This window comes from Pseudomonas sp. PK-RTE-24, assembly GCF_054052265.1.
Map to the genome: position 1 here is coordinate 1 of NZ_CM133224.1, position 113,129 is coordinate 113,129.

The 113,129-nt window shown below is 60.5% G+C and carries 103 protein-coding genes, 2 tRNA genes, 2 pseudogenes and 1 riboswitch (1 of these 108 running past the window's edge); of the genes and pseudogenes, 44 read left to right on the top strand and 63 right to left on the bottom strand.

Annotated elements, in window-relative coordinates; genetic code table 11:
• Positions 1 to 90 precede the first annotated feature (90 nt).
• Both ACV8MC_RS00005 and ACV8MC_RS00010 read left to right on the top strand, forming a co-directional pair.
• Entirely contained in the window at positions 91 to 561 is a 471-nt protein-coding gene (locus ACV8MC_RS00005) for an RNA methyltransferase (protein WP_046816778.1), read from the top strand.
• Positions 562 to 642: 81 nt separating this feature from the next.
• Complete coding sequence (locus ACV8MC_RS00010; RefSeq protein ID WP_056783579.1) at positions 643 to 1,020, top strand: YgaP family membrane protein; 378 nt, start codon at positions 643 to 645, stop codon at positions 1,018 to 1,020.
• A 121-nt stretch (positions 1,021 to 1,141) separates the two neighbouring features.
• On the opposite strand, the gene ACV8MC_RS00015 is transcribed toward ACV8MC_RS00010, so the two are convergent.
• From ACV8MC_RS00015 to ACV8MC_RS00035, 5 genes are all read right to left on the bottom strand, one after another.
• Entirely contained in the window at positions 1,142 to 1,591 is a 450-nt protein-coding gene (locus ACV8MC_RS00015; protein WP_016771232.1) for a YcgN family cysteine cluster protein, read from the bottom strand.
• A gap of 254 nt (positions 1,592 to 1,845) precedes the next feature.
• Positions 1,846 to 2,778, bottom strand: coding sequence for a D-2-hydroxyacid dehydrogenase (locus ACV8MC_RS00020; protein ID WP_041478849.1), 933 nt, complete (start codon positions 2,776 to 2,778; stop codon positions 1,846 to 1,848).
• Between the two features lie 105 nt (positions 2,779 to 2,883).
• Positions 2,884 to 3,177: a YcgL domain-containing protein gene (locus tag ACV8MC_RS00025; RefSeq protein WP_041478850.1), complete on the bottom strand. Its 294-nt coding sequence runs from the start codon at positions 3,175 to 3,177 to the stop codon at positions 2,884 to 2,886.
• Positions 3,174 to 4,307: a ribonuclease D gene (gene rnd / locus ACV8MC_RS00030; protein WP_024012017.1), complete on the bottom strand. Its 1,134-nt coding sequence runs from the start codon at positions 4,305 to 4,307 to the stop codon at positions 3,174 to 3,176. Before rnd ends, ACV8MC_RS00025 begins: the two co-directional genes overlap by 4 nt.
• 163 nt (positions 4,308 to 4,470) lie before the next feature.
• On the bottom strand, positions 4,471 to 6,120 hold the full coding sequence (locus tag ACV8MC_RS00035) for a phosphoethanolamine transferase (RefSeq protein ID WP_457264068.1): 1,650 nt from the start codon (positions 6,118 to 6,120) through the stop codon (positions 4,471 to 4,473).
• Positions 6,121 to 6,523: 403 nt separating this feature from the next.
• Between ACV8MC_RS00035 and ACV8MC_RS00040 the strand changes: the two genes are divergently transcribed.
• Positions 6,524 to 7,696 carry a cyanate transporter gene (locus ACV8MC_RS00040; RefSeq protein ID WP_457264070.1) on the top strand — a complete coding sequence of 391 codons (1,173 nt, stop codon included), beginning with the start codon at positions 6,524 to 6,526 and terminating at the stop codon, positions 7,694 to 7,696.
• Positions 7,697 to 7,870: 174 nt separating this feature from the next.
• Entirely contained in the window at positions 7,871 to 8,806 is a 936-nt protein-coding gene (locus ACV8MC_RS00045; protein WP_252887457.1) for a LysR family transcriptional regulator, read from the top strand.
• 3 nt (positions 8,807 to 8,809) lie between these two features.
• On the opposite strand, the gene ACV8MC_RS00050 is transcribed toward ACV8MC_RS00045, so the two are convergent.
• The 6 genes from ACV8MC_RS00050 to ACV8MC_RS00075 all read right to left on the bottom strand — a co-directional run bounded on the left by ACV8MC_RS00050 (position 8,810) and on the right by ACV8MC_RS00075 (position 14,514).
• A complete protein-coding gene (locus ACV8MC_RS00050) occupies positions 8,810 to 9,175 on the bottom strand; it encodes a 5-carboxymethyl-2-hydroxymuconate Delta-isomerase (protein WP_041478855.1) in 366 nt (121 codons plus the stop codon).
• A gap of 164 nt (positions 9,176 to 9,339) precedes the next feature.
• Entirely contained in the window at positions 9,340 to 10,260 is a 921-nt protein-coding gene (locus ACV8MC_RS00055; protein ID WP_457264072.1) for a LysR substrate-binding domain-containing protein, read from the bottom strand.
• A gap of 89 nt (positions 10,261 to 10,349) precedes the next feature.
• A complete protein-coding gene (locus ACV8MC_RS00060) occupies positions 10,350 to 12,455 on the bottom strand; it encodes a DUF6311 domain-containing protein (protein WP_457264074.1) in 2,106 nt (701 codons plus the stop codon).
• A complete protein-coding gene (locus ACV8MC_RS00065; protein ID WP_056783558.1) occupies positions 12,452 to 12,838 on the bottom strand; it encodes a GtrA family protein in 387 nt (128 codons plus the stop codon). Before ACV8MC_RS00065 ends, ACV8MC_RS00060 begins: the two co-directional genes overlap by 4 nt.
• A complete protein-coding gene (locus ACV8MC_RS00070; RefSeq protein ID WP_095180646.1) occupies positions 12,835 to 13,545 on the bottom strand; it encodes a class I SAM-dependent methyltransferase in 711 nt (236 codons plus the stop codon). Before ACV8MC_RS00070 ends, ACV8MC_RS00065 begins: the two co-directional genes overlap by 4 nt.
• A gap of 3 nt (positions 13,546 to 13,548) precedes the next feature.
• Positions 13,549 to 14,514 (bottom strand): glycosyltransferase family 2 protein, encoded by a 966-nt coding sequence (locus ACV8MC_RS00075; protein ID WP_056783552.1) that lies wholly within the window; start codon positions 14,512 to 14,514, stop codon positions 13,549 to 13,551.
• Between the two features lie 275 nt (positions 14,515 to 14,789).
• Between ACV8MC_RS00075 and ACV8MC_RS00080 the strand changes: the two genes are divergently transcribed.
• Entirely contained in the window at positions 14,790 to 14,981 is a 192-nt protein-coding gene (locus ACV8MC_RS00080; protein ID WP_016771242.1) for a YegP family protein, read from the top strand.
• Positions 14,982 to 15,094: 113 nt separating this feature from the next.
• Here the strand turns inward: ACV8MC_RS00080 and ACV8MC_RS00085 are convergent, their stop codons facing one another.
• Entirely contained in the window at positions 15,095 to 16,072 is a 978-nt protein-coding gene (locus ACV8MC_RS00085; RefSeq protein ID WP_095180644.1) for an SDR family oxidoreductase, read from the bottom strand.
• Between the two features lie 152 nt (positions 16,073 to 16,224).
• Complete coding sequence (locus ACV8MC_RS00090) at positions 16,225 to 17,802, bottom strand: histidine kinase famiy protein (RefSeq protein ID WP_457264076.1); 1,578 nt, start codon at positions 17,800 to 17,802, stop codon at positions 16,225 to 16,227.
• Positions 17,803 to 17,998: 196 nt separating this feature from the next.
• On the opposite strand from ACV8MC_RS00090, the gene ACV8MC_RS00095 reads away from it, so the two are divergent.
• Entirely contained in the window at positions 17,999 to 18,997 is a 999-nt protein-coding gene (locus ACV8MC_RS00095; protein ID WP_256809436.1) for a ribonuclease Z, read from the top strand.
• A gap of 23 nt (positions 18,998 to 19,020) precedes the next feature.
• Here ACV8MC_RS00095 and ACV8MC_RS00100 read toward each other — a convergent pair.
• The 7 genes and pseudogenes from ACV8MC_RS00100 to dapA all read right to left on the bottom strand — a co-directional run.
• Positions 19,021 to 19,155: pseudogene (locus ACV8MC_RS00100) on the bottom strand (manganese catalase family protein); the annotation flags it as partial.
• Positions 19,156 to 19,195: 40 nt separating this feature from the next.
• Positions 19,196 to 20,551, bottom strand: a complete 1,356-nt coding sequence (gene chrA, locus ACV8MC_RS00105) for a chromate efflux transporter (RefSeq protein ID WP_457264078.1) — start codon at positions 20,549 to 20,551, stop codon at positions 19,196 to 19,198.
• A gap of 120 nt (positions 20,552 to 20,671) precedes the next feature.
• A tRNA-Ser gene (locus ACV8MC_RS00110) sits at positions 20,672 to 20,761 on the bottom strand.
• Positions 20,762 to 20,845: 84 nt separating this feature from the next.
• Positions 20,846 to 21,559, bottom strand: a complete 714-nt coding sequence (purC, locus tag ACV8MC_RS00115) for a phosphoribosylaminoimidazolesuccinocarboxamide synthase (RefSeq protein ID WP_150636519.1) — start codon at positions 21,557 to 21,559, stop codon at positions 20,846 to 20,848.
• Positions 21,560 to 21,587: 28 nt separating this feature from the next.
• Complete coding sequence (locus tag ACV8MC_RS00120; protein WP_024012002.1) at positions 21,588 to 22,349, bottom strand: MBL fold metallo-hydrolase; 762 nt, start codon at positions 22,347 to 22,349, stop codon at positions 21,588 to 21,590.
• 6 nt (positions 22,350 to 22,355) lie between these two features.
• Positions 22,356 to 23,471 carry an outer membrane protein assembly factor BamC gene (gene bamC / locus ACV8MC_RS00125; protein ID WP_016771264.1) on the bottom strand — a complete coding sequence of 372 codons (1,116 nt, stop codon included), beginning with the start codon at positions 23,469 to 23,471 and terminating at the stop codon, positions 22,356 to 22,358.
• Positions 23,472 to 23,488: 17 nt separating this feature from the next.
• On the bottom strand, positions 23,489 to 24,367 hold the full coding sequence (dapA, locus tag ACV8MC_RS00130; RefSeq protein ID WP_016771265.1) for a 4-hydroxy-tetrahydrodipicolinate synthase: 879 nt from the start codon (positions 24,365 to 24,367) through the stop codon (positions 23,489 to 23,491).
• Between the two features lie 328 nt (positions 24,368 to 24,695).
• Here dapA and ACV8MC_RS00135 point away from each other — a divergent pair, with 328 nt between their 5' ends.
• The gene (locus ACV8MC_RS00135) at positions 24,696 to 25,256 is read left to right on the top strand and encodes a glycine cleavage system protein R (RefSeq protein WP_024012001.1); all 561 of its coding nucleotides are present in this window, start codon (positions 24,696 to 24,698) and stop codon (positions 25,254 to 25,256) included.
• A 10-nt stretch (positions 25,257 to 25,266) separates the two neighbouring features.
• Positions 25,267 to 25,740 carry a peroxiredoxin gene (locus ACV8MC_RS00140; RefSeq protein WP_041478861.1) on the top strand — a complete coding sequence of 158 codons (474 nt, stop codon included), beginning with the start codon at positions 25,267 to 25,269 and terminating at the stop codon, positions 25,738 to 25,740.
• A gap of 119 nt (positions 25,741 to 25,859) precedes the next feature.
• On the opposite strand, the gene ACV8MC_RS00145 is transcribed toward ACV8MC_RS00140, so the two are convergent.
• Both ACV8MC_RS00145 and ACV8MC_RS00150 read right to left on the bottom strand, forming a co-directional pair.
• Complete coding sequence (locus tag ACV8MC_RS00145; RefSeq protein WP_457264079.1) at positions 25,860 to 26,930, bottom strand: AI-2E family transporter; 1,071 nt, start codon at positions 26,928 to 26,930, stop codon at positions 25,860 to 25,862.
• Between the two features lie 32 nt (positions 26,931 to 26,962).
• Complete coding sequence (locus ACV8MC_RS00150; protein WP_041478863.1) at positions 26,963 to 27,202, bottom strand: sulfurtransferase TusA family protein; 240 nt, start codon at positions 27,200 to 27,202, stop codon at positions 26,963 to 26,965.
• Between the two features lie 96 nt (positions 27,203 to 27,298).
• Here ACV8MC_RS00150 and ACV8MC_RS00155 point away from each other — a divergent pair, with 96 nt between their 5' ends.
• Positions 27,299 to 28,732 (top strand): M48 family metalloprotease, encoded by a 1,434-nt coding sequence (locus ACV8MC_RS00155; RefSeq protein WP_095180604.1) that lies wholly within the window; start codon positions 27,299 to 27,301, stop codon positions 28,730 to 28,732.
• Between the two features lie 81 nt (positions 28,733 to 28,813).
• Here the strand turns inward: ACV8MC_RS00155 and ACV8MC_RS00160 are convergent, their stop codons facing one another.
• The 4 genes from ACV8MC_RS00160 to rpoE all read right to left on the bottom strand — a co-directional run bounded on the left by ACV8MC_RS00160 (position 28,814) and on the right by rpoE (position 32,629).
• A complete protein-coding gene (locus ACV8MC_RS00160) occupies positions 28,814 to 30,247 on the bottom strand; it encodes a DegQ family serine endoprotease (RefSeq protein WP_150742398.1) in 1,434 nt (477 codons plus the stop codon).
• 208 nt (positions 30,248 to 30,455) lie between these two features.
• On the bottom strand, positions 30,456 to 31,421 hold the full coding sequence (locus ACV8MC_RS00165) for a MucB/RseB C-terminal domain-containing protein (RefSeq protein ID WP_457264080.1): 966 nt from the start codon (positions 31,419 to 31,421) through the stop codon (positions 30,456 to 30,458).
• A gap of 8 nt (positions 31,422 to 31,429) precedes the next feature.
• The gene (locus ACV8MC_RS00170; protein WP_008077804.1) at positions 31,430 to 32,017 is read right to left on the bottom strand and encodes a sigma-E factor negative regulatory protein; all 588 of its coding nucleotides are present in this window, start codon (positions 32,015 to 32,017) and stop codon (positions 31,430 to 31,432) included.
• Between the two features lie 30 nt (positions 32,018 to 32,047).
• Entirely contained in the window at positions 32,048 to 32,629 is a 582-nt protein-coding gene (gene rpoE, locus ACV8MC_RS00175; RefSeq protein ID WP_003172477.1) for an RNA polymerase sigma factor RpoE, read from the bottom strand.
• Between the two features lie 556 nt (positions 32,630 to 33,185).
• On the opposite strand from rpoE, the gene nadB reads away from it, so the two are divergent.
• The gene (gene nadB, locus ACV8MC_RS00180) at positions 33,186 to 34,802 is read left to right on the top strand and encodes an L-aspartate oxidase (protein ID WP_236167975.1); all 1,617 of its coding nucleotides are present in this window, start codon (positions 33,186 to 33,188) and stop codon (positions 34,800 to 34,802) included.
• Here the strand turns inward: nadB and ACV8MC_RS00185 are convergent.
• Positions 34,771 to 35,223, bottom strand: a complete 453-nt coding sequence (locus ACV8MC_RS00185; protein WP_457264083.1) for a protein YgfX — start codon at positions 35,221 to 35,223, stop codon at positions 34,771 to 34,773. The two genes, nadB and ACV8MC_RS00185, sit on opposite strands and share 32 nt — an antisense overlap.
• The gene (locus tag ACV8MC_RS00190) at positions 35,207 to 35,461 is read right to left on the bottom strand and encodes an FAD assembly factor SdhE (RefSeq protein ID WP_007911418.1); all 255 of its coding nucleotides are present in this window, start codon (positions 35,459 to 35,461) and stop codon (positions 35,207 to 35,209) included. The genes ACV8MC_RS00185 and ACV8MC_RS00190 overlap by 17 nt, the downstream gene beginning before the upstream one ends.
• A gap of 150 nt (positions 35,462 to 35,611) precedes the next feature.
• Here ACV8MC_RS00190 and ygfZ point away from each other — a divergent pair, with 150 nt between their 5' ends.
• Both ygfZ and ACV8MC_RS00200 read left to right on the top strand, forming a co-directional pair.
• Complete coding sequence (gene ygfZ, locus ACV8MC_RS00195) at positions 35,612 to 36,553, top strand: CAF17-like 4Fe-4S cluster assembly/insertion protein YgfZ (protein WP_457264085.1); 942 nt, start codon at positions 35,612 to 35,614, stop codon at positions 36,551 to 36,553.
• A 34-nt stretch (positions 36,554 to 36,587) separates the two neighbouring features.
• Positions 36,588 to 37,409, top strand: a complete 822-nt coding sequence (locus ACV8MC_RS00200; RefSeq protein ID WP_016770675.1) for an HDOD domain-containing protein — start codon at positions 36,588 to 36,590, stop codon at positions 37,407 to 37,409.
• 146 nt (positions 37,410 to 37,555) lie between these two features.
• Here the strand turns inward: ACV8MC_RS00200 and ACV8MC_RS00205 are convergent, their stop codons facing one another.
• The gene (locus ACV8MC_RS00205) at positions 37,556 to 38,941 is read right to left on the bottom strand and encodes a sensor histidine kinase (protein WP_024011993.1); all 1,386 of its coding nucleotides are present in this window, start codon (positions 38,939 to 38,941) and stop codon (positions 37,556 to 37,558) included.
• On the bottom strand, positions 38,934 to 39,605 hold the full coding sequence (locus ACV8MC_RS00210) for a response regulator (RefSeq protein ID WP_024011992.1): 672 nt from the start codon (positions 39,603 to 39,605) through the stop codon (positions 38,934 to 38,936). The genes ACV8MC_RS00205 and ACV8MC_RS00210 overlap by 8 nt, the downstream gene beginning before the upstream one ends.
• A gap of 445 nt (positions 39,606 to 40,050) precedes the next feature.
• Between ACV8MC_RS00210 and ACV8MC_RS00215 the strand changes: the two genes are divergently transcribed.
• From ACV8MC_RS00215 to ACV8MC_RS00230, 4 genes are read left to right on the top strand one after another with little or no spacing between them, the layout of a single operon-like run.
• Positions 40,051 to 41,028, top strand: coding sequence for a Bug family tripartite tricarboxylate transporter substrate binding protein (locus ACV8MC_RS00215; RefSeq protein WP_024011991.1), 978 nt, complete (start codon positions 40,051 to 40,053; stop codon positions 41,026 to 41,028).
• Between the two features lie 55 nt (positions 41,029 to 41,083).
• On the top strand, positions 41,084 to 41,542 hold the full coding sequence (locus tag ACV8MC_RS00220) for a tripartite tricarboxylate transporter TctB family protein (protein ID WP_095180598.1): 459 nt from the start codon (positions 41,084 to 41,086) through the stop codon (positions 41,540 to 41,542).
• Between the two features lies 1 nt (position 41,543).
• Complete coding sequence (locus ACV8MC_RS00225; protein ID WP_016771277.1) at positions 41,544 to 43,058, top strand: tripartite tricarboxylate transporter permease; 1,515 nt, start codon at positions 41,544 to 41,546, stop codon at positions 43,056 to 43,058.
• Entirely contained in the window at positions 43,051 to 44,085 is a 1,035-nt protein-coding gene (locus ACV8MC_RS00230) for an AbrB family transcriptional regulator (RefSeq protein WP_056783516.1), read from the top strand. Before ACV8MC_RS00225 ends, ACV8MC_RS00230 begins: the two co-directional genes overlap by 8 nt.
• A 119-nt stretch (positions 44,086 to 44,204) precedes the next feature.
• On the opposite strand, the gene ung is transcribed toward ACV8MC_RS00230, so the two are convergent.
• Positions 44,205 to 44,897 carry a uracil-DNA glycosylase gene (gene ung / locus ACV8MC_RS00235; protein ID WP_024011989.1) on the bottom strand — a complete coding sequence of 231 codons (693 nt, stop codon included), beginning with the start codon at positions 44,895 to 44,897 and terminating at the stop codon, positions 44,205 to 44,207.
• A 132-nt stretch (positions 44,898 to 45,029) separates the two neighbouring features.
• Here ung and ACV8MC_RS00240 point away from each other — a divergent pair, with 132 nt between their 5' ends.
• A complete protein-coding gene (locus tag ACV8MC_RS00240) occupies positions 45,030 to 46,142 on the top strand; it encodes an enoyl-CoA hydratase/isomerase family protein (RefSeq protein ID WP_315434937.1) in 1,113 nt (370 codons plus the stop codon).
• Positions 46,143 to 46,206: 64 nt separating this feature from the next.
• Here the strand turns inward: ACV8MC_RS00240 and ACV8MC_RS00245 are convergent, their stop codons facing one another.
• From ACV8MC_RS00245 to ACV8MC_RS00260, 4 genes are all read right to left on the bottom strand, one after another.
• Positions 46,207 to 51,738: a calcium-binding protein gene (locus tag ACV8MC_RS00245; RefSeq protein WP_457264089.1), complete on the bottom strand. Its 5,532-nt coding sequence runs from the start codon at positions 51,736 to 51,738 to the stop codon at positions 46,207 to 46,209.
• Between the two features lie 2 nt (positions 51,739 to 51,740).
• The gene (locus ACV8MC_RS00250) at positions 51,741 to 52,595 is read right to left on the bottom strand and encodes a hypothetical protein (RefSeq protein ID WP_457264091.1); all 855 of its coding nucleotides are present in this window, start codon (positions 52,593 to 52,595) and stop codon (positions 51,741 to 51,743) included.
• Position 52,596: 1 nt separating this feature from the next.
• Positions 52,597 to 53,901: a glycosyltransferase family 4 protein gene (locus ACV8MC_RS00255; protein WP_457264092.1), complete on the bottom strand. Its 1,305-nt coding sequence runs from the start codon at positions 53,899 to 53,901 to the stop codon at positions 52,597 to 52,599.
• Positions 53,902 to 54,038: 137 nt separating this feature from the next.
• A complete protein-coding gene (locus ACV8MC_RS00260; protein ID WP_039760873.1) occupies positions 54,039 to 54,443 on the bottom strand; it encodes a hypothetical protein in 405 nt (134 codons plus the stop codon).
• 349 nt (positions 54,444 to 54,792) lie between these two features.
• Positions 54,793 to 54,893: riboswitch (guanidine-I (ykkC/yxkD leader) on the top strand.
• Positions 54,894 to 54,956: 63 nt separating this feature from the next.
• Between ACV8MC_RS00260 and ACV8MC_RS00265 the strand changes: the two genes are divergently transcribed.
• The 12 genes from ACV8MC_RS00265 (at position 54,957) to ACV8MC_RS00320 (ending at position 68,901) form a co-directional block, all read left to right on the top strand.
• The gene (locus ACV8MC_RS00265; protein ID WP_095180593.1) at positions 54,957 to 56,024 is read left to right on the top strand and encodes a putative urea ABC transporter substrate-binding protein; all 1,068 of its coding nucleotides are present in this window, start codon (positions 54,957 to 54,959) and stop codon (positions 56,022 to 56,024) included.
• Positions 56,025 to 56,042: 18 nt separating this feature from the next.
• Positions 56,043 to 56,858, top strand: a complete 816-nt coding sequence (locus ACV8MC_RS00270; protein WP_423663902.1) for an ABC transporter permease — start codon at positions 56,043 to 56,045, stop codon at positions 56,856 to 56,858.
• A complete protein-coding gene (locus ACV8MC_RS00275; protein WP_252883328.1) occupies positions 56,855 to 57,643 on the top strand; it encodes an ABC transporter ATP-binding protein in 789 nt (262 codons plus the stop codon). The genes ACV8MC_RS00270 and ACV8MC_RS00275 overlap by 4 nt, the downstream gene beginning before the upstream one ends.
• A gap of 13 nt (positions 57,644 to 57,656) precedes the next feature.
• Entirely contained in the window at positions 57,657 to 58,382 is a 726-nt protein-coding gene (locus ACV8MC_RS00280) for an urea amidolyase associated protein UAAP1 (protein WP_252868939.1), read from the top strand.
• 11 nt (positions 58,383 to 58,393) lie between these two features.
• Positions 58,394 to 59,035 (top strand): urea amidolyase associated protein UAAP2, encoded by a 642-nt coding sequence (locus ACV8MC_RS00285; RefSeq protein ID WP_125917748.1) that lies wholly within the window; start codon positions 58,394 to 58,396, stop codon positions 59,033 to 59,035.
• A gap of 283 nt (positions 59,036 to 59,318) precedes the next feature.
• The gene (uca, locus tag ACV8MC_RS00290; protein ID WP_457264095.1) at positions 59,319 to 62,954 is read left to right on the top strand and encodes an urea carboxylase; all 3,636 of its coding nucleotides are present in this window, start codon (positions 59,319 to 59,321) and stop codon (positions 62,952 to 62,954) included.
• 24 nt (positions 62,955 to 62,978) lie between these two features.
• Complete coding sequence (atzF, locus tag ACV8MC_RS00295) at positions 62,979 to 64,751, top strand: allophanate hydrolase (RefSeq protein ID WP_457264097.1); 1,773 nt, start codon at positions 62,979 to 62,981, stop codon at positions 64,749 to 64,751.
• A 281-nt stretch (positions 64,752 to 65,032) separates the two neighbouring features.
• Positions 65,033 to 66,520 (top strand): sensor domain-containing diguanylate cyclase, encoded by a 1,488-nt coding sequence (locus ACV8MC_RS00300; protein WP_252883324.1) that lies wholly within the window; start codon positions 65,033 to 65,035, stop codon positions 66,518 to 66,520.
• Complete coding sequence (locus tag ACV8MC_RS00305; protein ID WP_186568305.1) at positions 66,513 to 66,743, top strand: cysteine-rich CWC family protein; 231 nt, start codon at positions 66,513 to 66,515, stop codon at positions 66,741 to 66,743. Before ACV8MC_RS00300 ends, ACV8MC_RS00305 begins: the two co-directional genes overlap by 8 nt.
• Before the next feature lie 33 nt (positions 66,744 to 66,776).
• Positions 66,777 to 67,469 (top strand): pseudouridine synthase, encoded by a 693-nt coding sequence (locus tag ACV8MC_RS00310; RefSeq protein WP_252868936.1) that lies wholly within the window; start codon positions 66,777 to 66,779, stop codon positions 67,467 to 67,469.
• Positions 67,470 to 67,785: 316 nt separating this feature from the next.
• Complete coding sequence (locus ACV8MC_RS00315) at positions 67,786 to 68,670, top strand: alpha/beta fold hydrolase (RefSeq protein WP_236167986.1); 885 nt, start codon at positions 67,786 to 67,788, stop codon at positions 68,668 to 68,670.
• Positions 68,671 to 68,827: 157 nt separating this feature from the next.
• A tRNA-Gly gene (locus tag ACV8MC_RS00320) sits at positions 68,828 to 68,901 on the top strand.
• Between the two features lie 145 nt (positions 68,902 to 69,046).
• Here the strand turns inward: ACV8MC_RS00320 and ACV8MC_RS00325 are convergent.
• Together ACV8MC_RS00325 and ACV8MC_RS00330 are read right to left on the bottom strand one after the other, a co-directional pair.
• Complete coding sequence (locus ACV8MC_RS00325) at positions 69,047 to 70,330, bottom strand: type II toxin-antitoxin system HipA family toxin (protein ID WP_095180587.1); 1,284 nt, start codon at positions 70,328 to 70,330, stop codon at positions 69,047 to 69,049.
• Positions 70,330 to 70,626 (bottom strand): helix-turn-helix domain-containing protein, encoded by a 297-nt coding sequence (locus ACV8MC_RS00330; protein WP_095180586.1) that lies wholly within the window; start codon positions 70,624 to 70,626, stop codon positions 70,330 to 70,332. Before ACV8MC_RS00330 ends, ACV8MC_RS00325 begins: the two co-directional genes overlap by 1 nt.
• A gap of 299 nt (positions 70,627 to 70,925) precedes the next feature.
• Here ACV8MC_RS00330 and ACV8MC_RS00335 point away from each other — a divergent pair, with 299 nt between their 5' ends.
• On the top strand, positions 70,926 to 71,135 hold the full coding sequence (locus tag ACV8MC_RS00335) for a transcriptional regulator (protein ID WP_081932519.1): 210 nt from the start codon (positions 70,926 to 70,928) through the stop codon (positions 71,133 to 71,135).
• Between the two features lie 64 nt (positions 71,136 to 71,199).
• On the opposite strand, the gene ACV8MC_RS00340 is transcribed toward ACV8MC_RS00335, so the two are convergent.
• Complete coding sequence (locus tag ACV8MC_RS00340; RefSeq protein WP_071174652.1) at positions 71,200 to 71,559, bottom strand: DUF6124 family protein; 360 nt, start codon at positions 71,557 to 71,559, stop codon at positions 71,200 to 71,202.
• Positions 71,560 to 72,146: 587 nt separating this feature from the next.
• The gene (gene tam / locus ACV8MC_RS00345) at positions 72,147 to 72,917 is read right to left on the bottom strand and encodes a trans-aconitate 2-methyltransferase (protein WP_095180585.1); all 771 of its coding nucleotides are present in this window, start codon (positions 72,915 to 72,917) and stop codon (positions 72,147 to 72,149) included.
• A gap of 176 nt (positions 72,918 to 73,093) precedes the next feature.
• Here tam and ACV8MC_RS00350 point away from each other — a divergent pair, with 176 nt between their 5' ends.
• The gene (locus ACV8MC_RS00350; RefSeq protein WP_016771301.1) at positions 73,094 to 73,504 is read left to right on the top strand and encodes a low affinity iron permease family protein; all 411 of its coding nucleotides are present in this window, start codon (positions 73,094 to 73,096) and stop codon (positions 73,502 to 73,504) included.
• Positions 73,505 to 73,666: 162 nt separating this feature from the next.
• On the opposite strand, the gene ACV8MC_RS00355 is transcribed toward ACV8MC_RS00350, so the two are convergent.
• The 10 genes and pseudogenes from ACV8MC_RS00355 to ACV8MC_RS00400 all read right to left on the bottom strand — a co-directional run bounded on the left by ACV8MC_RS00355 (position 73,667) and on the right by ACV8MC_RS00400 (position 83,654).
• Positions 73,667 to 74,170, bottom strand: coding sequence for a DUF4142 domain-containing protein (locus ACV8MC_RS00355; RefSeq protein WP_457264102.1), 504 nt, complete (start codon positions 74,168 to 74,170; stop codon positions 73,667 to 73,669).
• Positions 74,171 to 74,322: 152 nt separating this feature from the next.
• Complete coding sequence (locus ACV8MC_RS00360) at positions 74,323 to 75,672, bottom strand: diguanylate cyclase domain-containing protein (protein ID WP_457264104.1); 1,350 nt, start codon at positions 75,670 to 75,672, stop codon at positions 74,323 to 74,325.
• A 75-nt stretch (positions 75,673 to 75,747) separates the two neighbouring features.
• Positions 75,748 to 76,386, bottom strand: coding sequence for a LysE family translocator (locus ACV8MC_RS00365; protein ID WP_041478891.1), 639 nt, complete (start codon positions 76,384 to 76,386; stop codon positions 75,748 to 75,750).
• Positions 76,387 to 76,446: 60 nt separating this feature from the next.
• Positions 76,447 to 76,578: pseudogene (locus tag ACV8MC_RS00370) on the bottom strand (glutathione transferase); the annotation flags it as partial.
• Positions 76,577 to 77,308: a PA3715 family protein gene (locus tag ACV8MC_RS00375; protein ID WP_150636484.1), complete on the bottom strand. Its 732-nt coding sequence runs from the start codon at positions 77,306 to 77,308 to the stop codon at positions 76,577 to 76,579. The gene ACV8MC_RS00375 and the pseudogene ACV8MC_RS00370, both read right to left, overlap by 2 nt.
• A gap of 192 nt (positions 77,309 to 77,500) precedes the next feature.
• A complete protein-coding gene (locus tag ACV8MC_RS00380) occupies positions 77,501 to 78,832 on the bottom strand; it encodes an MFS transporter (protein ID WP_150636483.1) in 1,332 nt (443 codons plus the stop codon).
• Between the two features lie 180 nt (positions 78,833 to 79,012).
• On the bottom strand, positions 79,013 to 79,939 hold the full coding sequence (locus ACV8MC_RS00385) for a hydroxymethylglutaryl-CoA lyase (protein ID WP_457264107.1): 927 nt from the start codon (positions 79,937 to 79,939) through the stop codon (positions 79,013 to 79,015).
• Complete coding sequence (locus tag ACV8MC_RS00390; RefSeq protein ID WP_150636481.1) at positions 79,936 to 81,129, bottom strand: CaiB/BaiF CoA transferase family protein; 1,194 nt, start codon at positions 81,127 to 81,129, stop codon at positions 79,936 to 79,938. Before ACV8MC_RS00390 ends, ACV8MC_RS00385 begins: the two co-directional genes overlap by 4 nt.
• A gap of 252 nt (positions 81,130 to 81,381) precedes the next feature.
• On the bottom strand, positions 81,382 to 82,287 hold the full coding sequence (locus tag ACV8MC_RS00395; protein WP_056783458.1) for a LysR family transcriptional regulator: 906 nt from the start codon (positions 82,285 to 82,287) through the stop codon (positions 81,382 to 81,384).
• 62 nt (positions 82,288 to 82,349) lie between these two features.
• Positions 82,350 to 83,654 (bottom strand): hypothetical protein, encoded by a 1,305-nt coding sequence (locus ACV8MC_RS00400; RefSeq protein WP_457264110.1) that lies wholly within the window; start codon positions 83,652 to 83,654, stop codon positions 82,350 to 82,352.
• 216 nt (positions 83,655 to 83,870) lie between these two features.
• On the opposite strand from ACV8MC_RS00400, the gene ACV8MC_RS00405 reads away from it, so the two are divergent.
• The gene (locus tag ACV8MC_RS00405; protein WP_457264112.1) at positions 83,871 to 84,545 is read left to right on the top strand and encodes a hypothetical protein; all 675 of its coding nucleotides are present in this window, start codon (positions 83,871 to 83,873) and stop codon (positions 84,543 to 84,545) included.
• Here the strand turns inward: ACV8MC_RS00405 and yiaY are convergent.
• Positions 84,506 to 85,654 carry an L-threonine dehydrogenase gene (yiaY, locus tag ACV8MC_RS00410; protein WP_457264115.1) on the bottom strand — a complete coding sequence of 383 codons (1,149 nt, stop codon included), beginning with the start codon at positions 85,652 to 85,654 and terminating at the stop codon, positions 84,506 to 84,508. The two genes, ACV8MC_RS00405 and yiaY, sit on opposite strands and share 40 nt — an antisense overlap.
• 154 nt (positions 85,655 to 85,808) lie before the next feature.
• On the opposite strand from yiaY, the gene ACV8MC_RS00415 reads away from it, so the two are divergent.
• Entirely contained in the window at positions 85,809 to 86,828 is a 1,020-nt protein-coding gene (locus ACV8MC_RS00415) for a DUF4917 family protein (protein ID WP_305382372.1), read from the top strand.
• 164 nt (positions 86,829 to 86,992) lie between these two features.
• On the opposite strand, the gene ACV8MC_RS00420 is transcribed toward ACV8MC_RS00415, so the two are convergent.
• The 6 genes from ACV8MC_RS00420 to ACV8MC_RS00445 all read right to left on the bottom strand — a co-directional run bounded on the left by ACV8MC_RS00420 (position 86,993) and on the right by ACV8MC_RS00445 (position 91,629).
• Positions 86,993 to 87,337 (bottom strand): YegP family protein, encoded by a 345-nt coding sequence (locus tag ACV8MC_RS00420; protein WP_236167995.1) that lies wholly within the window; start codon positions 87,335 to 87,337, stop codon positions 86,993 to 86,995.
• Between the two features lie 80 nt (positions 87,338 to 87,417).
• Positions 87,418 to 87,999 carry a DJ-1/PfpI family protein gene (locus ACV8MC_RS00425; protein WP_252879575.1) on the bottom strand — a complete coding sequence of 194 codons (582 nt, stop codon included), beginning with the start codon at positions 87,997 to 87,999 and terminating at the stop codon, positions 87,418 to 87,420.
• Positions 88,000 to 88,199: 200 nt separating this feature from the next.
• On the bottom strand, positions 88,200 to 89,426 hold the full coding sequence (locus ACV8MC_RS00430; protein WP_457264118.1) for a class I SAM-dependent methyltransferase: 1,227 nt from the start codon (positions 89,424 to 89,426) through the stop codon (positions 88,200 to 88,202).
• Positions 89,427 to 89,603: 177 nt separating this feature from the next.
• A complete protein-coding gene (locus ACV8MC_RS00435) occupies positions 89,604 to 90,221 on the bottom strand; it encodes a TPM domain-containing protein (protein WP_457264120.1) in 618 nt (205 codons plus the stop codon).
• A gap of 33 nt (positions 90,222 to 90,254) precedes the next feature.
• Positions 90,255 to 91,007 (bottom strand): TPM domain-containing protein, encoded by a 753-nt coding sequence (locus ACV8MC_RS00440; protein ID WP_016771316.1) that lies wholly within the window; start codon positions 91,005 to 91,007, stop codon positions 90,255 to 90,257.
• Positions 91,008 to 91,020: 13 nt separating this feature from the next.
• Entirely contained in the window at positions 91,021 to 91,629 is a 609-nt protein-coding gene (locus ACV8MC_RS00445; protein ID WP_095180575.1) for a LemA family protein, read from the bottom strand.
• A gap of 258 nt (positions 91,630 to 91,887) precedes the next feature.
• On the opposite strand from ACV8MC_RS00445, the gene bglX reads away from it, so the two are divergent.
• Complete coding sequence (bglX, locus tag ACV8MC_RS00450; RefSeq protein WP_457264123.1) at positions 91,888 to 94,179, top strand: beta-glucosidase BglX; 2,292 nt, start codon at positions 91,888 to 91,890, stop codon at positions 94,177 to 94,179.
• Between the two features lie 140 nt (positions 94,180 to 94,319).
• Here the strand turns inward: bglX and ACV8MC_RS00455 are convergent, their stop codons facing one another.
• From ACV8MC_RS00455 to ACV8MC_RS00475, 5 genes are all read right to left on the bottom strand, one after another.
• Positions 94,320 to 95,477, bottom strand: coding sequence for a phospholipase D-like domain-containing protein (locus ACV8MC_RS00455; RefSeq protein WP_056783426.1), 1,158 nt, complete (start codon positions 95,475 to 95,477; stop codon positions 94,320 to 94,322).
• Position 95,478: 1 nt separating this feature from the next.
• On the bottom strand, positions 95,479 to 96,069 hold the full coding sequence (locus ACV8MC_RS00460) for a YceI family protein (RefSeq protein WP_039762684.1): 591 nt from the start codon (positions 96,067 to 96,069) through the stop codon (positions 95,479 to 95,481).
• 170 nt (positions 96,070 to 96,239) lie between these two features.
• Entirely contained in the window at positions 96,240 to 96,536 is a 297-nt protein-coding gene (locus ACV8MC_RS00465; protein WP_056783423.1) for a hypothetical protein, read from the bottom strand.
• The gene (locus ACV8MC_RS00470) at positions 96,533 to 97,612 is read right to left on the bottom strand and encodes a serine hydrolase domain-containing protein (RefSeq protein ID WP_457264125.1); all 1,080 of its coding nucleotides are present in this window, start codon (positions 97,610 to 97,612) and stop codon (positions 96,533 to 96,535) included. The genes ACV8MC_RS00465 and ACV8MC_RS00470 overlap by 4 nt, the downstream gene beginning before the upstream one ends.
• Before the next feature lie 164 nt (positions 97,613 to 97,776).
• On the bottom strand, positions 97,777 to 98,655 hold the full coding sequence (locus tag ACV8MC_RS00475) for an acyl-CoA dehydrogenase (protein ID WP_457264127.1): 879 nt from the start codon (positions 98,653 to 98,655) through the stop codon (positions 97,777 to 97,779).
• Between the two features lie 153 nt (positions 98,656 to 98,808).
• Here ACV8MC_RS00475 and olsB point away from each other — a divergent pair, with 153 nt between their 5' ends.
• Positions 98,809 to 99,564: an L-ornithine N(alpha)-acyltransferase gene (olsB, locus tag ACV8MC_RS00480; protein WP_016771324.1), complete on the top strand. Its 756-nt coding sequence runs from the start codon at positions 98,809 to 98,811 to the stop codon at positions 99,562 to 99,564.
• Complete coding sequence (locus ACV8MC_RS00485; protein WP_457264130.1) at positions 99,564 to 100,358, top strand: lysophospholipid acyltransferase family protein; 795 nt, start codon at positions 99,564 to 99,566, stop codon at positions 100,356 to 100,358. The genes olsB and ACV8MC_RS00485 overlap by 1 nt, the downstream gene beginning before the upstream one ends.
• A 105-nt stretch (positions 100,359 to 100,463) precedes the next feature.
• On the opposite strand, the gene ACV8MC_RS00490 is transcribed toward ACV8MC_RS00485, so the two are convergent.
• On the bottom strand, positions 100,464 to 101,048 hold the full coding sequence (locus tag ACV8MC_RS00490; RefSeq protein WP_095180569.1) for an acyl carrier protein phosphodiesterase: 585 nt from the start codon (positions 101,046 to 101,048) through the stop codon (positions 100,464 to 100,466).
• 168 nt (positions 101,049 to 101,216) lie between these two features.
• On the opposite strand from ACV8MC_RS00490, the gene ACV8MC_RS00495 reads away from it, so the two are divergent.
• Genes ACV8MC_RS00495 through ACV8MC_RS00505 form a run of 3 tightly spaced genes read left to right on the top strand, consistent with a single transcriptional unit; the run spans position 101,217 to position 103,803 of the window.
• Entirely contained in the window at positions 101,217 to 101,519 is a 303-nt protein-coding gene (locus ACV8MC_RS00495) for an ArsR/SmtB family transcription factor (protein WP_016771327.1), read from the top strand.
• A gap of 34 nt (positions 101,520 to 101,553) precedes the next feature.
• Complete coding sequence (locus ACV8MC_RS00500; protein ID WP_150636450.1) at positions 101,554 to 102,720, top strand: MFS transporter; 1,167 nt, start codon at positions 101,554 to 101,556, stop codon at positions 102,718 to 102,720.
• Between the two features lie 33 nt (positions 102,721 to 102,753).
• Positions 102,754 to 103,803 (top strand): alkene reductase, encoded by a 1,050-nt coding sequence (locus ACV8MC_RS00505; RefSeq protein WP_016771329.1) that lies wholly within the window; start codon positions 102,754 to 102,756, stop codon positions 103,801 to 103,803.
• Between the two features lie 211 nt (positions 103,804 to 104,014).
• On the opposite strand, the gene emhR is transcribed toward ACV8MC_RS00505, so the two are convergent.
• Complete coding sequence (gene emhR / locus ACV8MC_RS00510) at positions 104,015 to 104,647, bottom strand: efflux system transcriptional repressor EmhR (RefSeq protein ID WP_016771330.1); 633 nt, start codon at positions 104,645 to 104,647, stop codon at positions 104,015 to 104,017.
• A 266-nt stretch (positions 104,648 to 104,913) separates the two neighbouring features.
• Here emhR and emhA point away from each other — a divergent pair, with 266 nt between their 5' ends.
• The 5 genes from emhA to ACV8MC_RS00535 form a co-directional block, all read left to right on the top strand.
• A complete protein-coding gene (gene emhA / locus ACV8MC_RS00515; protein ID WP_039762673.1) occupies positions 104,914 to 106,071 on the top strand; it encodes an efflux RND transporter periplasmic adaptor subunit EmhA in 1,158 nt (385 codons plus the stop codon).
• A 3-nt stretch (positions 106,072 to 106,074) separates the two neighbouring features.
• Positions 106,075 to 109,239 carry an efflux RND transporter permease subunit EmhB gene (gene emhB / locus ACV8MC_RS00520; protein ID WP_041478908.1) on the top strand — a complete coding sequence of 1,055 codons (3,165 nt, stop codon included), beginning with the start codon at positions 106,075 to 106,077 and terminating at the stop codon, positions 109,237 to 109,239.
• Positions 109,236 to 110,696 (top strand): efflux RND transporter outer membrane subunit EmhC, encoded by a 1,461-nt coding sequence (emhC, locus tag ACV8MC_RS00525; protein ID WP_252868922.1) that lies wholly within the window; start codon positions 109,236 to 109,238, stop codon positions 110,694 to 110,696. Before emhB ends, emhC begins: the two co-directional genes overlap by 4 nt.
• A gap of 416 nt (positions 110,697 to 111,112) precedes the next feature.
• The gene (locus ACV8MC_RS00530) at positions 111,113 to 112,372 is read left to right on the top strand and encodes an OprD family porin (RefSeq protein ID WP_457264134.1); all 1,260 of its coding nucleotides are present in this window, start codon (positions 111,113 to 111,115) and stop codon (positions 112,370 to 112,372) included.
• 292 nt (positions 112,373 to 112,664) lie between these two features.
• On the top strand, positions 112,665 to 113,129 hold the 5' portion of the coding sequence (locus ACV8MC_RS00535; protein WP_150636444.1) for a methyltransferase domain-containing protein. 342 nt of this gene lie beyond the right edge of the window; 465 of the gene's 807 nt are visible here — the first part of the coding sequence; its start codon is at positions 112,665 to 112,667; its stop codon lies off the right edge, out of view.

Here is a 113,129-nt window from a genome sequence, read left to right on the forward strand (position 1 = left end):
GCGGCCGGCCAGGCACCACAAATCTCGAATCTGCCCGCCCTCCCCCAATCCCCGTATAATCGCCCTCTTTTTCCCGAAGGCACCCCGCTCGTGGCAGACAAACGGTACAGCTGCATTGGTTTGTATAACCCCAAATCACCGGAGAACGTCGGTTCGGTGATGCGCGCCGCAGGCTGTTACGGCGTGGCGTCGGTGTTCTACACCGGCAAGCGTTATGAACGCGCCGCCGATTTCGTCACCGACACCAAGCGCGTGCACTACGACATCCCGTTGATCGGCATCGACGACCTGAAAAAAATCCTCCCGCTCAACTGCGTGCCCGTCGCCGTGGAGCTGGTCGACGGCGCCCGGCCGCTGCCCGAATACACCCACCCCGACCGAGCCCTGTATATCTTCGGCCCCGAGGACGGTTCGCTGGATAAAGAGATTCGCGACTGGTGCGAAGACGTCGTGTACATCCCGACCACCGGCTGCATGAACCTCGCCGCCACGGTCAACGTCGTGCTCTACGACCGCATGGCCAAAGGCCTGAACACCCGCTCCGGGCCGAAATTCCGCTGAAGCGTCGCACATTCGATGGAACAAGCTGACGGCCCCGGCAGTCAGCTTATCTATCAATCGCACCCTGCCTGGAGATAGATCATGAGCGAGCTCAAACGCGTAGAACGCATCGAATCCACCCCGTTCCAGTCGCCTTCGCACAAGAATGTGCATGGCTGGGAGCGCGTCGGCTCATTGACCGGCGGCGTGCTGATGGTCGGCAAGGGCCTGCGCCGTGGCGGCGTGTTCGGCCTGCTGCAAGTGGCGCTCGGCGGCATGGCCGTGGCCCGTGGCATTACCGGGCACTGCTCGGCGAAAAGCCTGTTGGAAAAAGGCCGTCAGGACATGAACAACGTGCGGGCGAAGATCGAACGCGCCGGGGAAGAACTGAGCAAGTTGAAGACCAATGCCGAAGTAGCCACCGAAACGGCAACCGTTACCGGCAATGATTCGCTGACCTCGCCGAAAGCCGGCGTCTGAGGCTTTAAAGCAAAAGATCGCAGCCTGCGGCAGCTCCTACACGAAATCACGTTTTCCATTGTAGGAGCTGCCGAAGGCTGCGATCTTTTGATCTTTACGGGTTCAACAACTCACCATCTCATCAGCCCGCGCGAAAAATCAGATGATCTTCCCAGTCATCTTCCGGCACGCTGCCTTCGGCGAGCATGCGCCCGGACTGGGAAATCCGCTCATGGTGCACCGCGTCGCGGTCGCCACACACCAGGTGATGCCATAACGGCAGATCCTTGCCCTCGCTGACCAGACGATAACCACAGGTCGGCGGTAGCCACTTGAATTCTTCCGCCTGACCCGGCGTGAGCTGAATGCAGTCAGGGACAAACTTGATCCGGTTCGGATAATCGCTGCACTGGCAGGTTTTCAGATCCAGCAGTTTGCAGGCGATGCGCGTGTAATAGACGCTGTTGTCTTCTTCGTCCTCGAGCTTTTGCAGGCAGCACAGACCGCAGCCGTCGCACAGCGATTCCCATTCCTCGTGATCGAGTTGATCGAGGGTTTTGCGTTTCCAGAACGGTTCGACTATGGCGGCCATGGCTCAAGCATCAACATCAAGGTGGTGAAAAGGCCGCCAGTCTAGTGCCAGCGGGCGCGGGGGCCAAGCGCTGGCGACTGCCGGTAAATCCGCTTGTCCGCACCAGCGCCGCCCGCTGAGCAAACTGGTGGCTACACTTTGAAACCAAAGTGGGAGCGAGCCTGCTCGCGAAAGCGCTGTGTCAGACACGCTGTTGTCGACTGACACGCCCTCTTCGCGAGCAGGCTCGCTCCCACAGTGAAATCGGTGGAGAGTCAGTAACCGCGGGTGAAATCCACCTCGCCGCGCAAAGCTTCACCTGCCTCATACGCTTTCAGGTTCTGCACAAACAAATCCACCATCAGCGCCGGCGAGGTCGGTGCCGAGCTGTGCCCGGTCAGGAGCAAGCCCCACGCGGTCCAGAATGGATGGCGTTGCGGCAATGGTTCCTGACGGCAGACGTCGATTACCGCGCCGGCCAGATGCCCTTCCTTCAAGGCTTCTACCAGATCGGCATCGACCACTGCGACGCCACGCCCGGCGTTGATGAACAATCCGGTCGGCTTGAATTGTTTGAACAGCGCCGCGTCGTAGATATCGTGGGTGTGTTCGGTGTTCGGCAGCAGATTGACAACGTAATCCACTTCGCCCACCAGACGCGGAAGATCGGCCAGCGCGCCGACTTCGACAAACGGCGCCTGTTCGCGGGCACTGCTGGCGATGCCGTACAGCTCGACGCCGAACGGCCGCAGAAACTGCGCAACGCTCTGGCCGATGTCACCGGTGCCGACGATCAGCACCTTGCGCCCTACCAGACTCTGGCCGCTGCGGTTGTCCCATTTGCGCTCGACCTGGCTGACCAGCCGCGCCAGCACTTCGCGTTCGTGGCCGAGGATGTAGGTCAGCACATATTCAGCCATGACCTGACCGAAAATCCCCACGGCGCGGGTCAGTCGATAGTCGCGGCGCAGGCCGTCGGCGAGCAGCGGCGTGATGCCGGCCCAGGTCGATTGCAGCCATTGCGGTTGATGGCCCTGGCGCAGCAAGGTCGCCAGCAGATCCGGCTGGCCCAGCCACACCGGGCAATCGGCGGCCTGACGCGCCAGTTCGGCGGAGTCGCCGCTGGTCAGGATTTCAAGCTCGGGCAGCGCCTGACGCAGCAGGCGGGCGTATATCGCGTAGTCGTGTTCGGCAATCAGAACGCGCATCTTCAAACCTTTCGCAAACCGTGCAAACAGCCGCCGGGTTCGGGCCGGCCATCGCGGTAAAAACAGTTCCAGGGTTAACCGAGGCCCAGAACAGGGCCTCGCGGGTCAGACCGGGTCGTTGCGTCGCAGCAACTCTTCGGGCAAGTGCTCGATGTACTCGTCCTCGGCCGGTGGCATTTGCAGGTGATAGCCCTGCTTGTCGAGGTTTTCCAGAACCACGGTGATGTCTTCGCTGGCCAGCTTGCGCTCGGGCGACAGCACCAGATCGAAGGAGTGCTTCGCTTTGCCAAAAGCCGTCATCAGCGCTTCCGGCACGCGCTCGAGCGCATCGCTCTTGAGCACGTAGAGATACATGCCGCTGCGCTTGGAGCTTTGGTAGATGGAGCAAATACGTTTCAAGGCTGTTCTCCGGCGGTGGCCAGGCTGTCGAGCAGCTTCTGGCCGAGCAATTCGCGGCGCCAGCCACGCAGCGAATCGGGCAATTGGTAAGGCCCCTCGGGGAAGCCGCTTTTGACCAGGGCTTCGAGGGTTTTCTTGCGCAGCATCAGTTCCGGGGCAATACCCAGGCGTTCGGCCTCGGCCTGACCCAGCGCGCGCAGTTGCTTGATCAGCGCAGCGGCTTCGATCGGCAACGGCTCCGGCACTGCCGGCGGCCATTGATCTGGCCCCACACTGCCAGAGCGCTTGATCAGATCAAGCAGAAACTGACCGTCCTGACGTACGGTACGCGGGTGCATGTCTTCAATCTTGCCCAGCGCCGCGAGGTTATCCGGCTGCGTGCGGGCCAAGGGCCACAGCGAGTGTTCACGGACGATGCGGTTGCGCGGCAGGTCGCGGGCGCGGGCTTCTTTTTCGCGCCAGGCGCACAGCTCACGCAGCACGGCGAGTTGTGCACGGGACAACTTCCATGCCAGTTTCGCCTCGCGATACACCTCGTAAGGATCGGTTTCGCGGCGCAGGTTGGCGACCAGTTCGGCGCCATCCTCCAGCACCCAGGCGAACTTGTCGTCGGACAGCTTGGGCCGCAACTCGACGAACACCTCGGCCAGATGCACGGCATCTTCGGCGGCATAGCTGATCTGGGTTTCGGACAGCGGTCGCTGCAACCAGTCGGAACGGGTTTCGCCCTTTGGCAGGTCGATGCCGAGCACCTCCTGCACCAGACGCGAGTAGCCCATCGAAAAGCCGAGGTTCAGGTAAGCGGCGGCCAGTTGCGTGTCGAACAGCGGCGCCGGCAGGCTGCCGGTCAGGCGCAACAGCACTTCGAGGTCTTCGCTGCAGGCGTGCAGGACTTTGAGCACCGCCGGGTTTTCCAGCAACGCTGCCAGAGGTTGCCAGGCGTTGATGGTCAGCGGATCGATCAGGTAGGCGCGTTTGCCGTCGCCGATCTGCAACAGGCCGGCAATCGGGTAGAAGGTGTCGACCCGCATGAATTCGGTGTCGAGGGCAACGAACGGCAGCTGCTGCCACTCGGCGCAAAACTGCGCGAGGCTTTCGTTGTCGCGAATCCAGTGAATATCGATAGCCACACGGCTCTCCCTTGAAGAATGGCGCGCAGTATATATCGCCACCGACGATTTACGCGCCTTTGAAGGGCAAGAGCTGTAAGGAAATGTCTTGCCTGTCAGCAAGAATAGTCTGACAGCAGAAACAGAAAGGCCCGTCGCATTGGCGCGACGGGCAGGAAACGCTTCACTGCTTGGCCAACACGCCGTCGATCACCGCGCCACGACAGCCGGCAAACATGTCCAAGGCAGGTTGATAGACGCTGCTGCGCACTTCCAGCAGGCCGAGCATCGAGTGGAACAGATTGTCCTGGCTCAGCGGCTTGTCCCGGCTCAGTTGCAGGCAATGGGTGTCGACCGAATAGGCCTTCTGATAGCTGTCAGAGAACCACGCCAGCATCGCTACATGCTTCTGTTGCTCGGGCGCCAGCATATAAGGCGTGCCGTGCAGAAACAGGTTGTACTCGCCCAGCGATTCGCCGTGGTCCGACAGATAGAGCATGGCGGTGTCGACTTTGTCCTGATTGCTGCGCAGCACATCGATCAGGCTCGCCAGCACATGGTCGGTGTAGACCAAGGTGTTGTCGTAACCGTTTACGATACTTTCGCGGCTGCAATTGTTCAGCGCGTTACTTTCACAGACCGGAGTGAAGTGTTCGTACTCCTTGGGATACCGCTTGAAGTAGTCCGGGCCGTGACTGCCCATCTGATGCAGCACCAGCACGGTGTCCTTGTCCAGATGATCGATGAAACTTTGCAGGCCTTGCAGGAGGATTTCATCGCGACATTCGCTGTTGGCGCACAGCGCAGGGTCTTGCAACTTGCTGACATCCTGCACCGTGACGCGGTCGCATGTGCCTTTGCAGCCGGACTGGTTATCGCGCCAGATCACATCAATGCCGGCACGCTTGAGCACATCGAGCAAGCCCTCTTCATTCCTGGCCTTGCTGGCGTTGTAATCCTTGCGACCCATGTTGGAGAACATGCACGGTACCGAAACGGCGGTTTCCGTGCCGCAGGAATGCACGTCAGTGAAAGCGATCAGCCCGGCCTCTTTGTCCAGTTGCGGGGTGGTGTCTCGGTCGTAACCGAGAATGCCGAAGTTCTGCGCCCGCGCACTTTCCCCTACCACCAGCACGGTGAGGGATTTGCGTGGCTGTAGCTGCAAGTCGGGGTTGCGCTGGGCATCTTCGCCGATCTTGATGAACGGCTGCTGCGCCGAGACAACTTGCTCTTGCAGATAACCAATGGATGCGCCGATGTAATTGCTCGGCACCAGCATCAGGCGAATTTCGTGGTGATTGCGAAACAGCGACGACAAACCTTGATAGTTGGCCAATGCCACAACGCCGATCACCGCCGCCGAGGCAACACTGACAATAACTTTGCTGAACAACTCGTGATGCCAGCGCCGATAATTGACCGGTACTTTCCACAACAACAAACACGGCAAAACACCCAGCAAGAGAATATAAGCGAACAACTTCAACGAAAGCAGATCACGCACTTCCGTCGCGTTGGTCTCGGCAAAGTTGCGCAACATGCCCGCATCAATCATGACGCCATATTGGCTCATGAAATAAGCCACGCCGGCGCTGACTAAAAACAAAAGAGTCAAAAGTGGTTTAAGCAGTGGCCGGAACGCGAATATCGTCAGCACGATATTGAACGCGGCAAGGATCATCACGCCGAACGCCACGCGCATGGCGATGCCCTTGCCATCGGCGGCGGTGATCTCGAACAGGTGTTGCCAAAGCACCAGATTGAAACCGAGCAACAAAAAGGCGCTGGCAGACAACGTCACCCATTCCGGGCGCACGGCTTTTAACTTCAGCATGATGAGTGACTGTTCCTGAAAGAAGAGCCTCGTCAAGTGTGAAAACTTCATTCACCGAGGCATGCCAAACTTTAGGCAGGCATGGATCAATTTTTCGTGAAAAAGATGCTAATGATTAGTTGCCTCGGAGCACGAACGTGAAAGTTTGCGAGTATTTGAGAATGGTTCAGGTTTTATTCAGTTTCAGGCACTTCGCAATGTCCTCTGTGGGAGCGAGCCTGCTCGCGAAAGCGCAGTGTCAGCAAATAATTGTTTGTCTGGAGGAACGCATTCGCGAGCAGGCTCGCTCCCACATCGGGACAGGGGTGTTATCGAGTTTTTAGGTCTGGCCCGGGGTTTTCTGATTTGCCGACGCCGGCGACGCCACGCCTAATCATCAGCCTCTGCACTCCAAGGCCCGCTGATGAATCACTCCCGCCCCGCCGCTTGGCTGATACTCGCGATCATTCTTGTCGCACTTAATCTGCGCCCCTCAATGGCAGCCATCGGGCCGCTGCTGTCGGCGATCCGTAGCGATATCCCATTGAGCTTCACGCTTGCCTCTTTGCTGACGATGCTGCCGGTCATGGCCATGGGGCTGGCGATGTTCTTCGGCCTGCGCATCAGCCAGCGTCTGGGCGAACAACGCACGGTGCTGCTGTCGCTGTTGGTCATCGGGCTGGCGAGCGTGTCACGGCTGTTTATCGATTCTGCGGTCGAGCTGATCGTCAGCGCGATACTGGCCGGTATTGGCATAGCGCTGATTCAGGCATTGATGCCGGCGCTGATCAAATCGCGCTTTGCTGACAACGTGGCGTTGTGCATGGGCGTCTACGTCACGTCGATCATGGGCGGCGCCGCGATTGCCGCATCGTTCGCGCCGCTGGTGATGGTGCAGACCGGCAGTTGGCGCGTCGGGCTGGCCATCTGGGCGGCGTTGGCATTGGTCGCGTTGCTGGTCTGGTGCTTGCAGCCAGCGCAAGCCCTATCAAGGGTGACCCAGCGGGAGTCTTTCATCACGCGCCGTCGCGCCTGGTTGCTGGCGATTTTCTTTGGCCTCGGTACGGCGTCCTACACCTGCGTCCTCGCCTGGCTGGCCCCGTACTACGTGGAAAAAGGCTGGAGTGAACAAAACGCCGGGTTGATGTTGGGTTTTCTTACAGCGATGGAGGTCATTTCCGGGCTGGTAGTGCCGGCGATCGCCAATCGCAGTCGTGATAGGCGTGGGATATTGGCGGTTCTGCTGTTGCTGATCATCGGCGGTTTCTGCGGGCTGATTCTCGCCCCGCTAACTCTGGCCCTGTTATGGCCTTGTCTGTTGGGGTTGGGGATTGGCGGTCTGTTTCCGATGAGCCTGATCGCCGCGCTGGATCACTGCGACGAGCCGCAGCGCGCCGGTGGCCTGACCGCGTTTGTACAGGGGATCGGTTATCTGATCGCAGGACTGTCGCCGCTGTTGGCAGGGATCATTCGCGATCGGCTGGGCAGTTTCGAAGGTGCGTGGTGGGCGCTGACTGCGGTAATGGTGCTCATGCTGCTGATGGTTGTGCGCTTCAACCCTCGCGACTACACACGTCGCTTGCCCTGCCCGGGCTAGAGGCCTCTGGCCATCTTTTGCGCACGAGATTGGCAACGTCGTGTTGCTAAAAGTTTCTGTCCCACATGTGTCCGTGAAATGTCCTACAAAGGTTTCTCCTGGCACCATCGTTCCGTTAGGATCGTACGCACACGTTTGCGCGAATTCTGCGCAAGGGACAGCGAGACGGAACTCATGCTGAACAGTAATTTGCTTCGCAAGCTCGATATGCAGGACTTGATGGTATTCGTCGCCGTGTACGAGCAGAGCAGTGTCACCGATGTCTCGGAAACCCTGTTCGTCAGCCAGTCCACCGTCAGTTATTGCCTGAAGAAACTGCGCACCAGTTTCGAAGACGAACTGTTCATCAACACCCGCACCGGCATGCGCCCGACCTACAAGGCCTGCAGCATGTACGGCCATGTGCAGAAAATCCTCGAAAGCATCAACCTCTGCCACGCCGGTGCCCCGGCCTTCGACCCGAGCCGGCAGGCGGTGACTTTCAACATCTGCGCCCCGGAATACTTCGAGCAATTGATTCTGCCGCGACTGTTGAAGCGCTTCGATTTCGACGACTTGCCAGTGATGGTCAACATGCACAAGTTTGAAACCGACGTTCCGGCCGAAGAGTTGCGCGACGGCAGCCTCGATCTGGTGATCAGTTTCGGCCCGCACTTTCACCGCCAGCATGCGGATCTGAAATCCCGGATGTTGCTGGAAGATGACCTGGTCTGCGTCTTCGACAAACGCGCCACACCACTCGAACCGCGCCTGAGCCTGCAAGCATTCACCGAACGTCGGCATGTGTTTCCAACGCCGTGGACTTCAAGCACCAACATGGTCGACGGCTGGCTGGCGCGGCAAGCGCAAAAGCGCCAGATAGTGGCCCGATCGAACAGCTACAGCGCCGCGTTGAAGATGATCACCGGCACCGATTTCATCCTCACCCTGCCCCGGCGTATCCAGCGTCTGCTGACCAACGACGCAGTGTTCAACCACTGCGAAGCGCCCAACGGCCTGCCGGGTTTCACCCTCGACATGCAGTGGAGCCAGAGCGCCGATCAGGACAGCGCCAACGTCTGGCTGCGCGAGCAGGTGATTCAGGTGTGCAGCGAGCTGGAAAACGCCTGAACGTCAGATGCCGATGGCGGCTTTGCTGTAGGACTCGCGATCGATGTCGAGCAGTTCCACGCACAGTTGCACTTCGAGCCCGGCCGGCCATTCGCAGAGTTCCTGCAACACTGCCAGCAGACTTTGCGAGAGCTGCTTCTTGATCTCCGCCGAGCGCCCGCTGAGCAAGGCCAGTTTCACATGGACGAAGGCACGCTCGCCCTGCGCCGTGCCGACCTTGAAGTTGTCGATCTTGATCGCGCGGCTCTTGATATCGAACTCCGCGCCGAACTGACCGGAACCGACCAGCGTGTTGTTGAGCCGGATCAGGGCGATGTCAGCGTTCAACTGCGTCAGGTTGGCGGTGTATTCCATGTGCAGGTGTGGCATTGCGGATCTCCAGTCGGCGGATGCGGGGCGTACATATACCACAATCACACAGCGTCATTTGTGGGAGCGAGCCTGCTCGCGAAAGCGTCCTTTCAGTTTGCACACCCGCGCCTGCTGAACCGCTTCGCGAGCAGGCTCGCTCCCACAGGGATACGTGGCATCTGTTAGATCTGAATACCCGGCCGTTCACTCATGAATGCTTCCAGCCGCGAGCGCAGCCAGCGTTCGGCAGGGTCGCTGTCGACGTGGCTGAGCCAGACCATCGACAGGTCCAGTGTCGGCGTCTTGAACGGGAACGGTTCCTGGAACAGCGCCCCGGACGCCGCCATCGCCGCTGCGGTGTAATCCGGCAGGCTGGCGATCAGGTCGGTGCCGGCCAGCAAAGCCGGCAGTGCGCTGTACTGCGGCACCGACAACACCACCTGCCGCGTGCGCCCCAGTTCCGCCAGCCACTCATCGGCGTAACCGCTGACATTGGCCGTGTGTGACACCAGCACATGCGGGCGAGCGCAATATTCGTCGAGGGTCAGCGGTGTAGCAGAGGCATCGGCGCGCAGGATGCTTGGCTGGATATGCCGCAGCAGTTTGCGTTTGGCGTTGGCCGGCAGGCCACGGGTCTGGCTGATGCCGACGGTGATATCGCCGGCAGCGAGCAGGTCGGGAATGCGCCAGTAATCGACATGTTGCACCACGAACACCACGCTCGGCGCCTCTTGGCGCAACGCGCGCAACAGCGGCGGCAGCAGGCCGAATTCGACGTCGTCGGACAGGCCGATGCGAAAGGTCATGGTGCTCGTCGCGGGATCGAAATCGCGGGTCAGGCTCAGCGCCGCCGACAGTGAATCCAGTGCCGGTTTGAGATGGCGGTAAATGTCTTCGGCGCGGGCCGTCGGTTCCATGCGATGGCCGACGCGGATGAACAGCGGATCATTGAGCATCGTGCGCAAACGGTTGAGTGCCGAACTGATGGTCGGCTGGCCGAGGAACAGCTTCTCCGCCGCGCGGGTCACGTTGCGTTCCAGCATCAGGGTCTCGAACACCACCATCAGGTTGATGTCGGCCTTGCGTAGTTCATTGCGGTTCATCCTTTGCCCCTGCTCCCCGGAATAGCGGCAGTGTAGAAAGGCCCAGGAACCGCGTCTATGGGCCGCTGCGCCGAACAGTCACTGAAGGGTCAATGAAGCGTCAACGCCAGAATGCCAATGGCCAGTTTGCGCGGATCGAGTCCCATGCCCAGCGCTCTCGGGCTGACGGCATCGGCGTGCTGGAAACGAATCACCAGCACGCCTTCACGCTCAATGCGCTGCTGGACTTCAGCTGGCAGATCAACGCTGACAACGTTCGCTTCGGCCTTGAGCAAACGGGTGGAGAGCACCGGCACATCGTTGACGCTAATCTCCAGCCCCTGTTCGGTATGCGACGGCGTAATCAAAGCATTGGCTTCCAGCACAAATGATCTCACCGGGGCCTCGGGCCGCAGAATGATTTGCGATTCACTGCCCTCAGACCACGTGCCCCACGGTTCGCTTTTCGACCATCCGCTGCCGAGGAAAAACGTCGCCAGGCTGGTTACGTTGAAGGTCACGCGCTCGTTCGACTTCATTGGCGAAATCAGCGTAAGGGGATCGGCGGCCACGATGGGCGGGCAATCGGCGCAACGCTTCCAGCCGGGCGCCAGCACGTTCAAACCGTCGATTCTGGCGAGTACGTCAGTCTCGCGATTGAGAGTCAGCGCGGCCGGCAGCACAGTGCGGCTATCGAGTACATACAACGTATCGGCGGCGTATTGACCAGAGCTGACCATCTGGTCGGCCACAGCCTGGGCCGCCTCGGTGGCCTTGGTACTCATGCGGCCGAGGTAGACCGCATTGGTCGGCAGATGATGGCGTCCCGCATACTCGGCCAGCGTTCGCCACTGCTCCGGATAATTCTCCGGGCGCAGCCAGCGCACCGCCTGATAATGGCGGGCTGCCTGATCCCAGAACGGATCAACCAGTGGCGTCGGCCATTGTGGCGCCGGCGTGGCCATGAACAGGTTGCGCGACTCTCCCCAACCGGAACGCGTATCCGCCACTTGCAGCAATAGGGCAATGCTCAGCAGAATCCGTGCCGTGCGCGAAGTATGGCCGCGAATCACCACGTACAGAATGGCGAAAATCGCCATGTACATGACAGGCCAGATCATCCGCCCCGAACCGCGAAAAATTGTCGCCACCGCAACCACCGCATCCGGCAGCGGGATGTGCAACTCGAATGGGCCGACCCCGATGTTGTTGGAAAACGCAAACAGCGCCAAGCCGGCGAGCGCGAGCAACAGCAACGGGTAGCGACGTGGCTTGAGGTGAACATCCGTGCCGCGTTGCAGCCATGCCGCGAAGGCGCAGATGAACAGGAACACCACACCCAAACCAAGGAAAGCAAAACCGTCACCATCGCCCAACACACCGGGCATGTCGCGCAGGGCAAACGACCAGGTTCCCGGGTCGAAAAAGCTCAGCACATTGGCGCGGAACAGACCGTAGCCCATCAGTGCCAGACCGTCATCGCCGACGCTGAAGTAGCCCGCCTGCCAGCAACACAGACTCACCAGCAAAAACAGACCGATCAGTTCGGCCACAGCTTTGCGCGGCGCCAGATGTCGCCGCAGGGTGTGCGCTGCGAGATCGGCGAGCCAGATCAGCGCAATCATCGCCAGCAAATAGGCGTGAATCAGCGCGGCCGCCGCCAGCAACGTTCCCCAGGCCAGAGAGCGCTTGGGCGTGAAGGGCCGCAGCGCCAGGTACAGCGCGGCCAGCAACATGAAATGCCCGCCCAGGGACAGGTGCACGCTCATGCGGATCAGCATGGCCGGAACGAATAAAAACAGCCCGGTGCCGAGCAACCGCAGAACCGCGTCGCGGGTCACCAGGCCGAGCAGTTTCCAGGCAAACCAGCTCTGCAGAATGAAGCAGGTCAGCAACCACAGTCCGAAATACTGAAACGGCTCCGGCAACAGCGCCGAAAACGGCTTGAACAGAAAGGCAAACAGCGGATTGGAATCGGAAAAGATCAAGCCATTGCCCAATTCAAGTCCATAAGACGGATTGAGCCCCAGCGGAAAGCTCCATGGCGAGTGCCGGAAAAACACCCAACCCTGGTAATGGGTGGCCGGGTCGCCGTCGCCCAGCCAGGCAATGTTCATCGGGTTCAACGCCCGTGGGCCGACCACGATAAAAAAGGCCAGAATGCCTAGCAGCACAGGCAACAGCGCAGCGGCCCGAGAGGTTGAGCAAAGCTTCATCGATACGTCCAGAAATTATGCAAAACGAAAGTGAACGCTGGCACCGTCAGGGCCACGGCGCCGATCCCGAGCAGATAATGCAACCCAGCCATTTGCGCCGCCCAGGCAACCAGCATCGCCAATAGAAAACCGCCCGCCGAGACCGACACAAAGCGCAGTAACGTGCGCCCGTGCAGGCGAGCTGAAAAGCTCCAGGTGGTATTGATCACATACGACACAACGGTCGCCACGGCAAAGGCGAAACCATTGGCCAGCGGCGGTTCGGGCGCGATGAAGCGGATGAACATCACGGCCACCAGCGCATGCAGCGCAGTGACGAACAGCCCGGTCAGGGCAAAGCGCAGACCACGGCGAACCAACGCTGAACGATCACTGTCGATCACGGTTTCTGCGCCAGCACGAAGACGCTCAAACCGGCCAGCCGGTTGCTGCCCATCAACGGCAACTCCATTCGGCAAAGAGTCTTGAGCACGCTGTTGACCCACGGGTGATGACGCTTGAGTTGCGACTGCGGCCGTGCGGTTTGCGAACCTTGAGGTATCAGGCGCAACGCTGCGGCGATAGGAAACACCGCACCGAAATAGTAGGCGCCGCGCTGCACGGTCAAACCGGCATCGCCCGCCAGGGTTTCGAATTGCGCGAGGGTGTAGCGGCGCTTGTGCTCAAGAAAATCATCATGACCGCTCCAGAGAAACTGAAACGCCGGCACCGTCATCAGAAAACGACTGCCCGAAGGCACTTTATCGACATAGTTTTTGAGCAGGCCGAGGTCGTCGTCGACATGCTCGAGCACGTCCATCAGTAACACCAGATCGGCATCGATGCTGTCGATGCCGCGGCGGTAATGCACCGGTTTGCCCGCGGTGGTGGCGCTTGAATCGGCGGGGTAACTGATGTCGACGCACCACGCCTCATGCGCGTCGGTGTGGGTCAGCAGATGATGCGAGAAAAACCCCGAGCCGGCACCGACATCGAGTATTCGTCGGATCGGCATGTTACCCAGCAATCGCCGGGTCGCCGCCGCTTTGCAGCAGTAATACCAATGCTCATCGATGCTGTCGCCGAGGATGTCGGTTTCCTTGAGATCCATCTGTCAGTCCTTGGGGTCGTAAACGCGACGCACCAGAAAAACCGGCCGGCGTTTGGATTCGATATAGGTGCGGCCAAGGTATTCGCCGAGTACGCCAATGCCGATCAATTGCAGACCGCCAAGGAACGTGACTGCGACCATCAGCGAGGCATAACCAGGCAAGTCGACACCGTGGATCAGTGTGCGCAGGACAATGAACATGGCGAACGCAAACGACACCAGCGAAACCGTTGCCCCCAGGTAAGTCCAGACCCGCAGCGGCTCGGTGCTGAAACTGGTGATGCCTTCGAGGGCGAAGTTCCACAGCCGCCAGCCATTGAATTTGCTTTGCCCGGCCACGCGCTCGGGGCGCTCGTAGTCGACATGAGTGGTGCGGAAACCGACCCAGGCGAACAGACCTTTCATGAAGCGTCGCGACTCAGGCAGGGTCAGCAAGGCATCGACCACGCAGCGGTCCATCAAGCGGAAGTCGCCAACGTTCTCCGGCAACGGCTGTTCGGCGATGCGGTTGTGCAGGCGATAGAACCAGTGGGCCGAGGTCGATTTGGCCCACGTGTCGCTGCGGCGGCTGACACGATGCCCCAGCACCACTTCGTAACCTTCGCGCCAGCGCTCGATCATCTGCAAAATGACTTCCGGCGGGTCCTGCAGATCGGCGTCGATCGGTACCACGATCTTCCCGGTGGCCATTTGCAGACCGGCCGACAACGCCGCTTCCTTGCCGAAGTTGCGGCTTAGATCGACGATGCGCAGACGCGAGTCTTGCCGCTGCCGTTCAAGCAAGCGCTCAAGGGTGGTGTCGGTGCTGCCATCGTTGATGAAGACCAGTTCAAGATCGATCAGTGCCTGCGTCTGAAAGACGTCGTCGATGCGCGAAAGAAAGCTGTCGAGGCTGTCGGCCTCGTTGAAAACGGGGATCACCAGCGACAACGTCACCTGCCCGGCCTGTTGCGTTCCGTGCTCAGTCAAAGGAGTGCTCTTTTTATAGTTTGTCGGTCATCGAAAGTCTTTCGAGGCCATGAGCCGTGCCGTATTAAGCAGCAGCCGGCACGCACGTGCAAGCAGGACACGGCGTCATATCGGCCAATTCGCCGGGCAGTCGCCGCGCTCTGGCCAGCGTCTTTCAGAAACATCCGCGAACGATTGGAAACAAATCCGCGATAGCCAAAAAAACCCGCTGCGCTAGGCTTGCGTCGATGCGCCACACAGGTTGGTGCGCCTATCGATCGCAGGGAGCGAACCGTATGTATTTCGAAATCTACCGACAAACCCGAGGCACCCCCAGCACTGGCAAAGGCCAATGGCGCTGGCGCCTGCGTGCGCGCAACCACGAGACGGTGGCCAGTGGCGAATCGTATGTGAACAAGGCTGATTGCCTGCACGTGATCAACCTGATCAAAGCCGTACAGGGCGAGACGCCGATCAAGGAGATTTGAGCGAAACCACATTCATCAAAGGTGCATGTGCTGCATTTGTTGCTTCCATGCACCCCGGCGCCTCTAGCAGCGGGCGCAGAGATGCGTCGACAGTGGAGCGAACCGGGAAAGCATCAGAGCTGTAACAGAACCACGCCGACCAATATGGCAATCACTGCCGATATCGCCAGCACTTGCGTCGAGGTCAAGGCCAGCGCTGCATCCCTGGAACGGCCGACGAAGCGGCCGCGAATCTGATGCCGATCCGGCTGCGCTTCGAACAGGTTGTCCGGGTGCTCGTTGTCTTCAGGCTCATTGGTCTGCTGACCGGACCATGCACTTCGCGCCATCAAACGGTCGAGCAGACCGGGCATGACCGACTGCCCAATAATCGCTTTGATCGTCGACCACCCCAGCCACAACTCTCGCGGAGGATGCTTTACCACACTGAAAATCGCCCGTGCCGCTACGTCGGGGTCGTGAATCGGTGGTACAGGTTGGGGACGCTTGGGCAATTTGTTGCGTGCCCAATCGAACTGCGGGGTATTGATCGCGGGCAATTGCACCATGCACACGCGAATATGGCTGCGCTCATGCAGCAACTCACAGCGCAACGAGTCGGTAAAACCGCGCACGGCAAATTTTGCCCCGCAGTAAGCGGCCTGCAACGGAATGGCGCGATAGGCCAGCGCCGAGCCGACCTGAATGATCAGTCCCTTGTTGCGTGGGCGCATCAACGACAGCGCTGCCAACGTGCCATGAACCGTGCCGAGATAGGTTACCTGGGTGACGCGCTCAATCTCGGCGGCGGACAATTGCTCTATCGGCGAGAGCACTGTGACCATCGCCGCGTTGACCCAGACCGCCAGCGGCCCGAGCGCGGTTTCCAGTTGCTGGGCGGCCTGCTGCACGGCGAGCGCATCGGCGACGTCGACGCTGACTGTTTCAACCTGAACGCCATACGCTCGCAGCTCCTCTTGCGTGGCGGCCAGCCCCGCCGGATCACGCGCCAACAGCCCGATGTGGTAGCCGCCAGCGGCAAACCGATGGGCCACCGCGCGCCCTACGCCAGCACTGGCGCCGCTAATCACCACCAAAGATTGCTCCTGCATGAACCGTCCTCGTCGACGCTCAGTCGATCGGCCCGTTATTGATCATCAAGTCATCGCTCACTGCCAATATCTCCTCGGGGATCGGGTCCCTCACTGGTTGTTCAATGCAGTCTTTAGGATGGACGCCGAACGTGCGCCGTCAGTTCGTTTTTTCAGCCGAGCATCAAGCGCAGCTTGCGCAAAAGGTCCACCGGCGCGTAGGGCTTGGCGATCAATTCGAACTCATTGTCAGCCAGCTCATTGGGCGTCGACTCGTCCGCGCAGTACCCGGTCGTCAGCAGGATCTTCATGGCCGGATAGCGTTGGCTGATTTCCCGCGCCAGTGCCAGCCCGTTCATGTCGCCCGGCATGACCAAATCGGTGAATACCAGGTCGTATTCGCTACTCTGCAGCACGGCCAGTGCCTCGCTCGCATCTGCAGCGAGGTCGGTGTGGTAACCCTGTTCGGACAATACAAAGCGCGCCAGTTCAGCGACTTCGGCGCGATCCTCGACGATCAGGATGCGCTCCGTGCCCTTGAGATTTTCTGCGGTTTCAGCGGAGCCAGATGCCGATAGCTGACTGTCATCCGCCGGGAAGAACAGGCGCACCGTGGTGCCGAGTCCCGGCGTCGATTCGATTTTGACCACACCGCCGGATTGCTTGACGAAGCCGTAAACCATCGACAAACCGAGGCCGGCACCATTGCCTTCCTCTTTGGTGGTAAAAAACGGTTCCATCACTTTGTCGAGATCGTCAGCGGCAATGCCCACGCCGTTATCGGCAACCGCGATGCAGACGTAACGCCCCGCCGCCAGTCCGCCCTGGTGCGGATCCGTCGAGTCCGGTACATCGACGTTGCGGGTCTGCACGGTGATCGCAGGTTGCTGCTGGTCAACCAGCGCATCGCAGGCGTTGGAGAGCAAATGGTTCAGCGCCATCTCGGCCTGCGCCGGGTCGAGCCGGCAGTTCCACAAGTCCTCGGCCAGTTCGAATCGCGGTTCCAGATCGGCGGATTCATGCGTCGGCAGCGTAGAGCGCTCAAGCAAGGCATTGAGATTGATCACCCGGCCTTCGAGCCGTTGTCGGCGGGAGAATGCCAGCAGATGCTGGGTCAGCAAACGTGCTTTTTCCGCCGCCGCGCGAGCGTGGCCGGCGCCGACCACGATGCGTTGCGGATCGATGCTCGGCCGCTTGGCGGTGTGCTGGATCAGCTCGATGTAGCCGATCATCACTTGCAACAGATTGTTGAAATCGTGGGCAATGCCACCGGTCAACTGCCCGAGTGCTTCCATGTTTTCGCTGTAACGCAAACCGTCCTCGGCGTCACGGCGGCGGCTGACGTCCATTTGCGAAGCGAAGAAATACACCAGTTGTCCGCGCTCGTTGAATAGCGGCGCGATGAACAGCTCGTTCCAGAACGACGAGCCGTCCTTGCGATAGTTGAGCACCTCCACGCAGGTTTCGTGTTGATGTTTCAGCGCTTGCTTGACCCGTTGCAACACCGCACGATCAGTCTGCTCGCCTTGCAGAAACCTGCAGTTGCGCCCGAGCACTTCTTCCAGCTCGTAGCCGCTGAGTTCAAGAAACGCATTGTTGGCAAAAATGATGGGATCGTCGGGCTGCGCTGGATCGGTGACAATCATGGCCATGCGGCTGACCTGCACCGCCGCGAAAAACACATCTTTGCGTTCTTGCGAAAGGGTCGCCGCATCGGCGCGGTCGACGATCGGCCTGGATTTTCTGGGCAAGTTGACCTCCGCTAAGTGACTCCGTTTCGCTGTGACCATCATCAGCGAGCGAAGTGCCGAGGCCAGCCGCCGACAGCGCGGGTGTCCGATGAATTGTCGCAGTCCATCGATGGATCCGAATCGCCTCGCTGATTGTCGAAAGCTCACCGAGAACTGCACGCAATATCTGAAATCCGATCCGCCAGGGAGAACCACCGTGGATTTGTTGTTTCTGGGCACGTCTGCCGGCGTGCCGACCCGCCAGCGCAACGTCAGCGCGACGGCACTGATCGCGTCTGCCGGCAAGGGCTGGTACCTGATCGATTGCGGTGAAGGCACCCAGCATCAGGTGCTGCGCACGCCGCTGTCACTGAGTGAATTGCGGGCGATTTTCATCACTCATGTGCACGCCGATCACTGCCTGGGCTTGCCGGGTCTGCTGGCGAGCACCGGCATGTCCGGACGCACGCGGCCACTGGACATTGTGCTGCCAACATCGCTGCATCCATGGCTGAAAATGAGTCTGGAGGTGACGCAATCGTATCTGCCGTTCGAGATCAACCTGCACGCTGTGGAAACGCTCACGGAGTGGCGCAACGTTAACGTTCAGGTGCAGACCGTCGAACTGTCACATCGGGTGCCGTGTCACGGTTATGTGTTCACCGAGTCCGACCCGGAACCGCGTCTGGACGTGCAGCGCCTGGATGCCGAGGGTATCGAACGCGGCCCGCTCTGGGGTCAGTTGGCCCACGGTCAGGACGTGGAGGTTGACGGACGGATGCTGCACGCTCGCGACTATCTGCTGAGTTCACGACCTGATCGACGCATCATTGTCTGCGGCGATAACGATCGGCCGGCACTGCTGGCCGAAGTGGCGCAATCGGCGGATGTGCTCGTGCATGAAGCGACATTCGTGCAGGCAGCGATCGACCGCGCTCGTGCCAGTTACGGCCACAGCAGCGCCGCCGCTGTCGCCGGTTTCGCCGAATCAGCCGGGGTGCGCAATCTGGTGTTGACGCATTTCAGCGCGCGCTATCAGGCCAATCCGGCGGTGAGCCCGTCGATCGAGGATGTGCGCAACGAAGCGGCAGCGTTGTATCACGGCCAACTGATTCTGGCGCGGGATCTGCAGCGCTATCACCTCGACCGTTTGGGGCATTTGCAGCCCGTAGCGATCGAGCGCAAATCTTTGCAAGTCACCAAGATTTCACAGTGATTAACCGGGGCGCGCCGCCTGATGTCAGGCGCGCGCCCCATCAAGCGCTCATAGACGATCTTCGCCCGTGCTTCAGCTGCGATGTTGGAGCGCATGTCGGCGCCCTTGTTGAGCATGACGATGATCGAGCCAATGATCTCCAGGTGACTGAGTTCTTCAGGCCTTCAGCGCGCGATTCGATTTCCGGCGCCGCGACCACTAACGCAGCAAATGCACCACCAACCCAACCAACGCACAGCCCAGCAACACCTGAATCACTCCGCGCTTGAAGCGAAACAGCGCAATGGCCGCCGCAAGCGCAATCAACGCCGACGTCCAGTCCAGGCTGCCGCTGAAACCCTGCGGCCAGAGCACGTGATAGCCGAAGAAACACGCCAGATTGAGAATCACGCCGACCACCGCAGCGGTGATCGCGGTAAGCGGGGCGGTGAATTTGAGTTCGTCGTGCGTCGACTCCACCAGCGGGCCGCCGGCGAGGATGAACAGGAATGAGGGCAGAAAGGTAAACCACGTCACCAGCGCGGCGGCGACCGCTCCGGCGAGGAACACCTGATCGGCGCCGAACACCTGCGTCACATAAGCGCCGACAAAACCGACAAACGCCACCACCATGATCAGCGGCCCCGGTGTGGTTTCGCCCAGCGCCAGGCCGTCGATCATCTGCGTCGGAGTCAGCCAGCCGTAGTGACCGACCGCACCTTGATAGACGTAGGGCAACACTGCGTAAGCTCCACCGAAGGTGAGCAGCGCTGCCTTGGTGAAGAACCAGCTCATCTGCGTCAACGTGCCCTGCCAGCCAAACAGCGCAGTCAACACGCCCATCGGCAATGCCCACAGCGCGGCGCCAATCACGGCGAGCATGGCCAGTTTCGTCCAGCTGAAACGGGCATGGGCCGGTGTTGGCGTGTCGTCGTCGATCAACGCCGGACCGAAAGACTTCTTCGCCGCACTATGTCCGCCGGCCGTGAATTTTTCCGGCGCCAGGCGACCGCCGAAATAGCCAATCACCGCCGCGCCCAGCACGATCAGCGGAAACGGCACATTGAACGCAAAAATCGCCGTAAACGATCCCGCCGCAATTGCCCACAGCCAATTGTTCTTCAGCGCCCGCGAACCGATCCGATGGGCCGCCTGCACGACGATGGCCGTCACCGCAGGCTTGATCCCGTAAAACAGCCCGGCCACTACCGGCACCTCACCGAAGGCGATATAGAGCCACGACAGGAAAATCAGGATGAACAGCGAAGGCAACACGAACAACGCCCCGGCCACAATCCCGCCCCAGCTTCGATGCATCAGCCAGCCAATGTAGGTCGCCAGCTGCTGCGCCTCCGGCCCGGGCAGCAACATGCAATAGTTCAAGGCATGCAGAAAACGCCGCTCGGAAATCCAGCGCCGGCGCTCGACCAGTTCCTGGTGCATGATCGAAATCTGCCCGGCCGGCCCGCCGAAACTGATAAAGCCCAGCTTCAACCAGAACCAGAACGCCTCGCGCAGACTCACGCTCTGCGGCTTCACCTCGTCATCACCCGCCAACGGCTGAACTTCACTCATCGAGCTGTTCCTTTTATGCAGTCGGCAGGTTGTACCCGAAAAGCATTGCGAACAAAACGCCAGAAACGAAAAAGCCCCCGTAATCAGCAATGATTACGGGGGCTTCGTCTTGTTCAATAATGGCGGAGAGATAGGGATTCGAACCCTAGGTACCGGTGAAGGTACAACGGATTTCGAATCCGTCCCATTCGGCCACTCTGGCATCTCTCCAACGGCGCGCATCATAACAACACTTTCGTCGGTTGCGAACCCCCCAAACGAAATTTTTTCCGTGCTATCAGATGCTTGCGTCGATTAAAGCGGTACGCCCAGACGAGCGGCGACTTCTTCGTAGGCTTCGATGACATCACCGAGGCCCTGGCGGAAGCGGTCCTTGTCCATCTTCTTCTTGGTGTCCTTGTCCCATAGACGGCAGCCGTCCGGGCTGAACTCGTCGCCGAGGACGATGGAGCCGTCGCTGAACACGCCGAATTCAAGCTTGAAGTCGACCAGCAGCAGGCCGGCGTCGTCGAACAGTTTGCTCAGGACTTCGTTGACCTTGAGCGACAGTTCCTTCATGCGCACCAGTTGCTCGGCGGTGCCCCAGCCGAATGCAACAACGTGGGATTCGTTGATGAACGGGTCGCCTTTGGCGTCGTCCTTCAAGAACAGTTCGAAGGTGTACGGGTTGAGCTTCATGCCCTCCTCGACGCCCAGACGCTTGACCAGGCTGCCGGCGGCGTAGTTACGCACGACGCATTCGACCGGGATCATGTCGAGCTTCTTCACCAGGCATTCATTGTCGCCCAGCAGTTTGTCGAACTGGGTCGGCACGCCGGCCGCTTCGAGTTTCTGCATGATGAAGGCGTTGAACTTGTTGTTCACCATACCTTTGCGATCGAGCTGTTCGATGCGCTTGCCGTCGAACGCCGAAGTGTCGTTGCGAAACAGCAGGATCAAGCGGTCAGCGTCGTCGGTTTTGTAAACCGATTTGGCTTTGCCGCGGTAGAGTTCTTCACGTTTTTCCATGATGGGCTCCGCTTGCTAAGTAGGTGGGCTAGGCGATGTGGCGCCAGTCGAGCCCTGAATCTTGATCGGCCAGTTGCAGCCAGTCCGGGTCGCACCCGAGGGTGTCGACAAAACATTGCCGGGCCAGCTGCGGCAGGTTGTTCTTGCTGCTCAGATGGGCCAGGACCAGGTGTTGCAAGCCCTGCCAGCCCAACTCGGCCACCAGGAATGCCGCCTGATGGTTGTTCAGATGTCCGCGTTCGCCGCCCACCCGCTGCTTGAGAAAGTACGGGTAGTGACCACGAGCCAGCATGTCGCGGCAATGGTTGGACTCGATCATCAATGCATCGAGGTCCCGATAGCCATCCAGCACCCGCTCGCAGAACGATCCCAGGTCGGTCAGCAGGCCGAAGCGCCGCTGTTCCTGATCGCTGAAGACGTACTGGGTCGGCTCCTGCGCGTCATGGGCCACGGCAATGACCCCGACGTTCAGTGCGCCGATCTGCAGTTGCTCGCCGCCGGCGAGAAAGCCTGCCGGTTCCAGCGGTTTGCGCATCCCGCGCAGTGTGCCGCGACTGAGGTAGACCGGCAGATTGTAGCGCCGAGACAGCAAACCCACGCCATGCACGTGGTCGGCATGTTCGTGGGTCACGAGTATCGCGCTCAGCTGCGCCGGGTGCACACCCAGGCGCAACAGACGTCTTTCGGTTTCCCGCAGGGAAAAACCACAATCCACCAGCACGTACGTATCAGCACTGGCGATCAGCGTGCCGTTCCCTTGGCTACCGCTGCCGAGAACGGCAAAACGCATATCGGATCAGCCCAGGTTGTCCTGAATCACGCTCAACACTTTACGCGCGACATCGGCCGGCGCGACGGTGTTGATGTTCTTTTCTACGGTGACCTGGATGTTCTCGCCCACCTTGCTCAGGCGAACCTGATAACGCTCGGCGCGGGCTTCGACTTCTTCCTTGCTCGGCGCACTGCCGAACAGGCTGCTGAAAAAGCCAGGCTTGTCGTCTTTCTTCTCGGCTTTTTCGGCCAGGTTGATGTAGTACAAGCCCAGGCTGCGGTTGATGTCTTCAACGCGCCATTCGCCCTGTTCCAGCGCACGGCCGACGCTCGACCAGGCGCGGTCCAGATCGGTACCGACGTTCAAGACCGGGTTGCCGCTGCCGTCTTCGTTCAGGCTGACACGGCTCGGGGCGTCGAAATCACGCGAGGCCAGCATCGACACCGAGCCGCCCTTCTCGGAGGTGCGACTCATGCTCGCGAGCATGTCGTCGACCAGCGCAGCGTCCAGGCCAGTGTTGACCGAACGGTTGGTGAAGGCCACGTCGGCCGTGCTGCCGGCAGGACGCTCGGCGCTGACTACGTAGATTTCACTGGTGTTGCGCTGCACGCCCGGCTCGATACGTACGCGCACACGGGTTTCGCTGTCGCTGGCGATACCGGCCGCACTCAGGCGCTTGGCCATCGATGCGGACAACTCGTCGGAGTGCTGCCAGGTAGTGGTGAACTCGCCGGTCTGCGGACGCTGTTCATCCAGACGGAAACCGTTGTCCTGGAAGAACTGCAGCGCCACTGGCCAGACTTCGGCCGGTGGATGCTGGGCTACGACCCAACGCGAATCACCGCTCTTCTGCAGCGAGTAATCCGTGGCATCGGCAACCGCCGACAGCGGCTGAGGACGCGGCACGACGTATTCGCCCGTCGCGGTGTCATCGGCCACGTTGCGCGGGATCGGCAACAGCGGATCGAGACGTTTGGCAGTGCTCACATCCGGTGGCAATTGCATCGGTGCAGTCTGTTGCGCTTGCAGGTAATCGCTTCCACGGTCGCGGAAATAACCTTCCGGCCCCCAGACCCATCCGCAGCCACTGGTGCTGGAGATAATCAAGGCAAGTGCGGAAAGTCCGGCCATTCGCTTCATGCGTTGTACTTCCTCAATTAAACCAGGACGTTGCACTGGCGCAGGGCCGAGCGCAGCGTTTCATGACAAGGGGTGCTCAGCCAGGTCAGTGGCAGGCGGATGCCTTCGTGCATCAGGCCCATTTCGACCAAAGCCCACTTCACCGGAATCGGGTTGGCTTCGATGAACAGGTCCTTGTGCAGCGGCATCAGTTTTTCGTTGATTGCGCGTGCGGTATCGGCGTCGCCCTTCAGCGCGGCCTCGCACAGGTCAGCCATTTCGCGCGGGGCGACGTTGGCGGTGACCGAGATGTTGCCTTTGCCGCCCAGCAGGATCAGCTCGACAGCAGTCGGATCATCGCCGGACAGCACGATGAAATCCTTGCTCACGCCATCGATGATCGCTTTGGCGCGCTTGAGGTCGCCGGTGGCTTCCTTGATGCCGATGATGTTCGGCACGGTGGACAGGCGAATCACCGTCTCGGCCTGCATGTCGCAGGAGGTGCGGCCGGGAACGTTGTAGAGAATCTGCGGAATGTCGACCGCTTCAGCGATGTGCTTGAAGTGCTGGTACAGACCTTCCTGGGTCGGCTTGTTGTAATAAGGAACCACCAGCAGGCAGGCATCGGCGCCGGCGGCCTTGGCGTTGCGGGTCAGCTCGACGGCTTCGCGGGTCGAATTGGCGCCGGTGCCGGCGATGACCGGAATGCGCCCGGCAACCTGTTTGACCACGGCTTTGATGACGGCGATGTGCTCTTCTACATCAAGGGTGGCCGACTCGCCGGTAGTACCGACGGCGACGATGGCATGGGTGCCGTTCTTGAGGTGGAAGTCCACGAGTTTGCTGAGGCTGTCCCAGTCAAGACGCCCTTGTGCATCCATGGGAGTGACCAGTGCCACCATACTGCCCGCAATCATGAAACCGCTCCTGCCGGAAAAAGAGAGCGGTAATGGTACTGGCGCCAAGATGCTTGCACAAGCGAAGTACTGCGCCGCTGCCATTCCCCTTGGCGCCGCTTTTCGCTACCCTTCAGACTTTGATCGGTACAGATCAGCTTGTACGCCGGGTTTCAGCCTCCCCTTTCGGCCTCCCAGGCCCCGTTCCTGCGTCGCATCGACGCGCTCCCGCACAGTGGAGCGAGCCGCGAACGCTGGCCGGGGCTCTTTATACGGACCGCCAGAACAGGCACGCCCGGCCACCAATGCCCGTCAACCTACCGACCGCTCATCGCTTTAGGAATGCTGCATGTCCACCCCCACAGTTCGCGAACAATTCCTTGTCATCAGTGCCCTCGGCGCCAACCCCATGGAGCTGACCAACGTCCTGTGCCGCGCCAGCCATGAAAACCGCTGCGCTGTCGTCACCTCTCGCCTGACCCGCCACGGCGAGTGCAGCGCTCTGGTGCTGGAAGTTTCCGGTAGCTGGGACGCCCTCGCGCGCCTCGAAGGCAGCCTGCCATTGCTGGCCAAGCGTCACGCTTTCACCGTCAATGTGGTGCGCAGCGCCGCTCTGGAAAATCGTCCGCAAGCGCTGCCTTACGTGGCTTACGTCAGCTCGGCGTATCGCCCGGACATCATCAATGAGCTGTGCCAGTTCTTCATGGACCATAACGTCGAACTGGAAAACCTCACCTGCGACACTTACCAGGCTCCGCAGACCGGCGGCACCATGCTCAACGCCACGTTCACCGTGACCCTGCCGGCCAACACGCAGATCAGCTGGCTGCGCGATCAGTTCCTCGATTTCGCCGACGCGATGAACCTGGATGCCCTGATCGAGCCTTGGCGCCCACAAAACCCAATGTAAGGAAGCTTTCATGGCCGTTGTCATCGACCAACCGGTTGCGGATTTCACCGCGCCTGCGACCAGCGGGCAGACCGTCAGCCTGTCCGAACTCAAGGGCAAGCAAGTGGTGATCTATTTCTACCCGAAGGACAGCACCCCGGGCTGCACCACTCAAGGCCAGGGCTTTCGCGATCAATATGCGGCATTCAAGGCTGCCAACACCGAAGTCTTCGGCATTTCCCGCGACAGCTTGAAGTCGCACGAAAACTTCAAAGGCAAACAGGAATTTCCGTTTGAGCTGATCAGCGACAAGGACGAGGCGGTTTGTCAGCTGTTCGACGTGATCAAGCTGAAAAAGCTGTATGGCAAGGAATACCTGGGCGTTGATCGCAGCACTTTCCTGATTGATAAGGACGGTGTGCTGCGTCAGGAATGGCGTGGTGTGAAGGTGCCGGGGCATGTTGATGCCGTGCTGGCGGCGGCTGAGGCTCTGAATAAAGCCTGATGTTTTTGCTGCGTCGTCACCGACGCCATCGCTGGCAAGCCAGCTCCCACAGGGTTCAGCACATACAAAACCTGTGGGAGCTGGCTTGCCAGCGATGAGGCCAAAAGCCTCACCCCGATTTAAAGCAACGGCGCCACCACCGGCTCCTTGCGCGGCCACGCATCGAGCACAGCCTTGAACAGCGTCGCCAGCGGGATCGCAAAGACCCCCCCCCAGAATCCCCACAATCCGCCAAACAGCAGCACCGCGCAGATGATTGCAACCGGATGCAGATTCACTGCTTCCGAAAACAGCAACGGCACCAGCACGTTGCCGTCCAGCGTCTGAATGATTCCGTAAACCGCCATCAGGTAGATGAACTGATCGCTCCAGCCCCACTGGAACAGCGCAATCAGCAGCACCGGCACGGTCACCACTACTGCACCGACATACGGCACCACCACCGACAACCCCACCAGCAACGCCAGCAGCGCCGCGTAATTCAGGCCCAGCGCGATGAAGGCGATGTAGGTCACGCCGCCGCAAATCACGATCTCGATGCCTTTGCCACGTATGTAGTTGGCGATCTGCCGGTTCATTTCCTCCGCGACGCGGGTGATCAGTGCGCGCTCGCGAGGCAGATAGCCGCGCACCCACTCGCCGATCATGGCCCGATCCTTGAGGAAGAAAAACACCAGAATCGGCACCAGTACCAGGTAGATCATGATGTTCACCAGCAGCGGCAAACTCGACAACGAGAAAGTCAGTGCCCACTGACCAAACTTGCCAATCTCGCCCCGCGCCGCTTCGATCGCTTGCAAGACTTGCTCGTCAGACACCAGATGCGGATAGCGCTCTGGTAATAGAAGCAGCAGCGACTGCCACTTGGCGAGCATGCCCGGCAACTCGTTGAACAGCGTGATCAACTGATGCCACAGCAGCGGCAGCACCACGACAATAAACAGCATCAGCGCGCCCATGAACAGCGCAAACACCAGTCCCACCGCCACGCCGCCCGGCACGCGCAGTCGCTCGAGCGTCACCACCAGGCCTTGCATCAGATACGCCAGCACCATCCCCGCCAATACCGGCGCAAGCATGCCGCCGAGGGTGAGCACGGCGGTGAAGGCGAGAACCAGCAGCACCGCCAGCACCACGGCTTCTTCATCGGAGAAGTAGCGCTGAATCCAGTCGCGTAACACTTTGAACATCAATAATCCCTTCGATCGTTAACGCGCTCGCGTCAGGCTTTTTTCAACCAGTAACGGTAGACGCCAGCCTCGTCTTCTTCGCGCAACAGCGCATGACCGGCCAGTTTGGCAAAGGTACGGAAGTCGCGTTGCGAGCCGGCATCGGTAGCGATCACCTTGAGCACAGCGCCGCTGTGCAGTTTGTTGAGTTCCATTTTTGCCTTGAGCAACGGCAACGGACAGTTCAGGCCACTGGCGTCCAGTTCCACGTCATGGGCTACAGCGTCAGTCATTGCGTCACTCCGGTTCGTTGTCGAGCTGCCTAGAATATCTGGTCGCGGCTTCGGTGTCCGGCTACAGTAAGGTCTTTGTCCTCCAAGGCTTTGTGCATGACTTTTCTGCGCCCTACCCTGCTGACGCTCGCTTGCCTGCTCGCCTCACCAGGCTTTGCCGACGATCTGCCGTCACTCGGCGACGCCAGCTCTGCCATTGTCTCGCCGCAACAGGAATACCAGCTCGGCCGCGCCTGGCTGGCCATGCTGCGCAGTCAGGTTTCCCAGCTCAACGATCCGCAGCTCAAGGACTACGTCGAATCCAGCGTGTACAAGCTGGTCGAGACCAGTCAGGTTTCCGACCGACGCCTGGAATTCATCCTGATCAATAGCCCACAACTCAACGCCTTTGCAGCGCCGGGCGGCGTGGTCGGGGTCAACGGCGGTCTTTTCCTCAACGCCCAGACCGAGGGTGAGTACGCCTCGGTGCTCGCTCACGAATTGGCGCACTTGTCGCAACGCCACTTTGCTCGCGGGGTGGAAGCCTCACAAAGAATGCAGGTGCCGATGATGGCCGCGTTGCTGGCCGGCATTGTCATTGCGGCGGCCGGCGGCGGTGATGCCGGCATCGCCACGATCGCTGGCACCCAGGCTGCGGCGTTGCAGGAACAGCGGCGCTTCTCGCGACAAAACGAACAGGAAGCGGATCGCATCGGCATCCTCAATCTGGAAAAGGCCGGTTACGATCCGCGCTCAATGCCGACCATGTTCGAACGCCTGATGCGCCAGTACCGCTTCGACGCCAAACCGCCGGAATTCCTCCTGACTCACCCGGTCACCGAATCGCGTATCGCCGATACCCGCAACCGCGCCGAGCAGGCGAAACCGGGCGGCATCGAAGACAGCATGCGCTACCAGTTGATCCGCGCGCGGGTGCAGTTGATCTACGAAGAAACCCCGGGGCTGGGCGCCAAGCGTTTCCGCGCCCTGCTCGATGAAAACCCGAAAAACGATGTCGCGCGATACGGCCTCGCCATCGCGCAAATCAAGGGCGGCCAGCTGAACGAAGCCCGCGAAAATCTCAAGCAATTGTTGGCCAAGTCGCCCAACGAGCTTATCTACAACCTCGCTCAGGTCGATCTGGACATCACCAACAATCGCCTGCCCGATGCACAATCACGGGTCGACCGCATGCTCACGCAGTTCCCGGGCAACTATCCGCTGAATCAGGTGCGTGTCGATCTGCTGTTGAAACAGAATCGCGCCGCCGATGCCGAGAAGGCGCTGGACAGCCTGCTCAAGTCCCGCCCGGATGATCCGGACGTCTGGTATCAGGTTGCTGAAACCCGTGGCTTGTCGGGCAACATCATCGGCCTGCATCAGGCGCGAGCCGAGTATTTTGCGCTGGTCGGCGATTACCGCCAGGCCATTCAGCAGTTGGACTTCGCCAAGCGCAAGGCTGGCAACAACTTCCCGCTGTCCTCGCGCATCGATGCCCGCCAGCGTGAGCTGATGGAACAGGAGCGTATGGTCAAGGACATGATGGGCTGAGTCTTTCCAGACAAGACAAAAACTTCAGACACAAAAAAACCGCCTCTTTCGAGGCGGTTTCTTTTTTACCTTGTTGCAGGCTTATTCAGCCAGTTTGAAGGTGATGAAGCTGGCACGGCCCTGACGCAGCACGCGCATCGACACCGAACGGTTCTTCGGCAACGCCTTGGCGATGTCGGTGAACTCCTTGGCCGAGCCGATGGCCTGGTTGTTCAGGTGAGTAATCACATCACCCGGCTGCAGACCGATCAGGGCCGCAGGACCGTCCTGCACTTCCTTGATCACCACACCACCTTTGAGGTCGTAGGCTTTCTTCTGCTCGGCGGTCAATTCGCCGACCGCAACACCCAAGCGGTTGCTGCTGCTTTCCGCGCCGGATTTCGGCAGTGCGTCCAGCTCTTTGTCTTCGTCCGGAATTGCGCCGACAGTCAGCTCGACGTTCTTGCGCTTGCCTTCTCGAATCACTTCCAGATTAGCTTTGGCGCCAGCCTTCAGCGCGCCGACCAGATGCGGCAGATCGGCAGACATGACGATCGGCTGACCGTTCATGCTCAGGATCACGTCGCCAACCTGCAGGCCGCCCTTGGCCGCAGGGCCGTCATCCTGGATCTGTGCAACGAGAGCGCCGGCCGGCTTGTCCAGACCGAATGACTCGGCGAGGTCCTTGTTCACTTCCTGAATGACCACGCCCAGCCAGCCGCGGCTGACTTTGCCACCGCTTTTGAGCTGATTGGAAACGTCCATAGCCACGTCGATCGGGATGGCAAACGAAACGCCCATGAAGCCACCGGAGCGGGTGTAGATCTGCGAGTTGATGCCGACCACTTCACCGTTCAGGTTGAACAGCGGGCCACCGGAGTTGCCCGGGTTGATCGGCACGTCGGTTTGAATGAACGGCACATAGTTTTCGTTTGGCAGGCTACGACCGACGGCGCTGACGATGCCTTGGGTCACGGTGTGGTCAAAGCCGAATGGCGAACCGATCGCGACGACCCACTGGCCAGCCTTCAGATCCTGGGATTTGCCGAGCTTGAGCACCGGCAGATCCTTGCCTTCGATTTTCAGCAACGCCACGTCGGAACGTGGATCGGTGCCGACCAGCTTGGCTTTCATCTCACTGCGGTCAGCCAGACGGACGAGGATTTCGTCAGCATCGGCGATCACGTGGTTGTTGGTGAGGATGTAGCCGTCCGGCGAAATGATGAACCCCGAACCCAGCGATTGCGCTTCACGCTGACGCCCGTCGCCACGCGGTGAGCGCTGCTGAGGCGGCATGCCGCGCTCAAAGAATTCGCGCAGCATCGGTGGCAGACCTTCCAGATCCGGCATCTGCTGATTCACGCGACGGTCCGGCAGTTTCTGCGTGGTACTGATATTCACTACCGCTGGCGACGCTTGTTCGACCAACTGGGTGAAATCAGGCAGATCGGCCGCTTGCGCAGCAGGGACCGCCTGACCGAGCAACAGCACGGTGGCGAAGATGGAAAGATAAGACTTCAAACTAGGTATCGACATACAGCTCCCGTTACGACGAGCAGGGTTAAGCGATATGGAGCAAAGGAACACCGGAAACCACAGACCGGTATTTTTGTTCCGGGAACAACAAACAAGGCCAGAGCCGTGAGGCTCTGACCTATAAAAAATTTTCAGGGGTTTTGCAAATGAAAATGCTCAGCAAACATTTCGACGTCTCGACGACGAGGTGGAAATGACTGAAATCAGCTCACTGCTTGCTGGTCGCAGCGCCATCGTTGTTACGCATCGATAGAGCAATTCGTTCGGCGGTGCCAATCGGGATTTCGCCAACCACCGTGACCATCATTTCACCTTGCGGTGTAGTCAAACGACGGGATACCGCGACGGTAGGGCCCAACTGGGTACGAGTATCGGTGACGATTGCACCGTTCAACGGTTCAAGGAACACGGAGAAACGCGCCAAGCCATCGTCATACATCAGGCTGCTGACCTGGGTCTTGGTCTGCGCATCCTTGTGCGAACTGCTGCTGGTCAACTCGAAGCCTGGCGGCAGCCAGTCCGAACGCCAGTTTTGCACGGTCTTCGCCGCAGAAGCCTTGTCATTACCGATGTTGATCGGCTTGCAATCGGCGTCTGCCATCAAGTCTTTGTCCGACGGGACTTCATCAGTGTCGAGGCTGGTGAACTGAAAGCGCTCGAGCAATTGCCCTTTATCGTTCAACAGCAACGACTTGAGCGGCAGGCCGGTTTTCTTGTCCAGATGCAGCTCGAAACCGTATCGGTGCTGATCACGAGGGGTCAGCGACACGATCACTGCATCACGACCGGCCACGCGCGACTTGCCAATGACGGCAAGGTCATACCAATTCTTCAGCTTTTTGGGGTCCACCGCACGGGCGGCAGCGTTGGGGGAATCACCCAATCCCGCAATCAGGGTGCCGCTGACGCATTGAGTACGTCCATCAATGCGCACGACTTCCTGAGCCGAACCGTCGAGCTGCAATAACCGCTCGCGGACCTGGCCATTCTGGACACGATGCCAGATGTTGTGCGTGGAAAAACTGCCGTTGCGCTCGTAAACGAAAGTACCGTGAAAGCTTTGCTGCTGCTCGGCCTGGCCCAGACGGGTCAACCAGTCCTGGGCCTCGTCAGCGTGGGCTGGAACGATGAACCAGCCACTGAGCAGAAGCGAAAGTAGAGGGATGGCGCGCATGATCCTCCTTAACGGTTTTCCAGGCTTGCGGCACGTGCGTATGGCAGCGCGCTTTCAGTTCCTTTGAGTGCAGCCTGCTGAGCGTGCTGACGCAGGTAGCCTGGCAGACGCTGATCATGCCAGCCTGGCTGTCCTTGCAGAACGCCGTTAGCCATAGGACCAGTCGCTTCCGAGCTTTCGCTGTAACCAGCCAGAACTGCCGGACCTTTGACCTGTGGAGTGGCCAGAGTAGGCTGATTCGACTGCTGGGCCAGTTCAACACCAGCGATTTCGTCCTGGTTGTACAGGCGAACACCGGCCAGAACGGCCACGGTTACCGAAGCGGCAACAGCGAGGCGACCCAGGTTGCGCCATGGGCTGCGGGATACTTTGGCCGGAGCCGTTTCGTCTTCCAGCGCAGCGGACACTGCCGCAGCGATATCCAGACGCGGAAGCAGCAGATCCTTGTGCATGGCTGCCCGAGCGATCTGGTAACGAGCCCAGGTCTCACGGGTATCAACATCATCCAGTGCGCTAAGCACTCGACGCAATTCCAGTTCGTCCGCTTCGTTATCCATCACTGCGGACAGCGATTCCTGCAGGGCTTCACGACTCATGGCGTTCCTCTCTTGGCTGTCGCCGCTGTCTCAGTTTTCCTGCAACAACGGTTGCAGGGCTTTGTCGATGGCCTCCCGAGCGCGGAAAATCCGGGAGCGCACGGTACCCACCGGACACTGCATGACGCTCGCAATGTCCTCGTAACTCAGACCATCGAATTCACGTAAAGTTAAAGCCGTACGCAAATCCTCTGGCAGTTGCTGGATGGTCCGATGGACGGTGCCTTCGATCTCATCCCGCAGCAATGCACGTTCTGGTGATTCGAGATCCTTGAGGCCGTGATCGCCATCGTAGAACTCCGCATCCTCCGAACTTACATCGCTATCCGGCGGCCGACGGCCGCGGGAAACCAGATAGTTCTTTGCCGTGTTAATGGCAATACGGTACAGCCACGTATAAAACGCACTGTCACCGCGGAAATTTCCAAGTGCCCGATACGCCTTGATAAAGGCTTCCTGAGCAACGTCCTGGGCTTCATGGGTGTCGTGCACAAAACGCACGATCAACCCGAGAATTTTGTGCTGATATTTCAGCACCAGCAGATCGAAAGCTCGCTTGTCGCCACGCTGTACGCGTTCGACCAGCTGCTGATCCTCTTCCTGGGTTAGCATGAACACTCCTCGATAAGCCCGGAGGAGACTTGCATTACTAAACGACCAGACTTGCAAACATAGACTCGGGCTTTTCGCAAAAGTTCTCCCCCTCCAAGCAAGTTTCCTGCGAGCTCTGATTTGGCACGCACGAAAAACGCAGCGCGGGATAAACCGGCTGCGCGAATAATCTTGTTATCGGTTTCGCCGGCAGGAATCCAAACGCAGATTCCGCACTGAAGCCGACACTGTCCCTGGTTTCTGGCACCGTCTATTGATCTTGGGCCTTTGGCAAAAGTTCCAATTATTTATAGCCGCACCCACCTGACATTGCGCAACCCTGCTCGGAAAAGTCTGTTTCAGCGCCGATACAGGTGTCTTTTTCCCAAACCGGCAAAAAAACTTCCGACGAAGCACAGCGCTTTTTACCGCGCAGTAGTCTCACAATGCCATCTGGGCCTGGCTATTGTGCCGCCCAACCCCTCTATATACTAGTGGGCTGTGTGGCTGTCTTGACTCGCCGATCCAGCTGTCTTGCGCCAACCCCGACCCGGGTCGCTTTGAGCGGAATCCTGAAATGAGCCAACAGTTCCAACACGATGTTCTGGTGATTGGCAGCGGTGCTGCCGGTTTGACTCTCGCTTTGACCTTGCCCGGTCATCTGCGCATTGCCGTATTGAGCAAAGGCGATCTCGCCAACGGTTCGACATTCTGGGCCCAGGGTGGCGTTGCCGCCGTGCTCGACGATACCGATACTGTCGAATCCCACGTCGACGACACCCTCAACGCCGGCGGCGGCTTGTGTCACGAAGACGCTGTGCGTTTCACCGTCGAGCACAGCCGCGAAGCCATCCAATGGCTGATTGACCAGGGTGTGCCGTTCACCCGCGACGAACAGTCCGGCACTGAAGATGGTGGTTTCGAATTTCACCTGACACGCGAAGGCGGCCACAGTCATCGGCGCATCATCCATGCTGCAGACGCCACCGGTGCCGCGATCTTCAAAACCTTGCTGGCCCAGGCCAAAGAGCGCGAGAACATCGAACTGCTGGAACAGCGGGTGGCCGTTGATCTCATCACCGAGCGCCGCTTGGGCATGGAAGGCGATCGCTGCCTCGGCGCCTACGTGCTGAACCGCGCCACGGGCGAAGTCGACACCTACGGCGCACGTTTCGTGATTCTGGCTTCGGGCGGCGCGGCCAAGGTCTACCTTTATACCAGCAACCCCGACGGCGCCTGCGGTGACGGCATCGCCATGGCCTGGCGCTCCGGTTGCCGGGTGGCGAACCTGGAATTCAACCAGTTCCATCCGACCTGTCTGTATCACCCGCAAGCCAAAAGCTTCCTCATCACCGAGGCCCTGCGTGGCGAGGGCGCGCATTTGAAGCTGCCCAACGGCGAGCGCTTCATGTATCGCTTCGACAAACGCGCCGAGCTGGCGCCTCGTGACATCGTCGCGCGGGCCATCGACCATGAGATGAAGCGCCTGGGTGTCGACTGCGTATATCTCGACATCAGCCACAAGCCTGAATCGTTCGTAAAAACTCACTTCCCGACTGTTTATGAACGCTGCCTGGGCTTCGGCATCGACATCACCAAACAACCGATCCCGGTGGTTCCCGCCGCGCACTACACCTGTGGCGGAGTGATGGTCGATCAGCACGGTCGCACCGACGTGCCTGGTCTCTACGCCATCGGCGAAACCAGCTTCACCGGCCTGCACGGCGCCAATCGCATGGCCAGCAACTCACTCCTGGAATGCTTCGTTTATGCCCGTTCGGCAGCGGCGGACATTCTCGCGCAACTTGATGAGGTCGCGGCACCAAAAGCCCTGCCCGCTTGGGACGCCAGCCAGGTCACCGACTCGGATGAAGACGTGATCATCGCGCACAACTGGGACGAATTGCGCCGATTCATGTGGGACTACGTCGGCATCGTGCGCACCAACAAGCGCCTGCAAAGGGCGCAGCACCGGGTGCGTCTGCTGCTGGATGAGATCGATGAGTTCTACAGCAATTATAAAGTCAGCCGCGACCTGATCGAGCTGCGCAATCTGGCACAGGTCGCCGAGTTGATGATCAGCTCAGCCATGGAGCGCAAGGAAAGTCGTGGCCTGCATTACACCCTCGACTACCCGGACCTGCTGCCCGAAGCGCTCGACACTATTCTGGTGCCGCCCACCTACGCCGGCTGAACTTGAGCCGCACTCGCAGGCGTCGGTGCAGATCCGCCGCCTGCGAGTCACGTGGTACGCAGATCGACCTGACCCGCCACTCTCCGCGAAGGCGAAAGCGCAGCACCACGATCAACGGCAGCGCCAGACTGTCCGGGCGCAGTTGCACCGCTTGCCAGCCATCAGCCTGATTCCAGACCTGCCAGCCATCGCCGTCGCGCCGTAACCCGCAAAATGCTTGCGGATGACTCAGCAGAATCTGCCGTGGCAGCACCCAAAAACCATGCAGCGCACATACGCAAGCGCCGAGCAGACTGGCCCAGAGTGGAATCGACAGCAGACACAGCGAACCCATGGCGAACGCCTGGGCCAACAGATACGCCGCCAGCAACTGCCGTGAGGCATGCCAGCGGCATTCGAACGTATTACTTGGGCTGGACACGATCCAGAATCATGCGGACCATGCGTTGCAGCTCGGGATCTTCCGACTCGCTGCGCTCCATGAACCAGCCGAACATGTCCTGATCCTCACAGGTCAGCAAACGCACGTACAGATCGCGATCCACTTGATTCAACGTCGCGTAAACCTCCTGCACGAACGGCACCAGCAGCACGTCAAGCTCAAGCATGCCGCGACGGCTGTGCCAAAAGAGGCGATTCAGTTCAACTTGTTCGACCATGGAGCCCTCCTCGAATTTGCCGGGCAGTATACAGCCCCGGCGCGGGCCGCACAGTCGGCTTTGGTCGGGGACCCCTGATCCTTTATCAACTACCCATTTCAACCCTGCCCCCTTATGATGTGCCCCAGTCTATTTACCCTGCGATGACCCATGGCCGATTCTGCTTTTTTCTGCACCCTGTCTCATGAAGGCGTACTCGCGGTTCGCGGTGCGGACGCCGGAAAATTCCTGCAAGGCCAGTTGACCTGCAATATCAATTACCTGAGCGACACCCGCGCCAGCCTCGGCGCCCGCTGCACACAGAAAGGCCGGATGCAGTCGAGCTTCCGCATCCTGCTTGAAGGTGACGGCGTGGTGATGGCGATGGCCAGCGAGCTGCTCGAACCGCAACTGGCCGACCTGAAAAAGTACGCAGTGTTCTCCAAATCGAAACTGACCGATGAAAGCGCCGCCTGGGTGCGCTTCGGTGTGGCACATGGCTATGCAGCCCTGACCAGCCTCGGTCTGGCACTGCCCGCCGAAACCGACAGCGTTGTGCGCAACGAAGGCCTGATCGCAATTCGCGTTTCGCCCGAGCGGGCCGAACTCTGGGTGCCTGCCGCTCAGGCGCCAAACATTCAAAGCCGACTGTCCGCCACGCTGGCTGAGGGCGAACTGAATCAATGGCTGCTGGGCCAGATCCGCGCCGGTATCGGCCAGGTCATGCCTTCCACTCGCGAACTGTTCATCCCGCAGATGCTCAATCTGCAGGCGGTCGGCGGCGTGAGCTTCAAGAAAGGCTGCTACACCGGCCAGGAAATCGTCGCGCGCATGCAGTACCTGGGCAAGCTCAAGCGGCGCCTGTACCGCCTGCGCCTCGACGCGGCCGAGTTGCCGGAGCCCGGCACTCAGTTGTTCGCGCCCAGCCACAACAGCTCGATCGGCGAAGTGGTGCTGGCGGCCAATGCCGAGGGAAACATTGAACTCCTGGCCGTGTTGCAGGCCGAAGCTGCCGAAGCCGGTGATTTGCGTCTGGGCGCCCTCGAAGGCCCCGCGTTGCACGTGCTCGACCTGCCTTACGAACTGGATCGCGACCGCGAAATCCAGCGTTGATCGCAGCATTGTTGCAACACCCTAGAGAGTCCAAATGAGCGAACTGGCGGAAAAGGTCCAACAGGATTTGGTTGCGGCCATCGATAACGATGACCTGGTTCTGCCAACGTTGCCGGAAGTGGCCCTGCAAATTCGCAAGGCCGCCGAGGATCCGGAAATCAGCGTCAGCGATCTGAGCAAAGTCATCGGCCGCGACACCGCGCTGTCGGCGCGCCTGATCAAAGTGGTCAACAGTCCGCTGCTGCGCGCTGCGCAGGAAGTCACCGACCTGCACACCGCCATTACCCGTTTGGGCATCAACTACAGCAGCAACCTGGCGATCGGTCTGGTGATGGAGCAGATCTTCAATGCCCGCTCCGAGGTGGTCGAACAGAAGATGCGCGAAGTCTGGCGCAGCAGTCTGGAAATCGCTGGCGTCAGCTATGCCCTGTGTCGTCGTCACACTCAGCTCAAACCCGATCAGGCGGCACTCGGCGGGCTGGTGCATCAGATTGGCGTGCTGCCGATTCTGACTTACGCCGAAGACCACAATGAACTGCTCTCTGATGCGGTCAGCCTGACCCATGTGATCGAGCAGATTCACCCATTGCTCGGCGAGAAATTGCTGCGGGTCTGGGAGTTTCCCGAGCGCCTGGTGCATTTGCCATTGCTGTATCAAGACTTCAGCCGCGACTCGACGCGCATCGATTACGTCGATGTCGTGCAAGTGGCCAATTTGTATTGCCGCAAGGACACCGATCATCCGTTTGCGCGGATTGATCCGTTTAGCGTGCCGGCGTTCAGGAAGCTGGGGATTGATCCGGAGAACAAGCAGTTTTGCGCGGATCTGGAAGAATCGCGGTCGATGTTCTACTGACCTGTGGTGAGGGGATTTATCCCCGTTGGGTTGCGAAGCGACCCTAGACTCTGCGATCCGAACCGCGACTGCTGCGCAGCCGAGCGGGGATAAATCCCCTCGCCACAAAACTACTACCAGGGGGAAAATCCCCCGCCACAAAAGTATTACCCGGCAATAAAACTGACCCGCACCTTCAACCCTGCCTGCTCGCCATCATGCAAGGTGATCTGCGCCAGATGCGCGCGACAGATCTCGCCGACAATCGCCAAGCCCAGACCTGAACCGGCAACCTGCTGATTGCGCCGATAAAACCGTTCGAACACTCGATCACGCTCGTGCAGCGGGATGCCTGGCCCGTCGTCCTCAACCTCAAGCACCGCCGGGGCCGTGACCCGCAGAATCACATTGCCGCCCGATGGCGTATGCGCCAGCGCGTTGTCGACCAGATTGCTCAGCAGCTCATTGAGCAGCGTCGGCTCACCGCGCAGCCACACCGGTTCATCCGCTTCAAGCGCCAGCGCCACGCCGCGCTTGTGCGCCAAAGGCGCCATGGCCATGCCCAGCTCTCGGGCCAATTGACTCAGATCGAGCAACTGCGCGCCGCCCTCGGCAATCGCCCGCGCACCGTTTTCGACACGGGCCAGCGACAGCAGCTGATTGGCCAGATGGGTCAGGCGATCGGTGCTTTGTGCGGATGACTCAAGGGTGGTGCGCCAGGTTTCCGGTTCGTTTGAGCGCAGGCCCAATTCCAGGCGTGCCTTGAGTGCCGCCAGCGGCGTGCGCAACTCGTGAGCGGCATCGGCGATGAACTGCGCCTGCCGCTCGAACTGGCCGCGTAGCCTTTCGGTGAAATGATTGAGCGCGCGGACCAAGGGTCCCAGTTCATGCTGCACTTCCACCAACGGCAGTGGCCGCAAGTCGTCGGGCTGGCGTTCCTCAACGGCGGTTCTTAACCGCTCCAGCGGGCGCAACGCCGCACTCACCGCGAACCACACCAGCAACAATGCGCCCACGGCCAGCATGCCCAGGCGCAGCAACGTATCGGCCGCCAGACTGCGCGCCATACTGACTCGCGCTTCGTCGGTTTCAGCCACGCGGATCTCCGCCATGCCGTTCATGTTCGGCTCGCTTACGGCCTTGAGCAGGCTGACCACGCGCACGTTCTGGCCGTTGTACTTCGCATTGTAAAAGCGCGCCAGCGCCGGATAGCTGTCGGTGCGCGGCGTGCCGGGCGGTGGCCCGGGAAGATTTTCGTAGCCGGAAATCAGCTTCTGGTGAATGTCGTTGACCTGGTAATAGATGCGCCCGGCGCTGTCGTAGGCGAAGGTGTCCAGCGCCACGTAAGGCACATCGGCGCTGAGGCTGCCATCGCGCTGCGACAACCCGGCAGCGATGGTGCGTGCCGAGGCCAGCAGCGTGCGGTCATACGCGGTGTCGGCGGCTTCGCGACCGTTCCAGTAAGCGCTCAAGCCGCTGGCGAGCATCAGCACCACCAGCAACCATCCAAGGTTCCACAGCAACCGCCAGCGCAGGCTGCTGGGCTTATGCATCGCGGCTTTCCAGCAGATAGCCGAGGCCACGGAAGGTGACGATGGCCACGGGCTGGCCATCGAGTTTCTTGCGCAAGCGGTGCACGTAGATTTCGATGGCGTCGGGGCTGGCTTCTTCATCGAGGCCGAACACCTGCGCGGCCAGTTGCTCCTTGCTCATCACTCGCCCCGGCCGCGCGATCAACGCTTCGAGGACGGCTTGCTCGCGTGAGGTGAGGGTCAGCAGTTCGTCGCCGAGGGTGAAGCGCCGCGTATCGAGGTCGTAAGCCAGCACGCCACAGCGCTGCTGACGCTCGCCGCCCAGCACACTGCGGCGCAGCAAGGCTTTGACCCGCGCTTCCAGTTCCGTCAGTTCGAACGGCTTGGCCAAGTAGTCGTCAGCACCGAGATTGAGACCATGCACGCGATCCTTGACGTCGCTGCGCGCGGTCAGCATCAACACCGGCAGGTTTTTGCCGCGTGCACGCAGCCGCGCCAGCACCTCGAAACCGTCCATGCGCGGCAGGCCTACGTCGAGGATCGCTACGGCGTATTCCTCGCTGCCCAACGCCAGGTCGGCAGCTACGCCATCGTGCAACACATCCACCGTCAGACCGGTGCTCTTGAGCGCCTGAGCCACGCTTTCGGCCAGTTGCAAATGGTCTTCGACGAGCAGGACACGCATGGATTTTTACCTCGTTCAGGGTTGGCCGACGCCACGCTTTGTCGCGGAGTTTACAGCCGCAACCGCCGCTGTGAAGCCCGAAAAACCGTGAAAGACAATTGAAAGGTTGTTGAAAGGTTAGCCGGTTAGAGTCGGCCCACGGACAGTTTCGACTGTCGCCGCTGCCGCCACACAGCGCAACGCAAAACGCCATGAAGCGTTTTCGACTCATAAGAACAATAACGGAGTACCCCAGCATGCCCTCCATGCGCACCGAGGCTGTAATGCCTGCTCGCCTTGCTCGATTCCACCGTTGCACCGTCGGCTTCTCGCCGCAGTCCTGTTTCCCCTCCGTTGTTTCAGTCGTTGCGCGCGCGCCGCGAGAAAACTGCGCCTGCCGCTAGGTTTTCGCGTTGCCCTTTGGTCATTCGGTCCATCCATAACAACAACTCCTCTGGAGACTCAAATGAACGTATCACTGCGTAAAGTTGCTCTCGCCGCTGGCGCGATGCTGTTTGCCGGCCAACTCATGGCCGAGCCCAAACGTCCGGAATGCATCGCCCCCGCCTCCCCCGGCGGCGGTTTCGACCTGACCTGCAAACTGGTGCAGAGCGCACTGGTCAACCAGAAGTTGCTGAGCAAGCCGATGCGCGTCACCTACATGCCCGGCGGTGTCGGCGCGGTGGCGTACAACGCGGTGGTCGCGCAACGTCCGGCGGATGCCGGCACGCTGGTGGCGTGGTCGAGCGGTTCGCTGTTGAACCTGGCCCAGGGCAAGTTCGGCCGCTTCGATGAAACCAACGTGCGCTGGCTCGCGGCCGTCGGCACCAGCTACGGTGCCATCGCAGTGAAAAGCGATTCGCCCTACAAGACCCTCGACGATCTCGTTCAGGCGTTGAAGAAAGATCCAGGCTCGGTGGTTATCGGCTCCGGCGGCACCGTCGGCAGCCAGGACTGGATGCAGACCGCATTGATTGCCAAGGCCGCCGGCATCAACCCGCGCGAGCTGCGTTATGTGGCACTCGAAGGCGGCGGTGAGATCGCCACGGCTCTGCTCGGCGGCCACATCCAGGTCGGCAGTACCGACATCTCCGACTCCATGCCGCACATCCAGAGCGGTGACATGCGCCTGCTCGCGGTGTTCTCGGACAAGCGTCTCGACGAACCGGAAATGAAGGACATCCCGACCGCTCGCGAGCAAGGCTACGACATCGTCTGGCCGGTGGTGCGCGGCTTCTACCTCGGGCCAAAAGTCAGCGACGAAGACTACGCCTGGTGGAAAGACTCGTTCGACAAACTGCTGGCTTCCGACGAGTTCGCCAAGCTGCGCGATCAGCGTGAGCTGTTCCCGTTCGCCATGACCGGCCCGGAACTGGACACCTACGTGAAGAAGCAGGTCGCCGACTACAAAGTGCTGGCCAAAGAGTTCGGCCTGATCCAGTGATCGTCTCTGTCTAGTGGCTGCGTCTCCTACGCGGGGACGCAGCACAGGAGCTCCCATGCTTATTCAACGCATTTTCGCCTCGGTGTTGCTGCTGGTGTGTGCCGGCCTGGCACTGATGGCGTGGCCGTACCAAGCGGCTTTTTCCTATGAACCCGTCGGCCCACGCGCCTTTCCGCTGCTGATGCTCGGCCTGATGGGGCTGGCGCTGCTGTACATGGTGGTTCGCCCGGCACCCATCAAACACAACCCGGATGAGCCGCCGCTGGATCGCGAAACCCTGACCAAGATCGGTCTCTGCGTGGTGTTGCTGCTGGTGTTTGCCGGCACCTTCGAACCCCTTGGCTTCATCGTGGCCAGCATCATTACCGGCGTACCGATGGCCCGTCTCTATGGCGGCCGCTGGCTGCCGAGCGTGGTCATCATCAGCCTGATGGCGGTTGGTCTCTATCTGCTGTTCGATCGCTTGATGGATGTTCCGCTGCCACTCGGCCTGCTCAGCGTCCTGGAGAACTGATATGGATACCCTTGGCTATTTGGGTCAGGGCTTCGGCGTCGCGCTGAGCCCGTACAACCTGGTGACCGCCCTGTGCGGCACCCTGATCGGCACCGTCGTCGGCCTGTTGCCGGGCCTTGGTCCGATCAATGGCGTGGCGTTGCTGATTCCGATCGCGTTCGCACTCGGCCTGCCGCCGGAGTCGGCGCTGATCCTGCTCGCGGCGGTGTATCTGGGCTGCGAATACGGCGGCCGGATCAGCTCGATCCTGCTGAACATTCCGGGTGAAGCCTCGACTGTAATGACCACCCTCGACGGCTACCCGATGGCCCGCAAAGGCATGGCCGGTGTGGCACTGTCGCTGTCGGCGTGGAGTTCGTTCATCGGCGCGTTCATCGCCACGTGTGGCATGGTGCTGTTTGCGCCGCTGCTGGCGAAATGGGCGATTGCCTTCGGACCGGCGGAATACTTCGTGTTGATGGTGTTCGCGATTGTCTGTCTCGGCGGCATGGCTGGTGATCGACCGTTGAAGACCTTTATTGCGGCGCTGATCGGTCTGTTCCTTTCCACCGTCGGCATCGACGCCAACAGTGGCGTGTACCGTTTCACCGGCGACAACATTCACCTGACCGACGGCATTCAGTTCGTCGTGCTGGTGCTGGGTCTGTTCTCGATCAGCGAAATCCTTCTGCTGCTGGAAAAGACCCACCACGGTCAGGAAGCGGTGAAAGCCACCGGCCGGATGATGTTCAACTTCAAGGAAGCGGCGTCGGTTTTCGTCGTCAACGTCCGCTGCGGCGTGCTCGGTTTCATCATGGGCGTGTTGCCCGGTGCCGGCGCGACGCTCGCCAGTGCCGTGGCCTACATGACCGAGAAGCGCATCGCTGGCACCAGCGGCAAATTCGGTGAAGGTGATCCGCGTGGTCTGGCCGCGCCAGAGACCGCAATCGGCGGCGCGGCGTGCGGCGCTCTCGTTCCGATGCTGACCCTCGGCGTTCCGGGTTCGGGCACCACTGCGGTGATGATCGGCGCGCTGTCGCTGTACAACATCACCCCGGGTCCACTGCTGTTCCAACAGCAACCGGACATCGTCTGGGGTCTGATCGCGTCGTTGTTCATCGCCAACGTGATGCTGGTGATCCTCAACATCCCAATGATCCGCGTATTCACTCGCATCCTCGCCGTGCCGAACTGGGCGCTGGTGCCGATCATCGCGATCATCACCGGGATCGGCGTTTACGCTGTGCACGCGACCACCTTCGATCTGTTCCTGATGATCGGTATCGGCATCTTCGGTTACATCCTGCGCAAGCTGGATTTCCCGCTGTCGCCGCTGCTGCTGGGCTTCATCCTCGGTGGCTTGATGGAGCAGAACCTGCGTCGCGCGCTGTCGATCTCCAATGGCGCGCTGGAGATTCTCTGGTCGAGTCCGATCACCTTCGGTTGCTGGATCCTCACCGCGATCATGCTGCTGATGCCGCTGATTCGCATCTGGCGTAAACGTTCGGCGGCACGGCGCGTCATTGCCGATGTTTGATCGCTTGTCCCTGAAAGCCTGGTGGGGCACCCCGCTGGTCGGTCTGCTTGGCGGTTTCATCGCCAGTCAGATCGGCTGGCCGCTACCGTGGATGGTCGGCTCGTTGCTGGCGATCATCCTGGTGCGCTGCCTGACGCCGTGGCAACTGGCGGAAATCCCTGGCGGGCGCAAGTGCGGCCAGTGGATCGTCGGCATCGGTATCGGCCTGCACTTCACCCCGCTGGTGATGGAACAGGTGCTCAGCCATTTCGGTTTGATTTTCTTCGGTGCATTGGTCACCAGCCTGTCGGCAGTGGTCGGCGTGTGGCTGATGCGCCGCACCGGCGAGGATCGCGCCACGGCTTTTTTCTCAAGCATGCCCGGTGGTTCCGGGGAGATGGTCAACCTCGGCGCGCGTAACGGTGCACTGCTCAGCCATGTCGCGGCCGGGCAGAGTCTGCGGGTGTTGGTGGTGGTGTTGTGCGTGCCGGCGGCGTTCAAGTATCTGCTCGGTGACGGCACGCCGATTTCTCACGCCGGCAGTGTCGATTGGCGCTGGCTGGCGATTCTGTTTCCGGCGGGCGCCCTGCTCGCCTGGCTCTGGCAGCGTCTGCGCCAACCCAATCCATGGCTGTTCGGGCCGTTACTGGTCAGTGCGGCGGTGAGCATTACGTGGGATCTGCACATCGGTTTGCCCAATGGCGGCAGTCAGATCGGCCAATGGCTGATTGGCAGCGGTCTGGGCTGTCACTTCAATCGGCAGTTCTTCCGCCGCGCGCCGTCGTTCATGGGCCGGACGTTGATCGGCACGGCGCTGACCATGTTGATCGCGTCGCTGGCGGCGCTGGGCTTGAGTGCATTGACCCATCTGGATCTGCGTTCGCTGACCCTGGGCATGATGCCCGGCGGGATCGCCGAGATGAGCCTGACGGCGGAGACCCTGCAACTGTCGGTGCCGCTGGTGACGGCGATGCAGGTGATGCGGCTGTTGTTTGTGCTGTTTCTGGCGGAGCCGTTGTTCAAGTACTGGAATCGTCATCCCGCCTAAGTCTGCGAGATCGGGTCGCTCTTTTCGCGAGCAGGCTCGCTCCCACAGGGGGTTTGTGGCTTGCACACAATTCCTGTGGGAGCGAGCCTGCTCGCGAAGGGGCCAACCCGGTCGACACATCAAATCGGTGGCAAGCGCCAGTCGATCGGCGTTTCGCCATTCTGTTCGAGAAACTTGTTGGTCCGGCTGAAATGCCCACAGCCCAAAAACCCGCGATAGGCCGACAACGGCGACGGATGCACCGAGGTCAGCACCAGGTGCTTGGTCGCGTCGATCAGCTTCTGCTTGCTCTGCGCATGGGCGCCCCAGAGCATGAACACCAGATGCGGCTGCCGCTCGCTGACCACCTCAATGATGCGGTCGGTGAAGTGTTGCCAGCCCTTGTCCTTGTGCGCGTTGGCGTTGGCGCGCTCAACCGTCATGGTGGTGTTGAGCAGCAGCACGCCCTGTTCGGCCCAGCTCTGCAGGTAGCCGTGGTTGGGAATGTCGATATTGAGGTCGCGTTTCAGCTCTTTATAGATGTTGACCAGCGACGGCGGTGCCGGCACGCCCGGTTGCACCGAGAAGCACAGACCGTGGGCCTGGCCCGGGCCGTGGTAAGGGTCCTGGCCGAGGATCACCACTTTCACCTTGTCCAGCGGCGTTGAGTTCAGTGCGTTGAAAATCATCGGTCCCGGCGGGTAGATCTCCTTGCCGGCGGCCCGCTCCTGCTGCAGAAAGCTGCGCAACTCTGCCATGTAAGGCTGGTCGAACTCAGCACGCAGTGCCTCCTTCCAGCTCGGTTCGAGTTTGATACGGTCGTCAGCAGTCATGGTCATTTCCGGCAAAAACAATGGGGCGAACCCTAGGAAAGCCGACCACGCTTGTCAATTGATCTGACGCAGATCCGGCACTTTCCCCCATAGCGATCATACTGATCGCTCAAATTTCCGATCGAGGTCACGATGAATCTGCACTTCGAAGAACTTACCGGCACCGACGGCGCACGCATCGGCATCGCCAGCCTGGATGCCGAAAAATCGTTGAACGCGCTGTCACTGTCGATGATCAACGCCCTCAGCGACAAATTGAACGCCTGGGCCAATGACCCGCAAATCGTCTGCGTGCTGCTGCGCGGCAACGGCGCCAAAGCCTTCTGCGCCGGCGGTGAGGTGCGCAGCCTGGTCGAAGCCTGCCGCGCTCACCCCGGCGAAGTCCCGCCGTTGGCCGCGCAGTTTTTCAGCGCGGAATATCGCCTCGATTACAGCCTGCATACCTATCCCAAGCCGCTGATCTGCTGGGGTCACGGTTATGTGCTCGGTGGCGGCATGGGCCTGTTGCAGGGCGCCAGCACGCGGATCGTCACGCCGAGCAGCCGTCTGGCGATGCCGGAAATCACTATTGGACTGTATCCGGACGTCGGCGCCAGTTGGTTTCTCGCCCGATTGCCGGGCAAGCTCGGCTTGTTTCTCGGCCTGACCGGCGCGCACATCAACGGCCGTGATGCGCTGGATCTGGCCCTGGCCGATCGCTTCCTGCTCGACGAACAGCAACCGCAATTGATCGAAGGCCTGCTGCAATTGAACTGGCAGGAACAGACCGCCATGCAGCTCAACAGCCTGCTCAAGGCTCTGCAGCAGGAGGCACTTGAGCAAATGCCCGAAGCGCAGTGGCTGCCGCGTCGCCAGCTGATCGACGAACTGCTCGACGTCAGCGACGTTGCCTGTGCGTGGAAAGCCATCAGTCTGCACCGCGACAGCAGCGATCCATTGATCGCCCGAGCGGCGAAAACCATGACCGAGGGCTCGCCGCTGACCGCGCATCTGGTCTGGGAACAGATCAGCCGCGCGCGGCACATGTCGCTGGCCGAAGTATTCCAGATGGAATACACCCTGAGCCTCAATTGCTGCCGCCATCCGGAATTCAGCGAAGGCGTGCGTGCGCGGTTGATCGACAAGGATCAGAAGCCGCACTGGCACTGGCCGGATATCAGTAGCGTGCCGGATGCGGTGGTCGAGGCACACTTTCATAAAGTCTGGGAGGGACGGCATCCGTTGGCGGATCTGACCCAGTATTGAGGTGACGCGAGGCCCGCGATGGCGACTGGATTGCCATCGCGGGCCGGCTCAATCGGTCGTCTTGTCAGACATTCAGTCCGTAGAACTCAATGAATTCCTTCATGGCCCGCTGCGCTTCATCGTCGCCCTTTATCAAAATATCCTCGACATCCCTTAATGGCGGAAGCGGGTGCAGGCGCTCGGCAATCTGCGTCGCGCTGTAGTCTTGAGTCGCTGTTCCTTCGCTGACTCTTATGAAGCCAATAGCGTTTTCACCTTCGGCAAAATGACTGGAAACCCGGATTTTCGGTGCCATGCCGTAGTCGACCACGATCACCAGATCATCACGCTCACGGTGAAACTTCAGGTTGTCGATCGTCAGCATGCGCTCGGAAAAATCGATCCCGTCCAGGCCGCCTCCGTTGTTGATGATCACGTCTCTGCCGAGGCCATCGTATCGGTAGATATCATTTCCCGCGCCGCCGGCCAGCGTGTCATTGCCCGGCCCACCCAGCAGCAGATCATCCCCGGGGCTGCCCGTGAGCACGTCATCCCCCTGCATCCCTCGGATCTCCCCCGCGCCGCTTATCGTGTCATTGCCGCGACCGCCCACGAGTGGCAGCGCTCGTCCGTCTCGCAAGGAAGTTGAACAGGTGGGATGGTTGACGATGACACCCGTATGAAAAGTCTCGGGCGCAGGTCCCAGCTGACTTGATTCCAGGAGCTGCTTCAAACTTGCGACCGACCCATCGGCGAACTTGACGAGCTCAATACCGGCGCCCTCAAGTTCACCGCTGTGGGGCAAGACGATGCGGACTTTCTGTGTCCCGCCCCATTGGATATCGAGTGTCGGATGAAGCATTTTCGCTCTTGGCGGATCGCGGTAAGCCCCGCGACCCGGGTTGGATTCCAGCTCGACATGAGTGGTCTCTATCAGCGCAGCACCCCAACTCAATTGCAGTGCATCGCGCTGCGCATCTGCTGGAAGAACGACCGTGTCCTCATCGATCAATCCGTACTCGTCTTTCCACTCCGCTGCGCCAACTTCTGCGCGGTGGAAAACAGGGTTCGGCACATCCGCAATCGTGGTGGTCGCTGCGGCGTGCGCTTGCACGATGTAGGTGTCGGCACCGCCTTCGCCGTAAAGCCAGTCATCCCCTGCCCCGCTGACCAGATAGTCGGCGCCCTCGGCGCCCAGCAAGGTATCGTCACCTGCACCTGCGGATAAAAACGCGCCCGGTGTTCTGTCGCCGACAGTGCCGTAGTCAAGTGGGGAGCCTGCATAAGCGACGATCAGATCGTCTCCCGCGCCGCCGTGGAAAACGTTTTCCACTTCGACGTTGACCCGCCCGCCGGCATCGTAGCCATGGACGATTTTGCGTTTGATCGTCGTGCTTTCGACCTCCCAGCGGAATTCCTTGCGCACCGTTCCGGCCGAACTGAAGCTTGCCGCCGGATAGACGTACCAGCCTTCAAGCGCGCCGGATTCCTTTCGGTCCTCAACCAATACGTCGCCCGAATTGAATGAAAACCCGTTGGCCGAACCGGATCGATAATAGCGAAGCGCCTGACTTGAAGAGGCTGTCGCTCCCTCGGATTTCACCTGTTTATTTTCGACACGGGTTGTGGTTGTCGACTGCCTTTCACTGACCACGGCGTGCCCTGCATCAACCTTCATCCATGGCGGCGTTTCAGACAGTGTCCCCGCTTCGACGCTGCCATCGATCAGCTCCGTGTGAGTGGTGTAACCGGTGTCGCTGGTAGTGATATGGCTGCGAACCCAGACGCCTTGCTCATTCAAGGTAAAACCTGTGGCGTGTCTGCGGGCGGAGCGTTTTGACTTGATTTGCGCGAGGAACTCATCGGTCCAGTTGACCGTTTGAACAGACGCCACCGGGCCTTGCGCCGCAGCGGTGAAATCGTCTGGCTTAACCGGATCCTCAACTTTGCTTTCAGGGGTTGCCGGGGCGGTGACAGGTTCTGGTACGGGTGACTCGGCCGTCTCTATCGGTGGCAATGTTTTGCGCAGGACATCTGCATAATCAAGTACCACGCCGTCGCTGAAATTGAATGTGGAATCCTTCCACCGCTCGTGATTCTTGATGAGTATCGCGTCGCCCGTGCCATTGGCCAGTCGCAAAACCGTGCCGACGGTAACTTCGATAACGTCGGCCTTCAGGCTTTGCGCGGAAAACCCTGCACCGAACCTGATGATGTTGCGGCCGCCGGCATCGGTGACGATATCCAGGCCGTCGCCAGCGCCGAAATAGTAGATGTCGGCGCCATCCATGCCATCCAGCACGTCAGCATCTGGACCGCCATCAAACACGTTGTCGCCAGAATCGCCGCGAAGGTAGTCCGTCCCCTCTCCGCCCAGCAATGTGTCGTTGCCGACGCCACCGAGCAACGTGTCGTTACCTGAGCCACCGTGTAGATAATCGGCATTCTGCTCGGCCTCAGCGCTGTTTTCGTAATCGCCGGCAAGGATGTCGTCACCCGCGCCGCCGTACAGCGTGTCGGCACCGAAACCACCCTGTAACGTATCGTTTCCTTCGCCGCCCTGAAGCACGTCGTTGTTGCTCCCGCCCGGTTGCAGGTCAGACACATCGCCATCGAGGAAATCAGCCCCTGCGCCACCCACCAGCGTATCCGCGCCACCCATGCCGCGCAGGGTGTCATTCCCCGCGCCGCCATCGAGAAAGTCGTTGCCGTGATAACGAACCGGATGGTCAGGGCTGTCGCCGATCAGATCGTCATGGCCTTCGCCGCCGAAGAGCAAATCATCGCCACCGCCGCCCCAGAGCGTGTCATCGCCGAGGCCACCGTCCAGCAGATCATCGCCAAAAAAATGCGCGGCATCGCCTTCGACGCCGTCCAGTACGCCGTCATCACCCTGCAAAATGTCGTTGCCAGGGCCGCCATACAAAGCGTCGCTGCCACCGTTACCGCCGAGTGAATCATCACCACTGCCGCCGTCCAGCACATCGTTGCCATGGTGTCTGCTGGGCAGGCCACCGCCCCAATCGAGGTTGTCACCAAGCATCACGTCGTTGCCGCTGCCACCGGCCAGGGTGTCGTTACCTTGATCGCCTTTGAGAAAATCGTCGTCAGCTCCGCCGTCAAGCAGGTCCTCTCCCCAGCCGCCGTTGATAATGTCCTTGCCGCCCTGCCCATACAGCACGTCACTACCGCCTTCGGGCGCACTGTTTATCGAGGCCTTTGAATAGACCGCTCGGTGACTGGTCACACCGCGAGCAATCGTGACGGCAGCGCGCTTAACCGACCAACCTTGTTCCAGCGCACCGGTGGTTTCGTCTCCGGATAACACATCGTCGCCAGCACCGCCGATCAAGGTATCCCGGTCATTGCCACCGAGCAGAACATCTCGGGATGCCGTACCGATAAGCAAATCGTCACCTTGCCCGCCGTCGAGCCAGTCTCCGCGATTCGCCTTGCCCTTGGCGTCACCGTCGGCCATGGCCTTTTCGATTGTCGTCTGCTTGTCGCCGAATAACCGATCGTCTCCAGCCTTGCCAAACAATCGATCAGAACCGCCCAGGCCGAGAATGACATCGTCTGCGGCGGAACCGTAAAGTACGTCGGCCTTGTTGCGCTGTTTGACCTTGGGCAGCAGCACCACGTTGCCCAGCTCATCAAAGGAGGGCTGATCGCCGGGGACAGTGGGATCGGCGTCTTTGGCTTTCCAGTCGCCCTGAAGCGTCAAATCCGCAGCAGTGAGCGGCTGCCCCTCGTATTCAGGGAGGCGGATGCCAAGCATCCCGGGCTGGAAGTTTTTGATCACCACCAGATAGCCCTGGCCGTATTTGATGTTGAGGGTGTTTTCAACAAGCGCCAGGGTGATGGACCGATCCTCGGTAGACCAGATATTGCTCAGAGGCGCGCGGCGTTTGAGTGCGGGAATCGGTGCGCCATTGATCCACAGTTGCCCATCGGCGTTGGCATCAAGAATCTCGTCGAGGCCATCGCCGCTGGCGAATTCATAACGGTCGTTGCCTTCGCCCCCGATCAAGGAATCGTTCCCCTTTCCTCCGATCAGAACATCATCACCGGCCATCCCGTACAACACATCATTGCCGTCACCTCCGGTTAGCGAGTCATTGCCGCGACCACCTTCAATAACATCGTGACCGGCAATCCCATCGATGGAGTCATTGCCCACGCCGCCATACAGATGATCGGCATTGGCGCCACCGGCGAAAGATCGCCCTCCGTTGTCACCGAACATGGCCAGCGGGTTCAACACGCCGGTGGTCATCGGCGCCTGTTTGCCGGAGGCGAGATCGGAGTAGGAAAACTGCTGCAGCGAGTGTTCTCCAAACGAGCCTTGGGTTCGGGCAATCAAACGAGCGAGCATCTGCGCACGATCCGCCAGCCACTGCGCGGTGATAAAGCCTTCGCCAGTGTGCGGATCGTAAAGCTCGAGGTTGCGGTCGGGATAACCGTCGGCTCGCTCTATGACGACTTCACTGAGTTGCTGCAAAGAGTTGCGCAACGCCAGACCGAGCGGCGTCGCCTCGGCTGCCAGTTTCGCCCATGCATTGGCATTGCCGAACTCGCCTATTGTTCGGGTGACGATGCTTTGCGACTGCTCTGGGGAGAATGCCGAGAAGAAGGCGTAAGCGTTGCTGGCGAAGGTGTCGTTGGTAGTGGGTATGGCAGCAGAATCGCCGTCGTAAGTGCGCTTGAACATGTCGAGAAATTCGTTCTGGCCGTAGCGCAAGATCAGCTCGACCACGGCGGCAACAGGTGTGCCTTTGACTACATGCTGAATCAGCGGATTCACACTGCCACTGGCCAGCGCGATATTGATTTGCTCGGGTACGACCGAGAGCAGACTTTGCAGTGGATTGATGCCGAAATTGCTGATCGCCGCTCGCAGGCCGACGCTGTAGGCGTCGATGGCGAAGAGAATGTTTTTATAGTCGTCGAGCCGGTTGGGTTTTGCCTGGATGGGTGGGCCGCCATCTTCCGCATCCGGGTCGCCCGCAGAGATCAGTCTCCACGTTTCATAGGGAGGTTTACCGCCCAACAGGCTGAATCCGACTGTTCCAGACCAACCGGAGTTACGTTTCACGGCGGTGTCGTCCTCCCCGCAAACCTCCTTGAACAGCGCCTCGCCAATCGCGCTGGCGTCGATTTCTGCGATCTGGCTGATTGACGGAACGGTCCAGGGTGCCAGTTGACCGGCAAGGGATCCGTTGATCAGGGTATTGATGAAATTGACGGCAACCTGGTTGGATGAAAGCTGCATCAGGTCTTCACTGAAAATTGTATTCAGTCTGAGTTCACCCTGGCGGGAGGTGTAACCACGAATCAGGGCAGAGTAGGCACCGTTTCCACCGTTGGCATCAATGGCCACGGCAAGCCAGAGTCTGGCGCTTTTCAGCACTTCTCCAGCCTCTTTATCGGCAGCTACAACGTCAGAAACTTTCTCACCAATAATATCGAACAGCTTTTGGTACAGGGGGGCGCAGCTTGCCCCTGCTATTTTCAGCGCATCGTACTGAATTTGTTTTGAGCTCAGCCTCATTCCTTTGCAAATATTAGCCGCGTTGAAAATCTCTGATTTTTCCATGTCGCTAAAAACATAACTCATTGTTACTTCCTTGTAATAACCGCCCGTGAAAGATAACCACTGAGATACTTGAGCATCTCAGGTGCTTCGCGTAATGACGCTAATCCGAGTTTTACGCCACCGTGCCCACCAGCGAAGTCGAAGTTATCCAGATTGATAGCGCAGAAGAAATTCAGTTTGCCGAAATCAAGATTTTCCAATTCAGTTCTGCTGAACCTTGCCAGTTTCTCGTCAGTCAGCTTTTCCTCCGAAGCCGGGCGAATCAAGCCGTCACAGTTGATCAACCGAGGGGTTCCATCTCGCCGCGGCCAGCCAGTAATGACAAACGTTCTAACCGAATCTTGATTCTTGAAATGCGGTGGAGGTGCATCGAGCCAAATCTCCAGCCCCGGATAATTCTTTAGTTTCACAATCAACTCATCCGGCCAGTTGACGTGCCGATAACCCCGCTCATGGGGTTCGGTGGTTTCTTTCCTGGTAAAAAGTCCGGCGTTCAATTTATAGAGCCGCCAACTTTTGGGGATCGACTCTGCGCGCTGATCCTGGTACCGGTGCAGCCCCGTCCCGGTCCACCAGAAAAGCCCCTTCAGAGCAATCGCCAGACACGCTTTCTTGTTCACCATTTCAGGCATGCCTACATAAAACTCAGGGACTAGCGTCTTATCTATATAGGCGCCGCCTAATATCGGCACTTGCTGCATGCTCGCCAGCTTGTTCTGGCAAGCTTTCTCGTTTGCCTGGTGAATAGCCGCCGACTCGGCAGTTTGTTCTTTGCGAATATAAAATTCCGCTACGCAGTAACAGACATAAAAGAACAATCCATACTTCAACAAACTTTTAAACCACTTGATCGCCTGCTTACGCGACTTCCTGGACATTTCAAACCTCCCGCTCAAACTGCGGAACGGTTGGTATGTCGCTATGCCCGGATATCGCGCTTGCAAAAACCTCAAAATATTGGCTCACGCCCGATTCCACACTGAACCGACCTGCCGTCAACTTCGCGGCGCTGGCAAGACCACCGTACTCACCTGCCGACTTCAAAACCTTGCTTACACTTCTGGCAATTTCTTGATGGTCGAAGAAATCCACCAATATGCCATTCGCCCCCTCGACAATGACTTCCCTTACCGGAGCCGTATCCGACGCAACAACCACACAACCGGACGCCATCGCCTCCAGTAACGACCAGGACAAGACAAACGGATACGTCAAATAGACATGAACTTTCGAACACCGCAGAACCGCTCGATAAGTCTGGTAAGGAAGTTTCCCTGTGAAATGCACTCTGGAGTGATCGAAACTGACCTCCGCCTCCATCCTGCTGCGCCAATCCGGGTACCCGACCGGCTTACTCCCATAACTGACACCGTCACCGCCAACCACGATGATCTGCGCGTCGGGGCACTCGGCCTGAATAAGCGGGATAGCTCGCATGAAACTGTGAAAGCCGCGATAAGGCTCAAGGTTTCTGGCGACATAGGTAACGATCGGCTGTCCGGCTTTGAGCTCGATTCCATTGGGCAGTCTGACTGCCCCGACTTTCGCCAGGTCAGAATTTTGAATCACACCTTCGTGAATGACCCGAATCGCCGACCGGTAAGCGGCCGGAAACAGGCTGCGCTGCCACTGCGTAGGCGCGATTGCGATATCGCATTGTTGAAGATTCAACAGATGCAGCGAGTTGAGCACCCGCAGCCGTGACGACTCCCTTGCGGCTCGGCGGAATTCAGGGTCGAACCCGCAATCGGCGCCCTGCGCTCGATAGTAATACTCGCAATAGTGAATCAGCGGCGTATCGGCATAGACGTCCTTGGCAAACAGCGTCTCTCCCCATCCGGGATGAGCAAGAATCACGTCTGGCAGATAGCCCGAACGTTTCAGCCTGCCCAGGATTTCAAAAACTTTCTGCCCGTCGATCACCGCTTGTTCGTAGCGGATCAGATACGGGTGAATATTGCCGGGCGCTCGCCCCGTCGCTCGATATCGATGGATTTCCACCCCGGCGACGCCCGGTGCCGTGTCCCGACCTATCGCCACAACCTCATCACCGCGCTCCAGCGCTGCCAGCACCACATGACGGAACTGACCGGGAAAATTTTGGTGAATAACCAGTAGCCTCATAGCGCTGAACGTCCATTTTTCGCCGCTATCGAGCTGAGGATTGCTCGCCTCGTTCGGCATCCACGAACGCTAACAAACGCCACGAAATGAAACTGTAGGACGCTTCCGGGATTGTCTTAGGAGATGGCCAACGAAAGGACTTTTCGACGGGCAAAAAAAAGCGGCGCATCATGCGCCGCTTTTTTATTTGCGGTCAGTTACCAGCGGTTGCCACGGCCGTTGTAGTCACGACGACCGCTGTGGCGATCGTAGTTGCCGCGACCGCGGTGGTCATTGTCCCAACCGCCGCGACGGTGGCCGTCCCAGCGTCCGCGATCATTGCCGTGCCAGCGACGGCTTTCGTAGTAACGCGGGGCCGGTTGGTAGTGCCGCGGCGCCTGGTAATAACGCGGTTGCTGGTAGTAACGCGGCGCTGGCTGGTAGTAGCGCGGCTGGGTGTAATAGGTGCCGCCGCTGCGGTAATAGGAGCCGCCACCGCTGTAATAGGCCGGTGCGGGTGATGTGTAGACCTCTGACCTGTAGTAGCTGTCTCCATAGGAATAAGGAACGCATCCGCCAAGGGAAAAAAGCATCACGGCAAGCAGTACGATTCGGCGATACATGGCGGCCTCCTGGACCGCGGGTTGGCCACACCAGCGACGCTGGCAGGCGACCGTCAGCAATTGCGTGACTGTCGAAGAATCAGACAGCGGTTTCGGAATCTGGTGCGTTCCTGCAACAAGTTGAAACAAGTGATCATGAAATCTTGTTAATCCGCAAATCAACGCCCCGTGAACCCTGAACACGCTGCATGACGGTGCAACCACGCACCACCACGATGCGCTGTCGCTCGCCCCGCTCACCTCGGCAATCCAGCAGATCCCCGCCGCAGAGGCCTCGGCCCGACTTGGCACGTCTCTCGCTTTAGCAAACCCGTGCAGGAGTCATCACAGGTTCGCGGCACCACAATTTGCAATGGCTGACTAGGGTTCCGGCTCGCAATCGCGAGTGGCTGGTCCGAGAGTTGGCGACCTCCAGTTGAGGTTACACGGCGGGACAAAAGCCCGGGAGACAAGCCACCGTTCGCGGTGCCGCGTTGCCTTCCTGTCCGCCCTCGATCAACTGGAGAATCCGCAATGATCCGACTACGTTTCCCCGCCCTGCTCGCCGCCGCCTTCGCCGCGCTCATCAGCACGCAATCTTCCGCCGCCCAGAAAGACCACTTCAGCGTGTGCTGGACGATCTACGCCGGCTGGATGCCATGGGAATACGCTGGCAGCCAGGGCATCGTCGACAAATGGGCGAAGAAATACGGGATCAAGATCGACGTCGTGCAGCTCAACGACTACGTCGAATCGATCAACCAGTACACCGCCGGCCAGTTCGACGGCTGCACCATGACCAACATGGATGCGCTGACCATTCCGGCTGCCGGTGGTGTCGACAGCACCGCGCTGATCGTCAGCGATTTCTCCAACGGCAACGACGGCATCGTGCTCAAGGGTGAAGGCAAGAAAGTTGCCGACCTCAAGGGCATGGACGTCAATCTGGTCGAGCTGTCGGTCTCCCATTACCTGCTGGCCCGGGCACTGGACTCGGTGGACCTGACCGAGAAAGACCTGAAAGTGGTCAACACCTCCGACGCCGACATTGCCGCCGCGTTCAACACCGACGACGTCAACGCCGTGACCACCTGGAACCCGATGCTCTCGGATATCAAAGCCAAACCCGGCGTCACCGAAGTGTTCAATTCCAGCCAGATCCCCGGCGAGATCATGGACATGATGGTGGTCAACAGCGCCACCCTCAAAGACAACCCGGCGCTGGGCAAAGCGCTGACCGGGGCGTGGTTCGAAGTGGTCGCTTTGATGAACGCGAAAAGTGCCGCGAGCAAAGCTGCGCTGGAGCACATGGCCAAGGCCTCGGGAACTGATCTCGCCGGCTTCCAGGCGCAACTGGACACCACAAAACTGTTCGCCACGCCGAGCGAAGCGCTGAATTTCGCCACCAGCAAACAACTGCCGGACACCATGCGCAAGGTCGCCGAATTCTCCTTCGAGCACGGCCTGCTCGGCGAAGGCGCGAAAGACCCGAGTGCGGTGGGCATGTCCTTCGCCAACGGCGTGACCAGCGGCGACACCGCCAATCTCAAGCTGCGCTTCGATCCGACCTACGTGCAGATGGCCGCCGACGCCAAGCTGTAAGCCACGGAGGATTTGGCCATGCGCCTGATCAATCGCCACCCCGATCGCCCGAGTCGCCTGTTATTGGTGATCCTGCCGTTCGCGCTCGTGCTGTTCGCCTACTTCACAGGCTCGGCCGAGCGCCTGGCGGACAACCCCAACGACAAACTGCTGCCCAGCGCCGTGCAGATGAGCGACGCGGTAAAACGCCTGGCCTTCAACGCCGACAGCCGCACCGGCGAATACCTGTTGTGGCAAGACACTGCGTCGAGTCTGCGGCGCTTGGCCATCGGCCTCGGCATCGCGGCGCTGGCAGGTCTTTGCCTCGGTATAGCGGCGGGCACCCTGCCGCTGTTCGGCGCGCCGTTGTCGCCGCTGCTGACGGTGCTGTCGATGGTGCCGCCGCTGGCGATCCTGCCGATTCTGTTCATCGTCTTCGGGCTGGGCGAGTTTTCGAAAGTCATGCTGATCGTCATCGGCATCACCCCGGCGCTGGCCCGGGATCTGGAACAGCGTGCCCGCGACATTCCGGTCGAACTGCTGATCAAGGCGCAGACCCTGGGCGCCTCGACCTGGACGCTGATGCTGCGCGTGGTCTTGCCGCAGCTGTTGCCGCGCTTGCTGATCTCGCTGCGTTTGATGCTCGGTTCGGCATGGCTGTTCCTGATTGCCGCCGAAGCGATCGCTTCCACCGATGGCCTCGGCTACCGGATCTTTCTGGTGCGGCGCTACCTCGCCATGGACGTGATCCTGCCCTACGTGGTGTGGATCACCCTGCTCGCCTGGCTGATGGACTGGGGCCTGAAACAGCTGACCCAGCGCGCTTTCCCTTGGTATGAGGGAGCGGCGAAATGAGCTTCATCACAGTAAAAAACGTCTGGCAGCAGTACGCCGATCAAGTGGTGCTGGAAGGCTTGAACCTGAGCGTCAACGAGGGCGAGTTCTGCACCTTGGTCGGCGCCTCCGGTTGCGGCAAATCGACCTTCCTGCGCCTGCTGCTCGGCCAGGAAAGCGCCAGTCGCGGGGAGATTCTGCTCGACGGCCAGCCCTTGGCCAGCGAGCCGGATGCCAGCCGTGGCGTGGTCTTTCAGCGCTACTCGGTGTTCCCGCATCTGAGCGTGCTCGACAACGTCGCCCTCGGTCTCGAATTGCCGCGCGCGCCCGTGCTCGGCCGGCTGTTCGGCAACGCCAAACGCGAGGCGCGCGAACAGGCGGCAGCACTGCTGAGCAAAGTCGGCCTCGGCCATGCGCTGGACAAGTACCCGGCGCAGCTGTCCGGCGGCATGCAGCAACGCTTGGCCATCGCCCAGGCGCTGATCATGAAGCCGCGCGTGTTGCTGCTCGACGAGCCCTTCGGCGCACTCGACCCGGGCATTCGCAAAGACATGCACGCGCTGCTGCTGGAGCTGTGGCGCGAGACGCAACTGACGGTGTTCATGGTCACCCACGACCTGTCCGAGGGCTTCAGCCTCGGCACGCGTCTGCTGGTGTTCGACAAGGTGCGCCTCGACCCGCACGCCCCCGGCGCCTATGGCGCCCGCATCACTTACGACATCCCGTTGAACAGCGACCGCCGCGCCCAGCGCGCCGCCGTCGAGGCCCTGCCGCTGCCGCTGGCGGGCACCCTTCGCACTGCTTGAGAGGACTGCTGCAATGACTGATTCAATCCAACTCTTCCCACCCTTCGCTGAAGAGCTGCTGCCGGGCGGCGGCCACCGTTCGTTCGTGCTCAAGCGCGGCCAGTTACTGCGCCTGACCGACCTGCGCGGTGGCGCCAATGCCAGCCTGACCTTGCTTAATGCCAATGAAAAAACCGAGCGGCTGAACCTGCCCGACAGCCTCAAATGCCAACACACCGCCAAGCTCACTGCCGGCCACTGCCTGTACTCGGACATGGGCCGCGTACTCGCCGCGATCACCGCCGACACCTGCGGCTGGAGCGACAGCCTCGGCGGTGTGCTTTGCGCACAGGAAGTCGCCGAAAAGTACGGCCAGGGCCGCTACCAGGAACTGCGCAACGGCTTCTTTCGCAACGGCACCGACAACCTGCTGGTGGAACTCGGCAAGTGGGGCCTGGGCCTGTCCGACCTGCTGATGACCCTGAATCTGTTCAGCCGCGTGAACGTCGATGAGGCCGGGCGTTTCCACTTCGTCGAGGGCAATTCGAAGGCAGGTGACTACATCGAGTTGTACGCGCCGATGGACACCCTGGTGGTGCTCACCGCCCTGCAACATCCGATGGACCCGTCACCCGAATACGCCCCGAAACCCTTGAAGCTGAGCTGGATGAACGCCGACGCCAGCGTCGCCGAACACTGCCGCACTTCGCGCCCGGAAAACGAGCGCGGCTTTATCAACACCGACCGTTTGTTCGCCTGAGGATCGCTGCCATGTCACTCGCAATTGCCACTTCGCACAAGCAAGCCGACAGCGCGATCTACCGCGCCACCATTCCCGCCGGCGAGCCCTGGCTGATGGAAGTCAAGGCCGGGCAGACCCTGCGCATCCTTGATCTGGAAGGCAATCAGGCCGTCGACACTTTGTTTTACAGCCTCGCCAACCCGAAGGAACGCTACGACGTGCAACGCACCTTGCGTAGGCAGAACAGCGTCTACCTGAGCACCGGCAGCGTGCTGTATTCCAACCTCGGCCAGCCGATGCTGACCATCGTTGCCGACACTTGCGGGCGCCACGACACCCTCGGCGGCGCCTGCGCGCAAGAGAGCAACACCGTGCGCTACGCCCTGGAAAAACGCTACATGCACAGCTGCCGCGACAACTACCTGCGCGCCTGCGCCCACGACGGCCGATTGAGCAAAGGTGACATCGGGCCGAACATCAATTTTTTCATGAACGTGCCAGTGACGGCGGACGGCGGGCTGACTTTCGAGGACGGTATTTCGGCGCCGGGCAAGTATGTCGACTTGCGCGCCGAGATGGACGTGATCGTGCTGATTTCCAACTGCCCGCAGTTGAACAACCCGTGCAATGCCTACAACCCGACCCCGGCGGAGTTGCTCGTATGGAACTGACCATCAGCCGTTTACGCCGTTGGCTTTTTGCCCTGTGCCAGGCGCGTTCCGGGCAGTGCCTGAAATCCACCAGACAACCCTGAACCCTGTGGGAGCGAGCCTGCTCGCGAATGCGCCGTGTCATTCAGCATTGATGTGGCTGATCCACCGCCTTCGCGAGCAGGCTCGCTCCCACAGGGGGTTTGTGGTGGGTTTGAGTGAAGTGTGTTTTTTCCATCCGGGACGGCCCGGATGTCTGTCGAAAAACAGCGGGACGGCCCGCTCCCCCTTCAGGGGTTATGCCATGTTCGAAAAAATCCTGATCGCCAACCGTGGCGCGATTGCCTGTCGCATCCTGCGCACGATCAACGTGCTGAAGGCCCAAGGCGTCGCCGTGTACTCAGAAGCCGATGCTGCCAGCCTGCACATCTCCCAGGCCGCTGAAGCGTACAGCCTCGGCGAAGGCGCGGCGTCCGCGACGTATCTGGCCGTCGATAAAATCCTCGCTATCGCCAAACAAAGCGGCGCCACGGCGATTCATCCCGGCTACGGATTTCTCTCGGAAAACGCAGCGTTCGCCGAAGCCTGCGAAGCGCAGGGCATCGCCTTCATCGGCCCGACGCCGGAGCAATTGCGGGTGTTCGGCCTCAAGCACACTGCTCGCGCATTGGCCAGACAGCACGGCGTACCGATGCTCGAAGGCACCGACCTGCTCGACAGCCTCGATTGCGCGCTGAGTGCCGCCGAACAGGTCGGCTACCCGGTGATGCTGAAAAGCACCGCTGGCGGTGGTGGCATCGGCATGCGCGTGTGCCGCAGCGCCAGTGAATTGAGCGAATCATTCGAAGCGGTGAAACGCCTCGGTCAGAACAACTTCAGCGACGCCGGGGTGTTCATCGAGAAGTACATCGAACGCGCGCGGCATCTGGAAGTGCAGGTGTTCGGCGACGGCTGCGGTGAAGTCATCGCTCTCGGTGTGCGCGACTGTTCGGTGCAGCGGCGCAACCAGAAAGTCCTCGAAGAAACCCCGGCGCCGAACCTGCCAGAAGGCATGGCCGATGAGCTGTGCGCAGCGGCGATCAAACTGGCGCAAGCGGTGAATTATCGCAGCGCCGGCACCGTCGAATTCGTCTTCGACAGCGAGGGCCAGCGCTTCTATTTTCTCGAAGTGAACACGCGCTTGCAGGTCGAGCACGGCGTCACCGAACAGGTGTGGGACGTGGACCTGGTGCGCTGGATGATCGAGTTGGCCGCCGGTGATCTGCCGCCGCTGAACGAGTTGTATCAAGGCCTGGAACCGCAGGGCCATGCGATTCAGGCACGTCTGTACGCGGAAGATCCGGGGCGTGATTTCCAGCCGAGCCCGGGCCTGCTGACCGCTGTGCAGTTTCCGCCAGCCAACGGCGTTGAGTTGCGCATCGACACCTGGGTCGAAGCCGGTGTGGAAATCCCGCCGTATTTCGACCCGATGATTGCCAAGCTCATCGCTTGGGCGCCGAGCCGCGAACAGGCTCGCGCCGAACTCCATCAGGCACTGGGCGATAGCCTGCTGTATGGCGTGGAAACCAACCGCGATTACCTGCGGCAGATTCTCCTCGATACTCCATTCGCCAGCGGCCAGCCGTGGACCCGTTGCCTGGAAAATCTGCTCTATCACGCCAACACCTTCGAAGTGCTCAGCGCCGGCACGCAAACCAGCGTGCAGGACTATCCCGGACGCCTCGGTTACTGGGCCGTCGGCGTGCCACCCTCGGGGCCGATGGACAGCCGAGCGCTGCGTCTGGGCAATCGCCTGCTCGGCAATGAACAAGGCGCCGCCGCACTGGAAATCACCATGAGCGGGCCGATCCTGCGCTTCAATTGTGACGCGGTGGTCGCGGTGACCGGCGCGCCGATTGCCTTGACCCTTGACGCTGAACCGGTGCCGATGAACACCGCGCTGCTGATCCCGGCCGGCGCGACATTGCAACTGGGCAGCATCAGCGGCGCCGGCGCGCGCAGTTATCTGTGCCTGCGCGGCGGCGTGCAGGTGCCGGATTATCTGGGCAGCAAAAGTACCTTCACTCTCGGCCAGTTCGGCGGGCATGGCGGACGGGCGTTAAGGGCCGGTGACGTGTTGCATGTGCCGGCATTGGCCGACCACAGCGCCGGCCAGCAACTGGCCGAGCAGCACATCACCACGCTGCCGAGCGTGCGCCAGATCCGGGTGATCTACGGTCCGCACGGCGCCCCGGAATACTTCAGCGAAAACTACATCGCCACGTTCTTCGCGACCCAGTGGGAAGTGCACTTCAACTCCAGCCGCACCGGCGTGCGCCTGATCGGACCGAAACCTGAGTGGGTGCGTGAGGATGGCGGTGAAGCGGGTCTGCACCCGTCGAACATCCATGACAATCCGTATGCGATCGGGGCGGTGGACTTCACTGGCGACATGCCGGTGATTCTCGGCCCGGATGGCCCGAGCCTGGGTGGGTTTGTCTGCCCGGTGACGGTGATTGAGGCGGACCTGTGGCAGCTGGGGCAGCTCAAGGCGGGCGATAAAATTCAGTTCATCCCCGTCGACCTCGGCACCGCCCGCGATCTCGCCCTGAAATGGGATGCCCCCTGTGGGAGCTGGCTTGCCAGCGATGGTGCCCGATCTGACACCGCATCAACTTCATCGCTGGCAAGCCAGCTCCCACAAGGGATTGTGTCGCCTGTGGTTCTTGAGTTGGGTCAGGGGGATCGGCGGCTTGTCGGGAGGGTTTCTGGCGACACTCATTTACTGCTGGAGATCGGCGCGCCGGAGCTTGATCTGGTCCTGCGCTTTCGCGCCCACGCGCTGATGCAGGCGCTGGAAAGCCAAGCCCTGCATGGGGTGATCGACCTCACCCCGGGCATTCGCTCGCTGCAAGTGCACTACCAGCCCGAGCAACTGCCGCTGGCCGATCTGCTCGGCATCATCGCTGGCGAATGGGACGCGGTGTGCGCCGCCAAGGACTTGCAGGTGCCTTCGCGCATCGTGCACTTGCCGCTGTCGTGGGACGACCCGGCCTGTCAGTTGGCGATCGAGAAATACATGACCACCGTGCGCAAGGACGCGCCGTGGTGCCCGAGCAATCTGGAGTTCATCCGGCGCATCAACGACCTGCCAAATCTCGACGAAGTGCAGCGCACGGTGTTCGATGCGAGCTATCTGGTGATGGGCCTTGGCGACGTCTATCTCGGCGCGCCGGTGGCCACGCCGCTCGACCCGCGTCATCGTCTGGTGACCACCAAGTACAACCCGGCACGTACCTGGACGGCCGAAAATTCGGTCGGCATCGGCGGCGCCTACATGTGCGTGTACGGCATGGAAGGCCCGGGCGGTTATCAGTTTGTCGGGCGCACTCTGCAGATGTGGAATCGCTATCGCGAAGTCGCCGCGTTCGACGGCAAACCGTGGCTGCTGCGCTTCTTCGATCAGATCCGTTTCTACCCGGTCAGCGCCGAAGAACTGCTGCGCATTCGCCGCGATTTCCCCCTTGGGCGCTTTGATCTGAACATCGAACACAGCCAGCTCAACCTCGCCGACTATCAGGCATTTCTCAGTCAGGAAGCCGCGGGCATCAGCGCTTTCCGTGCGCAGCAACAGGGCGCGTTCAAAGCTGAACGCGAGCGCTGGATCGCCAGCGGCCAGGCGCATTTCGACAGCGAAGAAGCCGTGCCTGACGCCAGCGAAGAAGCACCACTGGAAAACGGTGAACACAGCGTCGACAGCCACATCGCCGGCAATCTCTGGCAGGTGCAGGTCGAGGCCGGCCAGCGTGTCGCGGCGGGCGACGTGCTGGTGATTCTCGAGTCGATGAAGATGGAAATCCCTGTGCTCGCGCCGCTGGCCGGTGTGGTGCGCAAGATCCGCGTGCAACCCGGTTCGGCGGTGCGCGCCGGACAACGGGTAGTGGTGCTGGAACTCGACTGAAGCCATTTTTATAAGGATCAACCGATGAATCTGCAACTCGATGCACTGCGCCAGGCCTATCGCAATGGCGACACCACACCGCGCCAACTGCTGCTGCAATTGCGCGAAAAAGCCGCTGCGCTGAATCCCGACTATCACCTGTTCATTCACTTGCTCAGCGTCGATGAACTGGAGCCGTACCTCGCCGCCCTCGACGGTCGTGACCTCGACAGTCTGCCGCTGTATGGCGTGCCGTTCGCGATCAAGGACAACATCGATCTGGCCGGCATTCCCACCACCGCTGCGTGCCCGGCGTTCGCCTATGTGCCGCAGCAGTCGGCGACCATCGTCGAGCAACTGTTGGCGCTGGGCGCGATCCCGCTGGGCAAGACCAATCTCGACCAGTTCGCCACCGGCCTCAATGGCAGCCGCTCGCCTTATGGTGCGTGCCCGAACAGCGTGCTGGCGGAGTATCCGTCCGGCGGTTCCAGTGCGGGTTCATCGCTGGCGGTAGCGCTGGGTGTGGCGAGTTTTGCCTTGGGCACTGACACCGCCGGTTCCGGGCGGGTGCCGGCGGCGCTGAACAATCTGGTGGGTTTGAAGGCGAGCAAAGGCCTGATTTCCACCGCTGGCGTGCTGCCGGCGTGCCGCACGCTGGACTGCGTAACCACCTTCACCGCGACCGCCCGTGAGGCCAGTCAGTTGCTGGCGTTGACGGCCAGACACGATCCTCGCGATGAATACAGCCGAGGCAATCCGGCATGGAACGACGGCTCGGCATTTGGCGCGCCACGGCCGTTTCGCTTCGGCGTGCCACGGGCACAGGACCTTGAATTTTTCGGTTGCAACGAGGGGCCACAGTTGTTCGCAGCGGCCATCGAACGGCTCAAGGCTTTGGGAGGCGAGGCAGTCGAATTGGATCTGTCGCCGTTTCTCGAAGCGGCGCGTCTGCTCTACGACGGGCCGTGGGTCGCCGAGCGTTACAGCGTCGCCGGTGAGCTGCTGGAGCAGAATCCCGAAGCGGTGCTGCCGGTGATCCGAGCGGTGCTGGCCAAGGCACCGGCAGTGACTGGCGTGCAGACCTTTCGCGCGCAATATCGATTGCAGGCACTGAAGGCCCTCTGCGACGAAGCCCTGGAGAATCTCGACTGCGTGCTGACGCCGACCATCGGCCGTCCAGTGACCCTGGCCGAACTTGAGGCGGAACCGGTGCTGCGCAATTCCGAACTCGGTTATTACACCAACTTCATGAACCTGCTCGACTACGCCGCCGTCGCCGTGCCGACCGCGTTCATGAGCAACGGTTTGCCGTGGGGCGTGACGTTGTTCGGGCGGGTGTTTACCGATCAGTATCTGTTGAGCGTGGCGGATGCCTTGCAGCGCCAGCAGGACAGCGCCCTGCCAGCTCCGGCGAACCCTGCGCGCAATGACCGCGCTCGATTGGTGGTATGCGGCGCGCACCTGCAAGGGCTGGCGTTGAATTGGCAACTGACCCAGCGTGGCGGGCGCTTGCTGGAAACCACGTTCAGTTCGCCGGACTATCGACTGCACGCCCTCGCCGGCGGCCCGCCATTGCGGCCGGGCATGGTGCGGGTCAAGGACGGCGGCGTGGCGATTGCCGTGGAGGTCTGGGAGTTGCCGAGCAGCGAGCTGGGCTCGTTTCTCACCGGGATTCCGGCGCCGCTCGGGTTGGGCAAGGTGCAATTGGCGGATGGGCGCTGGGAGAGCGGGTTTATCTGCGAGCCGTATGGCTTGGAAGGTGCGGTGGATATCAGTCATTTGGGGGGATGGCGGGCGTATCTGGCATCCCGGGGCTGATCCGAAAGCTCGCCCTCACCCTAGCCCTCTCCCCCAGGAGAGGGAACTGACCGAGGTGACTGTCCATCGGTTGCCATTGGCTGATACCGAGTCGATCACAGATTTTCCATCACCCTCAATCCAGCTCCCTCTCCCCCGGGAGAGGGCTGGGGTGAGGGGCTGCGATTTCCCTGACACACCGCTACGTCATATCCCCCGCCATTTCAGGCACAAATCCCGCAGTGTTTTCCCGACCATCCCACTAGAATGCATCCCATCGGGCCACTGCCAACGGATCTGCCATGCCGCTTCGTTCTCCCTTGTACTCGCAACGTTCACTGGTGCTCACGTTGGTCGCCCTGCTCGGCGCCGGGTTTCTCGCCACCTCGCTGTTGAGCTATTTCGCTTCCCGCGAGTCGATCCGCGACAACATCGTCAACACTGAACTGCCACTGACCTCCGACACGGTCTATTCGGAAATCCAGAAAGATCTGGTCCGGCCGATCCTGATTTCCTCGATGATGTCCCGTGACACGTTCATGCGCGACTGGGTGGTCAACGGCGAGCAGAATCCCGAGCAGATGACCCGCTATCTCGACGAGGTCATGACCCATTACGGCGCCTACACGGCGTTCTTCGTTTCCAATGCCACGCTCACCTACTACCACGCCAAAGGCGTGCTCAAACAGGTCAAAGTCGATGAGCCGCGCGACACCTGGTACTTCCGCGTGCGCGACATGCAGGACCCGTACGAGATCAACGTCGACCCGGATCTGGCCAACAAGGACAACCTGACGTTCTTCATCAACTACAAGGTCTACGACTACCACAACCGCTTCATCGGCGCCGCGGGCGTGGGCCTGACCGTGGACGCGGTGATCAAGCTGATCGACAAGTATCAACAGCGCTATCAACGCAGCGTGTACTTCGTCGACACCTTCGGCCGCCTCGTATTGACCGGTGCCGAGGGTGGTCCGGAAGGCGCGCACATCGGCCAGAGTCTTGGCGAACTGGAGAGCATGAAAAGTCTGGTCAGCCAGTTGCCCAAACCGCACAGCGGCAGCTACGAATACTCCACCCACGGCCAGGGACATTTTCTCAACGTGCGGTTTATCCCCGAGTTGAACTGGTACCTGTTCGTCGATAAACGCGAGGACGGCGCGCTGAGCGAGATCCGCCAGTCGCTGTATCTCAATCTGCTGATCTGCCTGCTGGTGACGTTGATCGTGCTGGCGCTGCTCAACCGGGTGATCAAGCGCTTCCAGGCGAAGATCCAGGCGCACGCCACCCTCGACAGTCTCACCGAACTGCCGAATCGACGCGGCTTCGACATCCTCGCTGCGCAGGCGCTGCACGAGGCCCAACGGGAAACCAAGCCGCTGACCGCGTTGCTGCTCGACCTCGACCACTTCAAAGCCTTGAACGACACCTACGGACACATGGCCGGCGATCAGGTGTTGATCGGTTTCGCCCGCGACCTGCAAAGTTGCCTGCGTCACGCCGATATCGTCTGCCGCTGGGGCGGTGAAGAGTTCATCGTTCTGTTGAAAGACACCGACGGCGAGACCGCGCAGAAAATCGCCGAGAAAATCCGTCAGCACGTCGAGCAACACGAATATGCCTACGATGGCCACAGCCTGCATCTGACCGTGAGCATCGGCGCCACCACCGTGCAACGCGATGACACCTTGCACACTCTGCTGTCCCGGGCCGATCATGCGATGTACCGCGCCAAGCAAACCGGGCGCAACCGCACCTGCATGGAAATGCCGCACTCGACCTATGCCTGATAACGACGTCAAACCCGACCAATGCCCGGCCTGCGGTGCGCGCAACGATTGCAGTCTCGCCGACCCGCGCACCGCCGACCGCGAATGCTGGTGCTACGGCGTGACCATCGACCCGGCAGTGCTCGAAGCGCTGCCGGCCGAGTTGCGCAATCAAGCCTGCCTGTGCCCGCGTTGCGCCCAGGTTGAAGCGCAACTGCAAGCAGGCCGGCGGCCGATCCCGTAAGATGCGCGGCCCTTTGTCCGTTGAATCCTGACCATGCGTGTCGACCGCTTCCTCAGCAATCTGCCCCGCTACAACCGTCAGCAGGTTCGCCTGTTGCTGGTGGAAAAGCGCGTGCGGATTGACGGAAAAGTCGTCAGCGACCCGCACAGTGATGTGCTGGAATTCAGCCGGGTCGAAGTTGACGATGAGGTGCTGCAAAGCGGTAAGCCGGCTCGCTATTTCATGCTGCACAAACCGCCGGGCTGCGTCAGCGCCACCCGCGATCCGCAGCATGCGACCGTGCTCGACCTGCTCGATGAACCGCACAAGGACGATCTGCACATCGCCGGGCGTCTGGATTTCAACACCACCGGGCTGATGCTGATCACCAATGACGGCGCCTGGTCGCGGCGCCTGACGCAGCCGCAAACCAAACTGGCGAAGGTCTATTACGTCGAAACCGAACAGGACATCGACCCGAGCTACGCGCTGAAATTTGCCGAGGGCATCTACTTCGCTTTCGAAGATCTGACCACGCAACCGGCACAGCTTGAGCTGCTCGGCCCACGCTCGGCACGGCTGAGCATCGTTGAAGGCCGCTACCATCAGGTCAAGCGCATGTTTGGGTTCTTCAACAACAAAGTCCTGCGCCTGCACCGCGAATCCATGGGCAAACTGACCCTCGATCACGCGCTAAAACCGGGCGAGTACCGCGCTTTGCGCACCGAAGAGATTCATTTGTTCTAAGCCGGCGACCGCTCAGCCGAAGTTGTCGAACAATTCGCCGACGGCACTTGCGTGATCCTGAGTCCCCTGCTTGAATCAGGACGTCGGCCGAAATGTGACCGATGAGTCACCACATACTTCCAAGAAACTTTTTGTCGGTCGTCTGCCCTCAAGGGCTGCGCCTCAGCCGACAATCTGCCCGCCAATAACAACACCCGTCGACCTGCCGTACCGGATCGACATGGGCCAGCAAATTTCAGGCGTATGCCTACCTGTCACAAAGCTCGTGCAATCTCGATTGCGCGCATACCCGCTTGCTTGCCAGGAGTCTTATGACATGAGGCCAGAAATCGCTGTGCTGGATATACAGGGTCAGTATCGGGTTTACACGGAGTTCTATCGCGCAGACGCCGCAGAAAAGACCATCATTCTGGTCAACGGCTCGATGGCCACGACTGCGTCGTTTGCACAGACCGTGAAAAACCTGCACCCGCAATTCAACGTGGTCTGCTACGACCAGCCCTACGCGGGTCGGTCAAAAGCCCACAACCGGCATGAGAAACATCTGACGAAGGAAGTCGAAGGGCAGATTCTGCTGGAGCTGATCGACCACTTCGCCGCCGAACACGTGCTGTCGTTCTCCTGGGGCGGCGCCGCCACTCTGGTCGCCCTCGCCCAGCGGCCCCGGCGCATCGAAAAAGCCGTGATCAGCTCGTTCTCCCCGGTGATCAATGCGCACATGCTCGATTACCTTGAGCGCGGCGTCGATTACCTCGGCAGCCGCGACGGCGATCGGGTCGGCCATCTGGTCAACAACACCATCGGCAAACACCTGCCGTCGCTGTTCAAGCGTTTCAACTACCGCCACGTCAGCAGTCTCGCCGAGCATGAATACGGACAGATGCATTTTCATATCAACGACGTGCTGCACAGCGATCGCCAGTGCTATCTGAATGCGGCGAAAAAGATCAACGTGCCGGTGCTGTTTCTCAACGGCGAATGGGACGAATACACCGCCGCCGAGGATGCGCGACTGTTCGGCAATCACGTTGCCCACAGCAGCTTCACCACCCTGCAAGCCACCGGACACTTTCTCGACATGGAGCACAAGGCCGCCTGCCGCGACAGCCAGAACGCCCTGCTCGGCTTTCTGAAACCTGCGCCGCAAGCCAGCCGAACGCGCTACTCGTTTGTGCAGGATCAACATGCTTTGGCCATTTGAAACAGCGTCATCGCGGGCAAGGCTGCAAGCTTGAAGTGCCTGTTGCACCGGCGCAGCCCTTGCTCGCGATCGACCGTTTTCTGCGTGGCAAAGCCCTCGCAGAGAAAAGAAAACTTCAAATCCGTGGCCGAGTCTGGTACAAAGTCAGCCGCTCTGAGCGGGTATAGTTTAGTGGTAGAACGAAAGCTTCCCAAGCTTTAGATGAGGGTTCGATTCCCTCTACCCGCTCCACCGAATATTGATCTCGCGTTGTGTTGTCCGACGGGGGATGCAGAAATGAAAAACCGGCCTTGATGGCCGGTTTTTTTGTGTCTGGAAGTTGAAGCGTGTTGGCGGTGAAGACTTCCAGAAGATCGCTGAGCCCCTCCTCCCCGGATTACTTCTCGAAATCCTGATGCAGCCTCGCCAGTACATTGAAGATCGGTTCCCCGGCTTTGTGCGGGACATTCAATCGAGTGAATACTTTCTTCCAGTCGGCGAGCGCTGCGAGAGTCTGCTCGATGTATTCCTCGGCCTTGAGGTATTTGTAATCCTTGCAGATCTCCATGATTCGCTTGCGCGTAGGCGTGCCGGGAGTGCGGCCACCGAAGTCAGTGGTGTGCTCGCCCATGGCGTTTGCGAAAGTCAGGTCGTATGCCGGGGACAGCGTCCAGGTTTCTTTCTCGCCTTTTTTTTCAGGATTGTGGCAGAGAAAGGCAAAGTTCTTCGCATGGTCGTCATGGTTGTGAGACAGCGCATTGAAGATCATTAACCTGGCCATCTTTTCCACTTCGACGGAGCTTCTGGTCAACACCTGAGTGAGCTTGAGCAGGTTCGGGTAGTCGATGGATGACAATGCGCGGTAGTCCGCGTACATGAGCGCCGAGACGGTCATCATGTGAATCTTGCGCTCGCCGTCGCGGTCGAAGCGCTTGGTTGCGAAGAAACGCTCAACCTCGCCGCCAGGCATCTGCACATCCAGAAGATCCGATTCAGCCATGGTCACTCCGGCGGCACGAGCCATCTCGGCATAGGCGAGTTCAATGCCGCCGGTTTCAATCGGTTCGTACAATGCCCTGAACTTCACGATCCAATGTGCATAGCCCTCGGGCAGGGCATCAAAGGCCGAAATTGCGTGTTTTTTGTCGGCAGACAGCGCCACGATTGCCTTCGGTCGTGCGCCCCCCGGTGAGCCACCGGCCAGTCGCAATTTGGTAAGCACAGCAGGGGTCTCACCCTCTTGAACTTCGATTGAAGCTTCGTAGAGTTGGCAAATATCCAAAGGGCCTGTGAGCTCTGTTTTTTCCGCCTTCGGCTGATATTCAAACGCCCCCATACTGCGCTCGCCCATATAAGCAAGGCGATCAAGCGCTGTGAGGGTAAGGTGGGTGCCGTCACCGAAGGTGCTGTCGAAATATCGATCCATCAGCAGCATGCCCCAGCCGTCAGGCAGTGAATCGGCGAACGGTCCGTGTAGCCCTTCGAAGAGGCTGGTGTTCCTGGCCAACTGGGGCTTTTCGTCCCAAGCCATTGTCAGCGGCGAAAGATTGTAGCCAGTGGCAAGCCAACCCGGATCGTAAGCGAAGTAAATCCCCCGGCCCGCGACTCTGACCAGCTCACCAACCTTGGCGCCCTCTTTCAAAACATCCAGCGCTTCTGTGTGTTTGAAAGGCTTGATCATCAGCGCATCCCTCTCTTGCGCCTGGCATTCTTCAGCTCATCCAGCGAGCTCGGTTGCTCTGGTTTGAACAGCCTGGTCACAGCGTTGAGTTCATCAAGCGCAGTGGCTATCAGGATCAAAGCCTCCAACGTCACGAGGCCGGTCGCTTCGAATCGCTTGATGGTGGATTCGGAAACCCCCGCCTTTTCTGCGAGCGTCTTGCGGGAAAGGTTTTTGGAGAGCCGCAGGATTTTGGCGTTTTCTCCGACATTTCTAGCGATCTCAGCCGGCGAGTGAAGCAAATGCATGAATGACATGGCAAACCCTTCCAATTCTTAAGGATCTTAATAGAGCCATTGTAGCCATTTAACCTCCCTTAAGGATCAGATATGACCATTTTTGAAAAATTTCACTAATTTCGTGGAGCAATAGAGATCTTCTGATTGCTACACAGCTGACATTGAGGATTACGCGGTTGGGTCACGCGTGGCCGCTTTTGTCACCGCGAATCTGACTCTCCGCAATGCAGTCATATTTGGCAACGTAATGATGAACACAGCGTTTGTTGTGCCGTTCAAGATCGCCGCTCATGTGGTTACCAAAGCGGACATCATTTATGGACATCAAACCCATTCGGAGCACTGAAGACTTGTCCGCAGCATTGCTGCGTATCGAGCAGATTTGGGGCGCTGAGATGAACTCGCCGGAAGGCGATGAATTGGAAATTCTCGCTCGGCGGGTGGGCGAGTATGAGGAGCAGCAATTCCCGATTCCCCCTTCCGAGCCCTTTCAAGAGGACAAACCTGGTATTGATCAGCGGTTTTGACGCTGCACTAGCCGAAAAACCGGTCGCAACGACCGGTTACTTTTTACTCGGAAATCAACGCCGGCTAACCCACCGGCACCACATTATCCAACACCTGATTCACCGCCAGCTCGCCCAGCATGACGACCTGGGCGATGCCGAGCAGGGTTTTGCGCTGGCTGCCGTCGAGCAAGGCGGCAAAGTCGCCGAGCATGACGCTGGCCGAGCCGAGGGACTCGCTGGCGTTGACCAATAGCGACTCGGTATCGGTGCCCGGATTAACCATGAACATGCTGCTGGCCTGGTACGGCGGTGAGCTTGTTTTTGGTGGGATGAGATAGTGGTCGAGGGCGCGTTCGGCGGCTTCGTGGAGTTTTTTCGAATCGAGGGACTCGTAAGGAGAGGCCGGATCGGTTTCCGGCGGATTTGGCGTTACTTTGAACACGGGGCGGTACCTTTCATTTGAGCCGCATCCACCACGCTACTAAACGGGAGGGTGGCGGCTGTACGCAAGTTAGTAGACCGGACCCATCCCCCATCCGGCGCACCCGAAGGCGCCATGCGCACAGCCACCATAAAATACAGGCACGCGCCTGATTCAACGGAACTCGTGCAACCGTTACGAGGAGGACATTACCGGGCTACTAAACCCGATCACTGGAAATCAGTGACGCGAACCAAGTTACCGACCGCCCTCCAGGCGCACAAGCCGGCGGATTCTGGCGTACCGGTAGGCAGCGGCGCAAGGATTTGTAGGCATCGGGACGCAACGTGATTCAACTTTAAACAGCCATAGCGCACCACGTGTAAAAGCCTGGAAAACAGAAGGAAATTTCCGACGAGCTCAGCGTGAACGAGTTGAAAGGATGCCAGAGGACGATGATGTTGGCGGTGCAGCGGTGATCGGGTTTCTGCGCCAATAAGCCCCTCACCCTAACCCTCTCCCGAGGGAGAGGGGACCGACCGTGTTGCGTTCAAGAGATGCGCCGACCAGAGATAACGTGGCGAACCCAAGGAACCCGGAGGCGTAACTCAGCGGGTCGCAACAATGAACAAACGTGGAAACGGCAACAGCACCGAGCCGTCAGCCAAGGCCGGATAAGCCTTGGCAACTTCCGCCAGATACCGCTGCAGATACTGCGCCCGCTCCTCCTCGGTCAATGGGCTCAGGAATGGAATCAACCCGCTACCCTTGAACCACTCCACCACCCCCGCCGCCCCGTCCCGAAGTTGGTGGTGATAGGTGGTGCGCCACACATCGACCCGCGCGCAGTGCGGCCGCAGCATTGAAAAATACTCACTGGCACTGGCCATGTCGGTGCGCTGCCCGGCAGCGTCTGCGAGCTTGCTCGCCCACGGCCCATTGGCGGCGACTTCACGCATCAAGCGGTGGGACGGTTCGTTGAGGTTGTCCGGCATTTGAATCGCCAGGCTGCCACCGTCTGAAAGCTTGCTCGCCAGGGCTGGCAGCAACGAAGCGTGATCAGGCACCCATTGCAGCACCGCATTGGCGAAGATCACATCGAACGGACCCTCGTCAGCCCATTTGTCGACCTCGGCCACCTGAAACTGCACGTCAGGCAAGCGCTTGCGCGCGGCGGCAATCATGTCCGCCGAACTGTCGAGGCCACTGACGCTCGCATCGGGAAAACGCTGCACCAGCAATTCGGTGGAATTGCCCGGTCCGCAACCAATGTCCACCACCGCCCGGGCCTGCGCGGTGGGTATCGCCGCCAACAGATCACGGGCCGGGCGGGTGCGTTCATCTTCGAAAGCGACGTATTGCTTGGCAGACCAACTCATTGCGTTCTCCTGTCGGGGCATGGCTTGAAACCGGGAAGTGCAGCTGCCCATACCATACAGCGATAAGGCCGATGAGCTCGCCTCGCCTCCGGCGTCCCGCCCGGTTATTTGTAATTAGAATTTTCAGCACAACACCGATGTCTGAATTTCAAGCTCCCAAAACAAGGACTTCCATCATGAAATTCGCAAAGATTGCCCAGAAACTTGCCCTGTGGGCCGGTAGCCCGAAAACGTTCATGGGGGCGTTGATTCTGATCGGGTTGTGGGGGTTGAGCGGGCCGATTTTTGGTTACAACGACACGTGGCAGCTGATCATCAATACCTCGACGACGATCATCACGTTCCTGATGGTGTTCCTGATTCAGAACACGCAGAACCGCGATACCGACATTCTGCATTTGAAACTCGATGAGCTGTTGCGGGTGAACAAGGAAGCGCAGAACGCGATGCTCGGGCTGGAAGCGCTGGACTTGAAGCAACTTGAAGCGCTGCGCCGGCATTACCGCGCGCTGGGTGAGAATCAGGTGTTTGATCTTGAGGGGCTTGGCGACAAGAGCAAGCCAAAGCAGGATTTGAATGAGTGCTGAGCAAGTAAACACACCCTGTGGGAGCGAGCCTGCTCGCGAAGATGGCGGGTCAGTCAAAACATTATTGACTGACACACCGCTTTCGCGAGCAGGCTCGCTCCCACAGGGGAAGCATCGCATTTCAACTGAAGGTTTCGCTCGCGCTGCACCAACAAGGCGAAGTTAGCGACTGGCCTGCAACGCTCGAGCTTTCTCCAGATGGCTTTGCAGTTTCGGCAAAGTCTCATCGGCAAACGCTTTGATTTCCGGCACATCGGTGGTCTGTGCCTGTTGCTCGATCTGGGTAATGGCCTCTTCGGTCGCCTTGACCTGACTGGCAGCGTAGGCCTGATCGAATGTGGTGCCGTCCTTCACTTCCGGCATCAGCTCTTTGGCCTTGTCGGCGAGTTCTTCGCGGGGGGCAACCGGCAGGTCGAGTTTCTTGGCGATTTTCGCAAGGTGCTGGTTGGCCGTGGTGCGGTCGTTGATCACAACGATGGTGTAATCCTTGACCTCTTTCGATTCGGCCTTGCCGTGGGCCAGACGACTGGCTTCGATGTCGGCCATGCCTTTGGCAGAGGCATCGTTGATGAATTCGGCAGGCGACTGGGCGAACGCACTGCTGGCGCACAGGCCCAGCAGGGTTGCAAAACTGACGTTACGTAAACGGGTGGCCATCCGGCTCATGGTCGCGCCCTCCTTCGTGGAAAATTCAAACGGGCCGTGATTCGCCCGCTGCTCAAATGTCGCGGCGGACAATTGTCCGCCTCAGTTAGGAATGCTTTAGCGGTCAAAGGTTTAGAAAATCTGCCTGAACCGCGACGAACGGCGCGCTCGCTTCAGCTGCCCAAGGCCCGATGATTCAGGCGTTTGGCCGCATACATGGCTTGATCGGCATGCCGAAACAGTTGCTGTTCTTCTTCGCCGTGTTCAGGAAAGCGTGCCACGCCGATGCTCGATTCGATCCACAAGTCATGCCCGTCGAGGCGCATGGGCTGCGCCAGCACCTGTCGGATTTTTCCGGCGACGCTGTCGGGATCGCCGGCGGCATGCACGCTGTGCAGCAGCACGACGAATTCATCGCCACCGATACGCGCCACCGTGTCGGTTTCACGCACGCAGCCTTTCAGCCGGTTGGCCACGGTTTGCAGGAGCATGTCACCGACGGCATGGCCATGGGTGTCGTTGACCTGTTTGAAGCGATCCAGATCGACATACAGCAGCGCCATGTGTCCGTGCAGGGTTCGCGCATCGGCCAGCGCAGCCCTGAGCCGATCACGCAGCAGTTCGCGATTGGGCAGTTGCGTCAGTTGATCGTATTGCGCCATGCGCTTGAGCCGCGCGTGCAGTTGCTGGCGCTCGATGGCCGTGGCGACTTGTGCACAGACATATTGCAGCAGTTCCTTGTCCTGCTCGGTGTAGCGTTCGCCGCCAGCGAGGCTTTTGACGATCAAGGCGCCGATGGTGCCGTTTTTTGAGTTCAGTGGTACGCCGAGCCAGCAAGGCGCGTTTTGTTCCGCCACCAGCTCAGCAAAATCGGGCGTGGCATCGGCGCTGTCCGGCGTCAGCAACATTGGCTGGCCGCTGCGGATCACTTGCGCGCAGAGCCGTCCGATGACGGTGCCGGGCTGCTCGGGCTGCAATTCGTGATCGTCGACGTGATAGGGAAAATTCAGCTGCGCGCAGTGTTCGTCGTACAGCGCCACGGAAAAATTCAGCGCCGGCAGCCACTCGCCAATCAGCAGATGGATGCGTTTGAACAGCGCCAGCAAATCTTCCGCCGCGTGCGCCGCTTCGGAAATCGCGTACAACGCCGCTTGCCGCGACTCGGCCTGCTTGCGCTCGGTGATATCGCGGGCGACGGCGATGCGCAGTTGATCGACTTCCGACCAGCGCGCCGACCAGGAAATGTGCGCGACGCTGCCGTCCTTGCGCAGGTAGCGGTTCTCGAAATTGTGCTTCGGGTCGCCGCCCATGATTTCGCCAGCGGCCGCAAGGGTGCGCTGGCGATCGGCCGGGTGCACCAGCTCGATCATCGAGCGGCCGATCAGTTCGTCAGGCGTGTAGCCGAAAATCCGCTCGCAGGCAGCGCTGACAAAAACGAAACGGCCCTGTTTGTCGACCGCGCAAACGGCGTCCAGCAACAGGTCAATGTAGCTCGCCAGCGGCGCAGGGTTGGGGCTTTGCATGGTTCTACGGGGTGTCCGCGCAGTGCAGCGATTTCAATCATCCATGATCGTGATTGCGCGTCCCTGCCCATTACATCAAGTCTTGTTCGGCAGCAGCCCCGGCAGCGCGTGCATCAACGCGTTAATGGCGAAGCCGATAAACATCACGCCGCATAAACGCGTGATGAGCAGCTCATGCCGCTGATACACCATGCGCACTCGCTGTGCGCCGACCACGCCGATGAGGATAGCGTAGGCCAGCGCACCGCCGATGAAACTCAGGGCGATCAGCGCCGGCAACATCGACCAGTTGAGCAGTTCGGCGCGGCTCGACAGCAGCGCCGTAAAGGTCGCCACCGCCACCGGATAGGCCTTGGGATTGGTCAGGCCGAAGACGATGCCGTGCCAGAACGGCTGCCGCGCCGCCCCTTGCGCCTCGTCGCCATTGCGGCGTTGGGCACGCACCGCACGCCAGCCGAGCCAGAACAGGTACAACGCGCTGAGCACGCCGAGCACATCGAACGCGGTGCTGCCGATTTCCCGCGCACCGACAATCGCCACCAGCGCGGTGCTGCACCAGATCACATCGCCGAGCAGATGCCCGCACAGAAACCCCGCCCCGGCGCGCCGGCCATGGGCCGCGCCAATCCCGAACACCGCCAGCACGCCCGGCCCGGGCGTGATCCCGTAGATGAAACCCGAAGCCAGAACGGCCAACAGCAATGATGGAGTCATGAGAAACCTGCAAGCGCCAGAATACTTGGCGGCCAGTCTATATCAGAGGGTCACGGCGGATCACTGCGCGTCGTGAAAACGCATGCCGGGGTACGGTTTCTGGCGACATGCGTCCAGCCGCGATTGCAAATCGCCGACGTGGACTTCCAGCTTGTGCCCGTCGGGATCGAGGAAGTAGAACGACGCGCCTTCAATAGCCTCTCAGATTTTCGGGAACGAAATATTGCTGTCCGTCATAGCGCAACGTGGTCAGCACCGGCTTTTCGTGGGTAGTTTTCGATTCGCAGGTGTCGGGTGGCCCCTCACCGACCAGGCCCATGGTGACTGAGCGGACAATGATATCGGCGTAACCATGGGAACTGGTTTTGCCCATCTCAAGCGTACGCACCGTCTCCGAGCGCTCTCCGGCGCAATTGCCATCCCATTCGCCACTGAAGCTGTAGGCGACCAAGCGATCCAGCACCGGGCGCAGTTTGTCGCCCTCTTTCACGTAGAGCGACAGCAGGGTTTCATCCAGCGGATTGACGCGTGACGAGCCTTTGAAATGGGCACGAACGCCGAAGGCACGGAGGTCGGGCGTGAGTTTATAACGCGCCGTATCCAGCTCCAGACTCTCCAGCGCGATGGCATCGGAGAGAAACGCCGACCGCTGATGATAGGTCGCCAGCGGTTTGGGGCTGCCGGCCGTGATGATAGCCAGATCCAGATCGTACGAGCCCACGCTGCCGTCATGGCCATAGACCGGATCGGGCACGAACGTCGATAGCGCGATAATCGTCAGCGACGGATAAGCCGGCCATTCTTTGCACAGCGAGAAATCCGCTTCCGCGCTGACCGCCGGCGGTGTGCAATCGGCCCAGGCCTGCCCAGCCATGAACCACCCGCAGAGCGCTGCGCTGATCCATACTGACTTCACTGTCATTTCCTGCTCCTTGAAGATATTTCCAGGCGCGCACTATCCCTTTCTGCATCGGAGGATTCAACAGATCTGGCCAGCGAATCTTCTCATGTGTCTGAAGTCGGAATTCGCGAGCAGGCACGCTCGCACAGGAAAGCGCATTCCAAAGTGGGAGCGAGCCTGCTCGCGAAGGCGTCATCACAGACGCCGCGAGTCTCAGAACTTATCCAGCGTGCGCAACTTCTGCGGCAAGCCCCACAACAGCAAAGCGGCCGCAATCAGCGCGGCGACGCCGATGACGTACAGCGCCGGGGTGGTGCTGCCGGTGAGGTCCTTGATGCGTCCGACCATGACAGGGCTGACGATCCCGCCGAACTGCCCCAGGGTATTGATCACCGCGATCCCGCCCGCTGCGCCGGCACCGGCGCCCGCCAGCAGTTTCGGTGGCAGGGTCCAGAAGCTCGGAATCGAAGCGATGATGCCGGCGCCGAGCAGGCCGAGCGCGACGATCAGGAAGGTCGTGTGGCTGGCGAAGATTCCCGCGCTGAAGAAGCCGATCGCGCCGACGATCACCAGCCCGGCGACAAACTTGCGCCGTTCACCGGTGGCGTCGGACAAGCGTCCGATCACCACCATGCTGATCGCCCCGCAGATGTACGGAATGGCGGTCAGCAGGCCGATCATCACCGGGCTTTCGGTGCCGGCGCTGCGGATCAATTGCGGTGCCCAGAAATTCAAACCGTAGGACGCGACCTGGATCAGGAAGTAGATCAAACCCAACGTCAGGAACCCGGGAATTTTCAGCGCCGCGAGCAATGAGCCGCCGCTCTTGTGTGGTTCGTGATGAGCGATGCGACTGGAGAGCAATTTCTTCTCGTCAGCCGTCAGCCAGTGCGCATCCTCGATGCGGTCCTTCAGCTGCGTCAGCACCAGAAAACCCAGCGCGATGCACGGCACGCCTCCGAGCAGGAACAACCAATGCCAGCCGCGCATCTGCAATACGCCATCGAGGTGTTGCAACACCAGCCCTGAGAACGGTGCGCCGACCAGCCCGGCAAACGCCGAGGCGAGAAACAGCATCGAGGTGATGCGGCCACGGAAGTGCTGCGGAAACCACAGGGTCAAGTAATACAGCACGCCCGGAGCAAACCCGGCTTCCATCGCGCCGATGACGAAGCGCAGCGCATAGAACTGCCATTCGCTGTTGACGAAGACCATCGCCGCCGTCGCCACGCCCCACGACATCATGATCCGCGCGATCCAGCGCCGCGCGCCGACCTTGTACAGCATCATGTTGCTCGGCACTTCGAACAGCACGTAACCGACCACGAACAGCCCGGCGCCCAAGCCATACGCGGTGTCGCTCAGACTCAGGTCGGTCTGCAACTGGAATTTGGCGAAGCTGATGTTGATGCGGTCGAAAAAGGCGAACAGGTAGCAGACCATGATCAGCGGCATCAGGCGCCAGGCAACTTTGCTGACCAGGGCTTTTTCGGCGTCGTGATCGACGGACGGATTCACGCCCGCCTCCATTACATTGAGGCTCATAGATTTTCTCCAGGAGGACTGCCGGGGGCGTCCGATTGTTTTTGTTGTCTGGTGGTGCTGCTGAATGCTTTTGAACTGTGGGAGCGAGCCTGCTCGCGAATGCGCCAGATCAGTCGATACCGATGTTGAATGACACACCGCGTTCGCGAGCAGGCTCGCTCCCACAAGGGTTTTGTATCTTCAGGTGGGCATCGGATGCAGATCGCAGTTGCGCCCGGCCTTGGCCAGTTGGCCGGGGACATCGTGGCCCAACAGCGCCGGCAAGCCGCGCGAAAGCTTCAGCAGCAGCGGCAAATCGATCCCCGTGGGAATGCCGACTTCAGCGCACAGGTTCACCAGGTCTTCGGTGCAGATATTGCCCGACGCCCCCGGCGCAAACGGACAGCCACCGAGGCCACCCAGCGCCGCATCGAAGCGCCGCGCGCCGGCCTCGTAAGCGGCCAGCACATTGCACAGGCCGAGGCCGCGGGTGTTGTGGAAATGCAGGGTCAGATCGGCCGGCGAAACCCGCTGCAAAACGCGCCGCACCAAGCGATCGACCTGACGCGGATTGGCCATGCCGGTGGTATCGGCGAGGCTGATGCCCTGAATGCCGAGCTCTTGATAAGCGTCGACGATCTGCAGTACGCGATCCTCATCGATCCGGCCTTCGAACGGACAACCGAACGTGGTGGCGATGCTGCCGTTGAGGCGCACACCTGAGCCGCTGACAAACGCAACAATGTCAGCGAATGCCGCCAGCGACTCTTCGCAACGCATGCGCATATTGGCCAGGTTGTGGGTCTGGCTGGCGGACATCACCAGATTCAACTCATCGGCATTCGCTGCCAATTCACGTTGCGCGCCTTTGAGGTTGGGGATCAACGCCACGTAAATAACACCCGGCTGGCGCTGAATGCCGTTGAACACTTGCTCGCCGTCACGCAGGGCCGGAATGGCTTTGGGCGAGACGAACGAGCCGGCCTCGATGCGGCTGAATCCGGCCTGTGACAATTGATTGATCAGGGCGATCTTGTCAGCGGTTTCCACCCACGTCGGCTCGATCTGCAAACCGTCGCGGGGTGAGACTTCCTGGACGATCAGGGTTTGCGAATAGTCAGTGATCATTGCACCACCCCTTGGTTTTTCAGGCGTTCGATGTCGAGTTCAGTCAGGCCAAGATTGGTGAGAATAGCGTCGGTGTGCTGGCCCAGTTTCGGCCCGGACCAGTTCACTCCGCCGGGGGTCTCCGAGAGTTTGGGGACAATGCCGGGCATCTTCACCGTTGCGCCACCGGGCAACTCGGCATCGAGCAGCATGTCCCGCGCCTGATAGTGCGGATCGGCGACGATATCAGCCACCGAATAGATGCGCCCGGCCGGCACTTCGGCAGCTTCGAGAGCAGCCAGTACCTCGTCGATCGGCAGGCTGCTGGTCCAGTGTGTGATGGCCGCATCGAGCAAACCGCTCTGCGCCGCGCGGCCGTCGTTGTGGGCGAATTCTTCTGCCTCGGCTAGATCAGCGCGGCCGATAGTGTGCATCAGGCGCTTGTAGATCGGGTCGCTGTTGCCGGCAATCACCACATAAGCGCCGTCGGACGTGAGGTAAGTATTGGAGGGCGCGATGCCCGGCAAGGCGCCGCCGCTGCGCTCGCGGACATGGCCGAGCATGTCGTATTCCGGCACCAGACTTTCCATGACGTTGAACACGCTTTCGGCCAGCGACACATCGACGATCTGTCCACCGCCCTGCCCGGTCTTGACCCGCAACAGCGACATCAGCGCGCCGATCACCGCGTGCAGCGAGGCCAGCGAATCGCCGAGGCTGACGCCGACCCGCGCCGGTGGCGAATCGGGATTGCCGGTGGTGTAGCGGATGCCGCCCATGGCCTCGCCAATCGCACCGAAACCGGGCCGGTCACGGTAAGGGCCGGTCTGGCCGTAGCCGGAGATACGCACCAGGGTCAGGTTCGGATTCAGCGCATGTAGCACGTCCCAACCCAGACCGAGTTTTTCCAGCGCACCGGGGCGCAGGTTTTCAATGATCACGTCGGCGTCGCCGGCCAGTTGCTTGACCAGTTCGATGCCTTCAGCGGATTTGAGATTGAGCGCCAGGGATTTCTTGTTGCGCGATTGCAGGTACCACCACAGCGATGTGCCTTCGTGCAGCTTGCGCCATTTGCGCAGCGGGTCGCCCTGACCCATGGCTTCGATCTTGATCACCTCGGCGCCGAACTCGGCAAGCATGCGCGCGGCAAACGGCGCGGCGATCAGGGTGCCGATCTCGATCACTTTGATTGCACTCAAAGGGGCAGTCATCGCGGGTACCTCTTGTTCTTGGAATATGTCGCCAAGGCTAGAGGAACGATCGTCAGCGAATCCAGCCGTCTCTCGGCAATGGGCGTTCGCGAAATGCGAATGCTCCTCTGTGATTGCGTGGTGAATTCAGGGCCGCCTTCGCGAGCAGGCTCGCTCCCACAAGGATCTGTAGTGGTTTCAGATTCTGTGTTCACACAAGTTCAATGTGGGAGCGAGCCTGCTCGCGAAGAGGCCATCAGCCGCAATGAAGATCTACCGCCCGCGCAAATGCTCAAACAACATCCGGCTCACCGGCGACAACCCTGCCTCATCGCGCACCACCACAATCAGCGCGCGATCCGCCCAGGCATCGGTCAGCGGCACCGCACGCAAGCCCAGTGCCTGACCAAACAACTCATAGGCTCGCTGCGGCAGAATGCCGATGCCCATGTTCGCCTGGACCATCCGGCACACGGCATCGAATCCCGGCACATGAATGCGGATGCGCAGGACTTTGCCGGCCTGCCGCGCCGCCGCATGGGTACGCATGTTGATCGAACTGGCTGCGTGCAAGCCGACGTAATCGCTGTCGAGAGTTTCATCGAAAGTCACCGATGCGCGCGTAGCCAACGGATGCTCCGGGAGCATCACCACCACCAGTTTGTCCTGGCGGTACAACACGCTGTGCAGGCCTTTGGTGTCGCTGTCGTCGGAGCAGATGCCGAGGTCGGCGACGCCATCGAGCACGCCCTGAATCACCCCGGCGCTGGGGCGTTCTTCAAGGTCGGTCTTGACCTGCGGCTGCCGCGCGGAGAAGTCGCGCAAGTCTTCGGGCAGGAACTGAATGATCGCCGAAAGATTGGCCAGCATGCGCACGTAACCCCGCACACCGTGGCTGTGCTCGCCCAGTTCCAGGCCCATCTTTTCCACGTTGAAGAGCATCTGCCGCGCATGGTGCAGCAGGGTCTCACCGGCCGGCGTGAGGATCATGCCTTTGGCTTGGCGCACGAACAAAGCGATGCCCAGCGCCTCCTCCAAATCCATCAGGCGCTTGCTCGCCGCCGACACCGCGATGGCTTCGCGCGCAGCCGCACGGGTCAACGTACCTTCCTCGTGGACGGCGACGAACAGTTGCAGAGTGATCAGGTCGAGACGGCGGATCAGGCTTTTTTGCAGCATGGTGGGCTCGAAGGCAGGGTTCATCCGAGCCGGCAGGATAGCCCGGTTTTACCGCTGACTGCTCAGTTGCTCATGCTGGCGCGCTGTTTTGTGACAGGCGCGGTCAGCAAGCGAACCAGCTGCGCGCTGTCGTCCCTGCGACCCAACACCAGGATCGATAAGCCTTGCAGGCAGGCATCGATGGCTGGCCATGAAATGTCCTTCGCGCCCTCGACATCAAACGAATCATCCACTGCGCCATCGACCAGAAAGCCTGCCGTCAACAAGCCTCGTGCGCTGCCCGAGGTCTGTCCGACCGCCACAATCCGTTTACCGGCGATATCATCCAGCGCAAACCCTGCCTTCCAACCTCTCAGATCCCGTTCCTGCGCCGTCGGGGTGAGGACAGGATTGTTGAACGCGTCATCCATCTGGCCGGCGTAGGTAATACCACTGATGAACCCGTGTTGCAGTTTCGTGCCTTGCGTTGACTCGACCGCCGAACCGAGCAGAAGCAGGCGCTGCGCCGTTTGCACCGCGATGTCCGTCACGCTGCTTTCGAGCGGCTGGCCATCACGCTGAATGTTCAACAGCAGTACACCCTTGTCGCCGAACGCTTGTGCAACTTTCCCGTTGTGGTCGAACGCCATGACCAGTCCCTGATTGGTTACTTCCGTTTTGCCATGCAGCAGAATCAGCCCATCGTCGAGCTGGATGATCCCGGACAGTGAAATGGCCACCCCTGGCAGCAACAGGGGCAGCCAACCGTTGCTGGCGAACGATAAATCGTCCGAGCCATCGAGATTGACCCGCGTCAACAGGCCACTGCCCTTTTGCGCGGTCACGAACAGCAGCCTGTCCGGCTGCGCAAGCTGCGGATCGGATTTGGCCAGCAGCAGTTGCCCATGCGTGGCCCCAAAGAGTGACGGAATCCGCATGGGCACAATCCGGTAGCCATTCCTGTCGCCGCCGAACTCGATGTCCGGCGAGCCGTCGGGCAGAAACCGGGCGATGACTTGCTGGTATTCAAGAGTCTGGTCTTTGACGACGCCAATCACACCGCACATCCAGATCCGTCCCAGCGCATCAACGATCAATGGCCCGCCTTGCGTGAGCGAGCCTGTGCCGAACTGGCCGCTGAGATATCCGCCGGTGCCGAAAGCCGGATCCGGATTGCCATCGGCATCCAGGCGCGCAAGGCCGTAGTACGAATGGCCCGATTGCTCGACGGTAGCGCTGACCATGATCTGCTCCGAAGGCGTGATCGCCACGCCTTTGGCAATGGTCTTGCCCGCTCCGGGGAATTTCAGCGTTCGCAGACCAAAGAGCGCATCCAGCTCCCCGGCTGACTGCACGTTTGGGGACAATGGCGCGATAGATTCCGACATGTTCGTATGCTCCTCAAGAGATCGACGTCGATCCCCTCGTAGCGTGCATTCGACCCCAGGCCGCCACGCCGGACAACTGACAGAAATGACAGTTTTTTAGAAGAAAAAGAAATTACCTACTGTGTAAAAAAGACTGAATGACTGGTAGTTCTTACAGGTTCGAATTCAGGCACGTCATGCCAACCTCAGCGTTCAAATCAGCCATGGACGAGAAGCATGATGAGCACTCGCGACGAGCAAATTTCACAACCGGCGCCGACCATCACTTATCCCGAGGAGGCCAGCACGACGGGACCTGCGACATTGTTGCTCGGCAGCGGCATACCCAATGCTCTTGTGCAGGTCTGGAACATTGAAAACACCCATTCGCTTGGCGAAGGGCTGGTCAGCGCAAATGGACGATGGGCGTTCAGCATCACCGGCGTTCAGGCCCAGGGTCAGCAGAGGATTCACGCCCACCAGACCTATGCAGGCATCACGTCCGAATGGAGCGAAGAGCGCGGATATGAGGTGCGACTGCGGCCCGAGATCGACGTCCCGGTCGTTGTCGAACCGATTGAGGGCGCGCAGGTCGATACGCCTCTGATTTTTTCGGGAGATGTCACGCGAGCCGAGGGTTTCGTCAGTATTTTCGATCTGGACACTGGCCTGGAGATTGCCAGAGCAGCGGTCGAAAGCGACCGGAAATGGCAAACCCCGGCTGCACACTCATTGGCGGTCGGGCAGTACCGTATCTGCGCCGTCCACAACATCGCCGGCAAGGTTTCAGATTGGGGCCGTGTGCGGACATTTGCCGTGGTCGCAGAAGCAAGCGAAGGCTTGTCCGACTTCGCTCGCCTGCGCGCCTTCATTCAAAACGCATTGCGGAAAATTTCCTCGATCTGGCGCTGATCCGCCGCCCGTGGATTGGTCAGTCCACAGGCGTCCTTCAAGGCGTTGGTGGCGAGCACCGGGATATCGCTGAGTTTCGCGCCCAGCTCACGCAGTCCGCCGGGAATCTCGACGTCCTTGGCAAGGTTGCGAATGGCATTGATCGCCGCCTGTGCGCCCTCCTCCGCGCTGAAACCACGAATATCCGCGCCCATGGCGTGGGCGACATCCCTGAGTCGTTCAGCGCAGACCAGCGCATTGAAACTCTGCACATGCGGCAACAGCACAGCGTTGCAGACGCCGTGGGGCAAGTCGTAGTAGCCGCCCAACTGATGCGCCATGGCGTGGACAAATCCGAGCGAGGCGTTGTTGAACGCCATGCCGGCGAGGAACTGCGCGTAAGCCATGTTCTCCCGCGCCGCCAGGTCGCTGCCGTCGCGCACGGCCAGACGCAGGTTGCTGCTGATCAGGCTCATGGCCTTCAAAGCGCAGGCGTCGGTGATCGGGTTGGCGGCGGTCGAAACGTAGGCTTCTATGGCGTGGGTCAGCGCGTCCATGCCGGTGGCGGCGGTAAGGCCTTTGGGCATCGCGACCATCAACTCCGGGTCGTTGACCGACAGCAGTGGCGTGACGTTGCGGTCGACGATGGCCATTTTCACGTGGCGCGATTCGTCGGTGATGATGCAGAAGCGGGTCATTTCGCTGGCAGTGCCGGCGGTGGTGTTGATGGCGATCAGCGGCAATTGCGGCTTGCTGGAGCGGTCGACGCCTTCGTAATCGCCAATCTGCCCGCCATTGGTTGCGCACAGGGCGATGCCCTTGGCGCAATCGTGCGGCGAGCCGCCACCCAGCGACACGACGAAATCGCAACGGCTTTCCTTCAGCAGCCCCAACCCGGATTCGACATTGGCCGTGGTCGGGTTCGGTCTGGCGCCATCGAAGATCACCGAATCGATGTCCTGCATCGCCAGTTTCTCGGCGATCATTGCGGCCACGCCAGCCTTGGCCAGCCCGGTGTCGGTGACAATCAGCGCCTTGCGAAAACCATAATTGCGAATCGCGACCATGGCTTCGTCGAGGCAGCCGCTGCCCATGATGTTGACCGCCGGAATGAAGAAGGTGCTGCTCATCGTGTGTCTCCTGACTGGAGCCGGATCGACTGCCTCGATTCGGCGGGTGCACACAGGATCGACCGATCGGTCACGAGCAATGTTGATCTGGCTCAATGTCCGCTCGTGATAAAGTCGCCGTCCATCTGCCCTTTGTTTTGAGACCGCCCACGCAATGACCGATTTTCTCAATGTCGACGCCACCCTCGAAGACTGGAACGCCCTGCGCGCCGCGAACGATTTCCAGGGTTTGCTGGTGGGCAATGGCGCCAGCCGTGCGGTTTGGGATGACTTCGGCTACGACTCGCTGTTCGAAAACGCCCGTACGGTCGAAGAGAAACCGCTGAGCCCATCGGAACTGGCGGTGTTCGACGCGCTGCAAACCCGCAGCTTCGAGCAAGTGCTGGGCGCCCTGAAAACTACCAGCCGGGTCAACAAGGCCCTGGCGGTCAGCTCGGCGGCGCCGCGCAATCGCTATTACGCGATCAAGGAAGCGCTGATCAACACCGTGCATGCGGTGCACATCCCGTGGCGGCTGGTGCAGCCTTCGACACTGACGGTGCTCAATGCTGAACTGGCGCGCTATCGCACGGTGTTCACTACCAACTACGACCTGCTCAATTACTGGGCACTGCAACATCCCGGCGAGACCATCGACGACCTGTTCAACGGCGCAGACGCGAGTTTCGATCTGAGCCAGAGCACCACCGACAAACCGCGTCTGCTCTACCTGCACGGTGGTCTGCATCTGGTGCGCAATCAGGACGGCACCGCACGCAAACTGACCTCGACCGAAGGCACCCTGCTCGGCAGTTTCGCCATCAACAATACGATCAAGACCCTGGACGACGTGCCGCTGTTCGTCACCGAAGGGCCGAGCGCGGACAAGCTCAAGACCATCCGCAGCTCGGATTATCTGTCGTTCTGCTACGAGCAGTTACTGGCCCATGGCGACAGCCTGTGCATCTTCGGCCACGCGCTGGGCGAGCAGGATGCGCATCTGGTGCGGGCGTTGCGCCTGGCCCGACCGAAGTGCGTGGCGGTCTCGATTTATCCGCGCAGTGCCGCGTTCATTCAGCATCAGAAACGTCACTACGCCAAGGTGTTTGAAGGTACCGGGGTTGAGTTGCGGTTCTTTGATGCCAAGAGCCATGCGTTGGGCGATCCGAAATTGTCGGTACCGGTTGAGGTTTGATATTGGCCGGGCTGACGCCTTCGCGAGCAGGCTCGCTCCCACAATGGAATGCGGTCACCTGTGGGAGCGAGCCCGCTCGCGAAGACGGCATATCAGCCAACCCAAAAGGTGACTGGAACACCGCTTTCGCGAGCAGGCTCACTCCCACAGGTTGATGTCGGATTTCAGAGCACCGGCTGGGTCTTGTCCTTAATCACTTTGGTCGGGCCGTTGGCCTTCACGCTGGCAATGCCCTTGTCACACGCGCCATCCGATGAATACGACTCGCTGCTGCCGATGATCTGGTGATTGGCCGCCTTCAGGTTGAAGTACGGGTGGCCATCCCTGGTCGACTTTTTCTCGTAGCGCTCATCCAGCGGGCTGTTGGCCTGCACCGAGGCGATGCCGCCGTCGGCACCGGCGCGGGTGCTGTAGAGCTCGCTGGTCAGGATCGTTTCGGCGTTCGCCGCTTTCAACACGAACCTGAATTGGCCGTTGCTGCTTTTGCTCACTTCGTACCATCCGGACATGTCTGTTTCTCCTGGGGGCGATTGAGAGATTTCGCGCTTCAGAGTAAAGACCAGCGCCTGCGATCTGTCGCCTGCATCGACTACAAGGTGATTTTCGTACCGAGCAGACCGAGGAAACCGGCCAGCCATTTAGGATGCGCCGGCCAGGCCGGAGCGGTGGCAAGATTTCCCTGAACATGGCCGTCGGTCACCGGAATGTCGATATAGGTGCCACCGGCCAGACGCACTTCCGGGGCGCAGGCCGGATACGCGCTGCACTCACGCCCCTCGAGCACACCCGCCGCCGCGAGCAGTTGCGCGCCATGGCAGACCGCGGCAATGGGCTTGCCGGCGGTATCGAAGGCGCGCACCAGTTCGAGGACTTTGTCGTTCAGCCGCAGGTACTCCGGAGCGCGACCGCCGGGAATCAGCAGCGCGTCGTAATCGGCTTCGCGGGCCTTGGCGAAGTCGAAATTGAGCGCGAACAGGTGACCGGGTTTTTCGCTGTAGGTCTGATCACCTTCAAAATCATGAATCGCCGTGCGCACGGTGCTGCCGGCGGACTTGTCCGGGCACACGGCGTGCACCGTGTGGCCGACCATCTGCAGGGCCTGGAACGGCACCATCACTTCGTAGTCTTCGACGTAATCGCCGACCAGCATCAGGATCTTTTTCGCGGCCATGGGAAAACTCCTCGGGGAAAGGTCTGGGAGTATTCAAGGTAGACCGTATCCAAGGGTTGCGGTAATTCCAGGCTTACTACGCTCGATCGCGATAAATGTAGGAGCCGCCGAAGGCTGCGATCTTTTGATCTTGCATTTAAATAATCAGGATCAAAAGATCGCAGCCTTCGGCGGCTCCTACAGGGGTGTATTTCAGGCTATCAGGCGAGAAAACCGTCAGCGCGCAGCAGGGTTTCCAGGCAGTGTTCGCTGATGTGATAGAACGCTTTCAGCTCTGCGATCTTCGCCAACAATTGCGCTGGATTAACCGGCTCGGCGCGTTTCACCGCGAGAATCATCTTGTTCTTGTTGGTGTGTTCCAGCGAAATGAATTCGAAGACTTTGGTCTCGTAACCGCAGGCTTCGAGGAATAACGCGCGCAAGCTGTCGGTGACCATTTCCGCCTGCTGGCCGAGGTGCAAGCCGTATTGCAGCATCGGTTTGAGCAGCGCCGGGCTTTGGATCTGCAGGCGGATCTGTTTGTGGCAGCACGGCGAGCACATGATGATCGACGCGCCCGAGCGGATGCCGGTGTGGATCGCGTAATCGGTAGCGATATCGCAGGCATGCAGGGCGATCATCACGTCCAGTTCGCTCGGCGCCACCGTGCGCACGTCACCGCACTTGAACACCAGCCCCGGATGCTCGAGCTTCGCCGCTGCGGCGTTGCACAGGCTGACCATTTCTTCGCGCAGCTCGACGCCGGTGACTTCGCCCTCGGCCTTGAGCGTGTTGCGCAGGTAGTCGTGAATGGCGAACGTCAGGTAGCCCTTGCCCGAACCGAAATCGGCGACCCGCACCGGTTTGTCCAGCGCCAGCGGCGACGAGGTCAGGGCATGGCTGAACACTTCGATGAACTTGTTGATCTGCTTCCACTTGCGCGACATCGCCGGGATCAGCTCCTGTTGCGCATTGGTCACGCCCAGGTCTTTGAGGAAGGGGCGGTTCAGTTCGAGAAAGCGGTTTTTCTCGCGGTTGTGCTCGGCGGACGGCGCTTCACGCAATTGCTGAGGTTTGCTCTTGAACAGCGAACTCTTGCCCTTTTTGCTGTATTCCAGCTGCGCTTCGTCGGTCAGCGCCAGTAAATGAGCATTTTTGAACGAGGCCGGCAGCAGCCCGGCAATCAGCGCCACGCCTTCGCTCAGCGGCAGATTTTTGGTGATGTCGCGGGTCTTGTAGCGATAAACGAATGACAGGCACGGCTGCGCCTTGACCGTCACCGGTTTGATGATGACCCGTTGCAGATCCGCCTCTTCACCGACGTACTTGGCCAGCACCAGCTTGATGAAACCGCTGTCGTCGAGGCTGGTTTGCAGCAGCTCAATGAACTGGGCGTGGTGATCGGCGGCCGGTTTGGCGGACGGCGCGGAAGCAGCGGAAACGGACATGGACAAACGGCCTCGGACGGGCGGAATCGGGAATGGCAGGTATTTTAGGGGGGATGGGGGTTGGGGACACCTTCTTATTTACCCAACGGCGAAAATCAAAAGATCGCAGCCTTCGGCAGCTCCTACAATTGGAATGCATTCTCCTGCAGGAGCTGCCGAAGGCTGCGAGCTTTTGATCTACCCCAACACCACCAACCGATTCGGCAACTCGTTCCGCACCTGCGTCACCGGCACGTGCACCTTCAACAACTCACCACACGCCTCCACGCACGTGACAAACCCTTCCAGCGTGCGGCCCTGGCGGACCTGTTCGGTGAACGCTGCGACAATCGCGTCCCAGTTGCTGTTATCCAGCCGTCTGGAAATACCCTCGTCCACCAGAATCTCCACATAGCGCTCAGCCTCGCAGACAAAAATCAGCATGCCGGTGCTGCCCACGGTGTGGTGCAGGTTCTGTTCGAGAAACTGCCGCCGCGCCAGGTTGGAGGCGCGCCAGTGGCGCACGCGGCGCGGGACCAGATGCGTGGTGATTTTCGGCAGGCGGAACAACAGGCAGAGGACGATGAACATGCCCCATTGCACCAGCAGCAGACTGTGCAGGGTCAGCCAGCCCGTGAGGTAGTGGACGATGCCCGGCAACACCAGCGCCAGCAGACTGGCCCAGAGCAGCGGGATGTACGCGTAATCGTCGGCACGGGCAGCGAGCACCGTGACCAGCTCGGCGTCGGTATTGCGCTCGACCCGGGCAATGGCCTCGGCGACTTTGCGTTGTTCGTGTTCAGTCAGTAATGCCATGTCGAAAAGTGCCTGCTCATTATTCTTTTGATCTCACCAGCCGCCGGACGAACCGCCGCCGCCGAAACTCCCCCCGCCACCGCTGAAGCCGCCACCGCCACCGCCGCCGAATCCGCCGCCACCGCCAAAGCCGCCCCCTCCTCCGGAGCCGCCCCGGCCGGCAGGCAGGATACCGAGCATCTGGCAGACAAACACCGTCAGGATGAACAACATCACCAGGAACATGAACAGCGCCGGGTGCCGCGAGATGAAATCATCCGCCGGGTCGCCGCTGGATTCGTACACGGTTGAGGGTTCGTCCAGCGGATTGCCACCGAGCACTACCAGCATCGCCGCAACGCCGTCGCTGATGCCTTTGCTGAAATTGCCGGCCTTGAACGCCGGCGTGATGACCTGATGAATGATCACCGACGACTGCGCATCGGTCAGGCGATCCTCCAGGCCATAGCCGACTTCGATGCGCAGTTTGCGCTCGTCACGCGCGACGATCAGCAAGGCGCCGTTGTTCTTGTCCTTCTGGCCGATGCCCCAGTGCCGACCGAGCTGAACGCCGAAATCCTCGATGGTGGTGCCCTGCAGATCCGGCAGCGTGACCACCACCAATTGCTCGCCGGTGGCCTGTTCGTGCGCCTGCAATTGCTGGCTCAGTTGCGCGCGAATCGATGGCTCGAGCATCTGCGCCTGATCGACCACGCGCCCGCTCAGCGGCGGAAACGTCAGTTCGGCCCGGGCGCTGACGGCGAACAGCCAGAGCATCAGCACCAGGCCCAGTTTCAACACACGCATGGGCAACCTCGAATCAGAATTTCACTTCCGGGGCCTTCTCCGCGCCGGGCGTGGTGGCTTCGAAGGTTTCGCGCATCGGCAGATCGCTGTACATCACGCTGTGCCACAGGCGACCGGGGAAGGTGCGGATCTCGGTGTTGTACTTCTGCACCGCCAGGATGAAATCGCGACGCGCCACGGCAATCCGGTTTTCCGTGCCTTCGAGTTGCGACTGCAAGGCGAGGAAGTTCTGGTTGGCCTTCAGATCCGGGTAGCGCTCGGAGACCACCATCAAACGGCTCAATGCGCCGGTCAGTTGATCCTGCGCCTGCTGGAACTGCTTGAGCTTCTCGGGGTTGTCGAGGGTGCTGGCATCGACCTGAATCGACGTCGCCTTGGCTCGCGCTTCAATCACGGCGGTCAGGGTTTCCTGCTCATGGGCGGCATAGCCCTTCACGGTTTCCACCAGATTGGGGATCAGGTCGGCGCGGCGCTGATACTGGTTCTGCACCTGGCCCCAGGCGGCTTTGACCTGTTCGTCGAGGGTCGGGATATTGTTGATGCCGCACGCGGTCAACAGCGTGGCGAACACCAGCAACGTGGCGATCTGTAGCCGTGAACGGGAGGTTGAGCTGATATTCATTGCAGTGATGCTCCATGACACATTTGATTTAAAAACCGAGCGCTGGGCATTCCCGGCCAGCGGTTGGGGCATAATCGGCGCCGCCACTGGCATGCGACGGGTTAATCGGCTAAAAAGTGCCCTTCGCGTTCACGTTGCCGCTGTCGGCTGCGGTTTTCCGGCTCAGGATTTTGCGCCGGCACCCGAACAACAATAGTCGCTCCCTACATTTTGGCTGGCCGGTGTTACATCACCGTTTGGGCTCTAGAGAAAAAATTCATGAAGAAGCTGTGTTTGCTGGGTCTGTTCGTCAGCCTGGCCAGTCATCAGGTACTGGCCGCCACGACCCCGGTACCTTTGGAAAACAAGGACGCTTTCATCAGCAACCTGATGAAACAAATGACCCTCGACGAGAAGATCGGCCAGTTGCGCCTGATCAGCATCGGCCCGGAAATGCCCCGCGAGCTGATCCGCAAGGAAATTGCCGGCGGCAACATCGGCGGCACGTTCAACTCGATCACCCGCGCGGAAAACCGTCCGATGCAGGACGCGGCCATGCGCAGTCGCCTGAAGATTCCGATGTTTTTCGCGTACGACGTGATCCACGGTCACCGTACGATTTTCCCGATTCCGCTGGCCCTTGCGTCGAGTTGGGACATGGACGCCATTGGCCAGTCCGGTCGCGTTGCGGCTAAAGAAGCCGCCGCTGACAGCCTCGACATCACCTTCGCGCCGATGGTGGATATCTCCCGCGATCCGCGCTGGGGCCGCAGCTCCGAAGGTTTCGGCGAAGACACTTACCTGACCTCGCGCATCGCCAAAGTCATGGTCAAGGCCTATCAGGGCGAGACCCCGAGCGCCGCCGACAGCATCATGGCCAGCGTCAAGCACTTCGCCCTGTACGGCGCGGTCGAGGGCGGCCGCGACTACAACACCGTCGACATGAGCCCGGTGAAGATGTACCAGGATTACCTGCCGCCGTACCGCGCCGCGATCGATGCCGGAGCCGGTGGTGTGATGGTGGCGTTGAACTCGATCAACGGCATTCCGGCCACGGCCAACACCTGGCTGATGAACGACCTGCTGCGCAAGGACTGGGGCTTCAAAGGCCTGGCGGTCAGCGATCATGGCGCGATCTTCGAACTGATCAAGCACGGCGTCGCTCGCGACGGTCGCGAAGCGGCGAAGCTGGCGATCAAGGCCGGCATCGACATGAGCATGAACGACACCCTCTACGGCAAAGAACTGCCGGGGCTGCTCAAGTCCGGCGAGATCGAACAGAAAGACATCGACAACGCTGTGCGCGAAGTGCTCGCGGCCAAGTACGACATGGGCCTGTTCAAGGACCCGTACCTGCGCATCGGCAAGGCCGAGGATGACCCGGCCGACACCTACGCCGAAAGCCGCCTGCATCGCGCCGAGGCCCGCGAAGTCGCGCGGCGCAGTCTGGTGCTGCTGAAGAACCACAACGAAACCCTGCCGCTGAAGAAAGACGCGAAAATCGCGCTGGTCGGTCCATTGGCGAAAGCGCCGATCGACATGATGGGCAGCTGGGCCGCCGCCGGGCGCCCGGCGCAATCGGTCACTTTGTTCGATGGCATGAATTCAGTGATCGGCGACAAGGCCAACCTGATCTACGCCCGTGGCGCCAACATCACGGGCGACAAGAAGGTCCTCGATTACCTGAACTTCCTCAACTTCGATGCCCCGGAAGTGGTCGATGACCCGCGCCCGGCCAGCGTGCTGATCGACGAAGCGGTGAAAGCGGCGAAAGAGGCTGATGTGATTGTTGCAGCGGTGGGCGAGTCCCGTGGCATGTCCCACGAATCCTCAAGTCGCACTGACCTGAACATCCCGCAAACCCAGCGCGAATTGATTCGCGCACTTAAAGCCACTGGCAAACCGCTGGTACTGGTGTTGATGAACGGCCGTCCGCTGACGATTCTCGAAGAGAACCAGTCGGCCGATGCGATTCTGGAAACCTGGTTCAGCGGCACCGAGGGCGGCAACGCCATCGCCGACGTGCTGTTCGGCGACTACAACCCGTCGGGCAAACTGCCGGTGACCTTCCCGCGTTCCGTGGGCCAGATCCCGACCTACTACAACCACCTGAGCATCGGCCGGCCGTTCACTCCGGGCAAACCGGGCAACTACACCTCGCAGTATTTCGATGACACCACCGGCCCGCTGTTTCCGTTCGGTTATGGCCTGAGCTACACCACCTTCGCCCTGAGCGATATGGCGCTGTCATCGACCACCCTGAACGCCAGCGGCAAGCTCGACGCCAGCGTCATGGTCAAGAACACCGGCAAGCGTGACGGCGAAACCGTGGTGCAGTTGTACATCCAGGACGTCACCGGTTCGATGATTCGCCCGGTGAAAGAACTGAAGAACTTCCAGAAGATCATGCTCAAGGCCGGCGAACAGAAGGTCGTGCACTTCACCATTACCGAGGAAGACCTGAAGTTCTACAACGCCCAGCTCAAATACGCAGCCGAGCCTGGCAAGTTCAACGTGCAGATCGGCCTGGACTCCCAGGACGTGACGCAGCAGAGCTTTGAACTGCTGTAACAGCAGCAACACTGCAAAACACTGTGGGAGCGAGCCTGCTCGCGAAAGCGATCATTCAGACAAAAAATTGCTGAATGACACACCGCTTTCGCGAGCAGGCTCGCTTCCACATTGGATTCAAGGTGTATTCAAAATCGTGGTTATCCGCGACGGTCGAGAATATTCACCACCAACCGATCCACCCAGCCCCACACCCGCTGCTTGACCCGCCGCCACAACGGTCGGCGCTGCCATTCCTCCAGGCTCACCAGCTGACTCAAGCCGAAGTCCTTCACAAAGCTCGCCTCCACTGCTGCCGTCAACGCCGGGTCCAGCGCTTCCAGATTCGCCTCCAGATTGAAACGCAGATTCCAGTGATCGAAGTTGCACGAACCGATGCTTACCCATTCGTCGACCAGAACCATTTTCAGGTGCAGGAAGCACGGCTGGTATTCGAAGATCTGCACCCCGGCCTTGAGCAGGCGCGGGTAGTAGCGATGCCCGGCGTAGCGCACTGACGGGTGATCGGTGCGCGGCCCGGTCAGCAGCAAGCGCACATCGACGCCGCGCGCGGCAGCCTTGCGCAGCGAGCGGCGGATTTTCCAGGTCGGCAGGAAGTACGGCGTGGCCATCCAGATGCGTTTTTGCCCGCTGTTCAACGCACGGAACAACGACTGCAAAATGTCGCGATGTTGACGGGCATCGGCATACGCCACGCGGCCCATGCCTTCGCCCTTGTCCGGCACACGCGGCAGGCGCGGCAAGCCGAAATGCGCGGCCGGGCGCCAGGCGCGGCGGTAGCGGTTGGCGATCCACTGGCGATCAAACAGCAATTGCCAATCGATCACCAATGGACCGCTGATCTCGACCATCACCTCGTGCCACTCGCTGACATCATGGCCCGGCGTCCAGAATTCATCGGTCACGCCGGTGCCGCCGACCACTGCCAGACATTGATCGACCAGCAGCAATTTACGGTGGTCGCGATAGAAGTTGCCGACCCAGCGCCGCCAGCTCAGGCGATTGTAAAAACGCAGTTCGACCCCGGCCTGGGTCAGGCGCTGACGCAGATGCAGCGTGAACGCGAGGCTGCCGTAATCATCGAACAAGCAACGCACGCGCACGCCGCGCTCGGCCGCCGCGACCAGCGCCTGGACGATGGCTTCGGCGCAGGCGCCGGCCTCGACCAGATACAGCTCCAGTTCGATCTGCTCTGTAGCTCCAGCGATATGCTCGAGCATGCGCGGAAAGAACTGCGGGCCGTCGATCAACAGTTCGAAACGGTTGCCGTCACGCCAGGGGAACACCGCACCGCGCATGTCAGCGCGCCGTGAAAATCAGCACCGCACCCACCGGCACCGACAGACTGATCGCCGACAGATCGGCGAGTTTGCGCAGGTTTTCCAGGCCAGGCGCCAGATCGAAATCCTCGGCGTTGATCACCAGCGGCTCCAGCGTCACCACCTGAAAGCGCCGATCATCCAGACGCGTGGCGAGCAACTCGGCCGGGTATTCGTGCTGCTTGCCGTGCAGGCTGACGGTCAGCGGCAGGCGCAACTCCAGCTGCGCGCCGGGCGCCAGATCGTTGATCGGGCGCAGGTCGATCTGGGTGGTGATGGTGGCTGCGGGAAACTGCTCGATCTGGAACAGCTCCTTGCGCATGCGCTCATCGCGCAGCGGAATGCCGCTGTTGATCGATTCGAGCTCGACTTCGACCTCGGCGCGACCGTTGGGGTCGACCTTGCCGTGCAGCACCAGAAAGCGCTGCACTTCCGAAACGCTGGCATTTTTGGTGCTGACGAACGACAGCCGCGACGACTCGCCGTCCAGATACCAATTGGCCTGGGCCGGCAGCGCAGCGGCGGTCAACAGCAGACTGGCGAAGGTTGTATAGAGGGAGCGGTTGAACATTGAACACTCGTGGGGGCGATAAACCTGCACGAACCTTAACCGCCCGCCAAGTTATTGCAAGCCCTGTGGGAGCGAGCCTGCTCGCGAATGCAATGCTCGCCGCACAGCATGTATTGCGGCTTGCGACGATTTCGCGAGCAGGCTCGCTCCCACAGGGGAGACCAGATAATTCAGGGATTCAGGCGACAGCCCTGGCGTTCGCTCAGCCACTGCGCGCTGTTGCTGCGGCCCATGCCGCTGACGGTGATGGTTTTGCTCGAAGCGTCATCGGTAAAACCGCTGGTTGGCAGCCATTGCTTCACATAGCCACGGCAATACCCGGCGTCGTTGTTCATCACATAACGACACGAGCAATATTCCTTGGCGGTGTAGGCGCTGATGATGTCCGGGAAAGCCCAGAGATTCTCCCGCTCATACCAACCCCAGCCGAGCAGCACGACCAACAGCAACAATAGAAAGCGCTTCATCGCCGCACCGCCTGCAACACGCGTTTGAGCAGTTCGTTGTGCCGGTAGCTGCCATCGCGGTCATCGCCGTAACGCACGATCACCAGTTTCTGGCTGGGCATCACATACAGCGCCTGGCCCCAGTGGCCGAGGGCGGCGAAGGTGTCGGGTGGGGCGTCGGGCCATGGTGATGTGGCGCCGTCGACACGACGATTGAGCCACCAGTGGCCGCCGGGTACGGCTTCGTCCTGATGCGCCTTGTAGCCGGCAAACGGTGTGAGGTTGAACGCGAGCCAATCCTCGGGCAGCAACTGCCGATCGTTCCAGCGCCCGCCCCGCGCCATCAATAGACCGACCCGCGCCAGATCCCGCGCGGTGAGATAGGCGTAGGACGAGGCGACAAAGGTGCCGCTGGCATCGCTTTCCCACACGGCGTGGCGAATGCCCAACGGCTCGAACAATGCTGTCCACGGATAGTCGGCATAACGCTCTGCGCCGACCATGGTTTTCAGGGCAGCGGCGAGCAGATTGCTGTCACCGCTGGAATAACGGAAAGCCTGACCCGGCGCGGCGTAGGCGTCGTGGCCCGCAGTGAACGCGGCCATGTCGCGATGGCCGCGGGTGTAGAGCATCGCCACCACCGAAGATTTCAGCGGCGCGTATTCGTAGTCTTCCTGCCAATCGAGACCGGAGGCCCAGTTCAGCAGATGGCCGAGGGTGATCGCCGGGTGTTTGTCCAGCGCCGGGTAGAACTTCAGCGCCGGATCGTCGAGCTTGAACCGGCCTTCGCCGTAGGCCACGCCGAGGACCGTTGCCAGCAGGCTTTTGCTGATCGACCAGGTCAGATGCGGTGTCTGAGCAGTGGTCGGAGCGGCGTAGCGTTCGTAGATGATCTGGCCGTCGTGGATGATCAGCAAGGCGTCGGTGCGAATGCCGTCGCGGGTGGCGTCGTTACGGGGCGCGAAGGCGTAGTTTTCCAGCGCCTCGACGGCCGGGCCGGTGATCTGCGGGGCGATGGGCCATTGCTCGCCGGGCCATTGTTCGGCGCGGACGGTGAGGCTGATCAGCAGCAGGAACAGGGACAGGCCTTTGAACATGGTGGGCGCTCAGGGAATGAACCTGTCGAGACTAGTCGGGGTTTATGACAGATGTATGGTGATTTTGAGGCCGCCTTCGCGAGCAGGCTCGCTCCCACAGTTGATCGCATTTCAATTGAAGAATACCGTCCCTGTGGGAGCGAGCCTGCTCGCGAAGGGGCCGCTCAGGTCACCGCCAAAGCCTTGGCCAACCGCTTCGCCCTCGCCCCCGCCGCCAACTGCATCACGCCCTTGTCCCGCTGCCACATCTGCGCCCACTCCACCGGGCCATTGCCCAATGCCTGGTCCATCTCCCCCGCCAGCGCTTCAAACTGCGCAAACAACCCGCCCAGCAGCACATGCCCGGGCGGATTGTTCGGCGCTTGCCGGCTGGCCTCGGCGCACCCGGCCAGCAGCGCCAGCAAACGCAATTGCAGGGCCTGCGGCCAGTCGCTGTCCTGGCCGACGCCGTACAACCACGCGGTCATGGCGCTGAGCACGTAGACATCTTCAAGGGTGCGAAACGGTTTGACGTAGGCGTCCCAGCCATCGCCAGCGAGCAATTCGCACAGGGCGCCGTCGAGGTACAGGCGACCGTGGCTGATGTCCGGCATCAACGGCAACGCCGGAAGTTTTTCCACCTTCACGCCGGGCTCGCCGGGATACACCACCGCCAGACTCAGGCGCGGTGTTTCGCCAGGCTCCTCACTGCGCGCAGCCACCAGTAACCAATCGGCGGCGTCGCCTGCGGTGACGAAATCCTTGCGCCCACTCAAGCGCAAATCGCGCAGCCGCGTTTGCATATCGGCCGGACGCAGGCTGCGTTGCTCGGTCGCGCACAAGGCGCCGAGGCTCAGCGGCGCGCTCGGCCACAACATGCGCAGCGCCGCCTGATAACCCACCAGAAACGCCAGCCCCGGCGTCGCCATCCGCCGCCCGCCGGCCACCGCCAATTCGAACGGCGTGACGTTGCCCAGCGTCTGCAACAACGTTGCAAAGCCCTCGGCCAGATCAGCTGCGGCGGGCAAGCGTTCACGGCGGTGCAGCAGATCTGGCCAGGGCATGGGCGCCTCCTTGTGGGCTGTCATATAAGCATCACCGAACGTTCATGGCGATGACACCGGGGCTACATAGCCTGACTTTGCACAACACGGCTGCATAAAGAAAGTCGATCGGCTGCAACCCACGACGGGTTAAAGGCCCGTACGGAGATTCACATGACGCAAATCGCCCGCATCAGCGACACCGGCAATGAACGCCGCCTGCAAGCCGAACGCCTGATCGGCGCCGAAGCCTTGCAGCAAGCCCAGGCCCTGCGCTTCGCCGTCTTCAGCGGCGAGTTCAACGCCAAACTGAAAGGCGCCGAACTGGGTCTGGACATGGATGATTATGATGTTCACTGCAGCCACATCGGCGTGCGTGATCTGAACACCGGGCGCCTGGTCGCCACCACGCGTCTGCTCGATCACACCGCCGCCAGCAGCCTCGGCAAGTTCTACAGCGAAGAAGAATTCAGCCTGCACGGCCTCGCCCATCTGCAAGGCCCGATCCTGGAAATCGGCCGCACCTGCGTCGATCCGGCATACCGCAACGGCGGCACCATCGCCGTGCTCTGGGGCGAATTGGCCGAAGTGCTCAATCAGGGCGGCTACAGCTATCTGATGGGTTGCGCGAGCATCCCGATGCAGGACGGCGGCATTCAGGCCCACGCGATCATGCAGCGTCTGCGCGAACGTTACCTGTGCACCGAACACCTGCGCGCCGAGCCGAAAAATCCTCTGCCGACGCTGGATATTCCGTCCAACGTCATCGCCGAAATGCCGCCGCTGCTCAAGGCCTACATGCGCCTCGGGGCGAAGATCTGCGGCGAGCCGTGCTGGGACGAAGACTTCCAGGTGGCCGACGTGTTCATCCTGCTCAAGCGCGACGAACTCTGCCCGCGCTACGCCAAACACTTCAAGGCGGCGGTGTGATGAGCCGGTTGCGGGTGTACGCGCGAATCGCGCGAGTGCTGCTGGTGGTGACGCTGGGGCTGACCATGGCGAGCGTCTTCGGCGTGTTCGAACGCATCGGTCTGGCCCACTCGATGGAGCGGCGCCAGCGCTGGTCGCGCTTCTTCATGGCGCGGCTGAGCAACGCCCTGCCGTTTCGCGTGAGGGTCCATGGCGAGCTGCCGAAACAGCCGATGCTGTGGGTCAGCAATCACGTGTCGTGGACCGACATTCCGCTGCTGGGCATGCTCACGCCGCTGTCGTTTCTGTCCAAAGCCGAAGTGCGCACCTGGCCGGTGGCCGGCTGGCTCGCGGCCAAGGCCGGCAGCCTGTTCATCCGCCGTGGGTCGGGCGACAGCCAGTTGATCCGCAAGCAGATGACCCGCCATCTGCAAACCGAACACGCGCTGCTGATGTTCCCCGAAGGCACCACCACCGATGGCCGTTCGCTGCGCACCTTTCATGGTCGCCTGCTGTCGGCGGCGATCGATTCCGAAGTGATGCTGCAACCGGTGGCGATCCGTTATCTGCGCGACGGCGAAATCGATACGCTGGCGCCGTTCATTGGTGACGATGATTTGCTCTCGCACCTGATGCGCCTGTTCAGCCATGACTGCGGCGATGTCCAGGTGCATCTGCTCAAGCCGATTGCCTGTCAGGGCCGCGAGCGCGCGGCGCTGGCGTTCGAAGCGCAGCAGGCGGTGCAGAAGGTGTTGTTTGGTGAGGTGGCGAAACCTGCCGAACCGCGTCGCGCAGGCGATTTGATCGCCGCCTGAAAATACAAATCCCCTGTGGGAGCGAGCCTGCTCGCGAAGGCGTCGTGCCATTCAGCATCTATATTGGCTGAGACACCGCATTCGCGAGCAGGCTCGCTCCCACATTCAGATCTTCAGTGGATCAGAGTTTTGTGCGAAATCCTGCAGTTGCGGGTAGAACAGGCTGAAGTCTTCACTCAACGGCTCATACAACCGCCGCAACTCCGCCATCGCCCCGGCCAACTCCTCGGGCCTGGTCAGCCGTCGCGAGATCCCGCGCAGCACCTGTTCCAGCACCTCAAATTCGCGATACGAGCCCAGCCAGTCGTTGGCGACCATGTGCGGGGCGATCTTCGCCAGCCGCTCCGGCAATTGCCGTTCGCGGGACAGCACCTGATAGACGTCTGCGGTGAACTGCTCCAGCGGTCGGTCGGCATACAGCGTCCAGTCCCGCGCCAGGCAATGATCGAAAAACACATCGAGGACGATTCCGGCATAACGCCGCCGCGTTTCGCTGAAGCGGCCCAGGGCAGTGTCCACCAGTGGATGCCGATCGGTGAACACGTCGATCCGCCGATGCAGCGCAATCGCCGCCTCTACCTCCGGGTCGAACTGGCCTTGCAGCCGACCTTTGACGAAGTCGCCATACAGGCTGCCAAGTAGCTGACCGGGGCGCTGGCCGCCGAGATGCAAATGCGCGAGATAGTTCATGGGCGCAGCTTAGCACTGCGCTTGCTGCTCCAGCATCCTCGTATCGTTATAACCCGATATAACGATTTATGCGCTCGTCAGACCGAATTCATATTGGTATATCGCGATCCGACGATTTAAAGTTCGTCCCATCGCGATATATCGCTACTGCCAACACGAGCCCAAGCCATGAACCTCGACCTCGACGAAATAATAAAAGCCCTGGCGCACCCAGTACGGCGAGACATCCTCAACTGGCTGAAGGACCCGAAAGGCGAATTCCCCGAGCAGTTGCACAACCACGAATACGGTATTTGCGCCGGGCAGATCGATCAGCGTTGCGGCCTGTCGCAATCGACCGTGTCGGCCCACCTGGCGACCCTGCAACGGGCCGGGCTGATCAGCAGCCAGAAGGCCGGGCAGTGGCATTTCTTCAAACGTAACGAGGACGTCATCCAGGCGTTTCTCAGCACTCTCAGTAAAGAGCTCTGACCCTTAACGTCAGTCAGCCGACAAGGAAACCTGCATGCCCCTTTCGCTTCTCATCCTCGCCCTGAGCGCCTTCGCCATCGGCACCACCGAGTTCGTCATCATGGGCCTGCTGCCCGACGTGGCGGCGGATCTCGGTGTGTCGATTCCCGGCGCCGGCTGGCTGGTCACCGGTTACGCCCTGGGCGTGGCCATCGGTGCACCGTTCATGGCGCTGGCCACCGCCAGGTTGCCGCGCAAGGCAGCGCTGGTGGCGTTGATGGGCATCTTCATTGTCGGCAACCTGCTCTGCGCCATCGCCAGCGACTACAACGTGCTGATGTTTGCCCGGATAGTCACCGCGCTGTGTCACGGCGCGTTCTTCGGCATCGGCTCGGTGGTGGCGGCCAATCTGGTCGCGCCCAACAAACGTGCCTCGGCAGTAGCCTTGATGTTCACCGGCCTGACCCTGGCCAACGTACTTGGCGTACCGCTGGGCACCGCATTGGGTCAGGAAGCCGGCTGGCGTTCGACCTTCTGGGCAGTGACCGTCATCGGTGTGATCGCGCTGATCGGCCTGATCCGCTTTCTGCCGGCCAAGCGTGACGAAGAGAAACTCGACATGCGCGCCGAACTCGCCGCCCTCAAAGGCGCCGGCATCTGGCTGTCGCTGAGCATGACCGCGCTGTTCGCCGCCTCGGTCTTCACCCTGTTCACCTACGTCGCCCCACTGCTCGGTGAAGTCACCGGTGTGTCGCCGCGTGGCGTGACCTGGACGCTGATGCTCATCGGTCTGGGCCTGACGGTCGGCAACATCATCGGCGGCAAACTCGCCGACAAAGGCATGGCCGCCACGCTGATCGGCGTGTTCATCGCCATGGCCGTGGTTTCCACGGTGCTGAGCTGGACCAGCGTCGCGCTGATCCCGACTGAAATCACTCTGTTCCTCTGGGCCACCGCGTGTTTCGCCGCTGTGCCGGCGCTGCAAGTCAACGTGGTGACCTTCGGCAAGGCTGCCCCGAACCTGGTTTCGACCCTGAACATCGGCGCTTTCAACGTCGGCAACGCCCTTGGCGCCTGGGTCGGCGGCAGCGTCATCGCCCACGGCTACGGCCTGACCAGCGTGCCACTGGCTGCCGCCGCGCTGGCTGTACTGGCCCTGCTGGTAACCCTGATTACCTTCCGCCAGAACGGCAATGCCGAACTGGCCCCTGCTTCCAACTGATCAACTTCCTTTATTAAAGAGAGGCTTTTAGACATGGCGACTATTTTCGACCCGATCAAACTCGGCGACATCGAGCTGAACAACCGCATCATCATGGCCCCGCTGACCCGCTGCCGCGCCGACGAAGGCCGTGTGCCGAACGCGCTGATGGCCGAATACTACGTACAACGCGCCTCGGCCGGCCTGATCCTCAGCGAAGCCACTTCGGTAACACCGATGGGCGTCGGCTATCCGGACACCCCGGGCATCTGGTCCAACGATCAAGTGCGTGGCTGGGCCAACGTGACCAAAGCGATTCACGGCGCCGGCGGCAAGATCTTCCTGCAACTGTGGCACGTCGGCCGCATATCTCACCCTTCGTACCTGAATGGTGAAGCACCGGTCGCGCCAAGCGCCATCCAGCCAAAGGGCCACGTCAGCCTGGTGCGTCCGCTGGCCGACTACCCAACGCCGCGCGCTCTGGAAACCGCTGAAATCGCCGACATCGTCGACGCCTACCGCACCGGTGCCGAGAACGCCAAGGCCGCCGGTTTCGACGGCGTGGAAATCCACGGCGCCAACGGCTACCTGCTCGACCAGTTCCTGCAAAGCAGCACCAACCAGCGCACCGACCAGTACGGCGGCTCGCTGGAAAACCGTGCGCGCCTGCTGCTGGAAGTGACCGACGCCGCGATCGAAGTCTGGGGCGCTGGCCGCGTTGGTGTGCACCTGGCACCGCGTGCCGATTCCCATGACATGGGCGATGACAATCTTGCCGAGACCTTCACCTACGTCGCCCGTGAACTGGGCAAGCGTGGCATCGCGTTCATCTGCTCGCGCGAAAAAGAAGGCGCCGACAGCCTCGGCCCGCAACTGAAAGAAGCTTTCGGTGGCCCGTACATCGCCAACGAGAAGTTCACCAAGGAAAGCGCCAACGAGTGGCTGGCCAGCGGTAAGGCAGACGCCGTAGCGTTCGGCGTGCCGTTCATTGCCAACCCGGACCTGCCGGCACGTTTGCAGGCTGATGCGCCGCTGAACGAGCCGCATCCGGAGACTTTCTACGGCAAGGGTCCGGTCGGTTATATCGACTATCCGACCTTGTAATCACGCTGTAGCGCAGAAATGAAAAAGCCCCTGACTTTTGAGAGTCAGGGGCTTTTTGCTATTGGCGCAGGACAAGCGCAAGCAAACACCGTTTAACAACAGCGACACAATTTCCCTACAAAATCTGCGACTCGCTACGATTAAACTCCCCGCCGCGATCATCAGCCATGGCGGCTGATTGACATCCTGCCGGGCCATTGCGCATTTTGTTTCATTTGCGCAGGCTTGGGCTCAGGCGCAGCATGTCCAGCCCGGTGTCGACCCAGCGTTCAGCCTCGGCGTGCAGCTCGAAGCTGTCCGGGGCCAGCAGCCAGCCGTACAGCAGGCCGTCGATGTAGGCATGAATGCTGATGGCCGCGCGGGCAGTGTCGAGGTCTTCCGGCAACTGGCCGCGATTCACCGCATTACGCAGGGTCAGGCCGATGCGCAGATTGCAATCGAGACTGGCCGTCCGGCGCTGCTGGCGCAGATCGCACATTTCATCGGTGAACTCGCACTTATGAAACAGAATTTCGTTGATGCGCCGGGTTTTCGGGTCCAGTGCAACTTGATGAAACAAATGAATCAGCAACTGTCGCATGCAGCCCAGCGGGTCCGGTTCGTCCTCGCTTTCGCTGGCCTTGGCCAGTTCATCCAGCGGTTCGTGCAGGCTGTCGAGCATCGCCTGGACCAGATCGGCCTTGTTGCTGAAATGCCAGTAGATGGCGCCACGCGTCACGCCGGCGAGGGTCGCGATGTCCGCCAGGGTGGTGCGGGCAACCCCCCTTTCATAAAAGGCTTTCTCGGCCGCTTCCAGAATCTGGCTGCGGGTTTCCTGAGCTTCCTCTTTGGTACGACGGACCATGGCAGTAAAACCTCAAACAGGATGTTTCAGGGATGGCTGAATATCCGCTGAATAAAGAGGGGGCGATCTCTCGTGAATCGACTCCCCGGCCTACAATTTCAAACCTTGCGACGACTTTTGTATCAGGGTGGGTACGCGGCGCAGGTGTTTACAAACAACCATGAACGTAAGTATATTACTTAGCAAGCTACTTATCCACCCGGTGCCCGATTTTTACTCTTTCACACTTCTTGTGCGCTTCATGCGCGCCTGACCCGAGGATCTTCATGCAATTCAAGCCAGCTGTTACCGCTCTGGTCACTGCCGTCGCCCTGGCATCGCTGCTCAGCGGATGTAAAAAGGAAGAAGCGGCCCCTGCCGCTCCGCCCCCTCAGGTCGGCGTCGTCACCCTGCAACCACAAGCCTTTACCCTGACCTCGGAACTTCCGGGCCGCACCAGTGCGTTCCGCATCGCTGAAGTTCGCCCGCAGGTCAACGGCATCATTCTCAAGCGTTTGTTCAAGGAAGGCGCCGACGTCAAAGCCGGTCAGCAGCTTTATCAGATCGATCCGTCGGTCTATGAAGCGACGCTGAAAAGTGCCGAAGCCAACCTGCGTTCGACCAAGTCGATCTCCGACCGCTACAAGCAACTGGTCGATGAGCAAGCCGTAAGCCGTCAGGAATACGACACCGCATTGGCCAACCGCCTGCAATCGGAAGCGTCGCTTCAGACTGCGCAGATCAACGTGCGTTACACCAAGGTCTATGCGCCGATCTCCGGCCGTATCGGCCGCTCTTCGGTGACCGAAGGCGCACTGGTCAGCAATGGCCAGGCCGATGCAATGGCAGTGATTCAGCAGCTCGATCCGATCTACGTCGACGTGACCCAGTCGTCGGTGGAACTGCTGGAACTGCGCCGCGAACTGGAAAGTGGCCGTCTGCAGAAGGCTGGCGACAACGCCGCCGCAGTCAAGCTGACCCTGGAAGACGGCAGCCAGTACAAGCTCGACGGCAAGCTGGAATTCTCCGAAGTCTCGGTTGACCAGACCACCGGCTCGGTGACCCTGCGCGCCGTGTTCCCCAACCCCGATCACACCCTGCTGCCAGGCATGTTCGTCCACGCCCAGTTGCAGGCCGGCGTCAACAGCGCAGCGATCCTCGCGCCACAGCAAGGCGTGACCCGCGACCTCAAAGGCACCCCGACCGCACTGGTCGTCGGCGCCGACAACAAGGTCGAACTGCGTCAGCTCAAGGCCAGCCGCACCGTCGGCAGCCAGTGGCTGATCGAAGACGGCCTGAAAGCCGGCGATCGTCTGATCACCGAAGGGCTGCAGTACGTCAAACCGGGCGTCGAGGTCAAAGCGACCGAGGCGACTAACGTCGGCACCAAGAACCCGGCCCCCGCACAGGCAGCTGACAAAGCCGCCGGCGGCAAAGGGGAGTAACCCATGTCAAAATTCTTCATCGACCGTCCGATTTTCGCCTGGGTAATCGCCCTGGTGATCATGCTGGTCGGGGCACTTTCGATCCTGAAATTGCCGATCAACCAATACCCGAGCATTGCGCCACCGGCCATTGCGATCCAGGTGACCTACCCGGGTGCGTCCGCACAAACCGTGCAGGACACCGTGGTCCAGGTCATCGAGCAACAGCTCAACGGTATCGACAACCTGCGTTATGTGTCGTCGGAAAGTAACTCCGACGGCAGCATGACCATCACCGCGACCTTCGAGCAAGGCACCAACTCCGACACCGCGCAGGTACAGGTCCAGAACAAGCTGAACCTGGCCACCCCGCTGCTGCCGCAGGAAGTGCAGCAACAGGGTATCCGCGTGACCAAGGCAGTGAAGAACTTCCTGCTGGTAATCGGCGTGGTGTCGCGTGACGGCAGCATGAGCAAGGACGACCTGTCCAACTACATCGTGTCGAACATGCAGGACCCGATCTCGCGCACCGCCGGTGTCGGTGACTTCCAGGTCTTCGGTGCGCAGTACGCGATGCGTATCTGGCTCGACCCGGCCAAGTTGAACAACTTCAACCTGACCCCGGTCGACGTGAAAAACGCCATTGCTGCGCAGAACGTCCAGGTGTCGTCCGGTCAGCTCGGTGGCTTGCCTGCCGTGCAGGGCCAGCAATTGAACGCGACGATCATCGGCAAGACCCGTCTGCAGACCGCCGAGCAGTTCAAGGAAATCCTGCTCAAGGTCAACAAGGACGGTTCGCAGGTTCGCCTCAAAGACGTGGCTGAAGTCGGCCTCGGCGGCGAGAACTACGCGATCAGCGCCCAGTTCAACGGCAGCCCGGCGTCAGGTCTGGCGGTGAAACTGGCCAACGGCGCCAACGCCCTCGATACCGCCAAAGCGTTGCGCAACACCATCGACAGCCTCAAGCCGTTCTTCCCGCAAGGCATGGAAGTGGTGTTCCCGTACGACACCACTCCGGTGGTGACCGAGTCGATCAAAGGCGTGGTGCACACGCTGGTCGAAGCGATCGCGCTGGTGTTCCTGGTGATGTTCCTGTTCCTGCAGAACTTCCGCGCCACCGTCATCACCACGATGACCGTGCCAGTGGTACTGCTCGGTACGTTCGGCATCCTCGCCGCCGCCGGTTTCAGCATCAACACCCTGACCATGTTCGGCATGGTGCTGGCCATCGGTCTGCTGGTGGACGATGCCATCGTCGTGGTGGAAAACGTCGAGCGGGTGATGAGCGAAGAAGGCTTGTCACCGAAGGAAGCGACGAAGAAATCCATGGGCCAGATCCAGGGCGCACTGGTCGGTATCGCCCTCGTACTCTCGGCGGTACTGCTGCCGATGGCATTCTTCAGCGGCTCCACTGGTGTGATCTACAAGCAGTTCTCGATCACCATCGTTTCGGCGATGGCCCTGTCGGTGCTGGTTGCCCTGATCTTCACCCCGGCGCTGTGCGCGACCATGCTCAAGCCGATTCCGAAAGGCGAGCACGGTACTCCGAAGAAAGGTTTCTTCGGCTGGTTCAACCGTAACTTTGACCGTGGCGTGCGCAGCTACGAGCGCGGCGTCGGCAATATGCTGACCCGCAAGGCGCCGTACCTGCTGGCGTATCTGCTGATCGTCGTCGGCATGATCTGGCTGTTCACCCGCATCCCGACCGCGTTCCTGCCGGAAGAAGACCAGGGCGTACTGTTCGCCCAAGTGCAGACCCCGGCCGGTTCCAGTGCCCAGCGCACGCAGGTGGTCGTGGATGAAATGCGTGAGTACCTGCTGCGTCCGAACAAGGACGGTGGTGAAGCGGACGCGGTGGCTTCGGTGTTCACCGTGACCGGCTTCAACTTCGCCGGCCGTGGGCAGAGCTCGGGTATGGCGTTCATCATGCTCAAACCGTGGGGCGAACGTAACGCCGACAACAGCGTGTTCAAGCTCGCCGCGCGTGCCCAGCAACACTTCTTCAGTTTCCGTGACGCGATGGTGTTTGCCTTCGCCCCGCCAGCGGTTCTGGAATTGGGTAACGCCACCGGTTTCGACGTGTTCCTGCAAGACCGCGCCGGTATCGGTCACGAAAAACTGATGGAAGCGCGCAACCAGTTCCTTGGCATGGCGGCGCAAAGCAAGGTGCTGACCCAAGTGCGTCCGAACGGCCTGAACGATGAGCCGCAGTTCCAGCTGGAAATCGACGACGAGAAGGCCAGTGCCCTCGGCATCACCATCAGCGATATCAACAACACCCTGTCGATCGCGCTGGGCAGTAGCTACGTCAACGACTTCATCGACCGTGGTCGGGTGAAGAAAGTCTACGTGCAGGGCCAGCCGGATTCGCGCATGAGCCCCGAAGACCTGAAGAAGTGGTACGTGCGCAACGCCGAAGGCACCATGGTTCCGTTCTCGGCGTTCGCCAAGGGTGAGTGGGTCTACGGTTCGCCGAAACTGGCGCGTTACAACGGTGTGGAAGCGGTCGAGGTCCTCGGGGCTCCGGCGCCGGGCTACTCCACCGGTGAAGCGATGGCTGAAGTCGAAGCGATTGCCAAGAAGCTGCCGGCCGGTGTCGGTATCTCCTGGACCGGTCTGTCCTACGAGGAACGTCTGTCCGGCTCGCAAGCGCCAGCGCTGTACGCCCTGTCGCTGCTGATGGTGTTCCTGTGTCTGGCGGCGCTGTATGAGAGCTGGTCGATTCCGATCGCGGTCATGCTCGTGGTACCGCTGGGGATCATCGGTGCACTGATGGCTACCAGCCTGCGCGGTCTGTCCAACGACGTGTACTTCCAGGTGGGCTTGTTGACGACCATCGGTCTGGCGGCTAAAAACGCCATTCTGATCGTCGAATTCGCCAAGGAACTGCATGAACAGGGACGCAGCCTGCGCGAGGCGGCAATCGAAGCCTGCCGCATGCGTCTGCGCCCGATCATCATGACCTCGCTGGCCTTCGTTCTCGGTGTTGTGCCGCTGGCGATTTCCACCGGCGCCGGTTCAGGCAGTCAGCACGCGATCGGTACCGGCGTGATTGGCGGTATGCTCACGGCCACGATCCTGGCGATCTTCTGGGTCCCACTGTTCTTCGTTACTGTGTCGTCCATCGGTCAGCGTAAAAAGACCGACGCGGATGAGACTACTGAAACTCCTAAAGAGGCTGGCCAATGAGCAAGTCGCTACTCTCCATCGCAGTCGCCGCCTTCGTGCTGAGCGGTTGCTCGCTGATACCTGACTATCAGCAGCCTGAGGCTCCGGTCGCAGGCCAGTACCCGCAGGGGCCGGCATATTCGCCGGCCCAGGCTCCGGCGCAAGCCGCTGCCGAACAGGGCTGGAAGCAGTTTTTCCATGACCCTGCCCTGCAACAGCTGATCCAGGTCGCCCTGGAAAACAACCGCGACCTGCGTGTCGCGGCGCTGAACATCGACGCTTACGCGGCGCAGTACCGCATCCAGCGCGCCGACCTGTTCCCGGCAGTGTCGGCCAATGCCGCCGGCAGCCGCCAGCGTCTGCCGGCCCGTGCCTCGCAGACCGGCGAGTCGATGATCAGCAGCTCCTACTCGGCTACCGTCGGCGTCAGCGCCTACGAACTCGACCTGTTCGGTCGGGTGCGCAGCCTGAGCGAGCAAGCGTTGCAACAGTACTTCGCTACTGAAGAAGCACGCCGCAGTACCCAGATCAGTCTGGTTGCCAGCGTCGCCAATGCTTACCTGACCTGGCAAGCGGACAAGGAACTGCTCAAGCTGACGCAGGACACCCTCGGTGCCTTCGAAGAAAGCTACAAGCTGACCAGCCGCAGCAACGAAGTCGGTGTGGCTTCGGCGCTGGACCTGGCGCAATCGCGCACTTCCGTGGAAAACGCCCGGGCACAATTGGCGCGTTATACCCGCCAGGTCGCGCAGGACGAAAACAGCCTGACCCTGCTGCTCGGCACCGGTATCCCGGCCAATCTGCAAGCTGCCAAACCGCTGTCTGATGATCTGCTCAGCGACGTACCGGCCGGTCTGCCTTCGGACCTGCTGCAACGTCGTCCGGACATCCTCCAGGCCGAGTACAACCTGAAGGCGGCCAACGCCAATATCGGCGCGGCCCGTGCAGCGTTCTTCCCGAGCATCAGCCTGACCGCCAACGCGGGCAGCCTGAGCCCGGATCTGTCCGGCCTGTTCAAGGGCGGTTCGGGGACGTGGCTGTTCCAGCCGCAGATCAACCTGCCGATCTTCAACGCCGGCAGCCTGCGCGCCAGCCTCGACTACGCCAAGATCCAGAAGGACATTGGCGTGGCGAACTACGAGAAGTCCATCCAGACCGCCTTCCAGGAAGTCGCCGACGGCCTCGCCGCCCGCCAGACCTACACCGAGCAGCTGCAAGCGCAGCGCGATTTCGTGCAGGCCAACCAGGATTACTACCGCTTGGCCGAACGTCGCTATCGCATCGGCGTCGACAGCAACCTGACCTTCCTCGATGCCCAGCGTCAGTTGTTCAGCGCACAACAAGCGCTGATCACCGACCGCCTCGCGCAGTTGACCAGTGCCGTCAACCTGTACAAGGCCCTGGGCGGTGGCTGGAATGCGCAGACCGCGCAGAACGAAGCGCTGAAAGAAGAAGCGCCGAAGATGAAGCTGTTCTGATCATCGGCTGACTACATCAAGCCCACCTTATTGGTGGGCTTTTTGTTGCCTGTCGCAAAGGTTTCGCGGCCGAACTGGCCTCTTCGCGAGCAGGCTCGCTCCCACAGGGAAACGCATTCCAGTTGTGGGAGCGAGCCTGCTCGCGAAGAGGACCTCACACTCACCACAAATCCGCATGAATCTTGCGTTCGATAACCGCCCAAAACCCGCTTTCAGCAATTGAACCCGAACACACAGGCCCTTCACCATTCGAACCAGAAAACCAATAACAACAAGGTTCGACACCATGCTCCAGCGCCCTGCCCCGCCCGGCTGACCGCCACCGCTGCATCTCAGACCTGCATCACGTTGCCTGCGCCGCACCCGCCGCGACAGCGCAGCCGTTCGCCCTAAAAAAACAAGAGAGACCCAAGTCCATGACAGTTTTCCCTGTGCCCTACGCATTGCCCGCTGTGATCGCCCTGGCCATCGCCGGTCTGGCCCTGCCGGCAAGCGCCGAAGAAGGCGGCTTCGTTGAAGGCGCCAAGGTCAACCTGAACCTGCGCAACTTCTATATCAACCGCAACTTCACCAACCCGACCAAAACCCAGGGCAAGGCTGAAGAATGGACGCAGAGTTTCATCCTCGACGCCAAATCCGGCTTTACCCAAGGCACCGTCGGTTTCGGCATGGACGTACTCGGGCTGTATTCGATCAAGCTCGATGGCGGTAAAGGCACGGGCGGCACGCAGTTGTTGCCGCTGGACCATGACGGCCGCCCGGCGGACAACTTCGGTCGCACCAACGTCGCCTTCAAGGCAAGACTTTCGCAGACCGAGGTCAAGGTCGGCGAGTGGATGCCGGTATTGCCGATTCTGCGTTCGGACGACGGTCGCTCGCTGCCGCAAACCTTCCGTGGCGGCCAGATCACCTCCAAGGAAATCGCCGGCCTGACCCTCTATGGCGGCCAGTTCCGCGCCAACAGCCCGCGCGACGACAGCAGCATGAGCGACATGTCGATGACCGGCAAAGCCGCGTTCACCTCTGACCGTTTCAACTTCCAGGGCGGCGAATACCTGTTCAACGACAAGCGCACACAGATCGGCTTATGGAATGCGCAACTCAAGGACATCTACAGCCAGCAGTACCTCAATGTGCTGCACAGTCAGCCTCTCGGCGACTGGACGCTGGGCGCCAACCTCGGCTTTTTCTACGGCAAGGAAGATGGCAGCGCGCGTGCCGGCGATCTGGACAACAAGACCTGGTACGGGATGTTTTCGGCCAAGTACGGCGGCAGCACGTTCTACCTCGGCCTGCAGAAACTCACCGGCGACAGCGCCTGGATGCGCGTCAACGGCACCAGTGGCGGGACTCTGGCCAACGACAGCTACAACGCCAGTTATGACAACGCTCAGGAACGCTCCTGGCAGTTGCGTCACGACTACAACTTCGCCGCCATGGGCATCCCCGGCCTGACCCTGATGAACCGCTACATCAGCGGCGACAACGTGCACACCGGGACGATCACCGACGGCAAGGAATGGGGTCGCGAATCGGAACTCGGTTACACGGTGCAGAGCGGGACTTTGAAGGATTTGAACGTCAGATGGCGCAACTCGACCATGCGCCGCGACTTCAGCAACAACGAGTTCGACGAGAACCGATTGATCGTCAGCTACCCGATCAGCCTGCTTTAACCAAACATGCTCCACTGTGGGAGCGAGCCTGCTCGCGAAAGCGCTGCTTCAGTCGACATCTGTGTCGAATATGAAATGGCCTTCGCGAGCAGGCTCGCTCCCACATTTGATTCCCATCACAGATGCATGCCATTGGTCAGGCCATGTAGTGCTTTTGCGGGCGACAGTTACAGTGAGCAAACCTGAAGGACTCAGGTGCTCCAACCCTTCACGCTTCCGTTTCGTAGTCGGTCTCCAGCTGTGCACCAGGTTGTCATCGGAAGACACCATTTGATCACCGGAGGATCACCTCATGATCACGCGCCGCACCACTGCACCCGATTGGGACGCCAAGGCGTACCAGCAGTTTTCCCGTCTCAGACAACGTCCGGTCAACGAATTGCTCGACCGTATCGAACTGCAAAACCCCCAACGCATTTACGATCTGGGCTGCGGCACCGGCATTGCCACGCAGTTGTTGGCCAAACGCTGGCCGCGCGCGCAGTTGCAGGGCGTCGACAGCTCCGCGCAGATGCTCGATGAGGCACGCTGCCTGCCGATCCGGGCGTTGTGGAAACATTGCGACCTGCTTGATTGGCAACCTGAGCAGCCGGCGGATCTGCTGTTCGCGGCCGCCGTGCTGCACTTTATCGAAGGCCATGAAAAACTGCTGCCGCGCCTGCTCGGTTATCTGAATCCCGGCGGCTGTCTGGCGGCGCACATGCCGGACTGGCGCGATGCGCTGTGGTATCGGCTGATGCTCGACACCCTCGAAAAC

Excerpts from the sequence above, each read along its gene's own strand:
- ACV8MC_RS00010 (WP_056783579.1), top strand. The coding sequence starts at position 643 with ATGAGCGAGCTCAAACGCGTAGAACGCATCGAATCCACCCCGTTCCAG.
- ACV8MC_RS00015 (WP_016771232.1), bottom strand. The coding sequence starts at position 1,591 with ATGGCCGCCATAGTCGAACCGTTCTGGAAACGCAAAACCCTCGATCAA.
- ACV8MC_RS00020 (WP_041478849.1), bottom strand. The coding sequence starts at position 2,778 with ATGCGCGTTCTGATTGCCGAACACGACTACGCGATATACGCCCGCCTG.
- ACV8MC_RS00035 (WP_457264068.1), bottom strand. The coding sequence starts at position 6,120 with ATGCTGAAGTTAAAAGCCGTGCGCCCGGAATGGGTGACGTTGTCTGCC.
- ACV8MC_RS00040 (WP_457264070.1), top strand. The coding sequence starts at position 6,524 with ATGAATCACTCCCGCCCCGCCGCTTGGCTGATACTCGCGATCATTCTT.
- ACV8MC_RS00045 (WP_252887457.1), top strand. The coding sequence starts at position 7,871 with ATGCTGAACAGTAATTTGCTTCGCAAGCTCGATATGCAGGACTTGATG.
- ACV8MC_RS00050 (WP_041478855.1), bottom strand. The coding sequence starts at position 9,175 with ATGCCACACCTGCACATGGAATACACCGCCAACCTGACGCAGTTGAAC.
- ACV8MC_RS00055 (WP_457264072.1), bottom strand. The coding sequence starts at position 10,260 with ATGAACCGCAATGAACTACGCAAGGCCGACATCAACCTGATGGTGGTG.
- ACV8MC_RS00060 (WP_457264074.1), bottom strand. The coding sequence starts at position 12,455 with ATGAAGCTTTGCTCAACCTCTCGGGCCGCTGCGCTGTTGCCTGTGCTG.
- ACV8MC_RS00070 (WP_095180646.1), bottom strand. The coding sequence starts at position 13,545 with ATGGATCTCAAGGAAACCGACATCCTCGGCGACAGCATCGATGAGCAT.
- ACV8MC_RS00080 (WP_016771242.1), top strand. The coding sequence starts at position 14,790 with ATGTATTTCGAAATCTACCGACAAACCCGAGGCACCCCCAGCACTGGC.
- ACV8MC_RS00085 (WP_095180644.1), bottom strand. The coding sequence starts at position 16,072 with ATGCAGGAGCAATCTTTGGTGGTGATTAGCGGCGCCAGTGCTGGCGTA.
- chrA (WP_457264078.1), bottom strand. The coding sequence starts at position 20,551 with ATGAGTGAAGTTCAGCCGTTGGCGGGTGATGACGAGGTGAAGCCGCAG.
- purC (WP_150636519.1), bottom strand. The coding sequence starts at position 21,559 with ATGGAAAAACGTGAAGAACTCTACCGCGGCAAAGCCAAATCGGTTTAC.
- ACV8MC_RS00120 (WP_024012002.1), bottom strand. The coding sequence starts at position 22,349 with ATGCGTTTTGCCGTTCTCGGCAGCGGTAGCCAAGGGAACGGCACGCTG.
- bamC (WP_016771264.1), bottom strand. The coding sequence starts at position 23,471 with ATGAAGCGAATGGCCGGACTTTCCGCACTTGCCTTGATTATCTCCAGC.
- dapA (WP_016771265.1), bottom strand. The coding sequence starts at position 24,367 with ATGATTGCGGGCAGTATGGTGGCACTGGTCACTCCCATGGATGCACAA.
- ACV8MC_RS00135 (WP_024012001.1), top strand. The coding sequence starts at position 24,696 with ATGTCCACCCCCACAGTTCGCGAACAATTCCTTGTCATCAGTGCCCTC.
- ACV8MC_RS00140 (WP_041478861.1), top strand. The coding sequence starts at position 25,267 with ATGGCCGTTGTCATCGACCAACCGGTTGCGGATTTCACCGCGCCTGCG.
- ACV8MC_RS00145 (WP_457264079.1), bottom strand. The coding sequence starts at position 26,930 with ATGTTCAAAGTGTTACGCGACTGGATTCAGCGCTACTTCTCCGATGAA.
- ACV8MC_RS00150 (WP_041478863.1), bottom strand. The coding sequence starts at position 27,202 with ATGACTGACGCTGTAGCCCATGACGTGGAACTGGACGCCAGTGGCCTG.
- ACV8MC_RS00155 (WP_095180604.1), top strand. The coding sequence starts at position 27,299 with ATGACTTTTCTGCGCCCTACCCTGCTGACGCTCGCTTGCCTGCTCGCC.
- ACV8MC_RS00160 (WP_150742398.1), bottom strand. The coding sequence starts at position 30,247 with ATGTCGATACCTAGTTTGAAGTCTTATCTTTCCATCTTCGCCACCGTG.
- ACV8MC_RS00165 (WP_457264080.1), bottom strand. The coding sequence starts at position 31,421 with ATGCGCGCCATCCCTCTACTTTCGCTTCTGCTCAGTGGCTGGTTCATC.
- ACV8MC_RS00170 (WP_008077804.1), bottom strand. The coding sequence starts at position 32,017 with ATGAGTCGTGAAGCCCTGCAGGAATCGCTGTCCGCAGTGATGGATAAC.
- rpoE (WP_003172477.1), bottom strand. The coding sequence starts at position 32,629 with ATGCTAACCCAGGAAGAGGATCAGCAGCTGGTCGAACGCGTACAGCGT.
- nadB (WP_236167975.1), top strand. The coding sequence starts at position 33,186 with ATGAGCCAACAGTTCCAACACGATGTTCTGGTGATTGGCAGCGGTGCT.
- ACV8MC_RS00190 (WP_007911418.1), bottom strand. The coding sequence starts at position 35,461 with ATGGTCGAACAAGTTGAACTGAATCGCCTCTTTTGGCACAGCCGTCGC.
- ygfZ (WP_457264085.1), top strand. The coding sequence starts at position 35,612 with ATGGCCGATTCTGCTTTTTTCTGCACCCTGTCTCATGAAGGCGTACTC.
- ACV8MC_RS00200 (WP_016770675.1), top strand. The coding sequence starts at position 36,588 with ATGAGCGAACTGGCGGAAAAGGTCCAACAGGATTTGGTTGCGGCCATC.
- ACV8MC_RS00205 (WP_024011993.1), bottom strand. The coding sequence starts at position 38,941 with ATGCATAAGCCCAGCAGCCTGCGCTGGCGGTTGCTGTGGAACCTTGGA.
- ACV8MC_RS00210 (WP_024011992.1), bottom strand. The coding sequence starts at position 39,605 with ATGCGTGTCCTGCTCGTCGAAGACCATTTGCAACTGGCCGAAAGCGTG.
- ACV8MC_RS00215 (WP_024011991.1), top strand. The coding sequence starts at position 40,051 with ATGAACGTATCACTGCGTAAAGTTGCTCTCGCCGCTGGCGCGATGCTG.
- ACV8MC_RS00220 (WP_095180598.1), top strand. The coding sequence starts at position 41,084 with ATGCTTATTCAACGCATTTTCGCCTCGGTGTTGCTGCTGGTGTGTGCC.
- ACV8MC_RS00225 (WP_016771277.1), top strand. The coding sequence starts at position 41,544 with ATGGATACCCTTGGCTATTTGGGTCAGGGCTTCGGCGTCGCGCTGAGC.
- ACV8MC_RS00230 (WP_056783516.1), top strand. The coding sequence starts at position 43,051 with ATGTTTGATCGCTTGTCCCTGAAAGCCTGGTGGGGCACCCCGCTGGTC.
- ung (WP_024011989.1), bottom strand. The coding sequence starts at position 44,897 with ATGACTGCTGACGACCGTATCAAACTCGAACCGAGCTGGAAGGAGGCA.
- ACV8MC_RS00240 (WP_315434937.1), top strand. The coding sequence starts at position 45,030 with ATGAATCTGCACTTCGAAGAACTTACCGGCACCGACGGCGCACGCATC.
- ACV8MC_RS00245 (WP_457264089.1), bottom strand. The coding sequence starts at position 51,738 with ATGAGTTATGTTTTTAGCGACATGGAAAAATCAGAGATTTTCAACGCG.
- ACV8MC_RS00250 (WP_457264091.1), bottom strand. The coding sequence starts at position 52,595 with ATGTCCAGGAAGTCGCGTAAGCAGGCGATCAAGTGGTTTAAAAGTTTG.
- ACV8MC_RS00255 (WP_457264092.1), bottom strand. The coding sequence starts at position 53,901 with ATGCCGAACGAGGCGAGCAATCCTCAGCTCGATAGCGGCGAAAAATGG.
- ACV8MC_RS00260 (WP_039760873.1), bottom strand. The coding sequence starts at position 54,443 with ATGTATCGCCGAATCGTACTGCTTGCCGTGATGCTTTTTTCCCTTGGC.
- ACV8MC_RS00265 (WP_095180593.1), top strand. The coding sequence starts at position 54,957 with ATGATCCGACTACGTTTCCCCGCCCTGCTCGCCGCCGCCTTCGCCGCG.
- ACV8MC_RS00270 (WP_423663902.1), top strand. The coding sequence starts at position 56,043 with ATGCGCCTGATCAATCGCCACCCCGATCGCCCGAGTCGCCTGTTATTG.
- ACV8MC_RS00275 (WP_252883328.1), top strand. The coding sequence starts at position 56,855 with ATGAGCTTCATCACAGTAAAAAACGTCTGGCAGCAGTACGCCGATCAA.
- ACV8MC_RS00280 (WP_252868939.1), top strand. The coding sequence starts at position 57,657 with ATGACTGATTCAATCCAACTCTTCCCACCCTTCGCTGAAGAGCTGCTG.
- ACV8MC_RS00285 (WP_125917748.1), top strand. The coding sequence starts at position 58,394 with ATGTCACTCGCAATTGCCACTTCGCACAAGCAAGCCGACAGCGCGATC.
- uca (WP_457264095.1), top strand. The coding sequence starts at position 59,319 with ATGTTCGAAAAAATCCTGATCGCCAACCGTGGCGCGATTGCCTGTCGC.
- atzF (WP_457264097.1), top strand. The coding sequence starts at position 62,979 with ATGAATCTGCAACTCGATGCACTGCGCCAGGCCTATCGCAATGGCGAC.
- ACV8MC_RS00300 (WP_252883324.1), top strand. The coding sequence starts at position 65,033 with ATGCCGCTTCGTTCTCCCTTGTACTCGCAACGTTCACTGGTGCTCACG.
- ACV8MC_RS00305 (WP_186568305.1), top strand. The coding sequence starts at position 66,513 with ATGCCTGATAACGACGTCAAACCCGACCAATGCCCGGCCTGCGGTGCG.
- ACV8MC_RS00310 (WP_252868936.1), top strand. The coding sequence starts at position 66,777 with ATGCGTGTCGACCGCTTCCTCAGCAATCTGCCCCGCTACAACCGTCAG.
- ACV8MC_RS00315 (WP_236167986.1), top strand. The coding sequence starts at position 67,786 with ATGAGGCCAGAAATCGCTGTGCTGGATATACAGGGTCAGTATCGGGTT.
- ACV8MC_RS00325 (WP_095180587.1), bottom strand. The coding sequence starts at position 70,330 with ATGATCAAGCCTTTCAAACACACAGAAGCGCTGGATGTTTTGAAAGAG.
- ACV8MC_RS00330 (WP_095180586.1), bottom strand. The coding sequence starts at position 70,626 with ATGTCATTCATGCATTTGCTTCACTCGCCGGCTGAGATCGCTAGAAAT.
- ACV8MC_RS00335 (WP_081932519.1), top strand. The coding sequence starts at position 70,926 with ATGGACATCAAACCCATTCGGAGCACTGAAGACTTGTCCGCAGCATTG.
- tam (WP_095180585.1), bottom strand. The coding sequence starts at position 72,917 with ATGAGTTGGTCTGCCAAGCAATACGTCGCTTTCGAAGATGAACGCACC.
- ACV8MC_RS00350 (WP_016771301.1), top strand. The coding sequence starts at position 73,094 with ATGAAATTCGCAAAGATTGCCCAGAAACTTGCCCTGTGGGCCGGTAGC.
- ACV8MC_RS00355 (WP_457264102.1), bottom strand. The coding sequence starts at position 74,170 with ATGAGCCGGATGGCCACCCGTTTACGTAACGTCAGTTTTGCAACCCTG.
- ACV8MC_RS00360 (WP_457264104.1), bottom strand. The coding sequence starts at position 75,672 with ATGCAAAGCCCCAACCCTGCGCCGCTGGCGAGCTACATTGACCTGTTG.
- ACV8MC_RS00365 (WP_041478891.1), bottom strand. The coding sequence starts at position 76,386 with ATGACTCCATCATTGCTGTTGGCCGTTCTGGCTTCGGGTTTCATCTAC.
- ACV8MC_RS00375 (WP_150636484.1), bottom strand. The coding sequence starts at position 77,308 with ATGACAGTGAAGTCAGTATGGATCAGCGCAGCGCTCTGCGGGTGGTTC.
- ACV8MC_RS00380 (WP_150636483.1), bottom strand. The coding sequence starts at position 78,832 with ATGAGCCTCAATGTAATGGAGGCGGGCGTGAATCCGTCCGTCGATCAC.
- ACV8MC_RS00385 (WP_457264107.1), bottom strand. The coding sequence starts at position 79,939 with ATGATCACTGACTATTCGCAAACCCTGATCGTCCAGGAAGTCTCACCC.
- ACV8MC_RS00390 (WP_150636481.1), bottom strand. The coding sequence starts at position 81,129 with ATGACTGCCCCTTTGAGTGCAATCAAAGTGATCGAGATCGGCACCCTG.
- ACV8MC_RS00395 (WP_056783458.1), bottom strand. The coding sequence starts at position 82,287 with ATGCTGCAAAAAAGCCTGATCCGCCGTCTCGACCTGATCACTCTGCAA.
- ACV8MC_RS00400 (WP_457264110.1), bottom strand. The coding sequence starts at position 83,654 with ATGTCGGAATCTATCGCGCCATTGTCCCCAAACGTGCAGTCAGCCGGG.
- ACV8MC_RS00405 (WP_457264112.1), top strand. The coding sequence starts at position 83,871 with ATGATGAGCACTCGCGACGAGCAAATTTCACAACCGGCGCCGACCATC.
- yiaY (WP_457264115.1), bottom strand. The coding sequence starts at position 85,654 with ATGAGCAGCACCTTCTTCATTCCGGCGGTCAACATCATGGGCAGCGGC.
- ACV8MC_RS00415 (WP_305382372.1), top strand. The coding sequence starts at position 85,809 with ATGACCGATTTTCTCAATGTCGACGCCACCCTCGAAGACTGGAACGCC.
- ACV8MC_RS00420 (WP_236167995.1), bottom strand. The coding sequence starts at position 87,337 with ATGTCCGGATGGTACGAAGTGAGCAAAAGCAGCAACGGCCAATTCAGG.
- ACV8MC_RS00425 (WP_252879575.1), bottom strand. The coding sequence starts at position 87,999 with ATGGCCGCGAAAAAGATCCTGATGCTGGTCGGCGATTACGTCGAAGAC.
- ACV8MC_RS00430 (WP_457264118.1), bottom strand. The coding sequence starts at position 89,426 with ATGTCCGTTTCCGCTGCTTCCGCGCCGTCCGCCAAACCGGCCGCCGAT.
- ACV8MC_RS00435 (WP_457264120.1), bottom strand. The coding sequence starts at position 90,221 with ATGGCATTACTGACTGAACACGAACAACGCAAAGTCGCCGAGGCCATT.
- ACV8MC_RS00440 (WP_016771316.1), bottom strand. The coding sequence starts at position 91,007 with ATGCGTGTGTTGAAACTGGGCCTGGTGCTGATGCTCTGGCTGTTCGCC.
- ACV8MC_RS00445 (WP_095180575.1), bottom strand. The coding sequence starts at position 91,629 with ATGAATATCAGCTCAACCTCCCGTTCACGGCTACAGATCGCCACGTTG.
- bglX (WP_457264123.1), top strand. The coding sequence starts at position 91,888 with ATGAAGAAGCTGTGTTTGCTGGGTCTGTTCGTCAGCCTGGCCAGTCAT.
- ACV8MC_RS00455 (WP_056783426.1), bottom strand. The coding sequence starts at position 95,477 with ATGCGCGGTGCGGTGTTCCCCTGGCGTGACGGCAACCGTTTCGAACTG.
- ACV8MC_RS00460 (WP_039762684.1), bottom strand. The coding sequence starts at position 96,069 with ATGTTCAACCGCTCCCTCTATACAACCTTCGCCAGTCTGCTGTTGACC.
- ACV8MC_RS00465 (WP_056783423.1), bottom strand. The coding sequence starts at position 96,536 with ATGAAGCGCTTTCTATTGTTGCTGTTGGTCGTGCTGCTCGGCTGGGGT.
- ACV8MC_RS00470 (WP_457264125.1), bottom strand. The coding sequence starts at position 97,612 with ATGTTCAAAGGCCTGTCCCTGTTCCTGCTGCTGATCAGCCTCACCGTC.
- ACV8MC_RS00475 (WP_457264127.1), bottom strand. The coding sequence starts at position 98,655 with ATGCCCTGGCCAGATCTGCTGCACCGCCGTGAACGCTTGCCCGCCGCA.
- olsB (WP_016771324.1), top strand. The coding sequence starts at position 98,809 with ATGACGCAAATCGCCCGCATCAGCGACACCGGCAATGAACGCCGCCTG.
- ACV8MC_RS00485 (WP_457264130.1), top strand. The coding sequence starts at position 99,564 with ATGAGCCGGTTGCGGGTGTACGCGCGAATCGCGCGAGTGCTGCTGGTG.
- ACV8MC_RS00490 (WP_095180569.1), bottom strand. The coding sequence starts at position 101,048 with ATGAACTATCTCGCGCATTTGCATCTCGGCGGCCAGCGCCCCGGTCAG.
- ACV8MC_RS00495 (WP_016771327.1), top strand. The coding sequence starts at position 101,217 with ATGAACCTCGACCTCGACGAAATAATAAAAGCCCTGGCGCACCCAGTA.
- ACV8MC_RS00500 (WP_150636450.1), top strand. The coding sequence starts at position 101,554 with ATGCCCCTTTCGCTTCTCATCCTCGCCCTGAGCGCCTTCGCCATCGGC.
- ACV8MC_RS00505 (WP_016771329.1), top strand. The coding sequence starts at position 102,754 with ATGGCGACTATTTTCGACCCGATCAAACTCGGCGACATCGAGCTGAAC.
- emhR (WP_016771330.1), bottom strand. The coding sequence starts at position 104,647 with ATGGTCCGTCGTACCAAAGAGGAAGCTCAGGAAACCCGCAGCCAGATT.
- emhA (WP_039762673.1), top strand. The coding sequence starts at position 104,914 with ATGCAATTCAAGCCAGCTGTTACCGCTCTGGTCACTGCCGTCGCCCTG.
- emhB (WP_041478908.1), top strand. The coding sequence starts at position 106,075 with ATGTCAAAATTCTTCATCGACCGTCCGATTTTCGCCTGGGTAATCGCC.
- emhC (WP_252868922.1), top strand. The coding sequence starts at position 109,236 with ATGAGCAAGTCGCTACTCTCCATCGCAGTCGCCGCCTTCGTGCTGAGC.
- ACV8MC_RS00530 (WP_457264134.1), top strand. The coding sequence starts at position 111,113 with ATGACAGTTTTCCCTGTGCCCTACGCATTGCCCGCTGTGATCGCCCTG.